The organism is Acinetobacter colistiniresistens (genome assembly GCF_000413935.1).
GTDB lineage: Bacteria > Pseudomonadota > Gammaproteobacteria > Pseudomonadales > Moraxellaceae > Acinetobacter > Acinetobacter colistiniresistens.
Map to the genome: position 1 here is coordinate 575,144 of NZ_KE340380.1, position 115,343 is coordinate 690,486.

The following is a 115,343-nucleotide window of genomic DNA, read 5'->3' on the forward strand; positions in this document are numbered from 1 at the left end:
AACTTAAGCAGCGGATCTACTATGCCAACCATAATAGTCATATAGATTTTATTTTATTATGGTCATCTTTACCGATTCATATACGCAGACAAACCCGTCCAATCGCAGCGTCCGATTATTGGTTAAAAGATGGGTTTAGACGTTTTTTGATTCAAGATACCTTTTCGGGTGTTACCATTCAACGTAATCGTAGCGATCAACAAGATCCCTTACAACCAGTGAAAGATGTCTTGACGGAAGGCTATTCGATTATTTTCTTTCCTGAAGGGACACGTAACCTAAATGATGATGTCGAACTACTTGAATTTAAAAGTGGTCTTTATCACCTCAGCCAACAGTTCCCCGATGTTGAAGTTGTTCCCGTTTGGATTTCAAACTTAAAACGGGTAATGCCCAAAGGTGCATTTATTCCTTTACCACTACTTTCTACTGTTATTTTTGGTGAACCTTTAGTTTTAGATCAATTCGCAGATAAAGAACAGTTTCTACATCATGCTCAGCAGCAATTATTAAAATTAAAAGAGGCCGAGAATCAATGAGTTTAGACAACTTACAACAAACGTATTTATTGTTTGGCATCTTTGCCGTGATTTTGATTATCGCCTCAAGTATTGGCTTTATCCTCAAACAGAAAGCAGGCATAACCCCATCCCCAGTCATTGATAACTTAAATGCTCGTATCAATGCGTGGTGGATCATGCTAATAGTCTTGGCAGCCGCCATTCTATTGGGTAAAACCGCTTTTATTGTGCTATTTGGGCTGATTTCGTTTTTTGCATTACGTGAATTTATTAGTTTATTACCAACACGTCGTGGCGACTATCTGCCTTTATTGATCGCGTTCTACTTTGTTATTCCCTATCAATATTATTTGGTCTATACCAATTGGTATGGGTTATTTTCGATTTTCATTCCGCTGTATGTATTCTTACTCATTCCAATTGCCAGTTTAAAGCTGGAAGATACCACCCACTTTTTGGAACGCAGTGCCAAAATTCAATGGGGTTTGATGGTCAGTGTATTCTGTATTTCTCATGTTCCTGCTCTGTTAAACCTAGATTTACCCCAATTTAAGGGGGAAAAGATCTGGTTGGCGATTTGGCTGATTATGGTGGTTCAAGCCTCAGATGTACTGCAATATGTGTGCGGTAAACTATTCGGCAAACATAAACTCGCCCCAACCCTATCCCCTTCAAAAACCGTAGAAGGCTTAATTGGTGGCATCGTTTTGGCAACGGCACTGGGCGTACTCATGTCATCATTGACCCCATTTAATTATTGGCAAGCAGCATTGATTGGATTGATTGTCTGTATCTTTGGTTTCTTTGGTGGACTGGTCATGTCTGCGATCAAACGTGACCGTGGGGTAAAAGATTGGGGACAATTGATTCAAGGTCATGGTGGTATGTTAGATCGTATCGATTCTATTTGTTTCTCTGCACCAATCTTCTTCCATATTCTACGCTATTGGTGGAGTTAACCCCTAAAACGAAGAATGGCCAATGCTGACTTCCCGATAGAACTTAGGTGTCACATTGGTCCATTTCTTAAATGCCCGTGAAAAATGCGAAATATCAGCATAGCCCAAACGTTCCGCAATTTGCTCAATCGAAAGCTTAGATTGCTTTAACAGCTGTTCAGCTTGTTTACGGCGGACTTCAGCAACAAGGATTTGAAAAGAAGTTTGTTTGCTGCTTAATTGGCGCTGTAAGGTTCGTTCTGAGAGATGCAGTTTTTCAGCGACCTGTTTTAAGGATAGGAAGCCATCATGCTCGTCATACAGCAATGCTCTGACTTGTGAGTCCACACGACCCTTTTGATTCCTTTTTTGTGCAAGTTTATGCGCATCTTGTTCACACTGTTGTTTACTTAACCGTGCCAATAGCGCATCTGCACTCTTTAACGGAAGCGATAACAATGCTGTGTTAAAGATCAAGCAATCCTTCTCTCCATTAAAGTGAATATTCATTTCATTAAATTTTTGAGTATTTTTATAAAAATCAGGTTTTTCCTGCTGCAACCAGAAATGAATGCCGAGTTTCTGCTGAGCCAAGTTTTCCAAAATTTGTGAAAAACCCAAAATTAAAAACATCAGTCCATACCGATTTAGTTTAAAGTTCGGTGAAGGTTGTTGGAAATATAGATAGGCCATTTCTCCTTCTATGCTTAGCTTGGGTTGAAAAACGGAACAATGTAAGCCAATGAATTTTTCCAGAATTTTTATTGCCTCTTCCAAGTTCTCTACAGCTGTTGCTGCAATCCCGACATGCCCATAGCAAGAGACTTTCATCTCTTCAGCAAGATAGATGCAAATTGCAGGCTCACCTGTTAATAAGGCCGCTTTCTCTAATAAATGGTTAAAAATATGAAAGTCGACATACCAAAATGGTGCATTCAGCGTCTGTGTGGAAATTCCAGTTCCAGCCAAAAGTTGTTCCGAAGAGACACCCCATTTCTGTATGACATCAACCAATAGATTGACATAAGTACCTGGTAATTCTGGATTCATATTTACTCCATTAAGTCAGAACCCATTTGGCGTGAAATGGTAAATGTTGGCGCTTAATGAACTATGACATTTTTTTAAATTTAAGCATAGTAGATTGATCTAAAAAACGGCTCTGAGAAAGTGACCCTATTATGAATATTTTGATTGTACATGCGCATCCAGAACCACAATCATTTACCGCAGCCCTTAAAGATACCGCGCGGCAGACTTTTGAACAGCAAGGTCATACTGTCGAGATTTCTGATCTCTATGCAATGAATTTTAATCCTGTTGCTTCAAAAGATGACTTCTCATCTTTAAACCAAGCAGATTATTTAAATTATGCACTTGAACAACGTCATGCATTTAAACAGCATCATTTAGCACCTGATATTCAGACAGAAATTGAGAAAGTACAACGTGCAGATTTGGTGATTCTAAGCTTTCCTTTGTACTGGACCTCTGTACCCGCGATTTTAAAAGGTTGGATTGATCGCGTGTTTGTATCTGGTCTATTTTACGGTGGTAAACGCTTTTATAACCATGGCGGTATGTTGGGTAAAAAAGCCATGCTGTGTTTAACACTCGGTGGCCGCGAACATATGTTTGGTGAAGGTGCTGTACATGGCCCTCTTGAGCATTATTTATCACCTCTGCAACGTGGCACACTTGCCTACGTTGGCTTTGAGGTACTCCCGCCATATATTGCCTATCATGTTCCTTATATCAATCAGGAAGATAGACAGGAGATTTTGGTGGATTTCGAACAATACTTACAAGGCTTAGACGATCTACAGCCCTTAGCCTTTGCACTATTGGAAAATTTTGACGATAGAATGAATCCACTACCATAAAGCTGTGATCTCAATGATTAATCATTGGATTTAAAACTTCCTCCCATTGAGCTGATTAAACTAACAGTCGTTTGATATTGCTTACTCATCAATGACCAAACACTGTTCTGTGCAGAAAGGCGGCTATTTTGGGCCGTCAGCACATTTAAATAACCAACAATGCCTGCTTTATATTGATTCATGGTACTGCGTTCGGCACGTGTAGCCGCAGCTAAACCCTGCTGTTCCTGAGCCACTTCTTTCGATAGCAAATATTGCGCAGCAATATTGTCTTCAACATTTTGGATGGCAGATAATACCGTTTGCTTATAGGAAGCAGCACTTGCATCATAGGCGGCCTTTGCCTGCTCTGTTTGTGCGTGGCGAAGTCCTCCATCAAATAAGGTTGCTGCAAGTGTTGGTCCAACTGACCAGATAAAATTAGGTGCATTAAATAAATCACTTAACTTACTACTTTTATATCCTAAGCTGCCACCTAAGCTAAAATCAGGGAAGAAAGCCAGTTTTGCTACACCAACCTGTGCGTTTGCCGCTGCCATGGTTCTTTCTGCTGCGGCTACATCTGGACGGCGTTGTAAAATACTTGAAGGCAGATCAACTGGAATTTGTGGTAATACGGGTAATGTTTTCGGCATCATCAATTGAAACTGATCTTGAGGCTGCCCAATCAGCATGGCAATCGCATGCTGTAATTGTATTTGCGATAATTGCATATCTGTATAGTTGGCGAGCGCAGTTTGATATTGACTTTGTGCCTGATCAACCGTGGTTGATGCAACAATACCTGCTTTATATTGGTTTTGCGTTAGCTGTAAGGATTTCTGTAGGTTTTCCAGACTTTCTCGCTGTGACTGTAATTGAAACCCTTCTACGACCCACTGCAAATAGCTGCTTGTTAATTGTGCCTGCATACTGAGACGAATCGAGTTAAGTTCAGCCTCGCTCGCCTGAGCTTTGTCCTGATTGACCAATACATTTTGACGGACTTTTCCCCAGAAGTCAGGTTCCCAACTGGCACTCAGACCTAGGTTATAGTTTGTTGTCGTACCACTATCACCTGATTTAGCTCGGGTTATAGCACTATTGCCCGTAATCGTTGGTCGTGCACCTGCTCTAGCTTGATTGAGCAAAGCCGTCGCTTGACGGTATTGAGCTTCATATTGAGCAATCGATGCATTTTCACGATTGAGTTGGTCTACCAACTGATTAAGTTGTGTGTCCTGAAAAATTTGCCACCATTCACCTTTAGGTAAACTATCACTTGGCACAGCAATCTTCCAACCTTCTGTTTCCCATTTTTTAGCATCCAAGCCATATTGCGATGGTTGAGAAAACTGCGCCCCAACATTCACTTTTGCTGTTGCTTCCGGCTTAATTATTTGACAACCTGATAACACCCCTACTAAACCTAAAGCAATAAAATTCAATGTTTTAAAAGATTTGGTTGGGTTGTGTAATGAAAAAAACTGATACATCTGGTTGTCCTCTTTTTTATTTTTTCAAACTTAATGACTTAGCTGGGAATAAATTTTGAAACCTACGTTTCCCCCACCGACTTAATTGATCAATATATAAATACATCACAGGGGTACTATATAAGGTTAATATCTGACTAATAATGAGTCCGCCTACGATTGATACACCCAACGGAACATGTAATTCAGCGCCATCGCCTCGTCCCAAGGCCAAAGGCAATGCTCCAAATAAAGCTGCAAGCGTTGTCATCATAATGGGACGAAAGCGTAATACTGAAGCATCCAGAATTGCAGTTTCAGGCGTTAATTTCTGCTGTCGTTGTAAGGTCAAGGCCACATCAATCATCATAATGGCATTTTTCTTGACGATCCCGATCAGTAGCAAAATCCCAATCAAGGCAATCACACTAAATTCCATTTTAAATAAAACCAATGCAATTAAGGCACCTAAACCCGCAGAGGGTAATGTCGAAAGAATTGTTAAAGGATGGGCAAAATCTTCATATAAAATCCCCAGTACAATATAAATCACCACTATGGCGGCCAAAATCAGCAAGGGTTCTGAGCTTAAAGAAGATTGAAACGCTTTGGCTGAACCTTGAAACCCACCACGCACCGAGCTGGGAACTTGTAATTCATTCATTGCATGATTGATCTGATCCGTCGCATCTGACAACGAATAGCCTGCATTCAGGTTAAAGGTAATGGTACTGGCAGCAAATAATCCTTGATGGTTAACAGACAGAGAGGTATTTGCAGCTTGCCAAGCACTAAAAGTAGATAAAGGAATGGATTGCCCTGCACTATTTTGCACATAGATGCCGCGTAAAGCTTCGACCGTTCGGGCATACTCAGGAGCAACTTCCATCACCACATGATATTGATTCATCGGATTGTAAATCGTGGATACCTGCCTTTGCCCAAAGGCATCATTTAACGTGCTATCCACCTGAGATTGAGTAATCCCCAATGACTTCATTTTGTCATGGTCAAAAGTCAATTTTGTTTCCAGCCCTTTCACATCCTGATCACTGGAAACATCGGTCAAAGCGGGAAGCTTATTCAATGCAGCCTGAATTTTAGGTGTCCAGCTTCGTAGTGTATTGAGATCATCTCCCTGTAAAGTATATTGATAACTGGCATCACTTGAACGCCCACCCACATTGATATCCTGTACTGGTCTCAGGGTAAAACGGGTTCCTGCTTCATGTCCCAATGACTTACGTAAGCGAGCCATAATCTGATCAGGAGTATCAGTTCGTTCACTCAGAGGTTTTAACGCCAAAAATAAATTGGCTCGGTTCATTTGAGAACCTCCTGCTGTTCCCATCACATGGTCAACAGCAGGATCTTTACCAATCGCTGTAATATAGTTTTTGAGTTTCTGATTCATGGCATCAAAAGAAATATTTTGATCTGCTACTAAAGACCCCATCATCACACCAGTATCCTGTTGCGGAAAGAAGCCTTTGGGCACAGCAATATATAAATAAATATTCAGCCCAATCGTAAAAATAAAAATGATCAATGTCATTGCTTTATGCCGTAGTGCTACAGCTAGACTTCGCTTATAGAGCAAGGTTATTCGGCCAAACAGACCTTGCTGTTTCAGGTATGCATCATTTGATGCAACTAAAAGTGCTTCACTGTCAGTGATTGCCTCTGGTGGGCTGGACATATCCGTTGATTGATCAAACTTAAGCTGTTTGATCTGATTTTGTTTCAGCCACCATGCACATAACATCGGAGTGGCGGTTAATGAAACCACCATCGAAATTAAAATCGCGTAGGTCAAGGTCATGGCAAACTCATGGAACAACCGTCCCACAATACCGCCCATCAATAGAATAGGCACAAATACCGCGATCAAAGAAATACTCATGGATACCACCGTAAAACTGACTTCTTTTGCGCCAGTAATAGCGGCCTGCATCGGACTCAGACCTTCTTCCATCCGTCTTGAAATCGTTTCCAGTACCACAATGGTATCGTCTACGACAAAGCCTGTCGCAATGGTCAATGCCATTAAACTAATATTATTCAGAGAGAAGCCCGAGGCATACATCAGAGCAAAGGTACCAATCAGCGAGATCGGCACCGTAATTGCAGGAATTAGGGTGGCACGGCCATTTCTCAGGAACACAAACACCACAATGATCACCAGCATCACTGCAATCAGCATAGTCCGTTCAATCTCCCTCAACGAGGCTTGAATGGTCTTGCTGCGGTCAACAGCGGTATGGATTTCAATTTGTGGTGGTAGGGCCTGCTGTAATGTTGGCAAAGTGTCCTTGATGCGTTGAATCGTCTCAATCACATTGGCATTGGGTTGTTTAAATACCATGATCAAAACTGAAGGCTGATCCGCATAGTAGCCTGCATTATGAATATCGAGTACAGCATCTTTCACTGTTGCAACATCAGAAATTCGTACAGCCGCACCATTCTTATAACTGACAATCAGTGGAATATAATCTGCGGCTTGTTTGGCCTGATCATTGGCCTGTACTTCCCAAAGCTGATCTTTCTGTTCGACAAAACCCTTTGGACGATTGGCATTGGTTGAGGTAATTGCGGAGCGAACTGTATCTAATCCAACACCATAATGCGCCAATTGACTTGGATTTAGCTCAACTCGTACCGCAGGTTGCGCCGCACCACCAATACTGACGTCTCCTACACCATCAATTTGTAAGAGTTTTTGTCCTAAAATGGTATCGGCAACATCATACATCTGTCCACGCGATAGTGTTTTTGAAGTAAGCGCCAAAATCATGACCGGTGCATCGGCCGGATTGGCCTTGCGATAAGTCGGGTTGTTTTGTAAACCCGAAGGCAATGAAGCAAGCGAAGCATTGATTGCCCCCTGTACATCACGTGCTGCACCATTGATGTCTCGATTCAGGTCAAATTGCAATGTAATCCGAGTCGATCCCAGCGAGCTTGAGGAGGTAATTTCATTCACCCCTGCAATACGTCCTAAATTACGTTCCAATGGTGTTGCAACTGTCGCCGCCATGACCTCTGGACTTGCACCTGCTTGCTTGGCTGTTACAGAAATAGTCGGAAAATCAACTCGTGGGAGTGATGCCACAGGCAAAATATTAAATGCCAGTACACCCAGCAAAACTAATCCAATACTGAGTAAAGTGGTGGCCACAGGACGGCGAATGAAAGGCGTTGAACTCATACGTCATCCACCTGTGGCTTAAAGTGTTCATAAGGTGGTAACTCACTGGCATGCTTATCTGGTCGATGATCCCCCTTTATTCGTTGTGCCAGATGATCAAAGGCTAAATACACCACTGGTGTTGTAAATAAAGTGAGTAACTGACTGAGAATCAAGCCTCCGATCATGGTAATTCCGAGTGGATGACGTAGTTCTGCGCCCATGCCACTCCCGATCACTAAAGGAACTGCACCCAATAAAGCCGCCATAGTGGTCATCAAAATCGGTCTAAAACGCAGTAAACAGGCCTGATAAATTGATTCAATGGGGGTCAGGCCTTGATGCCGCTCTGCATCCAAAGCAAAGTCAATCATCATGATGGCATTTTTCTTGACGATACCGATAAGCAACACAATCCCAATAATGGCAATAATGTTGAGGTCATTGTTGGAAAGTACCAGTGCTAACAATGCACCAATCCCTGCAGAGGGTAAGGTAGATAAGATAGTAAGTGGATGAATGAAGCTTTCATAGAGGACGCCCAAGATGATGTACATCACGACAATCGCAGCAATAATTAACCAAACGGTATTGCTCAAAGAGGCTTGGAAGGCTAAAGCTGCCCCCTGAAATTGAGTCATCATTGTGCTTGGTAACTGCAATTGCTGTTCGGTATCTTTCACCGCTTGAACAGCTTGCTGTAAAGAAACACCTGTAGCAGTGTCAAAGGAAACCGTTGCTGTTGGAAATTGCCCGAGATGATTGACCTGTAGCAAAGTACTTCTTGGCTGGATTGTTGCAATATTGCTTAAACGCACAGGTGCACCATTACTTGAAGGGATATACAAATCCTGTAATGCCTGTAACCCATCCTGATCTTGCCCAGATAACCCAAGCACCACATGATATTGGTTGGTTTGGGTGAAAATTGTACTGATTAACCGTTGTCCAAATGCATTATAAAGAATGTTGTCGATACCCGCCGTGGTCACACCATACTGCGCAGCAGCATCTCGATTAATATCAACATAGACCTGCAAACCTTTATCTTGCCAGTCACTGGCCAGATTCTTAAGTTCGGGACGCTGTGCCAATGCATGCATCAATTTCGGTACCCATGTCGCTAAGTCACTGGTACTGGTCGATTGCAAGGTAAATTGATATTGAGTACGACTTTGCCTCGCGTCAATGGTCAGATCCTGTGCAGGCTGTAAGTAGACCGTCATGCCTTGAGCCTGATTTAAACGTTGTTGTAAATCGCTCATCACAGTCTGAATATCTGGTCGAGCCGATTTATCTTTCAAATTAATCAAGATACGGCCAGTATTTAAAGCGCTATTGGTTCCATCAATGCCAATAAATGAGGAAATGCTTTGCACTGCGGGATCATGCAAGATGATTTTTGCGGCTTCCTGCTGCTTAACACTCATCGCTTGAAAGGAAATGGTTTGGTCGGCCTCTGTCGTCGCAATAATCTGTCCTGTATCCTGTACTGGGAAAAAACCTTTGGGAATAAAAACATACAACATTACGGTAAACACAAAAGTGGCTATCGTCACCACCAAGAATAAACCCTGACGTGCCAATACCCATCGTAACGCAGTGGAGTACATCCCAATCAGTTTGTCAAAAAAATGCCCCATTGCATGATAAAAACGCCCTTGCTCTGACTCTGGAATATGCTTGAGCAGCCTTGAAGACAGCATCGGGGTCAACGTAAGCGAAATAAAAGCAGAGATTAAAATAGAGACGGCCAAGGTGACGGCAAACTCTCGGAATAAACGTCCCACCACATCGCCCATGAATAGCAATGGAATCAATACTGCAATCAACGAAATTGTTAGGGAAATAATGGTAAAACCAATTTGTTCCGAGCCTTTTAATGCGGCCTGCATTGGAGGCTCGCCTTGTTCAATATAACGGGAAATGTTTTCGATCATCACGATTGCATCGTCGATCACAAAACCTGTTGCAATCGTAAGCGCCATCAAACTTAAATTATCGACTGAAAACCCGACCAGATACATGACAGCGAAGGTGCCAACCAAAGAGAGCGGTAATGCAACTGCGGGAATAAAAGTTGCGCGAATACTGCGTAAAAATAAAAACACCACAATGATGACCAATACCATTGCCAGTATCAGTTCAAACTCGACATCCTGAAGAGAAGCCTGAATTGTGGTGGTACTGTCATTTAAGATTTCTACTTTGGCCGATTGCGGAAAACTGCTTTGTAGTTGCGGCAAAATCTGTTTAATCTGATTTGCCACCTGAATCACATTGGCATTCGGTTGACGTTGTACATTGATAATAATTGCAGGGGTCTGCGTTGGCGCATCATTGTTATTATGTCCGACCCAAGCCGCCAAGCGAACATTCTCAGCCGAATCAAGGGTTGACGCAATATCAGACATTCGAATCGGTGCGCCATTTTTATAGGCAATAATCAGATTTTTATAGTCATCCGCCGTATGTAACTGGTCATTCCCATCAATCGTTGATGACTGCACTGAGCCACTAATCGTGCCCTTTGCCTGATTAACATTCGCAGCAGTAACTGCCGTACGAACATCTTCCAAGGTTAAGCCCATGTTAGCCAACGCGGCTGAGTTTACCTCTAACCGGACTGCGGGGCGTTGTCCGCCACTCACACTAATTAACCCAACTCCACTCACTTGAGAAAGTTGCTGGGCTAAACGGGTATCAACCAAATCTTCCAGCTTGGTAATCGGCATTTCCTTGGAACTGATTGCGATGGTCATAATCGGCTTATCAGCAGGATTTACCTTGCTATAGGTTGGTGGTGTGAGTAAATCAGAAGGTAATAAATTATTGGAGGCGTTGATTGCTGCCTGTACTTCCTGTTCAGCAATATCCAAGCCTAAATTGAGATTAAATTGCAGTGTAATGACCGATGCACCATTGGAACTGGTGGACGACATTTGGCTTAAACCTGGCATCTGTCCAAATTGACGTTCGAGTGGCGCGGTAATGGTCGAGGCAATTACATCAGGGCTAGCACCGGGGTATAGCGTCGTGACCTGCATGGTTGGATAATCAACTTCAGGCAAAGAAGCGACAGGTAAAAACTTCCACGATACCAATCCACACAAAAAAATTGCGACCATAACCAGTGTAGTCGCTACAGGTCGCTGAATAAATAAACGAGAAGGATTCATGGACACTCCTTACTGCGCAGTTTGGGCAGAAGGTGGTGTCATGGCCATATTCCCTTGTCCACTATTGTGGTGTTGCCATTGTTTTGATCTTTCGGGATTGTTACTGGCTTCAGCTGTAGCTTCCTGTGCTACCGGATTGTGCCGATGCCCAGCGCCAGTTGATGAATGAATACTTTTGCCTTGACCAACGTTATTGGCAACACTAATTTTTGCGCCATCCTTCAGCTTGTCCACCCCATCAGTTACGACAAGATCATTGGCATTTAATGTTCCACCGGTAATAACCGTATTGTCATCTACAACCGCTCCAGTCTGGACCGTTACTGCACTGACCGTTTGGTCTGGATTAACCTTATAGACAAAAGACCCTTTGGCACCAAGTTGTAAAGCGACTGTCGGAACAATGATTGCATTGGGAATATTGCCCAAACTCATACGGACATTAACAAACTGATTAGGAAATAAATGTTGATTCTGATTATCAAAACTGGCTTTGATATTGATCGTTCCCGTATTGATATTGACCTGATTATCAAGTGCAACCAACTGACCATCAGCAAGTTTTTGGGTATTTTGACGATCCCAAGCCTGTACTCCGACATGCTGTTCTGGATTATCCATAATCTGCATCAGTTGGGTTAGATATTGTTCAGGCACGGCAAACACCACTGAGATGTTTTTAAGCTGGGTAATATTGGCAATACCATTCGCATCCGAGGTACTGACCATATTGCCAACATCAACCTGTCTTAAACCGATTCGTCCATCTACAGGGGAAACAACGCGTGTATAACTCAGTTGGAGCTGAGCATTCGCAACGGCTGCTTGATCAGTTTTGACAACGCCCTCATATTGTTTAACCAAAGAAACTTGTGTGTCGTATTGCTGCTTTGCAATCGAATCTTGTTGCCACAATTGCGCATAACGCTGCATATCCAATCTAGCATTGGTCAATAAAGCCTGATCTTTGAGTAACTGCCCTTGTGCTTGCAATAGCGTTGCTTTGGGTGCCCGATCATCAATCAAGGCTAACAACTGGCCTTTCTGTACAAGACTGCCTTCTTTAAAATAGACTTGCATCAATGTGCCATTGATCAGCGGATGAACCACCACTGTATTGGTCGAGGTCACTGTTCCCAACGCCTGAACAGTTTGTTGTACCTGTTGCTGTAGGACTTTAGTCACACCAACAACTGTTGCGGCCCCATTTGCACCGGCACCTCCATTTTTTCCACTTTTTCCGTGGGTTGATCCTGGAGCGGATGTAACTGATTTATGCGTCAGGTGCCAAATCCCCCACCCAACAAAAAATAAAATAATAAACAAGATGATATAACTAATAAGCATCTTGGTTTTTGGGCTATTTTTTGTAATTTTGTTTGGTTCTAAAGTCTCATTCATAGAAGTATCTGTGCTTCTTATTTTGTTCTACTATAAATATTCTTGTAGTGTTAATTTAAGCTTAAATGTAAACACACTACAATCCAAATGTTTTATTAATGTAAAAATTAGCTGCTGTTGTTATGTCTTTAGAATTAAAGCTATTTTTATGACTTTTTTTAAATTTAGTTGACCAAAAACTTTTCTTGATCAACTATTTTAGGCTACCTTTCTCTAAAAGATGGTTCGAAATTTTAACTCTTATGTTGCAACTTATAGCACGCATCCAAAGCAAGCTCATAGTACTCAAGTCCTTCCTGAGCCGCCAGAAATGCTTTTCGCTGTAATATTGGATCTTTATCACATAGCCGTTTGATCAGCTCCATCGCCTCGTATGGGTGGAGATCATCATAGTGAGCATGGGCTCTTAACCAAGCTAAAGACCGCTTATTAATATTCACATCAGGATGTTGAGTATAGTTTTGAATCCCTTTATAGACCTGAATCGTCCAGTCTCCAGTGGCCCATTCAATTGCAAGATTGGTGGCTGCAATGCTTTCGGCCAAACTTCCCCGAAAATTAACGTCCCATAGAAAGTGGTTGACTGCATTCATGGCTACAGGCGGCTTCACATTATTTAGCATTTCAACTGTAAGACCAAAGCCCCCCGCCCAGTCTTGATACCAATTTAAATGTCGTTCTTCAACCTTAATATTTTGAATTAACCAGTCTCTGGTCTCGGTTACACCATCCAATGAAAAAGCGGTTGCTTTCGCTAAAGACCCTGCCATATAAGAAGGGAAATGTGCGACCAATGGATAAAAATTCAATAAGGCTGAACGAAAACATTCAAGGCTTAAAGAACCATTCGCCATGTCTAAGAATAAAGGATGTTTGCTTACCCGTTCCTTTGAAGGTAATAATTCATCCCAAAATCGTTGAGCCCAACCCGAATGAGGTGTAATTTCTAATTTTGTTCCATATTGATTCATAGCAGTCATTGCGATGCATCCTATTTCGTATGACTTAACCCAATCATATTCTATGATTGCTGCTTTTTTATAAATTGTATCCTAATACAGCAAAGATACAATCATTTGTGATTTAGTTTGTAACAGTTTTATTTCTTGAATCTAATTTAAACTTGAATCATTATATTAGGCAATGACCCTTATATAAAAATTAATATTTTTTTATAATCTAATACACATTTTATTTAAATCAGTGTAACGTATTAAAAAAATAATCCCTATTTTGACATTTATAACAACATTTTTGGGAGTGGTGAGAGATAAGATGAAGTTGAAAGCTTCCAATATTTTGGGACAAGAACAAATCGACTTGTTAATTTCTCGCGGGCTAAATTTAGTTTGGTTTCCTAAAGAATTAGAAGTGATCTATCGAGATCAGTATAGAAATGAGGCTGCGCATGAGTTCCGCTATCGCGCCCCTATCATTTTAGGTTTATATCTATTTCTAAGCTTCTGTATATATCAGGTTTTGCCTACCGACTTACGCATTACCTGGATGGCAACCTATGGTTGGGTGGGCATCATCATCACCTTTGCATGGCTGTTGTCGTTCCTGCCCATGATGAACAAGTGGTTTGATCACTATGTTTGTATTGGCTCAACAGGTGCTGTAGCAATCTCTTTTACCATTATTAACGTTTTGGAACAGGGACAAAATAATGTCCTGTTCCATGCTGCCATGATGTATGCCGTAGTGATTATCTACGGTTTTGTCGGAATGCGCTTCTATACCGCAATCATTGCTGGCTGGGTGGGTGGTTTGATTGGTATCGCCGCTAGTACTTGGTTCAGCGGTGCAATTGACTGGACCTTCTTAAACAGGACGTATACTTTTAGTAGTTTTCTGGGTATGGCATTGGCCTATGCCACTGATCGACAGCATCGTGAAAACTATCTGCAAAACTGCATGATCGAACTCAATCGACTGGAACTAATGCGACAAGCACAACAACTCTCCATTCTTTCACAACAAGATGCTTTAACTGGCCTCGCCAACCGACGTTATCTGGATGAAGTACTTGAGAATGAATGGAAACGTGCAACACGTCATGAGATGCCGATTACCATTATGATGATTGATATCGACTTCTTTAAGCTGTACAACGATACTTTAGGACATATTCAAGGCGATCAATGCCTACGTCGAATTGCGATCATGCTTGGCTCTATTGCCTCACGTAGTGGTGATCTTGCGGCACGTTATGGCGGAGAAGAATTTCTCTTGGTGTTTTCTATGACTGATCGTGACCAAGCACTTATTCAAGTACAAAGGCTGATGGAGTTAGTGCGTAATATTGGCATTTTACATCCACGCAGTAACGTCTCAAAACACGTTACTATTAGTGTAGGCGTTGCGACGATGGTTCCGAGTGTTGGAGATAGTCTTTCTGAGTTTGTTGCACAGGCAGATCATGCATTATATATCGCAAAAAGTAATGGGCGGAATCAATATCATATTGCGACATCAGATAATATGATTTCGGAGGCATTATAATTTATTCATCATTATTAAATGAATATTAAACTAATTTAATTAAAGTGTTTTAAAATGTGATGTAAGCCGCAGATATAATAAATTATATGTGCGGCTTAATCTTTTAATTATGGTTCGATTGGTTTAAATGGTGCAACCACATCTGCATTTTGTGCACGATGTCTTAAGAAATGATCCATAAGTACAATCGCCAGCATCGCTTCAGCAATTGGTGTTGCACGTACACCTACACACGGATCATGACGACCTTTAGTCAATACATCGGTATTTTCCCGATCAATGCTAATCGTTTTACCTGGCGTGGTAATACTTGCTGTGGGTTTCAGTGCAATCGCAACACGAATGCTTTGACCACTTGAAATCCCGCCTAAGATACCACCAGCATGATTAGCAAGAAAGCCGTCTGTGGTCAATTCGTCACGGGTTTCATGACCAAATTGTCCTGCTACAGCAAAGCCATCACCAATTTCCACACCTTTTACTGCATTGATGCTCATCATGGCATGGGCAATATCAGCATCTAAACGGTCAAATACGGGTTCACCCCAACCGACTGGTACTTTTTCAGCAATAATTTCTAACCTAGCGCCACAGCTAGTACCTTGCTCACGTAACGCGGTGACCAATTGTTCAAAACGAGGCACAGCATCCACATCACCACAGAAAAATGGGTTATTTGGCACTTCAGCCCAATCCAGTTTTTCTGCTACTTCATTGCCGATTTGTGTGACATGTCCACGAATATCAATGCCAAATTTTTCAGCAAGATACTTCTTCGCAATCGCTCCAGCTGCAACACGCATCGCTGTTTCACGTGCACTTGAACGACCACCGCCACGATAGTCACGGAAGCCGTATTTTTGGGTATAGGTATAGTCTGCATGGCCAGGACGGAAAGTTTGAGCAATATTGCCGTAGTCTTTTGATTTTTGATCTGTGTTACGGATCAATAAACCAATCGATGTTCCCGTGGTTTTACCCTCAAAAACACCTGAGATAATCTCGACTTGATCTGGCTCTTTGCGTTGCGTTGCAAACTTCGATGTTCCTGGTTTACGGCGATCTAAATCTTTTTGTAGATCGGCTTCACAAAGCTCAAGACCAGGCGGCACTCCATCGACAATCGCCATCAAGCCCGCACCATGTGACTCGCCACAGGTTGTTACTCGAAACAGTTGCCCAATACTATTCCCTGCCATGCTTTAACCCCTTAGTTTTGAACTGATTGCTGGAAGACTTCTTTATAACGACGGCATTGTTCAGCAGTTAACGCAAAAATACCAGAACCGCCTTTTTGGAAAGTGAGCCAATGGAAGTCAACTGTATTGAAGTTCTGACGCATTGCCCATTCAGAATTACCAACTTCAATCACAATCAAACCATCTTCCGTTAAATAGTCAGCAGCTTGGGCTAACATTTTACGGACTAAATCCAGACCGTCTTGACCTGCAGCAAGTGCAAGCTCAGGCTCATGCAGGAATTCTTCCGGTAAATCCGCCATATCTTCTGCATCCACATAAGGTGGATTGCTGACGATCAGGTCATACTGGTTTTCAGCAGGGATTTTTGAGAACAAATCAGATTCAAGTAAAGCGACTTGATACTGTTTGTCATGATGCTCAGTGTTAATTGAAGCCACTTCCAGCGCTTCTTTTGAAATATCAGTCGCATCAACTTCAGCATCTGGATAAGCATAAGCCAAAGCAATCGCGATACAGCCTGAACCTGTACACATATCTAGGATGCGTTGCGGTGTTTTTGGATTCTTGCTTTCAGGCAAACTGTTAAGTGCTTCCAACATACGCCCGTTTTCATCTAGGCAATAAGGTGCAAAACGTTGTTCAATCAATTCCGCAATCGGTGAACGTGGAATTAAGACACGCTCGTCCACATAGAACGGTTTATTGAAGAAATACGCCAAATTCAATAAATATGAGGTCGGGATACGATCATTGATACGACGTTCTAATAAGCTGAGAAATTCTGCTTTTTCACTTGGTAAAAGTTTGGCATCCAGAATTTCAGCGTCTGCTTTCCACTCAAGTGATAGTGTTTGCAGTACCAATGCAGAGCTTTCTGCAAAATAATCTTGAGTACCTTGACCTAAGTGCGCATCGTATTGACGAAGTGCGGTTACCCCAAAACGGATGAAATCTCGAATGGTTACTAGGTTTTCAGCCGCTTCTTGTAAATGTTCAGGGCTGATTGTAGGTCGCTCCACTTAGGCGTCTCCAAAAGTGCTAATTGCAAAACGCTTTATTCTAACGGGATTCAAGTTGATTTAACAATAAAAAAACCGCCTCTCTGCTAGAAGCGGTCTATTAAAACCAGATATTGGATAAGAACTTACAAACCTAGCTTTTCAGCCACGTAATCTGAGTCTTTATCACCGCGACCTGACAAGTTAACTACGATCTTCACCTGTTTACCCAACTTAGGTGCTTCACGCAATGCCCAAGCAACGGCATGCGAACTTTCCAAAGCAGGTACAATCCCTTCTACACGTGAAAGGGTCATAAATGCATCCAAACATTCCTGATCCGTCGCCGTTTCATATTGAACACGGCCGAGTTCTTTCAGGAAACTATGCTGTGGCCCGACACCTGGATAATCCAAGCCTGAAGCAATGGAATGTACAGGCAGCGGCTCACCTTGATCATCTTCTAGCACATAGCAAGCCATACCATGAATCTGCCCAGGCTTACCTAAGGTTAAAGTGGCTGAATGTTTATCCGTATCTAGACCATGACCCGCAGGTTCTACGCCAACCAATTGAACTTCTGGCGTATTTAAAAATGCAGTGAAAGCGCCAATCGCGTTAGAACCACCACCGACACAGGCAACCACATAATCTGGATTCTGGCCAAAATGGTCATGAGACTGGGTTTTGATCTCATTGCCAATAATCGATTGGAAATCGCGTACCATTTTTGGAAATGGATGTGGCCCAACCACCGAGCCAATGGCATAGATATAGTTTTTAGGATCTTTTAAGTATTCTTCAAAAGCGCTATCCACTGCATCTTTTAAGGTGGCTGTGCCTTGTGTGACTGGAACCAGTTTCGCACCCAAGATTTTCATTTTCACGACATTAGGGTGTTCTTTTTCAATATCCACTTGCCCCATGTGAATTTCACATGGGATGCCGACCAATGCACAAGCTGTTGCCAAAGCCACGCCATGCTGACCAGCACCAGTTTCTGCAATGACTTTAGTTTTCCCCATATACTTGGCAAGTAAGGCTTCACCTAGGCAGTGATTGATCTTATGCGCCCCAGTATGGTTTAGGTCTTCGCGTTTGAGATAAATCTGTGCTCCACCTAATTGGTCAGACAAACGCTTGGCATGGAACAATGGACTTGGGCGCCCTACATAGTTTTTGAATAAGTCATTCAACTCATCCTGAAACTCAACGGTATAACGAATCTCTTCATACGCCGTATTAATTTCATCCATTGCTTCTTTTAAATGAGGCGGAATAAACTGCCCACCAAAGTTGCCAAAGAAACCTGCTTCATTCGGCAAAGCAACGCCATTAATTTGATGTTCCATCATTTTTCCTGTTCTTATAAAGTTCTAGTTTAAATTTTAACGTGACAAATAACGGGTCATGTCTTCAATGCCTTTCAAGGTCATTGGAAACATATGATTTTCAAAAATCTCTTTAATCCAGTTAATAGTCTGAGTGTAATGCCAATAGCTTTCTACTTCAGGGTTCAACCAAGCGGTTTTGTCAAAGTGCTGACGTAAACGTCTAAGCCACACTTCACCCGACTCTTCATTCATATATTCGACTGAACCACCCGCAGACTTTAGCTCATATGGCGCCATACTGGCATCACCGACCACAATGACCCGATAATCACGTCCATAAGTATGGAACAGATCCCAAGTATTCATACGTGTTGAACTACGGCGATGGTTATCCTTCCATACATAATCGTATAAACAGTTGTGAAAATAGAAGTATTCGAGGGTTTTAAACTCTGATTTGGCCGCACTGAATAGCTTTTCACACTCAGCAATATAAGCATCCATTGAGCCGCCAACATCAAACAGCATCAACACTTTAATGCGGTTACGACGTTCTGGAACCAACTGTACATCCAAAATGCCTTGTTTTGCCGTCTCACGAATGGTGCCATCGACATCAAGCTCTTCAGCAGCACCTTGGCGTGCAAACTTACGCAAACGACGTAAGGCAATTTGCATCTGACGGGTTCCCAAAACCTGATCATCATCCAGATTTTGGTATTTACGTTGTTCCCAAACTTTAACCGCCGAACGTTTACGCCCTGGGCCGCCAATACGCACACCTTCAGGGTGATCACCAAACGCGCCAAAAGGTGACGTTCCCCCAGTGCCAATCATACGATTGCCGCCCTGATGCTTTTTATGCTGTTCACGTAAGCGTTCTTCCAGCATTTTCATCAGCTCTTCGAGAGAACCCGCTTTTTGTAGCTCAGCACGTTGTTCAGGCGTAAGATGTTTTTCTAATAGTTCAAGATCAAACCAATCTTTCGGTAATTTGTGAACTTGCTTTAGCAGCTCATCCAAGTCAAAAGTTTCAATACCATCAAAATAATCTTTCATGGCGCGATCGAACTTGTCAAAAAAGCGTTCATCTTTGACTAAAATTGTTTTAGCCAATTGATAGAACTCTTCCTGATCTGCAAACACAAGACCTGAAGCTACCGCCTGATTAAGATCAATGAGCTCACGTGTTGTCACAGGTACGCCATATTTGCGTAAGGTGTAAAACAGTCGCACAAACATTTGTAAACACTCTTAACGGCGTGACATAAAGGCTAAACGTTCAAGCAATTGCACATCTTGTTCATTCTTAATCAATGCACCATATAATGGTGGAATCGCTTTTGATTTATCGTGATTGCGCAATACATCTTCAGGCATATCATCGGCCATCAACAGACTTAACCAATCAATCAATTCAGACGTTGAAGGCGGTTTCTTTAAATTTGGAATTTCGCGCAATTTAAAGAAGACCTGCAATGCTTCGCTAACCAAGGTATTAGAAATACTTGGGAAATGCACTGCAATGATATCGCGCATGGTCGCTTCATCTGGGAACTCGATATAATGGAAGAAACAACGACGCAAGAATGCATCTGGAAGTTCCTTCTCATTATTTGAGGTAATAATCACGATTGGGCGTTGTGTCGCGGTAATGGTCTCACCTGTCTCATAAACATAAAACGACATTTTGTCGAGTTCATGCAATAAGTCATTTGGAAACTCAATATCCGCCTTGTCGATTTCATCAATCAACAATACACAACGCTCTTCGCTGGTAAATGCTTCCCACAATTTACCGGGTTTAATATAGTTCTTAATGTCGTAGACACGATCATCACCTAACTGGCTATCACGCAAACGTGAAACAGCATCATATTCATACAGACCTTGCTGCGCTTTGGTGGTTGATTTGATATGCCAAGTAATCAGCTTCAAACCCAAACTTTCAGCTACCTGCTCCGCAAGTAATGTTTTTCCCGTTCCAGGCTCACCTTTCACCAATAATGGTTTTTGTAAGGCACGAGCAGCTTTCACTGCCAGCTTTAGGCTATCGGTCGCAATATATTGATCTGTACCAGTAAAGTGTTGTGTATCAGCAGACATTTAAAAACCTTATTTTTCTATATTTAACGTTGTATCTAAACTGAACGTGCAGTTTTATTTGCAGTGTATTTTGACCAGCAGAAACCGATCAATAACCCCGTACCAATGACAAATAAAATCAATGATAAGTTTGACCAGATTAAGACATGCTCTTTAGTAAGTACACCAAAAAGCAAACCAAAAATCGCTGGTGCTAAGGCCGAGTTTGGACCTTCTGAAATAGTTGGTGTTGCAAGAACGGCAAAAGCCACAATCCAGAGGATGCCACCAATTGGATTCGGTAGGCGTGACATCAAACGATACCAGCACCATAATGCAATTAATGTCCCTGTAACATAAACAATGATCGCAACATTTTCTTCAGGAAACTGATCCAGTACTGAAAGGATGTTCGACCAAATCGCTGTTAAAGTCTCAAGCACCGCGTAAGCCCTCAGGTTCTACCGCGTTTGGATTGATTAACCCTTCTGGTGGCATCTGAATAAAAAAGCCCTTGGTATTTAGGGAATCTAAAACATGTAAAACGTTAGCACGTGCAAGTTTACGCTCATTATGAAGTTCTAGATGCATAACAAAGGTCGCTTTGCCGAATGCTTGTAAAACTGTTTCTGGAACACCTTCAAATGGGTTTTCTTGTTCCTTGTCATCAGGATAATTTGGACGAGCAATGTACATATACATTTCATCTTTTTTGCTCGATCTATAAATATCGCAGTGCATATTGACTCACATCTATTAACAATCAAACACAGCATACATGAAAATAAAAATGGATACATTAAGGATTGTTAACGCTGGAGTCGTGTTTTGCAGTCTTTATCTCCCAAGCACAAGATCAAAGGATAAAACAACACATCAAATTAAAAAAAGAGCGAATCATTGATTCACTCTCTTATGTTTATTGTGCAATTTTCATTTGTGTAGCGAGATATTCAATATCTTCTCGCAACAACGTAATCAATGGTCGCGTAATTAAGTCATAACGCCATCCCATCAAATAATTAGGTAAGCTCTGCTCGTCCAGATGAAAGACCACATGCTCATAAATGGCATTCATCCATTTCTTACGCAATAACACTTCTTTCGGTATACCAGTTTTTAGTACCACACTTTCAATTAAAGCATCGATTTTTGGTGCAACCTCTTTAGAGTTACTCTTGACTGGTTTTGCCATACGTAATGGCCACTCATCTTCCGGCGGCAAAAACTTAAGGAGGTCCAAGATGGTTTTACCATGTTCACGTACAATGTGAGGTCTGATGTCTTTAATCCGCGCCAACTGAAAATTATTTCTCGGATTCTTTTCCACGAGATCAATCATCGTCGAATTTCTAAGAATAAAACTACGTGGCTGATTCAGTGCCTTGGTAATCTGCTCTCGCCAAATGCTGAGCTGCTGTAACTGCATCAACTCACGACGCGAATGACGGTAATTCCCAATATCGGTATACAATTCTGCCAGCGGAGTTTCCATGGCAATCTCTTTGGTGAGATTTTGACAATCTTCCAATACGTATTGATACAGCCCTTTTGCTTTTAGATCTGTTTTCAGTGCATCTGCAAGTTTACTTAAATAGATCACATCATTTGCCGCATAGCACATCTGCTCTTGCGTCAAAGGCCGAGCAAGCCAGTCTGAACGGGTCTGATCTTTTTCAATCTCAATATTCAAACAGGTTTTAAGCGCATTCTGATAACTGACTTGAAGCCCATGTCCGAGAAATGCCAACGCAATTTGCGTATCAAATACATTATTTAGTGGTTTTTGGTCGGCATAATGATAGATCAGATCAATATCTTCGCCACAGGCATGAAAAATATTCTGTTGAGCCGCAAAAATCTTTGGCCAAAAATTACTGAGATCCAATGCTGCACCATCAAGTAATAAAATTTGACCATTTAAATTAATTTGGCAGACACCAAGTTTAGGATATAAGGTATCAACCTTGATAAACTCGGTATCAAGGGCGTAGACAGAACACTGTTCCATCTGCTTGAGGAGAACAGCTAAATCTTGTTGCTGTTGGATAAACTGAAACATGTGTGCTCAAGTAAAATAATAAAAAACCATGTGCAATAAAACTGCCTAATGCCAGTCATTGCTCAACTGAAAAATACAAAAAATTAATTGGTATTCCACATACACGACATGAAATCACTCCTCTATCCATTTCATCAAAAAACGAAAATCCTTTTCGCTTGATAATAGTGCCACAAATCACAATAAATTGATCTACGATAATGTTAGACAAAATGTAAAATTTAATTATTTGTTTAAATTAACAGCATGAATTTAATATAAATATAAAAAAATGCGAATGAAGCCTATTATTTCATTCGCATACGGTTATGTACAGCCTGACTTAAAGTATGGCTATCGACATATTCCAGCTCACCGCCTTGAGGTACGCCCTGTGCAATGCGGGTCATATGAATCGGCAAATGTTTAGTGGCTTCAACCAGATAGTGTGCTGTCGCTTGCCCTTCTACGGTGGCATTGGTTGCCAAAATCACCTCTTGAATCTGTCCTGCACTGAGACGTTGAATTAGATATGGAATACCAATCTCTTCTGGACCAATTCCATCCAGGGGTGATAAATGCCCACCAAGAACATGATATTTTCCGCGAAAACTACCGCTCTGTTCAATCGCCATTACATCAGCAGGAGATTCAACCACACACAGCAGTTGTTCATCACGCTCTGCGGAAGCACAGATATCACAGATTTCATTTTCGGTGAGCGAGTGACAAATACGACACTCATGAATATGGCTCGATGCTTCATGTAGGGCATGTGACAAAGCAAATGCACCTTCACGGTTTTTCATTAATAAATGCAATGCCATACGCTGTGCTGATTTTGGGCCAACACTCGGTAATATACGTAATGCTTGAACTAATTGTTCAAATCGTTCACTAAACACAAATCAACTCTCATAATCTCCCCTAACCCCTCTTTATTAAAGAGGGGTTACTCCTCCCTTTAAAAAAAGGGAGGCTGGGAGGGATTTAAAATAAACCAGATAAGCCTGGTGGTAAGCCCATGCCTGAATTTGCACCTTGTAATTTCTCTTCAGAAATCACTTCAGCTTGACGAGCTGCATCATTCATTGCCGCAGCAATCAAATCTTCAATCATGTCAGCTTCGTCTTGTAACAAGTCTGGGCTAATTTCGATACGCTTCACCACATTGCGGCAAGTCATCGTCACTTTAACTAAACCACCACCTGCTTCAGCATGAACTTCAGTGTTTGCAAGCTCTTCTTTGGCTTTTTTAAGATTTGATTCCATATCTTTTTGCATGCGCTGAGCTTGCTGCATGAGCATATTAATGTTCATAAGTCTCTCTCGTTAAATTAAATCTAAACCGCGTGATATGTCGCGAATAATATCATCAATGTCTTCTAAACCAACAGACACACGAATCAAACCTTCTTCAATTCCTGCAGCTTGTTTAGCTTCAGCCGACATTCTACCATGTGAGGTCGTTGCTGGATGTGTAATTGTTGACTTAACGTCACCTAGATTACTGGTAATCGACAAGAAACGTGTGTTATCAATCACCGTCCAAGCACCTTGTCGCTCACCTTTCACCACAAAAGATACAACACCACCAAAGCCTTTTTGCTGTTTTTTCGCAAGCGCATGGCCTGGATGATCAGGTAAACCTGCGTAATACACTTTTTCAACTTTTTCGTGCTGATGTAGCCATTCCGCCAATTTTTGAGCACTTTCACAATGGGCTTTCATACGAATGCTAAGCGTCTCTAAGCCTTTCAAGAAAATCCATGCATTAAATGGACTCATCGAATTACCTAAAGTACGGATCACACCATTTACTTCCTCAAGCAAGTCATGTTTTCCAACAACAGCACCACCCAATGCACGACCTTGGCCATCAATATATTTGGTTGCTGAATAAAGCACTAAATCTGCACCAAACTTAATCGGCTGTTGTAATACCGGTGTACAGAAACAGTTATCCACTGCAAACAGCGCCCCATTGGCATGTGCAATATCGGCAATCGCCTGCATATCACCCACTTGGGCCAATGGATTAGACGGTGTTTCGATAAATAAAATACGTGTATTTGGACGAATGGCTTGTTTCCAGCCTTCTAAATCACCCAAATCCACAAAGGTCACTTCGACTGCAAATTTTGCAACGTATTTTTCAAATAAGGCAATGATTGAACCAAATACCGCACGAGAGCAAATCACATGGTCGCCAGCTTTTAAATAGGCCATACACATGGCATGTACCGCTGCCATACCTGAACTGGTTGCAACCGCACGCTCTGCGCCATCCAATACAGCCAAACGTTTTTCAAAAGCCTGCACTGTTGGATTGGTATAGCGTGAATAAGTGTTACCTGCGATTTGTCCTGAGAATTTTGCTGCAGCATCAGCCGCACTTTCACACACAAATGATGAGGTCAGGAAGATTGGTTCACTATGCTCACCTTCAGAGGTACGATCATGCCCTGTGCGAATTGCCAGTGTTTCTAATTGGTATTCTAAATCATCGCTTGGATTCATCGTTCTGTATGCCTTATGATCATAATGATTAAATGTGCCAATATTTTGAGCGCCTAAGGTCTTTAAGGTCAAGGCATAAGATGAAATTATCGCTTAGACTTCGTGCAATCTTGACTCATGATGAGACTTTATAAGATGAAATCGCTTGTGGAACAGCAAAAAATAAATTTTAAACATCTGGCTATGCGTGTCTTCGATGCCGACAAACTGGTTTTGTCTCAATCCACGCCATATCAAGTGATTGCTCAATTTAAACAGACCTGTGTGCGTTTCTACGCTTCTGAGAATAAACGCTATAAAGAGCCATTGGTATTTGTTGCCCCTTTGGCGATCAACATGGATATCTACGACCTTTATCCTTATCGCTCATTGATCAAGCACTTTCAGGAAAGCGGTTTTGATGTTTACCTGATTGACTGGGGTAAACTCACCTACAAGAATTATCAAATCAACTTTCTATCTTTTATTGATAAGTTTATTCCTAGATGTCTAGAAGCCATTCAGCAACACTCCAAATCTGAAAAAATTTCGCTGCATGGTTGGAGTATGGCTGGAATATTCGTGACGCTTTATACCGCACGTCATCAGCCGAGTATCGTGAAAAATCTGGTGGTCTTAGGCAGCCCAATCGACAGCTATGCTTCAGGATATATTGGCAAGTTGTACAAAACCTTAGCTTATCTCACCACACGAAATTCAACTATTAAGGAATATATTTATAACCGTTTACCTAAACGAATGATCCACTCTTCTGGCTTTCTGAACTCGCTTGGATTTAAGCTGCTTGACCCTAAAGGCTGGATTGATGGCAATATCCAACTTTTAAAAAACTTGGATAATCTAAAGCTCGTGCAAGAAGATGCCACACTCAGTCACTTCTTAAATAATATGATTGATTACCCGGGTGGCGTGAATCAAGACATGCTATTTAATGTTTGGCTGCAAAATCCGTTAAAAAATGGTGCAATTCAACTCAAGAACAAAACCATCGAGCTAAAAAATATTAATTGTTCTCTTTTAGTTGGTGCAGGAAAAGGTGACCAACTTGTGACTGCTGAATCTGCATTTCCGTTGACCCTGTTGACAAGTAGCCAAGATGTCACGTTTACTCTTATCCCTGGTGGACATTTAGGTTTAATGTCCAGTCAAAACAGTTCAATCGAGTTCTGGCCAACACTGACAACATGGTTAGCCGAACGGTCGACACAGATAAAAAGGTAAACTATGACTCAATCTGTTGCATTTATTGGTTTAGGCGCTATGGGCTATCGTATGGCGGCGCATTTGCCTAAGTATTTCGAGAAGGTCTATGTCTGGAATCGAAATTTTAGTAAAGCTGAACAGCATGCAACAGAATATGGGACTACAGCCGTTGAACTTGCACAAGCAGTTCAGGCTGATGTTATATTTTCATGCCTACCCACCAGTGATGATGTTGAGAAACTCATCGAAGATGTTTCAATTAAATCAGGTGCCATCTGGATTGACTGTACCAGTGGTGTACCCGAGACAGCTCGCCGTTTGGCAGAGAAACTCAAAGTACAAAATATCGATTTTCTAGATGCACCTGTAAGTGGTCAAACTGTTGGCGCAGAAAATGCGACCTTAACTGTGATGGTTGGCGGGGATGTTAATGCCTTTGAACGTGCCTATCCAGCAATGGCGGCAGTTGGAAAGCTGATTCAACATGTGGGTGAATCTGGTGCTGGTTTTGCGGTAAAAGCCATTAATAATATGTTGCTTGCTGTGAATTTATGGTCTGTTGCTGAAGGCTTTAGTACTTTAAAAGCACATGGTGTCAATCTGGATGCAGCACTGAACTGTATTAATGCATCGAGTGGTAAAAGTCTGGTGACAGAAACGATTTTTCCGCAACGTGTATTGAGTCGAGAGTTCCCCGTAACTTTTGGACTTCCATTGCTTGCAAAAGATACAGGTATCGCCCTTGATTTAGTCAAGGATGCAAAACTTCCTGCACCAATCCTGTCTTTAACACAAAGCTTGATTCAGGCGGCGAATTTAACCGCTGAAGCAGATAGTGACTTCTCCGCAGCAGTGAAAATGTATGAATCGTGGACTAAAATCACGCTGAAATAAGAAAGTTCTCGTGTAAAAATTCTTTTGCCAATATGAAAGCCGCTCTATTGAGTGGTTTTTTAATATATCGAACCATATCTAGATTATTTTTTATATAAATCAGCATAAAAATCCACTTCACTCACCGATGCGCAAATCCTAATTTCATCACCCAATGACCACTCTGCTGCTCTGGCTGCCATAGCAGCAGGTACCCCCTCCGATCCCGGCCCTGCGGGTACATCATACGTCGCATGCGCATCATGTGCTAACAACACATCATAACCTAGTGCAAAAGCTTCACGTGCAGTCGCAGCCACACACATTTCGGACAGCACACCGCATATTATTAAAGACTTAACTTTTAGTTCGTTCAGAATTTTCTGGAGTGATGTTCCATCAAAACCATTGTCCTCATATTTTCGTACGACAAACTCATTAGACAGCGGAGGAAAATATAATACCCAACCTGTTTGAAATGGTTCATCTGTAGCCCCTTCGTCCCCATCATTCTGCAGAAAAATCACTGGCACATGAGCAGATCTTGCTTTAGCAAGTAAAATACTGATGGATGCAATCAACTGTTCTGATTCAGGTACAGCATCTATACCTGACACAAAAGCATTTTGCACATCCACGACAATCAATGCGTCGACCACATGAAGTTTGGTTGAAATAGTGATCTCCTTATGCTCTGAAAGCAACTTAACATATTGGCTTTAAGTATTTATTCTTCGCTTCCATTTTAAAGACCTTCCAGTTACAGACTAAATAAACACCAAATCCTCTGTAAACTCTTTGGGTCCCTTTCTACTCTATAGCGATTCCATATTTTAGCGAAGATTCCCCCTAGTGTAGAAAAATAGAGAACAGCATAGAGCTGCCCGCAATCAAAAGCATCGCATCAAGCATAAGGCTAAAGCTTCGATCAGACATTTTTAATACAAAGGTTTTACCAATATAATTACCAATGATTAAAGAGGTGCCCACTGCAACCCCAGCAATTAAGATATTTTGCTGTAAAACACCTAATGCACCGAAAGTTATACTCTTTGTCAAATAGAAAGCAAAAGATGCTGCTGCCTCAGTTGCTAAAAGTGCTCCTTTTATCAGACCAAATCCATTAAAAATTGGTAGCAATAAAGGTCCTGTAGAAAACACAATACCCGTAATGTATCCGAGTACCCCACCAGCAACCACCATTTGCCAAGCATTCAAAGTAAAATTGCGATGCTTTGCATAATGCCGTATCGGGATAAGAAATAAGAAAAATAGACCAATACATAGATTAGAGAGAAATGGAGACATGACCCAAAGTGTATTTGCGCCAAGTACAGTTGCTGGAATACCGAGACTGACAAATAATAGAAAAGCTTTGATATTGAGTTCTTTACGCCACATCACAACACGAGAAATATTTCCCATAATAGAGGCAATTGCCATAATTGGCACTGCAAGCTTCGCCCCAAAAATATAGGCTAAAATAGGCAATAAAATGATCGATGATCCTGTACCGACAATGCCGCTAATCAAGCCCGAAAGAACGCCAATCAAGGCAAGTGCAACATAGATCATAGGATAAAACACAAAGATAATTGTCTTGATTCTATAATATTTTAGCCGTTAAATTAAACTGCTTGGTTAACCTTCACTCTCTATTGATTGCTTATTTCCTGCCACAAAATAAATTAAATGAGATCACAAATACTGATAAAAAAACCTCCCGAAGGAGGCCCAGCTTAAAGCGTTGTTCCACAAATATCAGTCGTACTTGGAGCATAGGTTAATCCCATTTTATTTTTATCGGTAACTAACTCACCAGAGATCGTTTGACCAATATTGGGATCATTATTTTTAACGTACATTGTATAGCCCGAGGTCAAAAAACTGAGTTTACTCGGTATCCCATTAAAAGAAGTAATATACCCTTTATTGATCCCATTAATGTTTAAGCCAATTTGTTTCGTATTTTGATTAATAAACATCCCTATTCTCAACCCTGGTATAGAAGATATTGCAATCGGATATATATTTGTTGTGTCATTACCGCCATTCATATCACTGAAATTAACTTTGATATAACTCCCCGATACTGAATCATTAATCACATAAATATTAGCTAACTTTAGTGCATTCGCTGTATCTGTAAGGATAATATTGTAGCCAATTGCTATAAAAGTATTACTTGTGACAAGCGTATCCGAAAAATTATTAATTAAAAATTCAAAAGCAATTTGCCCGCTTGGCGCTATATTCTTATCTCCAACTAAAATTTGATTATTTATTGCCATTTGTTGTGCTGTATTGGCACTAGCTGCAAAAAACATTTTTACATTATAGGTATCCAACTTATTGCTAGTAACTTGGAATGCACTTCTTTGACCTGTGACAGTTGGAAACTTTAAATTTGGAATAGTTGTTGGCATAGCTGAAATTTGCGCTGCGGTTGCGTCTAAATCATAACGACAAGCGCCCGACGCACTCCCGATCGAAAGCAAACTACCCAATATGACTGTTGATAATTTTTTCATTTTTATAATTTCCTATTAAATTATATTACCACAGATGTCTCGAGAGCCTAATGGGTATGCTAATGTAATATCTTTACTATCTGTAATAAGCGTACCTGTTACATTTTGACCTACAACTGTTGCCCCAATAGGCACTTCAATATCTGCTCGCGGTAAAATTGAAATTTTTTCTATTTTCCTATCAAAGCTAAACAAATACCCTTTATTAATACCATTTAAGTTAAAACCAATTTGATTACCATCCTGATTTATATAGAAACCAAGTTTAAAATTATTAGATATAGGTAATGTTACAGGATATGAAAAACTCGCAATATTACTATTTTTAAAGTTAAGGAAATTAAGATTCAATATAGAGTTTTGTCCAAATGAAGGATCGTTGACATTATCCAAAGTTGCATTAATCACAATATTCTGAATAGGGCTATCTTGAGCTCCAGCGTAAATAATTAAACCACTCTTTATTACTTGACGTTCATCTCCAGTTAATTGAGGAATAAAGTTATTTAGTTGATACTCAAAGACTGATACACCAGATTGGGGCATAACTTTATCACCGAAAACCGTAGCTTGTGGATTCGATGGAAAATTCAATAATTTTTGTACACCTAAATTTGAACCTGAAAGAAAAATATATTTACCCGCAAAAGCAGCTATTGTTTGAGAACTTTGCTGTGTGGTTATATTTACTGATGAAAATTTTTGAGAGATATTAGGTTGTATTTGTGCTAATTGAGCATTTGTAGCATCAAGGATATAGCTACAAGCAGCAGATGCATTCCCAATTGAAATTAAACAAAAAATTACAGTGGTTGATAATTTTTTCATTTTTATATCGTCCCTTTAAATTGTATTTCCGCAGATGTCCTTAGCGCCAGTCGGATATGTTAGTTGCATATTTGAATGGTCGGTAATGAGCTGTAACCCCACACTTTTACCAATCAAAAGTGAGCCTGTATTATTGTTTTGATTGATACCTGCTGAATAACCCAGTGAAGTAATAGCATTTTGAAGATTAATATTTAAATAACCGTAATTGATACCATTTATGATATAGCCGACTTGCTGAGTAGATTGATTTATATAAATTCCGACTTTAATTTTCCCATCAGCTGGAATTGTAATTTTATGGGTCTTTCGCTCTACTTCTTTTAATGTTGTAAAACCATTTCCATCGGGCTTAAGAGAACCACCTGTGACATGAATATAATCACCATCTGCATATACCGTCGTATTATTATATTTCCCATATACGATATCTAAACCAAGTTCTAATTTCTGTTGAGATGACCCCATTAAACTATAACCAAACTCATAAGAATCTTTAACTGTTCCCATATCTATGTTTAAACTAGTTATATCGATAATGGATTCTAAGCCAACAATACCAGTCGTACTTACAGGTTTATCGATAAATGGTAGGTTCGAAGGTACCCGATCAGTAAAAGGATATTGGGCTTTAAAGTTTGCTAATTTTTTTGATGTAGCATAATGATCGACAGGAATATTACTTAGAAGAGTTATTGAACCACTTACTTTTTGATTAACTTGATTTATATTTGGAATCAATTCGAATGATCTTGGATAATTAGGAAATCTGCTATTACTACTTGTTTGCCAACTCTTTATATCTTGTAAACTGGCATCTAAATCATAGCTACAAGCCGCAAAAGTGCTTCCTGTAAGCATTACACTAATAATGGTCCCTAGTACTATCTTTTTCATTTATTTACTCACTCATTTTTATAATTGAAAAAACAGTATACATTCTTAATTAAATAAGTGATTAAAAACAGATAAATGGAAATAATTAAAATTATGAGGAAAATACCAATAAAAAACCCATGCCTGAGCATGGGTCCACCTTATAGGCTGTGAAACTACACAGTCCCTACATATCTATAAATAGTACCATCTTTTGGATTTTCAAAAAGTAAATCAATATTAGGTAAAAGGATTTCACCCTCAACTTCAATATGTTCAATACGCTTAAAGAAGGGAATTTCTTGATCATTGACAACTTTTACTCTAGCTGTCGCGATCTTTTCAGCCTCAAATTGATCCTTTACTTTAATTTTTATATTGTTCATAAAAAACTCCTCTTTTTAAATTTTAAATACAGCAGCAAAACGAAAATTTAGAACGATGAAATTGCTGAATAAGCCAGCGGCATCGCAAAGAAAGTTAAAATAAATGCTGCCGAGCGTTGTAAATTGCGTTGATTCAGCCAAGAGATTTTGTTTGAAATTAAAATAGATCCAAATGCAATCCATAAAAAAGCAATCGGTGTAATCAAAGCCAGGAATGTACCCATATGAACAATGTATTCATGCAGGTTAAGCCAAGCAGTGTGTGGAAAAATGGCTGAAGCGAATAATAAAGCTTTAGGATTCAGTAAAGTTGCAACAAATAAAGCCTTAGACGTAATCAAAGGTTGGCTCAAATCCAGTTGTTTTGTAGAAGTAATCCACAATTTAACTGCCAAATAGATAATAAAAGTTGCACTGAGTAGTTTGATTAACGGGGGCAGCCAAGGCACATAGTGTGAAACAGACTCGAGTAAAAAGCCCCATGTTGTAATGGCAATGAAATAACCAATCACCTCCGCAGGGATCAATTTCAATGAACGTTTAATACCTGTCTGGATTCCAGACGAAGCCAATAATGTATTCGTTGGACCAGGTGTTAGCAAGATCGTAATGATCAAACCAATAAACAGAAATGACACCATAGACAAATACCTTTGCTAAGTTTCGCAAACGCAATATGGCAAAATAAATCAGTAGTTGTCGACAAAATGGTTGTAACGAAAAATATTCTGTTTATTTTTTTATATTTAAAATCAAGATATTACCGCTTAATAAGTTTAACTAATAATTTAATATATCTTTTAAAAATTTGTGATAAAAATCACATTTATCCAATAATTCCATGTAGATAGCATCATATAAGTTCACGTAATGAGATGATGATTGATCAAAATTCAGCGCTAAAGTTTAAGTAAAAAATTTACAGCAACATCACCTTCCAAATGTGAAAAATAATGATTAACTGCCCTTCTCTTTTTATACTTTAACGGGTTATCAAAAGAACATGATTTACGAAAGCTGAAGTTCCAGTTACAGACTCAAGTATACAAACTATTGTTTTTTCTATAACAACAATTCAACCTTAAAAATGAGCAAAACTGATGAAGTCTGTAAGACTTTTATACGTAAGCAAAATTAAGAATATTGACTCAAACTTAAAAATAGATTTGATTAAGATCCTCGATGAGGCTGTGGATTTTAATTATCGTAACGATATCAGAGGTGTTTTATATTATGGTCATGGCTATTTTGTACAATGCTTAGAAGGTCAAAAAAACATCGTTGATGATTTGTTTTATAACAAAATTGTGAAAGATGAACGACATATCAATTGCGAGATTCTCTATTACACCGAATGCGAGAATCAATTTTTTTCACAATGGTCAATGAAGTTTTCACCTATTAATCAGAACATTTCAGATTTTTTCATGAAATACCATTTAGAAGAATTTAACCCTTATCTGCTAACAGCTGAAACAGTCGAGAAATTTGTTTCTGTTTTGGCTGGAGAACCTGAATATGATGTAAAAGCTTATGTTTCGTAAATGAATGAGCTTTTTATTCATGATAATGATCTAAAAAGGTATCTGTCTTAAAGGTACCTTTTTACCAACTGGAATAAAATTTAACAAAAAGAAATTGAAGTAACTGCTTAACAGTGCTTATATATCTAACGAAGAGGACGACCTCTTTATTCAAATTTCAAGCTTTAGGACGACCTAAATATTAATAAAATGAGGTGTCGAAATGGCTTGGGCTTATCTAATTTTAGCTGGTATTTTTGAAATTGTGTGGGCATATTCCATGAAAATGTCCGACGGTTTTACCAAGCTTACGCCTAGCATCGTTACTATTGTCTTTATGATTTTAAGCTTCGGTTTGTTAGCCGTTGCGATGAAAACCCTCCCATTGGGCACTGCCTATACGATTTGGGTAGGAATTGGCGCTGTCGGTGCATTTCTAATTGGGATTTTCTTCTTACATGAACCCATGGGATTCTTACGCCTTTTAGCAGCAGCTTCCATCATATTCGGCGTAGTACTGATGAAAGTGACTACAAACTAATTCTGAATAAGGGAAATGTTTATTTCCTCTATCAAAAGACCATCTGCATAGATGGCCTTTTATACTCAATAATAAGCAAAATTATTTGGTAGCTAGAAATAGTACAGCATTTTGTCTACTACTGTTTTCAGCCGCGGCATAGAATGCCCTATTGGTTTTATTATAGTAGATAATTCCACTTACGGTCTGACCTGCCATATAACATTGAGAATATCCAAATAATAGATCCAATTTAAAATACGCTGCACCAGGAATGGTTGTTGCCTTACCGGTAAAGGTACAGCCACTTATTCCACGTCCAGAAATCTCACCATTACTCGCGATTGAAACAGTTGCTTTTTCTACACCCTGTACAATTGCCGAAGTACCATTATAAGTACCAACGATATCAGATAGCTTCGCTGAAGATTCGCTCAAGCTTGCATCATACGTAGTATTAAAAGTGACTTGGTTAATTCCCGAATAAGCGATCGTTCCATTTAGACTTTTTTTAGTTTCAGCATTGGCCATAATTGAGGTATTAGAACTGGTTGCTCCAGCAAAATAGTAGTCTTTACCATTGGTCGTTTGTGCTACTTTACCTGTCACTTTTAAATCGCCACTAATAAAACCTGAGACTACATTTTGGTATGGTGGTGTATATAAAAACCAAAATTTATTGTTCTTTTCAATAATTCCAGTAACGCTCTGCCCCTGATTCGTCGAACCAGAATAAACACCTTGGATTTCAGCATTATTAGAACCGCCATTACCATTATTATCTTTATCTATTGGTACATAAGTGGAGTCACTACCACCACCGCACCCAGTCAAACCTAACCCTAAAAACCCTATAAATACCAATTTTTTCATGAATTTACCACTTGTTATAAATTAGGGCTTTCTTATAGCAAATTGATCACCCTTTGTCACATATAAAAATAAAAATCTACCGATATATGTGGAATTTAGCTGGTATTTTTCATCTATTGTACGCAATTAAAAAGCCCACTCTAATGAGTGGGCTTCCCCTTAATTCTTTTGCGCTGAACGAAGGTTATTGTTGTTTAGTTATTATCAAACAACAGGCTAAATATAGATAAAAGTGTGACGTGAATCAACAAAATTATGCTTATTTTGATAAAATTTTAAAGCTCAGCTACACAATAGGCCTACTGATCATACAAATCAGAACGTAGAACAAAGCTTTATTTGTTCTTGCTGAATAAGCGATCAAGAACAATTACCATGTCAGGAAGCTTGGTTCTCAAGAGATGACTGATTCATACAGTACTTATATTTCTCTTCTTTGTTTTCAATTCCAGCGGTATGAATACACGAACAAAAGTGCAAGACATCGTTATGCTTGATGCGTTCAGGTACATCAACTCCATAGCACTGAGTATCAATCTCACTGAGTCTAGGCACCATAATCCGCTTACCTGAATAAAAGGGATAGCCTAACCCAGCAACTACAATGATGATCAGTATAAAAATCGGAAAGTTGTTTTTAATGTTTCTTAGCATCTTGTTTGATTCATCGTAGATTTTTATTAAAATTATATAAATTTCAATTAATTATAAATATATTTTAAATTACTCGCAATCAAAAAAAACAGGAATTTCCTTCTGTGTAAGTATTCACTCTAATGGCCTTACAGGATCAAGCGTTTCTTAGCGTATATTATTTTCTCACCATTGAACTAGTGGCTTTCCCCTCAAAGGCTGAAGCGTTAATCGGTAAGTATTCAAGTTGATTTAGATAAGTCCATAGTCAATCGAACTCTATGTTCCCAAACAACGTTGATATTTGGATTGTTAATTCCGAAACTCGACAAAATACAGTCCATAGCAACATTTACAATTTAATTTGTTAAAATGCATATGAGTGAAATTAAGGCATAAATAAATGTTAAAAAAGAGCAAAATAGTGTAAAACCAAGTCAGATAATACAAAAGAAAATTACTTATAATTATTTGTTTTATATAAAATTATAAAAAAGCAATTGATATATAAGGTTTTTCAATATTATATGGATGAATTATGGAGTAAAATTACACTCCTACCATACAGTTTCATTGAAATTTCATTAATAAACCTTATATTGGTATATACGTAGCGATCAAATGCCCTATATCTACAGCTTTGATTTATACTTTTTTAATTAGAGGAACACCTCATGAATAAATTAATGGTTGCAGTTTTTGCTGGCTTAATCACCCTAACAGGTTTTAGTGTACAAGCTGCAACACCAGAACAAGAATGTAAAAAGTTACAGGATGACTATAACCTGATCTATGCTTCTAAAGGATTCTGTTTCAAAGATGCAGATGCTAAGGCAAAGTTTGGTAATGAAAATTGCCATACCACAAAGCCAAAGTTCTCTGACAAAGAGCAACAACGTCTTGATGAAATCAAAGCACGTCAAAAAGAGCTTAATTGCAAATAAAGAAAGCTCTCTGAAGGATTAAGCTTCCCTATTCACTCTCTTCCAAGAGAGTGAAATTGTCAGTTGTTAAAGAATACGCTCCATTTAAAGGATGAATTATGGCATACGATGACCAAAATATTTTTGCACGAATCCTTCGTGGTGAACTACCTGCAATCAAAATTTATGAAGATGATCAGGTTCTCGCATTTATGGATATCATGCCCCAAGCAGATGGTCATGCTTTAGTGATTCCAAAAACGCCTGCTGTTACTTTACTCGATTTACCTGCTGATGCAGCGGCGTATACCATCAAAATCGTGCAGAAGATTGCTCAGGCAATGGAAACAGCTTTAGATGCAAAAGGTATTGTTCTCATGCAACTTTCAGGCGCAGCGGCTGGACAAACAGTTCCTCATGTACATTTTCATTTGATCCCAAGCTCAATTCATGAACTTGGTCGCCATGCAGCAAAAATGGGTGATCAAGAGAAAATTCAGACGCTTGCTGAAAAGATCAAAGCCGCACTTTAAGCTATGCTTTGAACAAAACAACGGAGTAATGACTCCGTTTTTTATTTTTATAATTACATAAAAAATAACAAGAAATATATTTATTACTAAATATGAATCGTCATCAAACTGTCATTTTTCTTTCACTTCTCTGTCACAAAGTTTACCGATACTGCATACAAGTCAGTGAGCTGTGTAACTTTATGTACACAAGCAAGCTTATAACAGTAACTAAGGCATCAGCCATTTACAAAAAAGTGTTTTGGAGAAATCTCAATGAAAAAATTGCTTCTTGCTGCTACTGTAGCAACTTTAGCCATGAATGCAGCACAAGCAGCACCAACATTGTATGGTAAGCTTAGTGTATCTTTGGACCAAATTGATAAAAATGGCTTTAAAGACGAAAGCGTAACAAAAGTAAACTCTAACGCTTCTCGTATTGGTGTGAAAGGTGAAGAAAAACTGACTGACAAACTTTCTGCAGTTTATTTAGCAGAATGGGGTGTTGCAACTGACGGTACAGGTTCAGACACAGATTGGGGTATGCGTAACCGTTTTGTTGGTATTAAATCAGATGGCATTGGTACTTTAAAAGTCGGTCAATATGATTCTTACCTTAAAACTGCTGCGGGTAACAATCAGGACATCTATAACGACCACACTGAACTTGATATGACTAAAGTTCTAGTCGGTGAAGATCGTTTAAGTAACGTAGTTGGCTTTGAAACTGACAAGAAATTATTAGGTGGCTTGGCATTCAACATCATGTTCCAACAAGGTGAAGAATCTTCAGCTGTTAAAAATGATGCAAAAGGTCAAAAAGGTAGCCGTGACGGTTTTGGTGATGGTATCTCAACATCTCTTACCTATGAAAACAAAGACATCGGTTTAGCTGCGGCAGTTGCTGGTAACCGTGGTGTAGCATCAACCTATAATGCTTATAACAAAGAGCTTGGTGGTAAAATTTACTCTGATGCGATTCGTGTAACTGGTTCATTAGATTTAACACCTGTAGGTGCTAAGGGCTTGGTATTTGGTGCATTATGGCAAACAGCTAAGCCAACTGATGATACAGTCGTTGTAGGCACTGCTCCAGCTGTTTCTTATAAAGGCTTAAAAGAAAATGCATTCGGTGTAACTGCTGCATACGTAATTCCTGAAACTCCAATCAAGTTAAAAGCAGAATATATCTCTGCTAAAACTGAAGTTGATGGTCGTGAAGATCGTAAAAATGACCTTTATGGCGTAGGCGCAGACTACAACATTAACAAGCAAGCTCGCTTCTATGGTGTTGTTGCTCAGCAAAAAATCGATTGGCAAAAAGATGATAACAAGAAAACTGTTATCGGTTTAGGTATGGAATATAACTTCTAATTTGAAATTATATCCAAGCTTATAGAAAAAGGGCAATCTGCCCTTTTTTTATTTTTATAAAAAATAGGTATTTTTCAAAAAAAGTTTTTAATAATTTTACGGAAATTCTGAATCACAGGATCTTGGGTTCGGCCCCGTCGGAAAATAAGAGAAAAAGGTGCTGCATAGCCAAAAGTTGCGGGTAATAAGACCTTTAGACGCTGTTGCTCTACCCAATAGTGTGCAAAGTGTTCGGGTAGATAACCGATATATTGCCCCGATAAAATAAGCACCAATTGCGCTTCCATTGAGTCAACTGTGGCAAACGAATGCTTAAAACCCTGCTTTGCCAATTCGGTGTGACTCCAATAACCACGACTCACCATTTTTTCACGTCGAATTTTTTCTGCGGTTAAACCTTGCTGCTGATACAAAGGATGTGTATCACTGCAAAACAACCATTGTTGCTCTTTATGTAAGGGCTGATACATGACCCCATTCATTTTTAGAAAAAAACAACCAATCGCGACATCAAAACGGTTTTCCAAAATCCCGGTTTGTAGCTCATAAGGTGATTGCACTTGCAGCTTGATATAAATATTAGGATTTTGTTCTGAAAACTGCTGAATGATTTGATCTAAAGGAATATTTTGATCTGTCACCATAGAATCCAGCATCCCGATTTTAATGGTACCCGTAAGTTCGCCTTTGATCTGTGCCGTGTGTCTGGAAAAGTTATCCAGTTCATTCAATATACGCTTGGCTTCCTGAAAAAACATTTCTCCTTTTTGAGTTAATGCAAAACCACCACGTCCACGTTCACATAACTTAAAACCGACCATATGCTCTAATTGAGTCATATAGGTACTGATTGCCGAGGTTGATAAATTAAGTTCTTGTTGAGCGTTAGCAAATCCCTGATTTTTTACAACACTTACAAAAATTCGGACCAACTTGATATCCATATGCGTCATGGCATCCATCTCACTTATCCCTCTGCATTATTCAATCTTAAAGCATTCCTATAAAACTTAGTTTAGAAAAATCAAAACTAAGTTTTTTAAAAATAGGATTTAACCCTGTTCAATGTTGGTCAATAAATAGAAAAAAGGAGAAACAGATGAACAAGACGTTAAATCAACCGCTTGGTGGAAATGAAATGCCACGCTTTGGTGGTATTGCCTCAATGCTACGACTCCCAGTTGTGGATAATGACGCAGGTCTGGCAGAACTCGATGCTGCTTTTGTTGGGATTCCTTTAGATATTGGTACGTCCCTACGCTCTGGGACACGTTTCGGACCTCGGCAAATCCGTGCCGAATCCGTCATGATTCGTCCATATAACATGGCAACAGGTGCAGCACCGTTTGACTCACTCAATGTGGCTGATATTGGCGATGTGGCAATCAATACCTTTAATTTGACAGAAGCGGTGCGCATTATTGAAGAGCATTATGACCGCATACTGGCACATCCCATTATTCCACTCACCATTGGCGGTGATCATACGCTGACCCTGCCTATCCTACGTGCAATCCATAAAAAACATGGTCCCGTAGGTTTGGTTCATATCGATGCACATGCTGACGTCAACGACGAAATGTTTGGTGAAAAAGTTGCACATGGCACTACTTTTCGACGTGCTGCCGAAGAAGGCCTACTTGATTGTCAACGTGTCGTTCAAATCGGCTTACGCGCTCAAGGCTATAGCGCAGATGATTTTAACTGGAGTCGCCGTCAAGGCTTCCGTGTCGTTCAAGCAGAAGAATGTTGGCATAAATCACTTGTTCCTTTAATGCAGGAAGTAAGAGCGCAAGTCGGTGGTGGGCCTGTATATTTATCTTTTGATATTGATGGGATTGATCCTGCGTGGGCACCAGGTACAGGAACACCTGAAATTGGTGGTTTAACCACTATTCAAGCAATGGAGATCATTCGTGGCTGTCAGGGATTAGATCTGATCGGATGTGATCTGGTTGAAGTTTCCCCGCCTTACGACACCACAGGCAACACCTCATCACTGGGTGCAAATTTGCTCTATGAAATGTTGTGCGTGCTTCCCGGAGTGAAAATACGTAAATAATTCCCCGCTATAAAACAATAAAAAACATGGATTTGAATAGGTCTATACGGAATGAAAAAAGATCAATCAAAACGGGCTGCTGCCGCAGCCTTCGTTGGTACAACTATTGAGTTTTATGACTTCTACGTTTATGCAACAGCTGCCGCCTTGGTTCTCGGCTTGGTATTTTTTCCTGAAACTGATCCTGTAACTGGCACATTGGCAGCTTTTGCAACCTTTGCTGTCGGTTTTATTGCCAGACCGATTGCTGCCGTTATTTTCGGACATTTAGGCGATAAATTAGGCCGCAAAAAAATGCTGCTGTTTACCATGCTGCTGATGGGACTCGCGACTACAGGCATTGGCTTGATACCCAGTTATGATCATATCGGAATTTGGGCACCCGTTCTGCTGATTGTGTTGCGCTTTTTGCAAGGCTTATCCGTCGGTGGTGAATGGGGCGGCGCCGTGTTAATGGCCAGCGAACATGCCCCTACCCATAAAAAAACCTTTTTTGCTTCTTTTGCTCAAATGGGCAGTCCAGCAGGTTTGATCTTGTGTCTTTTAGTTTTTAAAGGCATTACGTCTTTGGATGAACAAGCCTTACTGAGCTGGGGCTGGCGTGTGCCTTTTTTACTCAGTTTTGTATTTATGCTGATCGGTCTTGCCATTCGCTTAGGCGTTGAAGAATCCCCTGAGTTCAAACAGATGCAAGCCAAGTAAGAAATAGCCAAATACCCTGTCAAAGAATTGCTTAAAAATTATTGGCCGCAAGTGGTCTTTGCAGGTCTCGCCATCACCATTGGCACTGCGGGTTTCTTTTTTACCAATACCTTTATGATTAGCTATGTCACGCAGTATATGGGGATCAGCCGACCAACGATATTAGATGCATTGTTCTGGGTCACCCTATTTGAATTTTTAGCCATGCCTATTGCTGCTTGGTATGCCAGTAAAATTGGAGCACATCGCTTTTTATTCTGGGCAGCAATCCTCTGCATCGTCATTCCTTATCCCATGTTTATGCTGGTCAGCACTAAGAATATCTATTTCATCGTATTAGGTATCACCTTGGCTGTGCTTGCCTTGTCATCTTTATATGCTGTGGTCGCAGGTTTTATGGCTGAAGCGTTTCCTGCACATGTCCGCTATTCAGGGATTTCCATTTCCTATCAAATGATTGCGGCAATCACCAGTGGCACTACACCCATCATTGGAACTTTATTAGCTCAACATTATGCAGGCCAATGGCTCCCTTTAGCCTTTCTGTTTAGTTTCCTATCACTGTTATCTCTGATTGGAATTTGTGGCATTACCCGATTAAGACAACAACAGCTCAGCCACCAACACGAAAGTAACCAAGTCCCGAACAAGCTGCTGAATGGATAACTAACAAAAAGAACCTAGGGTTGTTCATGAATGAATATGGAGAGTCGCTCATCATGCATAGAGATCGTTCTAAACAGATTACAACAATTGAAAGTTATGGTATCGAAGAAATCCCTGCGCATGCTCGGACAGCAACGCCATTTGATTTATTTCGCCTCAGTTTTGGCGGCGCCAATACCTTTTCCACCTGTGTCTTAGGCAGCTTCCCGATTGTATTTGGTCTGTCTTTTCAGGCTGGATTCTGGGCAATCTTATGTGGAGTCTTATTGGGTGGGTGTATTTTAGCACCGATGGGCATTTTTGGTGCTCGAACGGGAACCAATAATGCTGTTGCTTCGGCTGCCCATTTTGGTGTCCATGGCAGAATTGTTGGTTCATTTTTATCCTTACTGACAGCCATTGCCTTCTTTTCCCTCTCCGTTTGGAGTTCTGGTGATGCCCTGATTGGTGCAACCGAGCGACTCTTTGCAAGCTCATATCAAAGTAATTGGCTGTATGGACTGGTGTATTGTGGATTTGCCTTACTGGTACTGATTATTTGTATCTATGGGTTTCGTTTTATGCTGCTGGTCAATCGCATTGCAGTGATCGCTTCCAGCCTATTATTCTTTTTAGGGATGTTCGCTTTTTCCACACAATTTGATTCAAACTATGCAGGACAACTTCAATTGGGGCAGACTGGCTTTTGGGCAGCGTTCATGGGCGCAGCATTAATTGCATTCAGCAATCCCGTTTCCTTTGGTACATTCTTAGGTGGTTGGTCTCGTTATATTCCAAAAGAAACCGCATCCCACAAAATTATGGCGGCAGTTTTTGTTTCGCAACTCGCAACTTTAATTCCTTTTCTCTTTGGTCTCATGACGGCCAGTATTGTTGCCAATAGTGTTCCGACCTTTATGCAACAGAATAATTATATTGGTGGGCTGATCCAGATTGCACCTGCTTGGTATTTTATTCCGCTATGTTTAATTGCACTGATTGGTGGTCTATCTACTGGAACTACGGCTCTTTATGGCACGGGTTTGGATTTGTCGAGTCTTTTTCCAAAGTCACTCACACGTGTTAAAGCCACTATCTGGGTCGGCCTACTGTCTATCCTATTTATTTTTATAGGCCGTTTTGCAGCCAACTTAACTCAAAGCGTCATGACGTTTGCCACCCTAATTGTGGTATGCACCAGCCCATGGATCATCATTATGATTATCGGGTTTATCACACGTAAAGGTTACTATAAAAATGATGATTTACAGGTATTTGCAAATGGCCTAAAAGGTGGTGCTTATTGGTTTCACCATGGCTGGAATTGGCGTGGCATCATCGCATGGATTCCAAGTGCCGTTATCGGCTTATGTTTCGTGCATTTACCTGATCAGTTTATTGGTATTTGGGGGCATTTATTCAATGGGCTCGATCTAAGTTTACCCATCAGTATCTTCCTTGCAGCATTACTGTATAGTTCACTGCTCAAGCTATTCCCTGAACCAAGCATCGTTTACAGAGCAGCACCGACCGCTGAAAAGTTAAAGCTAAAATGTAGTACATCATTCATTTCAGAGTAGCGATCGATACCTGGCCTAAAAAAGCCTGCTCAAATGAACAGGCTTTTTTGCATAAAAATATTTTACTTTTTAAGGAAGCCACTCACCAAATTCAAGACTTGCTGAATATCTTGATTGGCTTCTTGCGGATTGGTGCTGCTGCCTTGAGGTGTTAAAGAATCAATGACTTGGGGTAAAACAGAAGCAATTGCGCCATAAATGGCCTGTTTTGGTGCCTGAGTTTGTTGTGCAACCTGTTCAACATCCTGATCATCAAACAAACTTTGAATATTTTGTGCTGGAACATCTGCTGCATTTTGTTGTTGCGGATCAACCCAACTTTGTACTTGATTGGATAAACCCGCATTTTTCAGTTTATCCAATGCGCCTTGCAAACCACCTTGTTTTTGGATCCAAGCCAAAACCAAAGGTAATACTGCAATCAATAAGGTTTGTGCAGTATTGCCACCCGTTGCATTGCTTTGGGTTGAGGTATTTGCCCCACCCAATTGTCCCAATACAGAGCCCAATATCCCGCCCAAACCACCTTGTTGGCCTTGGGTATTTTGCTGCTGTCCACCGAGTTGTCCGAGAACAGAACCTAAAATCCCACCTAAACCACCAGCTTGACCTGATTGCTGCTGACCGCCTAAAGCTTGCTTTGCTAAAATTTCAACAATGTTGGTTAAATCAGTCATGACTTAAACTTTCCTTTGGAATTATTTATGCAAAAAGCATACGCTGCTTTGAAAGCACAAAACAAAGTTAAATTGTTAAATTTTGCAAGAACTTGCAACCTTTCCTAGTCTGATTATTTTACCAGCGAAATTTATCCCAATTCTCAGGATTCGCCCAAAATTTAGAATTAAACCAATCAGGCACATGCTTATAAGTCAGAATATTGAATTGCCATAAAGCAAAATCATTGTCATGCGTAGTTTTATCAATCAATTGAGTGAAACCAAGCGAACGTAGTAACTTTTCATCATCCAACTTGCTAACCACCACAATCCGCTTTGCCATCAGGTCTCTTAACTTCACCAATAGCTGTGCTTTTTGTGTTTCAGAGATATTTTGCATTTCTTCGGTATCAAATAATACAAAACCTAAATCATAACGCTGCGTAAATGGCAGACTTAAAAAGTCAGTTACGTTAAAATAATGCCATTGAATTGAAGCATTTTGGTCAATCTGCTGACCGATACAAAGTGCAGTATGAATGGGCTGTTCTTGAGATAAATCGTCTAGCATAGAAGTGATGACATTTTGTTCAGCCATAACTGCAACCCTTGATTGAAAAGATGAGAGTTTATTAATGGAACTACAAGGCATTTGTCATAAAATGCATGCAGCGCTCAAAACGCATAGTGTAACTGATCAATCAACAAGCAAGGCAAATGTTGAATATAAATTTATATTAGATCGTTCAGAAACTGACCTTCCCTTTGTTTTAGAGCAAGAAATCGAGATTGAATGGACCGGTAATATTTTTTGTACCTCTTGCGGCGCAAAAACACCGAAGTCTTATTCACAAGGTCATTGTTTTAAATGTTTTAAAACTAAAGCTGAATGTGACCTCTGTATCATGAAGCCTGAAACCTGCCATTATCACTTAGGAACGTGTCGTGAAGACCAGTTCGCACATGATGTCTGTTTCCAGCCGCATATTGTATATTTAGCTAACTCAAGTGCCTTGAAAATCGGGATTACCCGTATCGTAAATATGCCAACACGTTGGCTAGACCAAGGTGCAACTCAGGCTTTACCTATTATGAAAGTCGGCTCACGTCGTTTGTCTGGTCATCTGGAAACTTTAATTGGTACACAAATCGCAGATAAAACCGACTGGCGTAAACTGCTCAAAGGTGAAGCTGAGCCATTAGATCTGATTGAAAAACGCGATCTGATTCTGGAAGAATTTGCGCCTAAGATTCAAAGTATTCGTGAGGAATTTAATCAGAACCTTGAGTTTAATGAAAATCTGGAATTTCTAGAGGACGAAAAACCAAGAGAGTTTATCTATCCTGTTGAGCATTATCCTGAAAAGATTAAATCACTCAATTTAGATAAAACCCCAAAAATTCGTGGTGTGTTACAAGGGATTAAAGGTCAGTATTTATTAATGGATATTGGTGTGATCAATATCCGCAAATATACAGGTTATGAACTGATTCTTCGTGCTTAAGATCGTTCAGTAAAAAGGTGGCTTAATCGCCACCTTTTTTATTTAACCCGTTTTTAAGCAATTCAGAATCGCCTGTACTGGATCTTCAGTGTTGCCTGAAATCAACTGCTTATGCATGCTTAAATGCTGCATCATTTGAATATGTGCCGTTTCATGATCCATTAAACGTTCAATTTCAGTGGCTAAATGCTGTGGTGTTGCATCGGCTTGAATCAGTTCCTCAATCACTTTCTTACCTGCAATAATATTCGGTAATGAGTAATACGGAATTTTAACCATGAATTTTGCAATCAGATAGGTCAACCAATTTAATTTATAGAACGTCACCATTGGGCGATGTAGTAACATCGCCTCAAGTGTCGCGGTACCCGATGCCAACGCCACAATATCGCTGGCGTTCATGACAGTACGGCCAATTTTAGATTCCGCATCACTATTTTCTAAAACATGAATTTTTGCTTTTAAACCGACATCCAAGTGTTGAATACCCTGTTCAATCTGATGTTTACGTGCATCATTAATCGCAGGGATCAAGAACTCTAGATCAGGATGCTTACGGTGCAAGATTTCTGCAGCGCCAGTCAATAAAGGCAATAATCGCTCAATCTCACCACGACGACTACCCGGTAATAATGCGATATGAGTTTTGTGTGCGGACAGGCCCAATTGATGCTTGGCTTCAGTGATTGGATTTTTTAAAGGCAGTTGTTTGGCCAATGGATGCCCGACAAATGCCGCCGCAACGTCATAGTTCTCATAAAAGGTTTTTTCAAATGGAAATAAACACAGAACCAAGTCAATACTGCGTTTAATCCCATGGACACGACCTTGACGCCAAGCCCATACTGATGGACTGACATATTGTACGGTCTTAATCGGTAACTGTTTTTCCTTAATGGTTTTCGATAAACGTAAATTAAAATCTGGCGCATCAATGCCAATAAAAATATCAACGGGATGCTCAGTCCAGCGTTCAACCAAACCATCACGTACTGCAAATAGCTTTTTTAAATCTTTAAGGACTTCTACAATTCCCATCACCGAAAGAATTTCCATCGGATAATAACTATGAAACCCTTCTGCAATCATTTGTGGGCCGCCAATTCCCTCAAATTCAGCCTCGATACCTTGTTCGCGAAAACTACGCATGAGTTTCACTCCTAGAGTATCTCCAGAAACTTCTCCCACCACGATACCAATCTTTAGTTTTTGCTTTGACAAGATCCACGCCCCACAGAAATATTTAAATGATTCTAACAAAATGATTTTACATCGAATCAGGTCAAACAATGCAATTTGTTCTTGATTGGTGAACATCTTTTCTTATCTGATACATCATTAATCATTCAAAATATTATCTAGATTTACGATGACTGAGCAATTGATTGTGGTTTATTGAAGATTTAACATAAACAAGAATCATTTTCATATGTGATTTATTTCCCTGTTCTTCCGCTTTAAGACCCTTTATGGCTAAATCTGCTTCTATTTCGCTTGTCTATCGACTGAGCACTTTCTATCGCTTTGTATTGGCCTTTGTCATGGGTTACTTGTCGATGATGTACTTATGTCTGGCGCTTACATCCTTATTTAGCCATGTTTTAGACAAAGCAGAAGCGATTTATCTTGCAGCCTTTATTTCAATTTTCTTTTACTTGATCTTTATTATCCTGAGTTTTTGTACAAATTCATTACTAAGACTCAGCTTAACCAGTCTGGTTGTAACAGGCGCCTTGTTTGGCTTATCGGTAGGTTTAAATTAAAAATGCAAAATAAAGGGGTTCGCCAATCAATGGCATGGTTACATGCGTGGACAGGTTTGATTTTTGGCTGGCTTTTATTTGCCATGTTCCTGATGGGGGCAAGTTCCTACTACCGCCATCAAATTAATTTATGGATGCAACCACAGCTAGCTCAATATCAAATCAATCAAGAGATAGCGATTCGCACCGCAACAGATTATTTAAACAAAAATGCAGCAGATGCCAAATCATGGTATCTCAACATTGCCAATCATGAAGAACCTGTCAACAAAATGTACTGGCAACAAGCCAGTGGTGGTTATGAAAGCAGAAGTTTAGATGCCAATACCGGACAAGAGCTTAAACTCTCAGCGACTCAAGGTGGTGATTTCTTTTATAACTTCCATTTTCAGCTCTATGGTGTTCCCATCATGGTTGGACGGCTGATCGCCTGTCTCGCTGCATTCATTATGTTGGTCGCTTTGGTCTCTGGCATCATTACTCACAAGAAAATCTTTACCGACTTCTTTACCCTGCGAACCTTTAAATCACAGCGTTCTTGGTTAGACTTCCACAATGTTTCTTCTGTTCTAGCACTGCCGTTCTTTCTGACCATTACCTTTACGGGCTTGGCAATTTTTTTCTATCTGTACTTGCCTTGGGGCATGCAAAAGCTTTATCCAGAAAATTCTTTTCAATATTTCACTGAGATTCGAACAACTGAAAAAAATACTGCACACCAAGCAGAACCTCAAAAAGCCGAGATGTTACCCATTAGCACGCTATTAGAAAAAGTAAAACAACAATGGGGAGATCAAGCCTTAGCATCCATTGAGGTGAAAAATCCAAATACAGATCAGGCAATCATTACATTTAAACAGTTAGAAGATCGTTCAATTAGCTTAAATCAGGCACAAATCACCTTTGATGGACAGGGCAAAATCTTAGGCAACACACGCAATGAAAGCGCGGTTGCAACGTTGAATGCGGGTGTTTACGGCTTGCATATGGCAACTTTTGCACAGCCAATATTACGCTTTGCTTTGTTCTGCTCAGGTATTTTAGGTTGTTTGATGATTGCCTCAGGACTATTGCTCTGGAGCCTAAAGCGCCAAATTCAAAATAAATCCAATCAATTTCATTTTGGCTATTATTTGGTGGATCGCCTAAATGTTGCGGCCTTTGTCGGTCTTCCAACGGCAATGATAAGCTATCTATTTGCCAATCGGGTTGTACATATCACTGAAACCACACCCAACTATGAAATTTATACTTTTTTCAGCGTATGGGGACTGAGTTTTATTATCGCTTTATTGACAAAAAAGCAATATTTATGGAAATCACAAATCGCCGTCTTTGGATTAATTGCCGTAGCACTCCCACTCTATAACGCGCTGTACCTCATTCAGCATCAATTGATTCACGATTTGCACAGCTATTGGCTATTCTTGCGAGTTGATTTGTTCTTATTGGTCTGTGCCCTATTTGCGGTGTTTATTTTTAGAAATATTCAACCGATTCAAGAAAAATCCGTTCAGAAAATCAAAAGCAAGTTAGCCAAGCAACAGGAGGTTAAAGCATGATTCTGTTGAGCCTTGTATTGATCTTCATCGGGATGTTGCTGCTCTATAAATGTAGTTCTAAACAAATTAACAAAACAAAACAGCAACTTTTCATTCGTTATCGAACTATCTTGAGAGTTGCGGCTTACCTCTGCTTTTTATGTGCGAGTAGCCTGCTTTGTTTAGAATATGGAAGTTCAATTGGCTTTATCAGTTGGTGGATCTTCGCTACACCAGTGACCTTTTTATTGGTGTTGTCAGTCAATGAACTAAAACCAAGCAAAAAATGAATACGGTTTTGTGTAGAAGCTATCCTTAACTTCTATTAAGGATAGCTTTATTACTTAAGAATTAATGCCCGTGATGGCTATGGTCTTCCTGAGAAGTAGCTTTGTCTTTGTCATCACAACATTTCATCTTTTTTTCACAGCACTCTTTTTTATTGGCGGCCTCTTGTTCTTTGCAACAATCAGTTGCAGCAAAAGCGGGTACAGTAGTGGCCAATAAAAGCGTTGAAAATAATACAGTTTTTAAGTTAAACATGATCATGTCCTTTAAATAAAATAAGAAATTTACATTTATAAAAACAGGACATGATTTGGAGGCCGATAAGGCAACTGATAAATCCCTAAAGTCAGTTGATGCACATAAGCTGAATTTGCTGCTTTAATTGATTGTAGACTTCGCTCAATGGAAGAAGACCTTTGCTCAAATGTAACACCTAAGCAACACAGACTCTTTTGACAATGTGATGTATCCATTTTGCCACTGCTTTCCAAGCGATCATGCTTACTCATCATGGCTACACCACAATCAGACATGACAGCATGATTTGGCATGACTTGCGCTACAACAGGTTGAGCCACTTCATTCGTAGAGATCGCCATTGCAAAACTATTGCTTATAAAACATAGCGCAATCAGCAATGAAATGAGACTTCGAATAAAAACAGACATAGGGCAAAATGATCAAACATACAATCCGTGTATGGGTTTAAAATAAATCAATCACCGTTGATAAAGCAAGCGAATCTAAATCTAGATGATCTAAAAACCAAAATTTGAGTTTCTTTAGCTTTTTTTTGCATAAGTAAATCATTATTCGTCACAACGAGTTATCTAAAATAAGCATAAGATATGCTGATTTTTGCATAATTAGGCATATTGTCGATGTTTGGTCCTATAGAATTTATTATGGCTGGGGTATTGGTTGGCTTCTGTGTTGGTATCACAGGTGTCGGCGGTGGTTCATTGATGACCCCTATCCTGATTAGTCTATTTAAGATTGAACCTCATATCGCCATTGGTACTGATCTACTTTATGCCTCAATTTCAAAGTTCTGCGGTTCAGTTGTTCATGCCAAAAAACTGAATATTGTCTGGCCGATTGTCTTATGGCTTGCACTCGGTAGTATCCCTGCATCTTTTGCAACCTCTTGGGTGCTTGAACATTATCTAAGTCAATCTACCCACTATAAAGCTGTACTGACTATGGTCTTGGGCTTTATGTTGACCTTAACAGGCATTTCAATTGTGTTCCGTGCGCAAATTGAAAAGTTCTTTGATAAGTTTCGTAACCGTGAACAAGCGGATATGGAAAGTGAACAGCATGCACTGCAACACAAGCGTCATTACATTGTGATTATGGGCATTGTGTTAGGCATCTTTGTGACCTTATCTTCAGTTGGAGCTGGTGCTTTTGGCATCATGGCGCTTGTTCTGATGTTTCCAAATCTTCCAATGATTCGTATTATTGGTTCAGACGTAGTGCATGCGGTATTACTGACAGCAGTTGCTGGCCTAAGCCATATGTCTTCAGGTAATGTCGACTTTAGCCTGTTGATGTGGTTATTGGTGGGTTCAATTCCGGCAATTATTGTGGGTACACTCATTAGCTCACGTATGCCAGAAAGACTGATTCGAAAAATTTTGGGCATCACTTTATTTGCACTCGGTGTCAACTTTATGCTCAACCCTATCAAGGCTAAACCAAAGCCGGTTGAAACGCAGCATGCCGTGGTCATTCAGCAAACAAAGCATGTAACTACAACAGTTTAAGCATTACAATGCCGATTATTTCTGCATAATTTATAATTATCGCTAGTTAACCAATCGGCATTTCATGCTATATTCGCAGACAAAATAACCCTTTCTTCCGATTGAATTTGTGACAGCAATGAATACTCTACAGCCAAATACAGTTTCTCAGCCCGATATCGACGACGTTAATATTAAAAGCATTCAAACCTTGATTACTCCAGCTGAGCTGAAAGCAGACCTGCCTTTATCAAAAGCTGCGTCTCAAACTGTATTACAAGGACGTGCAACTGTACGTAATATTTTAGATGGCAACGACAAGCGCTTGTTTGTGGTGATTGGCCCTTGTTCGATTCACGATCCTAAAGCTGCTCATGAATATGCTGATCGCCTCAAAGTTCTTAGCGAAAAAGTAAAAGATACCTTATATCTGGTGATGCGTGTTTATTTTGAAAAGCCACGTACTACAGTCGGTTGGAAAGGTTTAATCAACGACCCTGACATGAATGACTCTTTCAATATTGAAAAAGGCTTGCATATTGGTCGTGGTTTATTGATTGATTTGAATGAAAAAGGTTTACCATGTGCAACTGAAGCACTGGATCCTAACTCACCACAATACTATCAAGACTTGATTTCATGGTCTGCAATTGGCGCACGTACTACTGAAAGCCAGACCCACCGTGAAATGTCTTCAGGTTTATCTTCGCCTGTAGGCTTCAAAAATGGTACCGATGGCGGCTTAACCGTTGCAACCAATGCCATGCAATCTGTAAAGCATGGTCATAGCTTCTTAGGCCTCAATGAAGATGGTCAAGTTGCGATTATCAATACCAAAGGTAACCCATACGCACACGTGGTATTACGTGGTGGTAATGGTAAGCCAAACTATGATGCAACTTCCGTTGCAGAAGCTGAAGCCGCTTTGGCAAAAGCCAAAGTCAGCAATAAGATCATGATTGATACTAGTCATGCCAATTCAAACAAAGACCCGTACTTACAACCATTGGTGTTAAAAAACATCACGGAACAAATCCTTGATGGTAACAAGTCCATCGTTGGAATCATGGTTGAGAGTCACTTAAAAGGTGGTCGTCAGGATATTCCTGAAAACTTATGTGATCTTGAATACGGTAAATCCGTGACTGATGGCTGTATCGATTGGGAAACCACTGAAAAAGCATTACTCGAAATGCATGAAGCATTAAAAGACGTCTTACCAACACGTTAATTCGATCTTTGAAAAAACAGGCTCATAAGAGCCTGTTTTTTTTGTTTATCAATTCGATCACTTGCCCAAACGTACAATACAGCTCACAGCACTATGCCCTATGTTGATCTTCCTTTGTTATGGATTAATTTAGGTTAATCATGGAAATTTTTCTTTATACCTTAAGTGTGATGTGCACATACACATCATTCGGTAATGGAAACATTCTTGAGTCATGCCATGCTGACTATACCTGACTTCACCACGATAATGAAAACTTTGTAGACCAGACAAGGTTCGGCCAATCTCAAAAGTATCATGTTGATGTGGTTCATACACATAATCGGAAAAGAAAGCTTCAATTCTTTCCAAGTGATCTCTCAGAAGCCCAAACAATCCAATCGGACTGATTTGCTATTTTTGACAAGCTGATCTGCCCATAAAATACTGAATTCAGCAGCCTCAGAATATCTCAATTTTACTTTGATCTATAAGTTGTTTTTTGATTATACTTCTGCCACATTTCTCCTACGACGTATCGCTGATATGAAGTCCAGTTTTCGTCAACATATGCTTAAGTGGCGTGCCAGTTTCGGCGCGATTACTTTGCTGTGTTTACTCTGGCATATCTTCTTACCAACGATGGTCCATACAGGCGTCGTACCTGCACTTTATGCAATGCCAAGCCATTGCCAAGTCACCGAAATTCAAAATGCATCGTTGATGTCTCAGACGCATTCAAGTCATCATCAACACAGCATGCATGACATGCATCACGGACAGCAGCTACAGCATGCCAAACATGCTCAGCTCAGTGAATATGCACAACAGGTGTATGCACTGGCCAGCCAAATCATGAAGCATTGTCCTCTCTGCTCCCATGGTCTAGATGCTGCTGCAATCGTCCCGCTCATTGCATTCATTATTATATTTCTACTGGCTTGGTTCAGTCGCGTTCGCTGCCTGTGCCATACGTGGACAGAAGATCTGCACATCGCCCGTATCTTCTATATCTTTCCGATCAAACAAGCCCCGCCACTCGCTTTATAAATCGCAAATTTTACTTCGTGCCCCGTAAATAACGGTGGTGCGTTCTCGTTTATTGCTTTTTATAGAGTTCAAAATGAATACTCCATTCCGTTTGTCTGTACTCGCGGCTGCGTGCCTGTCTGTTGCCTATAGTTCTGTTGTTTTTGCAGAAACTGTGCCATCTGATGCAACTAAAACCTTAGCTACGATTGTGGTCACCGCAAGTCGTGAAGGTGAATCGATTAATAATACCCCTGCTGCGATTAGTAAAATTAGCAACAAGGACATTGAAGATAAACATGCAACCTTTATTGGACAAATCATTAATCAAACACCAGGTGTGTTGATGAATGATTTGGGCAATGAACAGCATATGATGTCGATTCGCCAACCGATGACCACAGCTGCCGTTTATCAATATTTAGAAGATGGGATTTCAATTCGTCCCGTGGGTGTGTTTAACCACAATGCCTTATATGAAGTGAATTTGGCAGGTATTGATAGTATCGAAATTTTAAGGGGCCCAGCCAGTAGCTTATATGGCAGCAATGCGATTGGTGGAACCATTAATTTTCTGACCAAAGCACCAAGTGCGACACCGACAGCCGATCTGGGCATCAGTGCCAGTTCTGAGGGATATCGCCGTGTCGATGTGGGTGCATCGAATACCTTTGATAGCGAGTGGGGCGAGCATGGTTTAAGACTTTCAGCCTATGCCAGTGATCGTGGTGATAGCTGGCAAGACCATGCTGAAAGCAATAAGCAAAGCATAACGCTCAGACACGATTGGCGCATCTCTGATGCCACACAAATCAAAAATATTGTCAGTTATAACCATTTAAAGGCAGATATGACCGGTAGCTTAAATCTGGATGATTATCGCAAGCACCCGGGATATAGCTACCAAACGTTTACCTACCGCGAAGTTGACGCCACACGGCTTTCTTCTCAAATTAGCCACCAGTGGAATGATCAGCAACAAAGCCAAGTCACCTTATATTATCGAGACAATACCACCGAGCAAAACCCAAGTTATAACATCCGTACCGATGTTAAAAATGGCAAGCCAACTGGCACTTATAGCGGACAAACCACCTATAACGCGTTTCAGTCTTATGGTTTAAATGCTCAACACGCGATTAGTTTTGATCAAGTCAAACTGATTGTTGGTGCGATGGCTGAACACACTCCCAATCAAGCCAAAACCAATGATATCCAAGTTTTCCGTGATCCGAACACTTTGGTCTATACCAGTTATCAACAACGTCAACGCCTACGAGATTTTAATGTTGATGTGAATAATCAGGCCGTCTATGCGCAAGCCAATTGGCAAGTTTTACCGACTTTAAATTTAGTCGGTGGTGCACGTTATGACTGGATTGGTTATGACTATGAAAATAAATTAACGCCTTCAAAAATTACAGGTGCGCCAGATGAAAAGCGTAATTTCCACAAAGCCAGCCCTCAAGTCGGTTTTGTCTGGAACATGACGCCAGCAATTGACCTGTATAGCAATTGGTCACAGGGCTTTGTCCCACCCGAAGTCAGCAGTTTATATGGTGCGAATCTGGTCACGCCAAACCTAAAGGAAGCCACATTTGAGAATATTGATGCGGGTTTACGCTTCAAATTATTGGATGATCGCTTAGATGGTGAAATCACTATATATCGTTTAGCAGGTGAAGATGAAGTGATGAGCTATACCAAGCCAGACAATACCCGTGAGCCACGCAATACAGGTAAAACCTTACATCAAGGCATTGAAATTGGGGGAACTTGGAAACTCAGTGAACTTTATGATCAGCGCTTAAAACTTTCAGGCAGTGTTGCCAAACATGAATATAAACAGTTTCAACCTTCCAGCATTTTAGATTACAGCGGCAACACCATGCCAAGTGCACCTAAAACATTTGGTACGCTTGAATACCAGATCAAGCCAATACCTGAACTATTACTTTCTGCGGAAGCCGTTTATGTCGGTTCTTACTGGATTAATGATGCCAACACGGAAAAGTATGATGGCCATACTTTGCTGAATCTACGGGCCAACTACCGTAAAAATGCCTATGAAATCTATGGGCAAATCCTGAATGCCACAGATCAGCATTATGCAGAAAGTACTTCGTTTAGTAATAATCAGGCCAGCTATACACCTGCTGCACCTCGAACCTATTTATTAGGCTTAAGCTACCACTTTGGGAAATAAGCCATGAATGCCAGACAACTTAAAAAACGACTGTCATTACACCGTCGTTTTGGGATGGTGTTCGGCATTCTCGTTTTATTTTGGTCTTTAACAGGTGTGTTGCATCCAATCATGAGTGCAACACAACCTCAGCCTGTAAAACGAATGCCCCCATCTCAACAATTGGATTTAACACATGCCTTAGCAGCTTCTGATGTTTTAAAGAAACATCGGATAACGCAATTTTCAGCCTTACAGGTGATTGAATTAACATCTCAGCAGATTGCCTATCGCGTCTTACAACCCAATCAAAAGATTGCTGAATATTATGATAGTCAGACAGGTCAATTGCTGATTGATGCAGAACAGCAAGATGCCCAACGTTTAGCACTTTGGTATACAGGCTTATCACAACAGGACATTGTATCCAGTCAAATCATCACCACATTCAGTGATGATTATCCGAGTGTCAATCGTTTACTGCCTGTTTGGCGGGTTGATTTTCAAAATGGTTTACGTGCCTATGTAGATCCTTCACAAGCCCGATTGGCTACACTCTCCAATGATCAAAAGATGTGGATGGCAAAAATCTTCCGCTTAGGTCATACATGGACGTGGGGTGATCAAGCTTGGATAGGCCAAACTGTTCTTATGCAGCTGGCTTTGATTGGCATACTCTGTATGATTTTTATGGGGATAAGCTTATTTTTTAACATTCACAATCGGCGCAATCATCGTCTAGGGCAAAAACCAATACGCTTTCTCCATCGCTATTTAGGCATCAGTTTAAGCGTGTTTATTCTGCTTTGGGTGATGAGTGGTTCCTATCATCTTTGGCAGAAAAAACCTGATATTAAAAACATTCAACCTGTTTTTCATACTGCTGATTTAAGTACTCAAGCATGGCAGCAGGTCACGACACACCCCATTCAACGGCTGGATCTTGTTCCCACGTCCTTTAGCGAAACACATAGCCATGCAGCATGGATGATTCAAGCCATTGGACAAGCACCACTACAAGGAAGCATGACGGCTGCAAGCAAAGAGCACAATCATCACCCTAGCAAAACAGCGGCAGCTAACATCCAATTTGTTGATACCAATAATGCTAAGGTACTTGATATTCTTGAACAAAGCAAACTATTGGCTGCAAGCTATTTAAGATTACAGCCTGAGCAAGTGCAACACGCTTCATGGGTGACCAGCTTTGGAGGAGAATATGGTTTTATCAACAAACGGCTGCCCGTCATCAAGGTTGAGACGCAGTTAGAGAATCAACTCAGACTGTATATTGAGCCTAGCAGTGGCGTGATTGCAGCACAAGTTACCCAACAAGATGCTTTAGAAGGATTTAGCTTTGCTTATTTGCACAAATGGACATGGTTGCCAATAGATAAAACGCTTCGAGATATCATTCTGGGTACGATTGCCGGGTTGGTTGCTTTGCTCGCCATACTTGGTTTCTTGGTTCAATTACGTAAGCGCTAGTATCATTAAAGTGATCCTTCTTTTTTAGCAGGATCACTCCACCTCAAATGGTCAATTTTTTAAATAATATAGAATGAAGCAATCACAGCACTGAGAATCACACCCGTTTCAGCCAACTCAATTGCAGCACCCACCGTATCGCCAGTAATTCCACCAATACGTTTAATAAATACAGAACGCAAATAGAAAAGCATCAGTAAAAAAACCAATAGTGCAACCAAACCCACCCATTTAAATACACAAAGCAATGCAATTGTAATGACAAAAACCATCCATATTTGCTTTTTTGGCATAAAATCAATCATAGAGCGTCCTAAGCCTTGAGCACGCACATAAGGTGTAGTGAGGAATAAAAACAGTGGCACACTGCGCCCCAGCATAGGCAAGACAATTAAAAAGGCAGCCATTTGTTGTTCGAGCAGAACGTATAAAGCCACAAATTTCAGCAAGCAGACTACGACTAAACTCAGCACCCCGATTGGACCACAAGCAGGGTCTTTCATGATTTTCAAAGTTCGTTCAGGATCACCAAATCCACCCACCCATGCATCTGCGCTGTCTGCTAAACCATCAAGATGTAATCCACCCGTCAGCCAAATCCAAAGTACGAGAATCAGCGCCGCGCTCAAGATGATCGGAAGCTTTACTAACAGCATTGCTGAGGCAAATAAAATCAATCCAAGCAACAAGCCAACCAAAGGATAAAATAGTAATGCCTGACCATTCTGCTTTGCGCTTGGCATCGTTTTGAGTTCAATTGGTAAAACAGTCAAAAACTGCAAGGCAATCCAAAAAGGTGTCATGCAACCTCTCAATCACATCAGGTTCATCGTGCATGGATTATGAAGAAATAAAATTGGGAATAGCAAGCTATTCCCAAATGAAAAGGTCGAATATCTTAGATTATTGAATTTGATAACATTGTTTAAGCTTCAAATAATCATAATAAAAACTGTTATTGCTATAACGTGCATAGTTACAACTCGACTTAAACAAGGTTTCTTTCTCGTTATAGAACATTTTCAGCAAGGTTGTGCCTTGCTTATCTTGATAAATATCCCACTGTAGATTTGCTGCCATCGGTGACACCATCTCCCCACGCCAAGCGCTGGTGTTATAGCTATAAGTTTGACGTAACGGTAAAGGCTGCATCATGTTATGCAACTCTAAACTGGTCGCCAAAGGAATAATGATTTCAGCATGGGCAAAACGTAATACTGCACGATGTGGCTGCTGTTTACCCACAATCGCATCGACCTGTTTAAATAAGTCCTGTTTTAAACCTTGGGCAATTGCACTGGTGACATTCTTCGATTCGGTAAAACTTGGGCCTTTGCTGTAAAAATCATTGGCATCGTTAAATTCAGCATAGAACTTTGCTGCATCTACAGGCATATACTGATCAAAATCAGTCCCTTTCAGCTCAGTTTTCATGCCGCCTGAAATTGAATATAACTCATAGATATAAGCCGCCGCATCCACAGCACTGGCAATACTATTTTTACCCTTACCTTTTTCAGTGATGGTTTCACCTTTTGGTGAAGTGACGCTATATGAACCGGTATTGCTAAATACATAGCCTGTGGTTCCCAACTTTTGAATAAACTCTGCTTTGAACAGTGGACTTAATACGCTCTTTGCCACTTGTTCAGCACGACTATTTTTCGCAAGCTCATTTAACTTATTGACCAGATCTGCATCCTCTTCTTCAAAATGCTGATAGGCTTGGCTGGCATCGTAAATCGCCTGTTGTTGCGCCGATAAAGGTTGTACTAGATCTTGCTCTTTGTTCAAACTATGAAAATAGAGTTTAAAACGATCAACGCCGCCATCTTCAATTGATGGCACACTGCTACTGGCTAAGCTGGTGTAGGAGACTGGGGTGATGTGTGTCTTTAATTGTGGCTGCTGTTGAATCAATTCAGCCGTAAAAAACTTGGCGCTATCTACAGCACGGTCTACACCTGAGCTTTGTACTAAAATTGATGATGATTGCTGTGCTGCACTTTGAAACAAAGTTGGAAGCCGTTGCAATAAACGATCGGCAATACCGCGATGCTCCTGAATACCTTGCATGCTTTCATTACCATAGCCAAACTGACGGATGCCATCTACACCATAACCGAGAAGAATATTAGCCTTCATCATGCTTTCCAAATCTGCCCCCAGCTTTTCGCCTAAAGGGGTAAGCGCATTTTCAGCTTTGGCCTGTTTCCACAGGTTATACAACGCTAAATCATATTTGATGCTGGATAAGCCGCGAGAACCATGACGAGCAACCAATTCAGTAAATACTGGCTGAAACCCTTGCGGAATGGCTTCATATTTTTTTAGATCTTGTTGCGGCTGGTATGGAGTTTTAGTCTGATAATATTTTGATGCAGTACTCGTTTCTGGCGGATTTTGCGATTCTATGTGATCGTCATTATTACATGCCGCCAATACAATGCTCGCGCATAACACACTGCTTTTCAATAATATATTCATGGATGATTTGCTTATAGGTCAAGAAATGCCCTGTATCATAGGCAGTGGCAATGACAGTTCGATTACAAGACCCAAGCAAATACTGGAAATAGAATAAGATTTTATCGCTGCTAAGTTGCTGTCTTTTCAGAAAAATGAATTTTATTTTCAATTTGAGTTAAGTTTAAAGCATATAGCTTTCCTAACTCTGCGGACATGCTTAATAGATCATCTAACTTATGATGACGTGCCAAACAAGTGAGTAATTTAATCACCCCACCATGTGTCACCACCAAAGCCCTATTCCAATGATGCTGCTGCATTTGCATGTAAATTTCATCAAAACCATGCATAACGCGCTGCTGAAATTGATTCAGTGATTCCCCATTCGGTGCTTGATATCGGGTTGGATACTGCCAGAAATTTGCCAATAGCTCAGGCTCTGTTTCGTAGATGGTTTGAGTCGCAATACCTTCCCAATCGCCAAAATACATTTCCTTAATTTCTGCATTGAGCAGCAAAGGTAATTCAAGTTGTTTGGCCAATACTGCCGCAAATTTTTGGCAGCGTTGTAATGGCGAACTGATGATTACATCCCATTGTACTTGAGCAGCAAGATGTTGCTCAACGGTGGATTGCATTTGCAACCAACCTTGTTCAGTAAGTACATCATCCAAATGTCCACGTAAGGTATGGCTGAGTGTCGTTTCCCCATGCCGCAGTAAATCAAGGTGCAACTTTATCACCCGTAACCGCAGCTTCGGCAAAGGTTGCCATTTGATTATGCAGAACACACGCCAGATGCAACATAGACAGTGCAGCTCCAGCACCACTGCCTTCGCCAAGACGCAAATTCATGTTTAAAATGGGTTGTGCATCCAATGCATTTAAGACACGTTGATGTCCATACTCAGCTGATTGATGTCCAAACAGCATCCATGCATGGCTTTGTGGTTGCATACGTACCGCACACAAGGCTGCAACCGAGCTAATAAAGCCATCTACCACAATCGGCAAACCGATTTGTGCACAGCGAATATAAGCACCTATCATTGCCGCAATTTCTAGACCGCCAACAGCTGCCAGAATTTTTAAAGCATCATCCGCCACATTCTGTTGATGCAGCTTCACGGCTTGATCAATGACAGCGATCTTATGTTGTAGTTGTTGGTTATTAATTCCTGTCCCCACACCCGTCAGTTGTGCAGCACCTTCATGCAACAACAAACAGGCCAGTGCTGAAGCTGAACAGGTATTTCCTATCCCCATTTCCCCTGCAATAAAAATATCAGCAGCTTGTGCTTTAGCACGATCAACGCAGTCTTTACCCAGTTGTAATGCCGCTAAACATTCCTGTTCCGTCATTGCCACTTGTTGGGCAAAATTGGCTGTACCTGCACGAATGCAATAGCGCTCAACCCCAACATAATCATAGGCTTCACCCACTGTACCGCAATCCACCACTTGTAAATGTGCATGATGATGTTTGGCAATCACACTGATAGCTGCACCGCCTGAAGCAAAATTTTGCAGCATTTGACGGGTCACGGCCTGCGGATAAGCCGAAATATTTTCGGCTACAACGCCGTGATCGCCTGCAAAAATTGTGATCCAAGGCTGCTGAATCTGTGGATGGAGCGTGCCTTGTAAGCTGGCCAACTGTATTGCAAGTTGTTCAAGTTGGCCCAAAGCACCAGTTGGTTTGGTCAATTGAAGTTGTCGTTGTTCAGCTTGTTGTTTCGCATCTAAATCGGGTTGCTGTACTGCGGCTAAAAACCATGGCGCTTGTTCAGTCATGTTATTTCTCATCTTTTAAAATCATTGGAAAGCCTGCTACACAAAACACGACTTTATCGGCAAGTTGCCCCAGAGTCTGATGCAAACGCCCTGCTTCATCGACAAAACGACGGCTAATTTCTCCCATTGGTACCACTCCCAGCCCAGTTTCATTGCTGACCAGAATAATTTGAGAGTGTAGTTGTGGTAGTACTTCGAATAGTTTTTGCATCTGTTGTTGCTGCAAGGCTGGATCTTCAGCCAATAATAAATTACTCAGCCATAAGGTCAGGCAATCGACCAAAATCAGCTGATTGGCTTGATCGCATTGCAAGAGTTGATCTGCCAGATGAATCGGTTCTTCAAGTACCTGCCAATGTGCTGGGCGTTGCTGTTGATGATGTGTAATACGCTGCTTCATTTCTGCATCTAAAGCTTGCGCCGTTGCAATGTAAATCACCGATAAACCTGTATCTTTGGCAATTTGTTCTGCCAAACGGCTTTTACCTGAGCGTGCTCCGCCTAAAATCAGTTGCAACATATCTAACCTAGTTCAATTTGCTGATAAGGATACAGTAATCCTTGTAAAATCTGAGCTTTATAATAACCGAAAGCTATTTTTTCGACCTGAAACTTTATATTTTTTATTGAAAGTTGTTGTATCCGCTCCAGTACAATATTACTGAGCCAAGCTTCACGATACAGACCTAAAGTAATATGCGGGCAATATTCAAGCGCAGCAACCTCATTCGTCACTTGAGCAAATTGCTGACGAATTTGAGCCAGTACATGATCTCGGTCTTTGATATGCAAAAATAAAGCACTGCTAAAGCTATCTATCTGTGTAATTTCCAGCTCAAAAGTTGTTAGCTGTAATGCTTTAAGCAGTTTGATCTGTTGCTCTAACTGCTGAATCTGAAAATCATCATCGTACTGCTGAGCAGAAGGTTGCAAGAAACCACAAACAAATAGGGTGATGTGATATTGACGTTGTTGTTTCGGAAGCAGCAAGTCTGAAAATTGTGCTTGGATTTCATCTAAATATTGAATCAGTTCTGGCTGATCAACCTCGATATACCACAACCCATAGTCCGAGCGCCCCACATGCCATTCAGGGTAATCACGCTGTTCGGTTACAATCAATTGCGTCTCTGTTTGTAATAACACAACTTCAGCATCATGTTGAAAGTTGTGTTATTCAAACATAAACCTGTTTAGAAGTTAAGATTCTTCCCCAATCATGGGCATTTAAGCTGTCTGAAGTTTCAGTTCATCTAACTGTGACAAGAATGCTTCATGATTTAGTTCTGCCTGAATCCCTTGATAGAGCTGGTTTAATAAGGCTTTCTTCTGGCTTTCAGTAATATCCATATGTTCAATATTGGTCTGTACATGTTTTACAATTTTAATCTCGCCCAACTCAAGCATTTTCAAGGCATAGACATAACCATAAATTGCGCCTTGCATTAACTTTTGATAAGGAAGCTGTTGTTGCACATGGCCTTCTAAACTGCCTAACACCCGCTCGCTTAGATTGAGTTTTCTGAGTGGATCACGAGCCACGCGCTCGCAGGGATCTTTATAGGCAGATCGACAAGAATGCAGGAAACTGTCCGCCATACGATCCAGTTCTTTGGCTTGGTTGGGAATCATATTGGCTAGGCCCAATTTAACTTCGTTGACCACCTGTTCTGCATATTTCATGATCTTTGGATCCGCCATGGCAATACCAATGGTGTCATGTCCAAGTGCACTGGCATACCACGCCAGCATGGCATGACAACCATTCCATAAGCGATTCTTAATGATTTGAATCTCAGAAATCTGATCGACTAAAATCATTTGGCGCATTTTACTGGCTTTGTTGCACAAAGATTTGAAATGCAAAGCGCCCCTAATTGAGCCAAATTTAAGGCGTAACTTGGGTAAGTGGTCGACCTAATTCCGTAAATCTGTTAAGGACTGCTACACGTGCATGGATCTCATTCACTTGGCTATCAAAACTCCTTGCACTGAGTTTATCGCCTAATAATTTGATGCAATGCATCTTAGTTTCAACCAAACTTCGACGATGATAGCCTGACCATTTTTTCCATAGTGTCCTGCCTAAACGTTTAATTGTTCTAAGTAATTCATTTCGCTCTAGCGAGCTACTCTTTGTATCTTTCCATGGTTTCGCATTTTTTCTAGGTGGAATCACCGCATGCGCTTGCCGATCTGCAATGACCTGACGGCATTGCTTGGTGTCATAAGCTCCATCGGTATAAACACAGTTAATCTGCTCATCTTGTGGAATCTGATTAAGTAAATCACCAAGCACCTGTGAATCACTGACATTATTGGTTGTAAGCTGAACTGCTCGTATTTGTAGGGTTTTAGCATCTATACCAATATGAAGTTTACGCCATTGGCGACGATATTCAGGTCCATGTTTCTTGCATTTCCATTCGCCCTCACCTAGAAACTTCATGCCTGTAGAGTCCATGAGTAGATGCAGCCCATCGCTACTTTTTTGGTAGCTGATTACAATATCAATATGCTTTTGTCTTCTACAAAGCGTGGTGTAATCTGGAGCTATCCAATTTAATCCGCAAAGTTTAATCAGACTTTGCACAAAGCCAGTGACCATACGTAAAGACAGACGGAATAAGGATTTAATCATTAAGCAGCATTGGATGGCTGCGTCGGAGTAGGTTTGATTTCGCCCTTGTTTGCCTTTTGATGGCGCATACCATTGCGTAGCAGGATCAAACCAAATGGCAATATTTCCGCGACTCATGAGTGCTCGGTTATATGCGGACCAATTGGTTGTGCGGTAGATTTTGTGTGTAGGCTTCTTCATTTGAAAATTATATCGCTGAAAAACCCTTTACAGATAGGTTTGTGCAACAAAGCCCATTTTACTCAATAAGGGACTACGGTTCTCTACATAAATCGGCATATCCGTTTCACTATGGAACAGGATGAGATCCATATTCTGTAGCAATTGCCCTGTTTGAAACTGCCCACGCATATCATCTAAACAGTGTGTGATCTGCTGCTCCTGCTGTTCAGTCAGCGCAGTCTCATCTGACAACTCAATCGCTTCAGGATTCAGGTCATTTTGATATTGCTTAAACAGGTTATGCTTGATATTGAGCTGACGATATAAGGCTTGATCACTAAGCTTGGATACCATTCGATTAACCACGGTATCGCAAAAATAATGTTCACTTAAAATATGTTCGGCAATATCCTCATCCGTCAACTCCAATAAAGCTTCATGGATGTGCTTCAAGACCAAATATTTTGCACAGACTTTATTCAGAATAATCAAAAAGGTAATCGGCTCATTATTTTGTATATCTGCTGACATAAAACGAGCCAGTAGCCCCTTGGCAATGGTTTTGGCCTCAGACTCAATCGCCTGTTCAGGTAAGCAAAGTGCAATCAGACTAGATTGCATATACATTTCTAGCATCTGTTGTTCATTATCAGCATCAATCACTGTGAGATTATCAATACGCTCATCATAAGAAGACTGACCATATCGAATACTATAGCTGCCAAAACTATTCACGGACTCTAGGTATAGACGATTTCGAGTTGAGGCCAAAATACGTTTTGGTCGCGTATAACCATCCCAGTAGGACAATATCTGAGCCACATAACCGCCACCAATGGCACCAAAACCATGAATGCCGACGGTCAATTGATTGGAACTCTGCGGAAATAGCTCTTGTAACTGCGGCATGCCCATTTCGGGAATAAACTCATCTAAAGCATTCAAACATTCGTACATATCAGCATAATAGAACTTTGCTTTGGAGAGCATATGATCGTTGGGTTCTTTAATATCTTTAAATAAAATCGTGATTCCACCTGCATCATAGGCTGAACAAATCCCATTTTCAGAATCTTCGAACATCAGGCACTGTTGTGGTTGTAGATTTAGTTTTTGTGCGGCTTTTAAAAAGATTTCTGGATGCGGTTTACCCTTTTCAACTTCATCCCCACAGACCAAAAGATCAAAAAATTTATAAACATTAGCATTAATGAGATATTCTTCGGCAATTGCTCGACGGCTTGAGGTCGCGACTGCCATTTTTAAGCCTGATTTTCTTAGGCGTTCTAAGACCTGAATCAATCCTTTTTTAATTGGTACACCATTGTTACGGACAAATTCTAGTTCCACTTCATCTGCACGTTTGCGAATCGCACCATAAGGAACATCTGCACCATAAAATTTTTGTGCCAGCTGCTCCGATGCTTTCGCACTTAGCCCTAGACACTGCATCAAATATTCATCTGAAAACTCCTGTCCAATCAGCTCTTTTGATGCCTGTTTCAATGTATGGAAGCGCAAGCGCTCGGTATCAAACATTGTTCCATCCATGTCAAAAAGTGCGCCTTGAACAGGATAATCATGAAAAATAAGCATCTTTACTCCTTTTATCTATCTTGTTATGACGTTTTATAGGGTACATAAAAAGTGACGCTAAAATTCAAATCTTCAATAAATGAAATAAATTTGATTAAAAAATAAACAACAAAGCCATGTTTCTAGGCAATATTCGACTGAAATAGTCTGAATACTTGCATTACCATGAAAAAGATGAGTCTTTTTTAACCAAAAACTCAGCTTTATTCATCCAGTAATAGCGCTGCCTCACCTTCTTTTCGAATCAGTATCCAGCTAAAATACAACCCAATTGACAAGGTTAAAAACAGCAATAAATAGAATGGAAAATGGCTGCTAAAACGATATAAAAAAGTACTGAGTAAAGGACCCACAATTAAACCCAATGCTTGTGTCGCAGTACAGAAACTTGCCATTTTAACCTGCGACTGTTGTGAAACTGCTTGAGCAGCGCCCGTGGTAAATGCAGGTAATAAACATGCGACTGAAACGCCATAAAAAATATAGCTGGTCTGAAATACCAAAATTGTAGGTGCATACAATGAAAGTAATAAGCCAAAACACATGGTGACTAAGCCAATAATCACTAAGCTATTTAATTTAAGCTGCAACACTTTCACGATTAAAAGTTGAGTGAGTAACAGACAAATGCCAACCACCAGCATGCATTGAGAGAAATACACTGCGCTCTGCTGGCTACTGAGATAAAATTTATCCTGAATGTAAAAACCTGCTGTCATGTTTAAAGTCACGATCGCAACATAAGTCACAAAACCTAAGGCTAGCCAAATCAAGCTTTGCTTGAGAATTGGCTCCTGCTCTAAAGTGTTATTCTCTTCTTGTTTAAGCTGAGAAATATCAGACTGAATTTGTGCAGTTTTGCCAAACAGGATACTGAGCGCAATACTAACTAAACCCAGTAATCCCACGGCAATCCACATCGGAAAAAGTAGACCGCCGAATAATAAGACTGACGTCGCAAATGGCCCAACAATCATGCCAAAACTATTCATTGCACCAAACATTGCCATCTGCTTACTACGATCATCTGCTTCTGCTGCATGCGTCATCACATAACTTTGCAGACCAATTTGTGGCAAAGCCATAAAAATGCCTGTAGAAGCACGACTCAGTACCAGCAAAATAAAAATCAGTAATGTCGGTAAAATCGCTTGTGTTCCAAAATATAGAATCAAGCTGAAAATAGCCCAAGTAAAGGTCATTCCCCAAAAACCATAATTAACGAGCTGGTTGGGAGATAGCCGACCTTTCTTTTTCGCAATCCAGATGGAGGCAATCGCCATACAGATTGCCCCTGCTGAAACAATCACACCACCCTGAAATTCAGATAAATGGAGCTGTCGCGTCAAAGGTGCGAGTAATGGGAGAATCATGGAAAAGCAGGTGCCATTGATTAAAGCAGCCAGTGCTAAAAATTTTAAATTATTGTTCATCATGCACATCATCAAAAGAAAAGGCATCCAAATAGATGCCTTTTTGATTAGATTAGTATTTGAGGGTATAGCTCAAACCATAAGTACGGCCTTGTGCTGGCAAGCTAGAAATATCGCCATACACCGTCGAAACTGCTTGGCTGTATACAGACTTATAATCCGTATTCCAAACGTTATAAACACCAAAACCTAATGTTCCTGGACCAGCTTTCGTATTAGCAATCACATCCATTACGGCAAAACCTTTAATTTCTGCTGGTGGACGGCTTCCATATTCAATTGCATCTTTGCGCGCTTTGTCTGTACCGCCAATTGCCAAGGCTTGAACACGCAAACCTAGGCCATCGTTAAATTGCCAATCTGAATAGACAGTCCCTTTTAACGGTGCAACACGGATGGCATCTAACTCTTGCCATTTACCGCTGGTATTTTTAAATTGACCACGTGTATAAGCCAAAGTACCACCGACATTCCATGCATCGGTAACAGCATACTTCACATTACCTTCTAGGCCATAAACGCGTTCATCGGTATCAATCACTTCAATTGCAAAGTTTGGCGGACCAAATTTCAAAGATTTATCCGACTTGTTATAGAACGCAGTAAGTCCTGTGGTTAAAGCATTGTCTTGTAAACGCCAACCTAGCTCAAAACTATTCACTTTAATTGGATCAATGGTTTGATTGCTTACAACAAAGTTTGCTGGAACGTCTCTGAGCATACGTTGTACGTCTGGTAAGTTTGCACCTTGAGAGAAATTGGCAAAGACTTGTTGAGCATCTGTTAAATGGTAAACTGCACCTAAGTTAAATAAAGTCGCATCATGCTTGACTGACCCACCTTTTAAAGTCTTAGGGTTATATCCTGAGACGAAATCTGCAACCATCGCTTCGGAATAAGGAACAGAATCCTTTACTTGACTATCAACTCGCTCATGGCGCACGCCAGCTTGTAGATTTAAGCGATCAGTGACTTCAAATTGGCTCTGTAAAAAGAATCCTAACTTTTCAGTATCCACATCAGGACCAAAACCATAATTATTTAAAGGCTTAAATTTCAAGCCATTACTACCAATAAAAGTATTCAAATCATAAAGTTGTGCTGTTTGCTTGCCTTTTTCTTTGTCATAATCGACACCATAAGTCAGATGTAATGCACGATCTGCAAGGTTTAATTTACTCTGTAAAGCTAATCGCGCGCCAAATACATCAATATCCGTTTCAGATTGGGTAACAATATATGTTCCCCCACGTGGAATTGATGCATGTGCTAAATAGTTTGCACTTGGATAGAATCGACCTTTTTCAGTACGATAGTACGCTTCAGCATTTAAGGTTTGTCCAAGAAAATCTTGATTTTCATATTGTGCATTCACCGCTGCACGTTTTGTTCTTGGCTGACTATTAAGTTCCAAGCCTTTGACTGCTTTCAGGCTTGGTTTTGCACCATTAAGTAGAACTGACAATCCTTGACCGTAATCAGCGCCATAGTCACTATCTTGTTCATCATTATAATATTGTGCACCAATGCTGATGCTTTGCTTATCAGCAAACTGCCAACCTAAGCGACCATTGACATCAATAGTTTCTGTATCTTGACGATCAGTCTGTGCGACTTCAGGCCCAATTCGATCGCCATGACTGTCTTGAATCTCACCGCGTTTAGTATAGCTTGCTCCAAGGAAACCATTCCAGTCCCCTTGTTTAAATGCAGCAGATTGATATGCTTCATAAGCCAAGGCATCATTTTTAAAGTTATCGCCAGAAGTTACGCCAAGTTTTGATTCAAAATGAACGCCCTCTGTCGAACCTTTCTTGGTGATGATATTGATGATCCCACCTGTTGCACCTGAACCATAAATACTGCTGGCACCAGACACAACCTCTACGCGCTCAATCATATCTGGACTGATGCTATTTAACTGGCGCGAACTATCACGTGAACCCGTTTGTGGTACACCATCAATCATGTATTGAACTGTACGACCTCGCATGGTCATACCATAGTTACTGGTCGTACCAGAGCTTGGTGTTAGCGATGGAACTAACAAACCTAAAATATCTGCTGTACTTTTACCCGCAGCCGCTTGTTTCGCAATATCTTCTTGTTCAATGCGATAAACTGTTCCCGCAATTTCAGCAATACTTTGTGCTGAACGCGATGCTGTCACTACGATGGGTGCAAGTTGTGCTGGTTTTTGACTTGTAACTGCAGCAGTGGTTTGAACAGTGGCATCTGCGTCAACCGTCTCTGCATACAATTGTGTGCTGATGGCTAAGCTGAGCAGTGTTAATGATGTCGAAAGTGAACGTACTTTCATAGATTTCCCCTAGGTGAGTTGTTCCGTTTGTTTTGCTTTGTGGATTAACACTTGGCTGAGCAAGACGCTCAAGACAGATGCTGCGGCTAAAATGAGATAAAAATTTCCATAGCCAAAAGCTTTGGCCAAGAAGCCTGACATTGCACCGCCAATGAAATAAACCAGCAGCTCAAAACAGACCAAAATGGTAAAATCGGTTCCTGCCTGTTCTTTGGAGCTGGTATGCATGAAATGGGCGTATAAAGCCGTCATGGCGATATAGCGGATTGCCAGAATAACGACAACGAATAGTCCCAATAACATATGCCACTGGTTAAACCAGCTGAGTAAAACGGCTAGGCCAAGTAAGGCATAGACCAGACTGCGTGCCCAACCGGCCCAAATCAGTAATTGTGTTGCTTCTATTTTTTTTAACAGGAATGCAGCTGTCACTGCGGCCAATAAACCAATACCCGCACCGATCACAGACATCAATACACCAATCTCTGCCAAAGACCATTTTTGATCAATCAACATGGGGTTTAGCATGGCCATTGCAGGCGCTTCGACTATGCGATAACACACAATCAGTGCCAAAGCCCATAATATTTCTGGACGTTTAAATGCTCGGATCAGACTCGGTGGCTGCTTGGCAATTTTTTCTGTATTTGAATTTTCTTTGATTAGAAAAATTGCAATCATGGTCAATGCCGTCATCGCAGCCAAACACATCAGTGCGGTTTGCCAACCATATAATTGATACAACCATAAAGTTGCAGCCCCACCAATCATACTGCCGAGCGCCACACCAATACTTTGCGCCATACTGCCTAATCGGTATTCGGACTCGGAGAAGGTTTCAACGGTATAGCCATCAATCGCAATATCTTGGGTTGCAGCAAAGGTTGATATCCATAAACCGACAATGACAAAGATACTTAGACCATAATCAAATTGCGTCAAAGCTAAGGCAACGACACCCAAGACCAAGGCGATCTGGGTGAATAAAAGCCAAGTTTTACGTTTACCAAGCGCTTTAAAATAAAAGCGATCAATTAAAGGTGCCCAAAAAAACTTAAATGCCCACGGGATATACAGCAGCGACAACATCCCGATCCAGCGTAAATCGACGCCCTGATGGCGTAAAATCGCAGGTAAGGCGACATTGTAAAAATATAGTGGCAACGCATGTGCAAGATAAAGTACCACCACAACCGACAAGCTCAGTGCTGAGACTGTTTTTATTGGAAAATCCTGATCATGTTTTAATGGTTGGTTCATAAATACCTCTGCATGGCCCATTGCATGGCAGCGGTTTTTTCTAAACTAACAAAATAAGGAACATGCCAAGCTTTTTGTAAAGCTGGTGTGTCCAGTCGAATGCGATCTGCTTCATCTTGGGCAATTCGGGCAAGTCCTAAGCAATATTGGTAAAAATCTTGCTTATATTGCTTATACCACTTGCCCTGAATTTCGCGATATTCTTCTGGAAATTCAGTATCTAGTTCGGTTTGCATAATCAACACAAAACTTCTTTTTTGTTCGAAATATTGTTGAATATGTGCTAACCACTGCTTGAATTCTGCCACTGAGACATGCGCTTCAAAGCGCATGTCCAAGATGTGTACCTCATTGATGGATAAGCTCATGTAACACTCAAGGTTTTGGCTGGCTGATCAGCGAGCTGTTGTTGTGAAGTTTGGTAAAATTCACCAAACTTGTTATAAAAAGTTTCTCTAAAGCAGTAATACAACATCGCCGTTTTTTCTGGCATCGGAATTAAACGCTGGCTTTCATAGCAAAGCTCTGCAACAACCGCGGCATAAGGCTTAACCGTATGATCTGGTTCACCCACGATTTTTTTCGCTTGCGAATATTCAAAAATATAAAAACTCAGTAAACGAATGGTTGGGCGTAAGAAACCTTTACCAAATACGGATTTATCACCAAATAGCAAATGCCAGCCGAGATCATTGTCATCACCGTCGTAATAACGACCTAAACGATCACGCTTACCCTCATAAATCTCGGTATAGCCCACATCTTTGCCATCTACCCCCACAATCAATAAACGTTGATGGTCATCTGCCAACATTTTGTCGAAGTAAACCTGTAGATCTAACTCTGATTTATTTAATTGCCATTGTGGAATAACATGCGGCTCATGCATCCACTGATGCAGCAAAGGAATATCTTGTGGATATTGCACTTGGCGTAAGTAGTACTGTGTTCCATCTTCGTGGTATTCAAAGTAATCGGGTAATTGCTGAGAAATAGTTTTCATATTGAACCTTCATAAAATTTAGAAGAAGACTTAACCCGCTTTCGACTCAGCTTGCTGAGTTGACCAGTCTGCCAATGTTTCAGGGCTGACTGGGTTCGGGATTGGATCAAGGAATACAGGCACTGGACGCTCTGCTTCATCGTTATAACTGGTGGTAAACAGGCGGACACGGTTCAAACAAATTTTGGTGTACGTTGGCCGTAACATGGCAAATTTTTCAGCACGTTCAGCCAGCTCTGGATGTTGTTGGTTAAACGCAACAATGGTGTTGGAAATGGTCTGCCAGAAATCAAGTTCGGTGTATTCAGGGTAATCTTGCAAGAACACATTACAGATATAGCGGTAATGCACCATGAACAGACCCGTGAAAATGAAATGGCTTAAATCGGTAGCCTCATGGCGTAATAACAGATCACCTTCGGTTGGCAATTGAGCCAGTTCAGGAAAATCTTCATCCACTAAATTAATGTCATCAATAAAGTCTTTTAAGACCAATGCTTTCGGCACGCCATTTTCATGCACCAACATGGTATTTTCGCCATGTGGTGAAAATGCCAATCCATAGCGATATAGACAAAGTAATAAGGGACTTAAGCAAACTTGGGCAAATTGCGCCAACCATGTCAAAGGACTTAGACCTGATGCTTGAATCAGTACGCTCAGGATCGATTGACCTGAAATATCTCGGTGTAATAAAGCTGCTTGAGAGAGGACTTGCTGAGATGGATCAACATAGCGATCGACACTTTCACGCCATAAACAGCCAAATAACTCTTTAAATTGATAAGGTGCGCCGTCAATTCGGTCAAAACATGGCTGGTGAATGGTTAAGGTCGCCACTTCACCCAAGAAAATCACACCAGTCTTCTGTAGGTCTTGATCTTGATGATGGATCTGTTTTAACCATCCTGTCACAGCTGGGGCTGCAAGATTCCGCTTGGAAGGTAATCCACGATAAACAGCGGTATTGAAAATACTCACTGGCAGCTTAATGTAATGACGTTGTAAGTTTGATGTATTGCATAATGTACGAATCGACTGCATTGGCACATAGCTATCTTGGCTAATATTCAGCTCAATGATTTTCTGATCAACGATCTCATTGGCGTAGGTTGGGACCAGCCATTGATGCCATTGCCAAGCATGTACAGGAATCAAAAAGTAATTTTGCGGATCTAAATTCTTTTCTTTCAAAATTTGGATGAACTGTTGCAGCTCATTGGCATCAAACTCATGCTGATATAAACCACAGGCATCCCATTGTTCAGTGCTGCGATACTCTGCTAAATCACGATGCACCGCCAACCAGAGTACTTTCACTTCCGGTGAAAGTTCAGGTGCCGATGTCAGATAATCATCATAACCAAAGCCCATGCGTCCCTTACTCATAATCAGCCAAGGATGGCCTCGTAACATGCCTTCAACTTTATAATGCTCTTCAGTTAGCACCGCGGTGCTTGGTAGGCGTGCTTCATTAAATAGATGTGCTTCTGCCAACCAAGTATTATTCATTTCCTTAATCAAATAGGCTTTGGTGAAAGGCTTTACATTGGAACTGTCGGCCATTGCGACAATAAACTCATGTAAATTCCAAGCGGGATGATCACTCTGCTGACCAGTCGTTACATCACGTACCGAGCCTTCCTGAATATTCCAATGCCCTAACAAATATTGATGGCCTTGAAACTCATACTGACGATTACCTAGATCTAACTGATAATGTCCTGCTGATAAGGCTTTCACTTCAATAATTTCTTCATATAAAAACTCTGCAATCGCCATTTCAATGAGACGCTGCCCAGCAGCACGCCATTGCTGCTGATTAATTTTTAAAGTTGCAAAGTTCATATCAATTTCTCATAAGTTGAATGTACAGAAGCACACTGTCCCCGTGTATTTGCACAGTGACTGTTTGAATGTGCTGTAATTGTGCTCTGTTCTGTTTTCTTTAAAATGGGATGGTTTTGATCGACCTTTTTGTCAGGAAAATCTACTTCTGGAGCTGCGTTGTCATCAGCCATTTGGATTTTAGGATTTTGACTAATTTCAAAATGCTGGAAGGTCTGTGCCTGCTGACCAAGATCATAAACTTGGCTTTCAGCCAATTGGTTAATAATTGTGGATGCACGATAAGCACCAAGACCTAAGTCTGGCGTGCCAACACCATGACTATGCATTTCTTGATTCTGGACAAAGATATGGCCATTCAGACGATGTACGATTCGGTAATCTGCGGTAATTTGCCAACGCTGTTTATGGTCAAATTCGATATAAGGTTTCAGCAACTGCATAAATCCAAAATCAGGGCTAAAGTAACCCGTTGCCGCAACGAGGAAATCACAATCAAGATGGAAGGTCTGTGCCATCGCGCGGTGTTGGAAATGCAGTCGGATTTTTTGTGTATCCAACACTTCTGCATCTTTCAGATCACATTGGCTATGTAAATGTGTCTGTAAGCTTTTTCCTGCAATACTGCGGTGATACAGTTTTTGATAGATTTCACGGATAGTTTTTGCACTAATCCCTTTATATAACAGTGCTTGTTGCTGTAACTGCTGTTGTTTTTGTTGCGCTGGCAAATCATAAAAATGCTGCGCATAGTCTGGGCTAAAGTACTCCAACCCTAATGGCGCATACTCCATCGGGAAGAAACCTTGCGAACGGGTCAACCAGTGCAGATCAAACTGATGATTCGCTTCATCTTGTTGTTGATCAAACAAATCAATAAAGACTTCTGCAGCAGATTGTCCAGAGCCTAATACGACCACATCCCCATGCAAATCCGCATCAGCGTGCGTCATATATTGAGCGGAATGGAGACATTGTTGCGGCCGTTGTTGCTGAACTTTTGCCAAGCATTCAGGTAGATAAGGAACATTTCCACTGCCAATCACCAAATGACGGCATAAATAACTGTGCTGAACGCCTTCTGATTCTACAACCACCTTAAAACCAATGGTTTGAGGTTCGATCTCCAGAACGCGAGATTGATATTCGATACAATCCAGTTGCTCTGCCGCCCATTGGCAATAGTGGTTATATTCACGGCGTGGAATATGGGGTTGTTCTAAAAAGTAAAATTTATATAAACGCTGCTGATGACGCAGATAATTCAAAAAGCTGAATGGGCTGGTTGGATCAACCATCGATACCAAATCAGCCATAAACGGAACCTGCAATACAGTATTCGGTAATTGCATTCCTGCGTGCCAGTCAAACTGCGGTTTCTGCTCGAAAAATACATAATTCAAAGAGCTTTTATTTTGTAGCAGACTAGCCAGACTTAAATTAAATGGCCCTAGGCCAATTCCAATAAAATCAAGCATAACTGACATCCTTCTGTGAAATACGCAGCGGATTTGGCAGTTGTACATAGACCGATTGGTTTTCGACAGGTGCGATGAGCTCATCTAACTCATGCAAGCGTGTCAGTAAATTGCCTTTATACGGTAAAGTCGAATTGAACAGTAATCCCTGTAACAAGGTACTGTCAGGATATTGCTGTAATTGCTCTTGTAAGAAAGCTGTGAGATGTTCCAGTAATTCATCTTCAGTGATATAGCCTGTAGCGCCAATCGCATTGATAATCCCAAACAAGGTATTGCCAAAGAAATAGTAGCTAAAACGTTCATCGACAAAATCTTTCGGGCCCACTGCAAAGGCTTTTTCTTTCAGTTCAGGCAATGCTTGCAAAATTTCAGTTGCAAATTCTTCGATATAGTAAAAACCTTGGTTATCACGTAGCCATAAGGTTTTAGGAAAGTGATCTTCCAACTCTAACAATACATTCTGCTGGTGTGATTCAAATGCCATGCCATAGCGATGATATACATACATCAGCGGTTGCAAACTCACTTCAAGGAAACGATTAAACCAATCTAAAGCGATTTCTGAAAAATCGGTTTCAGGATGTGTTTTGGCAATTTTTGCGAATAAAGCATTAAAACGGTTTAAAGGTTTATCTGGATGATCCTGACATAAGGATGCGATACACGTGACTTGCTGTTGCGGATGAAATGGCTGATCACGGAAAATACAAATACTTTCATTTACCACTTCATCATCAATTTTTAATGCAATCCATGCAGGGTCATTCACTGCTTTTAAACTTGGACACTGCTTTAAGATATTTTGACCAAACTCGCTATGCCAAAGACGATGAGTCAGTTCACCACGATGGCATTCTTTGGCTAAATTGACGCGAATAGAATTAGTAATCATCACTGAAAGTGACGGCTTCACCATCCACGGTGCATTAAAACTCGCCAGCGTTCGGATTGAAGTGGTTGGAGAGAATTGCCAGCCACGTAAACCTAAATCAATGAGTTGTCCTGTTTGTTTCAGTCGCTCAAACCACGGTTTACTTTGTAAATAACGAGCTTGCCATGGATGTAGTGGAAGCAGCTTATATTCGGTATGGGTTTTTAGCAGGTTAAGATCATTTTCAGACAGATACCACTGCAACGCCGTTTTTAATTGCGCTGAAATGCTGTCATCAGTGGCGCTGCCTTCGGAAATATAATCTTGGTGCACCAGCCAATAATGCAGTTGAGTCTTGCCTTTATGCTCAGGTGAAAACTTTAACCAATCTTCATGCACAAAACCGGTTCTACTTTTCGGTGCTGGGTGCATGCTATGCCCTAGAATCAGTGCTTGTTCTGTTTCAATAAAGCTTTGACCCGCTTTGACAAGGTCATCGAAATCAGCTTCGCGTTGCTGCAAAAACTGTTCTAGTGCATCACGGCTTTGAATCCACTTCTCCAACAAAGAAGCGGCATCCAATGGTACAGAAGATTCAAAAACCAGTTCTTCAAGCAATAACCCGACGATTGCAACTGAACTGAATGTCTTAACTTGTCCATGCATCGTAATTTGAGGAAGATCTGCTACACGGTGTCGCCCGACTCGACTGACATAAGATAAAGGAAAATTACAGTGTGCTTGAATAGAGTGAATAGGAATGGATAACAGCGTCAAACCTTGGCTAAACGCTCGTTGTTGTGGACTTTGCTGACTGTTATCTAGCAAGTGACCTTTGCCAGTTTCTTGCGTATATGCGTTGACGAAATGTTGCATCGCCAACCGATTGGCAAGTGATTGCATCTGACGGTTTCCTCTTTCAAGAGAGTTAATTTGTTTTTCGAAATGTTTTAGGCCTGAAACATGTCTTAATCACAAGGGAGTTTATGATTAAGATTGAGCTAATGATAATTATTATCATTTATAATTTCAATTCACTTAACGAACTTGAGAGACCACTATTTAAGTGGTTGAATTATAATTTTTTATAGATAATTTTTGAGCAAAAAACAGACAAAAAGATAATAATAATTCTCATTAAATAAAATGATAATTTTTGTATTGGCAATAGTTTTTATAGATCTAAATTTATATATAAATAACAATAACTTAAAAAATACATTGTCTAAAACATTTATTTTATTCGTCTAAAAGATCAAAAAAAACTGCACCAAGCAATGTTGCTAAAGCTTGCGGATCCAGACCAATGTCTAGCCCCCTTTTACCACCGCTGACATAGATTTTATCGAACGATTTGGCTGTTGCATCAATAACGGTTTTCAAGCGTTTCTTTTGCCCAAGCGGGCTAATTCCGCCAACCAGATAGCCTGTTAAACGCTCTGCATCTTTAGGGTTTGCCATTTGTAGTTTTTTACATCCGACTGCCGTCGCCACTTTTTTTAGATTGAGTTGATGGTTCACAGGCAAAATCGCAATAAAATAATTTTTTTCGTCAGTCACCATCAATGTTTTGAAAACTTCTTCTACCTTTAAGTTAAGCTTTTCTGCAGCCTCTAACCCGAAGCTTTTTGCATTAGCATCATGTTCATATTCATGAATAGAAAATGGTATTTTATTTTTTTCCAATAGCTTACAAGCAGGTGTCATAACGATTCAGTTTTTTTGTTTAAGGTTTGCAGTTATATAAGTGTAGCATTTTTAAATAGCGGATTAAATTTGCTTAGGCTATTTTTGATATCAATCTCTGCTTGATAAATGTGCTAGCAACCTCATATATTGGCTAACGGTGAAATAAACAGGCTCAATGGTTCTATGAGTTATAAACATAATAATTTGATGGCAATGCGCCAAAATTATTGGGATGATGAATCATCCAGCACAGTACAGGCGGAAAAACAATTTCTCAGAAAAATGCTCGTTGAAGAAGGCATTTTCAAAGATGCAACCTTAGACGATACCAAGTACTTTTTCTTTACGCTGCCCAGTATTATTATCGTTAAGGCTTATGCGGTTGGGTTTCATCATAGTCAAGTTAAACAGATGTTAGTGAAACATATTCATAACCACCGAGCAGCTTTAATGCAAAAGTCTTCCCTGAAGATTCAGTTTAAAATTTAGGACAAATGTATAGTAAAGACAAAGTAAATATGAAATATTTACTTAGGCTATTCAAAAATAGATGCCCTATTGCACAAATTTAGACTGATAATTCAAGAGATTGAACTATTTTAATACGTTCAAAAGCTGTAATATTCGCTACAATTCAAGTCTCGGCTTTCAACCCTCCGATTTCAGCATAGGATTTTTCTTTCATGTCAGATCAGAACGATAAGCTTAAGAATCTAAAAACCTCATCGGTGGATCGTCGCTTATCTATTGCAAAAGCTTCTTTACTTGCTGGAACACGTTGGGCAACTGCAAGTGCAACTTCCCTCTTTTCAAGTGAGGAAGAAAAAGAGAAGAAACGTAAAAAAGCCATGGCTGAGCAAGCACATTATTTAGTTTCTGAAATTGGCAAACTCAAAGGTTCAATCGTTAAGATCGGACAAATGATGGCGTTGTATGGTGAACATTTCTTACCTGAAGAAATCACGCAAGCTTTAAATACCCTCAACAACCAGACCGTTGCCTTAGCTTGGCCTGCGATCAAAGCACACTTACAAGATCAACTGGGCTCAAAACTTGATGAGCTTACGATTGATCATGAGCCGATTGGAACAGCATCACTTGCTCAAGTCCATCGAGCTACCCGTAAGTCAGATGGTTTAGAGTTGGTACTTAAAATTCAGTATCCAGGTGTCGCTGAAGCGATTGATTCTGACATGAATCTGTTCAAGAACATGCTGAAACTGACACGGATGGTGCCGCAAACCCGTGAGTTTGATCAGTGGTTCGATGAAGTCCGTGAGATGATGCATCGCGAAGTCGATTATGGCATTGAAGCGGCAACAACTCGTCGCTTTGCTGAACGCTTGAAAGATGATTCTCGTTATGTCGTCCCTCAAATTGTAGATGAGTTCTGTGCTGAAAAAGTACTGTGCATGACTTTTGAGCGTGGTGTCCCAGTCAATAGCCCCGTTATGCTTTCCTTACCTCAAGAACGTCGTAACCAGTTAGGTGAAGCCTCTTTAGAAATCGCGGTGCGTGAGCTATTTGAATGGGGTGAAATGCAAACCGATCCAAACTTTGGTAATTACTTAGTTCGTTTAGGTAATGGTAGTGATGTTAATGATAAAATCGTATTACTCGATTTTGGCGCCATTCGCCAATTTGATAACAATTTACTGACTGTTGCCCGTAATCTGATTCATGCAGGTTATGACCATGATAAAAATGCAATGGTCAAAGCCATGAGTGGTTATGAATTCTTTGATGGCATGCCAGACAGTGTTAAACCTGGCATGGCAGATGTATTCTTGATTGCAACAGAAGCATTTAGTTGCCCGAGCAACAATCCAGATATGCCCGCAGGCATTATGGATGATCAAGATCGCTATGACTGGAAAAAGAGCCAACTGCATAATCGTGTGATGCAACAGGCTGGTCAATCAATGGCTTCACGCTATTTCTCGGTTCCACCGAAAGAGTTTATGTTTATCAGCCGTAAATTCATTGGTGCTTATACCTTTATGACCGTGATTGATGCTAAAACCAATGTCCGTAAAATGATTCCACAGTTTGCTGAATAAATTACCAACTCAATATTTAAAAGGCCTGTCCAAGCCATTGGACAGGCCTTTTTTGTTTACCTTAGCAAGCCAATTTAAACATGTACTTCTTCAACCATGTTGTTAATTTCATAAGGTAAACCCACATAATTTTCTGCCAAAGTCGTCTTACCCGCAGTAGAGCCAAGAATATAACTCAGTTCAGCTTGTTTAATTTTATGATCAAACTCAGTTTCTGTTTCAAAACGATGCAACAAGTGTGTCATCCACCAAGAAAAACGTTCCGCTTTCCAAACCCGTTGCAGACATTTTTCTGAATATTCCTGAATACCTTGATCTGAGCCTTCCACATAATATTGAATCAATGCATTGGAAAGATAAGCAATATCCGAAGCTGCAAGATTCAGTCCTTTTGCCCCTGTTGGTGGGACAATATGCGCTGCATCGCCCGCTAAAAACAGCTTGCCGAATCGCATGGGCTCTGTCACAAAACTGCGTAGTGGTGCAATACTTTTTTCGATTGACGGCCCTGTCACCAACTTCTCTCGGCTTTCAGGGTCAAGACGACTTTTCAACTCTCCCCAAAATTTTTCATCTGACCAGTCCTCAGCACGATCATGGAGCGGCACTTGCAAGTAATAACGACTCCGTGTTTCTGAACGCATACTACATAAGGCAAAACCACGTTCTGACTGGACGTAAATCAATTCATCAGCAACAGGTGGCACATCGGCTAATACACCTAACCAGCCAAATGGATACACTTTCTCATAAGTCTTGATTTTATCCTGAGGCACACTGGCTCGACATATTCCATGATAGCCATCACAACCTGCAATAAAGTCAGATTCGATCTGGATGGTTTGACCTTGATATTCAAATTGTACCTTAGGTTTTTGATAAAAATCGCTAACCTGTACATTTTGAGCTTCATAAAAGGATCTAAGTTGTGCAGCGTCTCGGGCAGCCATCAAATCTTTGGTCACTTCGGTTTGACCATACACTGTGACCTGCTTTCCGCCCGTCAGTGCAGATAAATCTACTCGATGCTTTTGACCATTGGTCAATATCTCAATGCCTGAATGCGGCAATCCTTTCTCTTTTAAATGCTGATCAACACCGGCCTGTTGGAGTAAATCGACGGAGACTTGTTCCAAGATACCTGCTCGTATCCGTGAAGCGACATAATCCGCACTGCGCTGCTCCACGATAATATGCTCAATACCAGCTTGGTATAGGAGCTGTCCGAGTAACAATCCGGCTGGACCAGCACCAATAATTGCGACCTGTGTTGTTAAAATTTCCATGACATCTTCCTTGTGATCTCCTGTCTTTTAACTTACTGCTTTTAAGTTTTGTACACGATCTATCCAAGTCGAAAAGAACCGTTTATCATTTCATTTGTCCGAATAGCGGACAAAACATCATAAAAACAGGAATGGAAGTATGGTGAAGGTTGATGCTTTTTTAGAGCACCCCAATTCACATGAATGTATACGTCAGGAAGACTATATTGCAGGTTTAGCCAAAGGCCTGACCTTACTGGAAGCTTTTGGCTTTGATCGACAACGTTTGAATGTCACTCAAGTGGCTGAACGGACAGGGATCAGTCGCACAGCAGCACGGCGTTATCTTAAAACTTTGAAATACTTAGGCTATTTAGATACAGATGAACATTATTTCTGGCTCACCCACCGTGTATTACGGTTCTCAAGTTCCTACTTAAGCTCAGCCCATCTACCTAAAATTGCCCAATCCTTCCTGAATCTTTTATCTGCACAAACCACATTAACCTTTTCACTGGTGGTTCTAGATGATAGCGAGGTCGTCCCAATTGCCCGCAGCTATCTGCCTCAACAGGATAATCTCCGTGTCAGCCCTTATGGTATGCATTTGGGCAATCGCTTACCTGCACATGCAACCTCAACAGGCAAAGTATTATTAGCAGCGTTATCTGAACAAGCTCAACGGGATTGGGTAAAAACGTTTGCTTTAAGACGTTTAACCCCTTTTACAATAACCGACGAAATCAAGTTTTTTGAAATACTGAAAGCAATATCACAAGCAGATTACTGCCTATCCAGAGAAGAACACGAACTTGGTGTGATTGCGATTGCTGTGCCCGTGATCGATGCACAAGGAAAAGCGATTGCCGCTCTAAACTGCATGTCACAGACCAATCGTGTACAAGAGGATTATTTAGTCCAGCAAATTTTGCCGTTACTGCGTAATACCGCCAATGAACTACGCAATGTGATTTAAAGGGATTTGTCCCTAATACTTTAGAGACAAATCAGAAGAAATTTTCTCAATTGCTTAGAACGGATAATGGGGTGCTTGTGCCTGAATCGTCATCCATTGCCATTGGGTAAACTCATCCGCATTCGCAGGTCCACCAATCCGTGTGCCATTGCCTGAGGCTCCAAAGCCACCAAAGGGATTCACTGTTTCATCATTCACGGTTTGATCATTGATATGCAATAACCCGACATTCAGTTGTTGACCAAGCTGCATGCCACGGCCAACATTTGCGGTAATAATCCCAGCTGAAAGCCCATAATCTCCATCATTTGCAAGTTCAATAGCCTGTTCATCCGTGCTAAAAGGAATCAGAACAGCAATAGGACCGAAAATTTCCTCAGAAAAAATTGGATTGTCCTGTTTTACCTCAGCTAAAACCGTTGGCTCAAAAAACACACCATTGGCCTGTCCACCAACTTCCAGTTTTGCCCCATGCGCTATTGCTTCATTGACCAACTGCTCAACCCGTTGTGATTGCTTGGCATTAATCAAAGGGCCAATCGTGACATCTGCATTTAATGGATTGCCCACTACAAAATTTTTGACCTTTTCAATCACACGTTGTTTGACTTGCGGATAGATCTTTTCCTGAATCAGGATTTTTCCAGAAGTCATACAAATTTGACCTGAATGCAAAAAAGCCCCCCACGCGATATTTTCTGCTGCAAGCTCAATATCGGCGTCATCCAGAATAATCAGTGAGTTTTTGCCGCCTAACTCAAGCGATACTTTTTTCAGTGTTTTAGCCGCATTTGCACCCACAATACGCCCTACATGCGTTGAACCGGTAAATTGAATACTGGCAATATTTTTATCCAAGGTCAGTGCTTCACCGACTTCAGCACCACCTGGCAATACATGTAGCAGTCCTTGTGGTAAACCAGCCAATTCAAAAATACGGGCAATTGCATAACCGTTACAGACTGCAGTGCGTTCATCAGGTTTCAAGACTACCGCATTTCCAAGCGCTAAGGCTGGCGCAACCGCACGTAGCGCAAGATACAACGGAAAATTAAACGGTGAAATCACACCGACCACACCCAAAGGAACTCGCTTGGCCAAACTCAATTTACCTGCAGCTGTTGGCAGTAATGTGCCCTGATCGGTTGCGGGTAAAGCGATACAATGTTTGAGTACTTGAATAGCAATGTTCACTTCAAAACCAGCTTTCAACTGTAGCGAACCACTTTCTTTCACCAACCATTCAATAATTTCAGCCTGATGTTCAGTTAAAATCTGCACAGCACGCTCAAATACCGCCTGACGTTCTTGATAACTGAGCGCCCACCATTGCTTTTGTGCAATCTTGGCTTGCTGAGCCGCCTCGACCACATCGGATGCATCTGCATAACCAATCTGCCCTAAGGACTCACCTGTCGCAACTTCAACCACTTGATAACCGTTTTTGGCGGATTGCCATGTACCACGAAATAATTTTTGATCCCAAATTTCTTTTGTTAAAATAGACATCATTAACCTCGTTGTATTTCCTTAAATAAAGTATTCACTTTTAGTCCGATTTATATCCAAAAATGTAGTGAAAAATGCTTTCCTGTATTTTTCTGACTTAAAAAGTAGAAAAATTTACACTCCATCATCAACTAATATTTAAAAACAAACTGTTGCTTTTTGATGTCTTGTTATCACTGAGGTTTAAAACAAATTGATCAGCTTAAAGGTTCAATTTATGCTGTTGTTGGTTTAATCTGATGATCGGACTGAAAATCTTGATAGGTCTTACGTTCAGGTGAATTTTCCACTAAAGGCAGCACTTCTGTCATGCTGTTTAAGCAACGCTGCACCAAATGAATATATTCTTGCGTTCCTTTGATTTTCCATGCGCGTTCTTGTTCTGTTAAATCTCGCACAACTTTTGCAGGGCTTCCGATTGCCAGTACATTGGCAGGAATCACATCTTTGGTCTTGACCAAACTGTTTGCACCAATAATGGTATTTTCACTAATTTCAGCATAATCCAGAATCACACTATTCATGCCAATCAACACATTTTTACCAATACGGCATCCATGCAAAGTGGCAGCATGACCAATATGCCCCATTTCTTCAATCAGCGTTACACTTTGTGGAAAACCATGAATGATACAGTTGTCCTGTACATTGGCATTCTGCTTGATATGGATACGACCAAAATCCGCACGCAATGAGGCAAATGGCCCAATATAAACCCCAGCCTCAATGATCACATCACCAATTAAAACCGCAGTAGGGTGAACAAATGCACTGGGGTAAACCACAGGAATTACCCCATCAATGCTATAACAAGGCATGACTCAATCTCTCGTTACTCTGGGTTAAGCCGCCAAAACGACGCCAAAAATGCGCAGTCGCATTCGGCATTGGTCCTTCTGATGTTGCAGCGATAGACAAGAAATAGTCATCTGCCGCTTCAAAAACTTTCTTATAAATATTCATGGATAACGTGCGAGCATTGATTGCAGGCCAGTCTGCTGATAATAGTTCTAATGGTAATGCAGGATCTTTGAGTAAAATCCGACGATAATAATGAATCAGTAAGGTACGAATCTGAAAAGCTTGTATCGGTTCAATCGTTTCATCTTCCTGCATCAAGATCGCGCCAATTTCCCTAAACGTATCCAGAAATTGGAGATAGCGTTGACGCAGCTCATCAATCGGCCAATTAGTTTCTAACATACGGCTAATGGTGTCAGTTGAGTTATTAAACAACTGTAAGGTCTCGGCCTTAAACACTACCACCTGTTCACTCATATTGAGGTCAACCAACAACTTTTGTAGTTGCAGACGATTCGAACCTGGATACGCCATCAGATTGGTGGAAATATTGGCGAAGCCCAACCATTCCAGTTCTTTCTTTAAAAAAGCCTTATTGTCGGTGTCCAGACTCGACATCAGGATCAAATCCCAAGAATGATCCCATTCTTTCATTTGATCATTATAAATCCGCTGTTCTGCCTGTAAGTATTTTGAACGGCTGGCATCAGTAATACGATAGAAACTGGTTCTGCCAATTTTATCTGAACCGAGCCAATCACTTTTAACCAAGCGAAAAACTGAGGTTCGTACAGCACGATCATTAAAATCAAATAGTTCCAGTAATTGAATCAAACTGGCAAGGCTGATATTTCCGCCTCGATGCAGCACTGAATCACCAAAAATGGTCGAAATCAATGACGTACCACTTAAGGGTTCATTCTGAATAATTGAATCAATAATTTGCTGTAACTTTGCACTCATACGTTTATCTTGGCGTTTAGATTCAGGATATAGAGGATACTATACCCTGAATGGTCATAATGTTAAGCAATCTGACGCATATCAATGACACGTTTTGCTTTCCCTTCAGAACGTGGCAAGGTCAGTTCATTGACCACCTCCACCGTGACTGAGATCCCAATCATGGTTTTAATCCTTTGCATCAACTGCTGAGCCAGTTGCTGTGCCTGCTTGTCACAGTTATGGCACATTTCGGTACGGATATGCAAAGTATCCATATGGCCTTTCTTGGCCACCAGAATTTCATAATTCGGCACCAGACTTGGCACTTGTAAAATCTGTTCTTCAATTTGAGTCGGAAAAACATTAACACCACGAATGATCAGCATGTCATCACTACGGCCTACGATTTTATCCATACGGCGCATGGCAAGGTTTTGTCCAGCCAACAAACGGGTTAAATCGCGGGTGCGATAACGGATAATCGGCAAACCTTCTTTGGTAATGGTGGTAAAGACTAACTCACCCAATTCACCATCCTTACACACCTCACCTGTTTCAGGATTAATGATCTCAGGATAGAAGTGATCCTCCCAAATCGTCAGCCCTTCACCTTCATTCAGACATTGCATGGCAACACCTGGGCCCATAATCTCCGATAAGCCATAAATATCCAATGCTTTGATATTTAAACGCTCTTCAATCTCACGGCGTAACTCATTGGTCCAAGGTTCAGCGCCAAAAATACCAACCTTTAAAGAGGTATTACGCGCACTGCCATATTGCTGCTCCAGTTTTTCAATAATACTGACACAATACGATGGCGTGACCATAATTGCCGTCGGTTTAAAGTCCTGAATCAGTTGTACCTGTTTCTCAGTCTGACCACCAGACATCGGAATCACGGTTGCACCTAAGCGTTCAGCACCATAATGCGCGCCTAAACCACCAGTAAACAGACCATAACCATAGGCGACCTGAATCATATCTTTGGCGCTTAGACCTGCCATACGCAAGCAACGTGCCACAATGTCCGACCACGTATGAATATCTTTTTGGGTATAACCGACTACGGTTGGTTTACCTGTGGTTCCTGAAGAGGCATGCAAACGTACAATCTGCTCCTGTGGTACTGCGAACATACCAAAGGGATAGTTTTCTCTTAAATCCTGTTTAGTGGTAAAAGGAAATTTAGCCAGATCGTCCAGTGTTACGAAATCATCTGGATGCACACCAGCATCATCAAATTTTTTCTTATAGACAGGACTATTGGCGTAAACATTGGTCAATGTTTCTTTTAAACGTTTGGTTTGCAGCGCTCGTAACTCCGCAAGCGTCATTTTTTCTACATTTTCTGTGATGAGGCTATCCACTGCCGTCTCTCCTATGTCGTTATATTATTTGAACCGTTTCAATTGCTTTAAGCTAAATTTTCTAAGATCAGGGCGACACCTTGCCCGACACCGACACACATGGTGCACAGTGCATATTTTCCTTGGCGTCTTTTCAATTCTCTGGTTGCAGTCATCACCAAACGCGTGCCACTCATGCCCAGTGGATGACCCAATGCAATTGCACCACCATTCGGGTTGACTCGTGCATCATCATCCTTAAGGCCTAACTCGCGCATACAGGCCAATGATTGCGCAGCAAAAGCTTCGTTTAGCTCAATCACATCCATTTGCTCTAAACTGAGACCTGTTTGTTTCAACAATTTTTGCACCGCAGGCACTGGGCCAATGCCCATATATTTCGGTTCTACCCCAGCACTGGCAATCGCCACCACGCGCGCCAATGGTGTTAAACCATGTCTATCGGCAAACTGACGATTGGTGAGTAACACACAAGCCGAGCCATCATTGACACCTGATGCATTACCCGCAGTCACTGAACCACCTTCTTTACGGAATGGTGCTTTTAATTTCGCCAAGCTTTCCAGACTGGTCTCTGCTCTTGGATGCTCATCCTGTGAAAAGACAGTAATATTTCTTTTACGATCAGTCAGTTCGACGGGTAAAATTTCACCCTCAAAAAAGCCTGCTTGTTGTGCCGCTGCCACTTTTTGTTGGCTACGAATCGCAAACTCATCCTGATCCTGTCGACTAATCTGGTATTTCTCAGCCACATTCTCAGCTGTTTCAGGCATGCTGTCAGTGCCATAGTCTGCTTTCATCTTTTTATTGATGAAACGCCAACCGATGGTGGTATCAAATATTTCAGGGCTACGACCAAACGCTTCGGTTGGCTTGGCCTGTACAAAAGGTGCCCGACTCATCGACTCAACCCCACCCGCCAATACAAATTGTGATTCACCCGATTTAATTGAACGTGCTGCCAAACCGACCGCATCTAGCCCTGAAGCACAGAGGCGGTTGACCGTCATTGCAGGAACCGACTCAGGCAGGCCTGCCAACAAAGTCGCCATACGTGCGACATTGCGGTTATCTTCACCCGCCTGATTGGCACAGCCTAAAAACACTTCATCTAAATCCTGCCACGGTAAATGTGCATGCTTTTCTTTTAGATGTTTGATTGGCAATGCCGCAAGATCATCAGTGCGTACCGAGCTCAACGAGCCTGCATAACGTCCAATGGGGGTACGAATAAAATCACAAATTAAAACGTCTTCCATGATCGCTCCTGCTTATGCACATTCTGTTAAATTTTTTGAATAGTCAGCAATCACACTTTGCTGCTTTGCTACGTATTGCTTGAGATATAAACTTGCACGATATTTTTCTTCGCCGTAGATGGCATATAGATTAGTTAAAGTCTGCAACACATATTGCGCACCCAATTGCATCATCCATTGATACGGCCCTTTAGGATAATTGACGCCATAGCGCATGGCATTATCAATATCTTCCATACTTGCAACACCATGCAGACTGGCTTCACAGGCTTCATTAATCAGCAGAACAATAGTACGCAAGGTTAACAGTGCGGGATGATCGCTGATCCAAAGAACCTTGATCTGTTGTTGAGCAAAAAACGCTTCGATTTTTGCCAGATCATCGGCTTGGCAAAGATGATTATGGCTCAGTACTACGGCTTGCGCTTGCACGAAATCATGGTGCCAATCCATCAAGATGGTTTTTCGACTTAAATACTGTAAATTGGCAGATTCACCCTGACTTAAACGTAGATCAATATCATCAATTTGAATAATATTTTCATTGCTTGTTAAAGCACGACTTAAGCCTAGACGTTCTAATAAATGCGGACATTGAGCCCATGTACCTTTGACTTGAACATCAGCATGAAAGGATTGAGTAACAATGGTTTGAGGATAAAAAGTCGCATACTGATTTTTTTCATCGTAGTGATAGAAACCTTGTTTTGACTTACGGCCCCACGTACCAGCATCAACTAACTCTTTCTGAATCAAACTTGGGCGATAGCGTGGCTCATAAAAGAACGCTTCATACACACTTTGAGTCACGGAAAAATTTACATCTTGCCCAATCAGATCGGTTAATTCACACGGCCCCATCGCAAAGCCACCGCATTGTTTTAAGGCATAATCCAGTTGGTCATAGGTCGTCACTTGCTCTTGCAGTGCACGAAACGCTTCTGCATAAAATGGACGAGCAATCCGATTAACAATAAAACCTGGTGTCGATTTGGTCAGTACTGGGATTTTATGCCAAGCCAGCATCAAACTTTTTAAAGACTGACATAGGTCGATTGGCGTTTTTAAACCTTGCACAATTTCGACCAATTTCATCACAGGGGCAGGATTAAAGAAATGTAAGCCTACCACGCGTTCAGGATGTGAAACCCCTGCTGCAATCGCAGTGACCGAAATTGAAGAGGTATTGCTGGCAAAAATAGTGTGATCACGACAAATCCCTGCAAGCTGTTGAAACAAAGCCTGCTTCACTTCGAGTTTCTCGACCACCGCCTCTATCACCAACTCAACATCTGCTAAATCTTCTATACGATCAGCAATGGTCAAACGTGAAAGTGCTTGCTGTGCCTGTTCAGCTGTTATCTTGCCTTTTTCAACCAGTTTGACAAAGGTCTGACGTAACCCTTCAACAGCCTGCTTGGTCTTTTCATGATCAAGATCATAGAGAATGGTAGAATGACCGTGTATGACTGCCAACTGAGCAATGCCAATTCCCATGGTTCCAGAACCGATGACAGCAATACGGGCATGAGACAAATCCAGATTATTCATGCTTAACGCCCCTGAAAGTTTGGCTCACGCTTATTCATAAAGGCTTGGACGCCTTCACGATAATCTTCCGAACGCCCAGCAATACGCTGAAAATCTCGTTCTAAATGCATCTGTTCATCAAAACTATGATTAGTGGATTGATGAATGGCCTTTTTAATCAGTGACAGACCAAAAGTAGGTTGTTTGGCTAAACGTTCTGCCAGTTCAGTGACCTTGCTTTTCAATTCGCCATCTTCAGCCACATCCCAAATCATGCCCCATTCTTTCGCTGTTTCAGCAGGCAATTTATCACCGAGTAAAGTAAGCCCCATAGCACGCGCATGGCCCACAGCACGTGGCAAGAACCAAGTCCCACCTGAGTCAGGTACCAGACCTAAACGACAGAAGGCCTGTACAAAGTTGGCAGATTTTGCTGCAATCACCAGATCACAGGCCAAGGCAATATTGGCACCTGCCCCTGCTGCTACACCATTCACCGCACAAATCACGGGTTTCGGCATATTCACAATGGTTCTAATCAACGGGTTATAGTAAGTTTCAATCGAGTAACCTAAATCAGGCGCCGCAGCATTTGGATCAACCACACGGTCACCCAAGTCTTGCCCTGCGCAGAAACCACGGCCTTCGCCACTGATCACGATGCAGCGAACCTCTTGTTTCTTACTCCATAGATTCAGAACCTCAGCGACCTCACGGTGCATCTCCACATTGAAACTATTCAATGCTTGGGGACGATTAAAGGTTAAATAACCCACCGCATTTTTTTCTTCCACGATAATATTTTTATAGTCCATCACTCACCTCTAAACACTGGTTTTCTTTTTTCAAAAAATGCATTAATGCCTTCATTTCGATCTTTGGTTGCTGCCAACCAAACAAAATTTTGCCGTTCGGATTTCAGTCCCTGACTTAATGTAGTCTCATGAATACTTTTGATTGATTGTTTGATCACTCGAATCGCTAAGGGCGCTTGTTTGGCAATTTTGCTTGCCAGTTGAATGGCATATTCCACCGTGAGTACAGTCGGCACCACTTCACTACAGATGCCATGCTGATGTGCTTGTTTAGCTGAGATCATTTCACCAGTCATTGCCCAGCGCATGGTGAGTTGCTGCCCCACTAAGCGCGCAAGACGTTGGGTACCACCCGCACCAGGTAACATGCCTAGACCAATTTCGGGCAAGGCAAATTTGGCATTGTCTCCACAAATCACCATGTCTGAATGCAACACCAGCTCAAAGCCTGCACCCAAGGCATAACCATTTACTGCGGCTATGATAGGTTTGGTAAAACTGTCGATCTTCTGCCATAACTTTGGACGAATATCGAGCTGTAAAGCCACTGCATCCATCTGCGCCAATTCAGTTAGGTCTGCACCTGCAGCAAAGCAATTGTTATTGCCTGTTAGAATAACTACTTTCACTTGAGGATCCTGTTCAGCTTGTTCCAGCAGATCACACAGATGTCGTAAAGTTTCATTATTCAAGGCATTGCGTTTTTCTGGACGGTTTAAGCTGAGCAGCATGACCCCAGCTATTGGTGTTTCAACCTGAATCAAGGTTTGCATGACTATCTCACCTCTACTCATCAAAGCTCAAACGTACATTTGCGCCTTTCGGTAATGTCTGGCAGCTCAGCACATAGCCTTTTTCCACTTCATCATCTTCAAGGCTATAGTTCAGGAACATATCCACTTCACCTGAAAGCACCTTGCAGCGACAGGTGGCACAAACACCACCTTTACAGGCATAAGGCAAATCCGCGCCTGCACGTAAAGCAGCATCAAGGATACTTTCGTCCTCTTGCCCTACAGCAACAATCAACTCTCGCCCATCCAACACAATGTTGACTTTTTCTTGCTTGCGATTGGCATTGGCTTCCGCTGGACGTTTGCGCACCTGTCCGGTGTTAAAACGCTCGGTATGGATCTTATCTTTCGTCACACCATACATAGGAAAAAGGCGTTCAACGGTGTCCATCATTTCATCTGGACCACAGGCAAAGACATGGTCAAAGTTTGGTTCTAACACTTCATGTTCAAATAACTGTTTGAGCTTGTTCTCATCGATACGACCATTCAACAACTCACTGTCATTGAACTCCCGTGAAAAAATATTGATCAGTTGAAAACGCTCTTTAAACTGGTCTTTTAAATCCATAATCTGCTCGGCAAACATGGTCTGTTTCCACGAACGATTGCCATACAACAAGGTGAAATTTGCCGATGCTTGCTCAAACAGCACCTGTTTGATGATGGAAAGAATTGGGGTAATACCACTACCTGCAGCAATACCCAAGTAGGATTGACCACCTGTGCGTGCTGCCTTCTGAAAAAACACCCCTTGTGGCGGCATCACTTCCAGTACATCACCCACTTTTAAATGCTCATTGGCCCAATGGGAAAATTGCCCCTGCTCAATCTTTTTGACTGCAATGCTGATATCTTCTTTTGGCGCATAGCTACAGATGGAATAGCAACGGCGAATTTCCCCTGCTTCGGTTAAATGACGAATGGTCAAATGCTGGCCCGGCTGAAATTGAAACTGTTGCTGCTGTTCAGGTACCAGATCAAAGGCAATGCAAATCGCCTGATCGGTCTGTGGTGTAATTGTTTTTACTTTTAATGGAATAAATTGGCTCATGGCTGATTTCCTTATCCAAGACTTTAAATACATTTAAAATAATCAAAGGGTTCAAGGCAGTCCTGACATTTGTACAGTGCTTTGCAAGCGGTCGAACTAAACTCGGTTAACAATCGGGTTTTTCGGCTCTTGCAGTGTGGACAAACCACGCCATCACTGAGATGCACATGTGTTCCGCATTGCTGAGCAGTCCCTTCTGGTGGTGCAATACCATAAGCTTGCAGCTTCTGCTTACCTGCATCCGACATCCAGTCCGTGGTCCAAGCTTCTGATAAATCAATCATGACTTTTGCAGGGGTCAAGTCTTCTGCCGCCAAGGCTTCGACTATCTGTGCTTTTAATAAGTCAGTGGCTGGACAACCACTATAGGTTGGGGTCAATCGAACAATAATTTCTTGCTGTTCATTCAACTCCACACCACGAATCATACCCAGATCCACAACGGACAATACCGGAATTTCTGGATCACTGACTTTCTGTAGTACATCCCAGCATTGGTCAATACAATGGCGAATCATTTGCATGGCTACACTCCTTGTGTTACCAAGTCATCTCAGGATAACTGCGTTGAATGGATTGCATTTCAGCCAACAAATATCCTAAGTGTTCGGTATGCAAACCTTGTTTAGCCCCACGACGGTAAGCACCATTTTCAGGAATCGTTAATTCAAAACGCTTCAATTCCGCTACAACGGTTTGCTCCCACAGCACTTTTTCAGTAGAAAAATCAGCAATGATGCCTTGCTCAACCAACGTCTGTTCTTCGGTCGTCAACTCGAACAGTTCGGCACTAAAGCGCCACAAGCTATCTAATGCCTGTTGCACACGTTGATGCGCTTCTGCTGTACTCAGGCTTAAACGCTCCATCCAGCTGGTAGAGAAACGAATATGGTACTTGGCTTCTTTTAAAGATTTCACCGCCAATGCAGCGACTTCTGGCATTGAGGATTGAGTTAAAGCGGTTAATAACAACACATGGTAATGATCCATCAACCACTGGCGTACGATGGTCTGTGCAAAATCACCATTCGGTTGTTCACATAGCAATAAATTAAAAAACTCACGTTCATTACGGAAATAAGCCAATTGGTCTTCATCACGTTTTTCAGCTTCGTATTGACCTGCCAAGGTCAAAAAATTTCGGGATTGTCCCAGTAAATCCAGACCGATATTGGCCAAAGCAATATCAATTTCCAACTCTGGCGCATGACCACACCATTCAGCCAAACGTTGCGCCAATACCAGTTGGCTATCACCGATATGTAATAAAAATTTAGATAAAGCGATATTGTTCATTTGCATCCTCCCTTACATGTGCTCAATGCCATCAGCGATGTGATAAAAGGTGGGATGACGATAAACTTTGTCCAGTGCAGGTTCAAAAAACTCTGCTTTTTCATCTGGCTGTGAGGATTTAATCAATTCTGAACGAACCACCCAAATACTGATACCTTCATTGCGGCGGGTATAGACATCACGCGCATGCTGCAATGCAATCTCATCATCTGGGGCTCTTAGACTGCCGACATGACGATGGCTTAAACCTTGTTTACTGCGCACAAACACTTCATAGAGCGACCAATTGTTGTTATTTTCCATTTCGATATCCTCAAATTTTCCCTAAATCTTGTTTAAGCAACTTTGCCCACTTGGTTTTGCTGCTTTTTGGCATAAATCACGGCCGCATCTCGCACCCACTTGCCATTTTCCCAAGCCTTACGGCGTGCTTCTATCCGTTCATGATTACAAGGGCCACGACCTGCAATCACTTCATTGAACTCTTGCCAATCAATCTCGCCATAGCTGTAATGACCTGTTTCTTTATTCCACTGCAAATCAGTATCCGGCACCGTTAGACCGAGCTGTAATACTTGTGGCACAGTGTTATCGACAAATTTTTGACGTAACTCATCATTACTAAAGCGCTTGATTCCCCATGCCATGCTTTGCGCACTATTAGGAGAGTGATCATCACTTGGGCCAAACATCATCAATGCAGGCCACCAGAAACGATTCACCGCATCTTGTGCCATTTGTTTTTGTTCTGGTGAACCCTCCGCCAATGCCATCATGGCTTCAAAACCCTGACGCTGATGGAAACTTTCTTCTTTGCAAATCCGTACCATGGCACGTGCATAAGGACCATAAGAGGTACGGCATAAGGCCACCTGATTCACAATTGCAGCACCATCAACCAACCAACCAATTGCCGCGACATCGGCCCAACTGATGGTTGGATAATTAAAGATGGAGGAATATTTCATTTTTCCATCAATCAATTTTTCCATCATCTCATCACGATCTGCACCCAAGGTTTCTGCGGCACTATAAAGATAAAGACCATGCCCTGCCTCATCCTGAACTTTTGCCAATAACACGGCTTTACGTTTCAACGTCGGTGCACGGGTAATCCAGTTGCCTTCTGGGAGCATACCGACAATTTCTGAATGACCGTGTTGCCCAATCTGACGAATCAAAGTTTTGCGATACGCCTCAGGCATTTCATCTTTGGCTTCAATGGTGATGTCATTGACAATATTGTGCTCAAATTTCTGATACTTATTTTCCATTTGTAGATTCCCTTGAGAATTCCATCCATGAATCTATTTTTCGATACATAAAAAGCAAAGTCAATTAATATTTTTGTATCAAATTAAGATTGACCACAAAATCAGAAACAAAATATTGTTATTCCTATATTTATTTAAACAAATAAAAAATTAATTTACCAATAAAAATAAAATCAGGTTGACTTTTAGCTGAATCGAGATGAAATTATGAATCATATTTTAAATATTTTTATAATTGATGTATAACATAAAAATGGAGTTTGATTATGCTTGAACAAGCACAACATGCAGAAACAGCACAGGACACCGAATACCAAAACTCAACTCAACAGCTGCCACAACTGGCTTCTTATGTTTATGGAACATGGCATTCAAGTCATGAAGAAAGACGTACTGTTGTACATGCCATTACTGGCGAACCGATCTATAGCGTCAGCAGTCATGGCATCGACATGCATCAAGCCGTGCAATATGCCAAACAGCATGGTACTGAGCTGGCAAACTGGACCTTTCATCAACGTGCCAATGCCTTAAAACAAATTGCTCAACATTTATTTGAACAAAAAGAACAGTTCTATGCGCTTGCCTACGCCACCGGTGCAACACGTAAAGATGCATGGATTGATATCGAAGGTGGGATTCAGACCTTATTCGCCTATTCAAGTCTGGTACGTCGCGAACTCAATGACGAAAAAATTATCACTGAGGATAGCTGGATTCAGCTCTCTAAAAACGGCACTTTTGGTGCCAAGCATATTCTCAGCCCTAAAGCTGGTGTCGCAGTACATATCAATGCCTTTAATTTCCCGATTTGGGGCATGCTGGAAAAAATTGCGCCTACGCTATTGGCGGGTGTGCCTTGTATCGTCAAACCCGCCACTGATGGTGCTCAACTCACCCAAGCCGTAGTGGAGTCAATCATTGCGACTGGCATCCTGCCGAAAGGTTCTCTACAACTGATTTGCGGACAAATTGATGATCTTTTTGATCACTTAGGCCCACAGGACTGTGTCACCTTTACGGGTTCAGCCCATACAGGACAAAAGCTTCGCAATTATCCCCATCTGAACCAATATTCAATTCCATTCAGCATGGAAGCAGATTCAGTAAACAGTGCGATTCTCAGCCCATCGGCAAATGAAGCAACCATTGATTTATTTGTACGTGAAGTTTTCCGTGAAATGACCACCAAAGCAGGACAAAAATGTACCGCGATTCGTCGTGCCTTTGTACCACAAGCATTACTTGAACAAGTCCAGCAACAACTCAGTGCTAAACTGGCAAAAGTTATTGTGGGTGATCCGCAAAAGCAAGATACGACTATGGGCTCGTTGGCCAGTCCTAAACAAAAACTGGATGTAGCTGCGAAAGTTGCTGAACTGGCAAAAGAAGCCAAAATTGTTTTTGGTGGCGAGACAACATTTAAAATCAATGCTGACCATCCAGAGAAAGGCGCCTTCTTTCCACCGACACTCTTGCGCTGCGAAAAACCATTAGAAGCCATCTCAGTGCATACCACTGAAGCATTCGGTCCTGTATGTACCTTGATGCCGTATCAATCAATCGAGGAACTTGCCGATCTTGTGGCGCGTGGTGAAGGCAGTCTGGTGGCCTCTGTGGTGAAAAACAGTGACGAGAATATCGAACAGATCATTCAAAAAATTGCACCATGGCATGGTCGTGTACACATTCTGGATGAAGAATCGGCCAAAGAAAGTACGGGACATGGCTCTCCACTGCCTCATTTGATTCACGGCGGTCCTGGTCGTGCCGGTGGCGGTGAAGAACTGGGCGGCATTCGTGCGGTAAAACACTATATGCAACGGACGGCGATTCAAGGTTCCCCAAACAGCCTCACACAAGTCACGCATTCATGGACAGCGGGTTCAACTATCAATCAAGATCGAGTCCATCCATTTAAAAAATCATTTGATGAGTTGGTGATTGGTGAACGTTTACTCACCGCACGCCGTACCGTAACTGAAGCCGATATTGTCAATTTTGCCTGCCTCAGTGGCGACTATTTCTATGCGCATACCGATAAAATCGCGGCAGCAGATTCCTTTTTTGGTGAGCGTGTGGCACATGGTTATTTCATCGTTTCAGCCGCAGCAGGTTTATTTGTCGATGCCGCTCAAGGCCCTGTGATTGCCAACTATGGTATGGATAATTTACGTTTTGTTGAACCTGTCAAAATCGGTGATTCTATTCGGGTTGAATTGACCTGCAAACAGAAAACCCCTAAACCACAAAAAGATCCATCTCAACCTGAACATGGTGTTGTGGTTTGGGATATCAAGGTTAAAAATCAGCGAGATGAATTGGTTGCGACCTATGATATTTTAACTTTGGTTGCCCGTGCAGCTTAAACTAAGTACCTTGATGGATAGCATTGCATATCCATCAACCACCTTCAAAATATGCCGTGTTAAAAATAAATTCAATTCAGGAAAATCCATGAGTGCCTATATCATTCTTATTCGTAAACAATTAAAAAACCAAGATGAAATGAAGACCTACACCACTTTGGCACGTCAAGCGAGTCAAGGTTTTGATGCTGAACCGATTGTGTTTTATGGTCAGTCCATTGCATTGGAAAATATTGAAAGCGACGGGGTAGCCATCATTAAATTTAGTAATATGCAGGAAGCACAAAATTGGTATCACAGTGATGCCTATCAACAGGCCAAAAAGCATCGTGATTTAGCGGGTGAATATATGGTGATTCTGACCGAAGGATTAGGCTAATGAGGGAGACCAATAAATGGCAGAGTTACCTCGCTAAACAATAAACAGATTAAGCCGAGCACAGACCTCTGTCATTTTGGTCAATTTTAAAAAAAATAATTTTCTCTATATTTTATTTAATAATTAAAAAACAACAACATAAAAAACAGTAAAGTGCTATTTCACCCTTTATCTATCTCCAATCGGCATGTCAAACAAGACATAGTTTTTTGATCAGGAGCATGTCAGCATAAATTTACAACCATCCTCTAGGATAAAATCATGTCGAATATGATGAATAAGGCTCAAGGTCTTGGGCTATCTTTGATCACTAAACTCGCAGGAAGCGAAATGCTTGATCAACTCAAATTAAGAAAATTTGTAGAGAAATCATTATATCAAGGTTCAAAAACTGGCTTTAAAGTACTCAATAAAACACAAAAAGCATTTAAGCCACAACCAATCGATAAACAGCGCCTCCCAAATCAGACCAACAAAAATCTGTTTGATCTCAGTCTGACCGAAGAACAGCAAATGACGGTTGATGCCATGTCACAGTTTGCTGAGGAAGTGCTCTACACATTGGCACATGATGCAGATCATCATGCTCAATTTCCTGAAGAACTGTGGCAACATTTGGTTGATTTGGGGCTTAACTATTATGCGTTGCCAGAAGCATTGGGTGGTGTGGCAGCAGAGCAGAATATTGTCAGCAATATCCTGATTGCGGAAAGCTTGGCTAAGGGTGATTTCAGTCTGACCGCAGGTTTACTCAGTACCTTCAGTGTCATTAATGCTATAACTCGTTGGGGTTCAACTCAAGTGCAATCGATGTACTTACCTGTGTTTGCAGAAGATACTGATGTTACGGCGACGTTCGCCTTTCAGGAGGCGACCCCTGCTTTTAACCCATACCAGTTAAAAACCACGGCAACAGAAGCCAATGGGCAGTTCTATATCACGGGTGAAAAGAGCTTGGTGGTTTTGGGAGACACCGCAGATGTCTTTCTCGTCAGTGCAGAATTCAACGGCAAGCCTGATATTTTTGTGGTGCAATCCAATGAAACGATTGCCATCAAAGCCAACCCTGCAATGGGCCTAAAGGCCACTGAAACCGCAACCCTTCAATTTAATCAAACGCCAGCCTTACGTTTAGGAGATGCTGATTTTGATTACACCGCCTTTGTCGATCTGGGTAACTTGATGTGGTGTGCGATGGCGGTTGGAACCTGTGAAGCAATCAAAGCCTACTGCATCAAATATGCCAATGAACGTACTGCCTTCGGTGAACCAATCTCACATCGTCAAAGTGTCGCTTTTATGATTGCAGATATGGCGATTGAAATTGATGCAATGCGTATGTTGGTTCTTAACGCAGCAAGTTTGGCAGAAGCTGGCAAACCCTTTCATCGGGAAGCCTATCTTGCTCGCCTGCTTTGCGCTGAGAAATCAATGAAAATGGGGACAGATGGCGTTCAGATTCTTGGCGGTCATGGCTTTACCAAAGAGCATCCTGTTGAGCGCTGGTATCGTGATCTTCGTGCAACTGCAATCTTGCATTCTGGCTTACATGCTTAATTTTGGAGAACAATAATGAATTTACAAAATCCGAAAAAATTCAAAATGCTGATTGATCAAGCACACGAGACTGCACTCAATGTACTCCGTCCAATTTCACGTAAATACGATAAAGCAGAACATGCCTATCCCAAAGAACTTGATATGCTGGCGGCTTTGCTGGATGGCATGAATGAAAGTGGTGAAGGTGTTGGCGCTGCCAATGCCAGTAAACGTGGAACAGCTAATCTGGACGCTGTTGTAAACGGCGGCAATATGTCTGCGGCGCTTGGCATTATTGAAATGTGCTATGGCGATACTGGTCTCTTACTGAGTATGCCCCGCCAAGGTCTAGGCAACTCTGCGATTGCAGCAGTCGCCAATGATGAACAGCTAGAACGCTTCAAAGGCACTTGGGCAGCCATGGCAATTACCGAGCCGGGTTGTGGTTCAGATTCAGCTGCGATTCGCACCACAGCAACCAAAGATGGCGATGATTATATCCTGAATGGTGAGAAAATCTTTGTCACTTCGGGTGACCGTGCTGATTCGGTTGTGGTCTGGGCAACCTTAGATAAGAAATTAGGTCGTGCTGCGATCAAGTCTTTTGTGGTACCGAAAGGTACACCCGGCATGAAAGTTGAGCGGCTTGAGCATAAACTTGGGATTAAAGCTTCTGACACGGCAGTGATTAGCTTTATTGACTGTCGTGTACCTGCTGCCAATTTGCTGGGTAATCCTGAAATTGATGTGGCTAAAGGTTTCGCAGGCGTGATGGAAACCTTTGACAATACCCGTCCACTGGTAGCAGCCATGGCAGTTGGTTGTGCCAAAGCCTCCTTAGAACGCATCAAAGAAATTTTCAAAGATCAGCTTGATCCAGACTACACCACACCCTACTTACAAACCTCAAATCTAGCTGCGCAAATCTATCGTATGGAAGCTGAGTGGGAAGCTGCACGTCTCTTGATGATCAAGGCAACATGGATGGCAGACAATAAAAAGCCGAACTCGAAAGAGGCTTCGATTGCCAAAGCCAAAGCAGGTCGTGTTGGTAATGAGATTACTCTCAAATGTGTCGAACTTGCAGCAAGTGTTGGCTATGCTGAAGATGAATTATTGGAAAAATGGGCGCGGGATTCAAAAATTCTGGATATTTTTGAAGGCACGCAACAGATTCAACAATTGATTATTGCCCGCCGTGAATTGGGTAAATCATCTAGTGAACTAAAATAATCTTGAATCGGCAATAATCTAAAAAGGACGTTGCCATAACGTCCTTTTTATTGAGTGCCTGATCCAATCCTATCTCATCGTTACAAATTCTTCTGCGGAAGTTGGGTGAATGGCAACGGTATTATCAAAATCCTTTTTGGTTGCACCCATTTTCAAAGCCACCGCAAAACCTTGCAGAATCTCATCCATACCAAAACCTATGCCATGAATACCCACAACTTTTTCCTCCTCACCAACACAAACCAATTTCATTTTGGTCGGTTGGCGATGTTGAGTAATGGCACTATACATGGCCGTAAACGAGGAGTTGTAGACTTTCACAGCTTGTTGTCCATATTTTTCAATGGCTTCTTGCTCTGTGATCCCCACCGTTCCAATCGGTGGATGGCTAAATACTACTGTTGGAATATTATCGTAATTTAAATGTTCATCAGGCTTATGATTAAAGAGTCGTTCAGACAATCGACGCCCAGCTGCGACAGCTACAGGTGTCAGCTCCATTTTCCCTGTAATATCTCCAACAGCATAGACACCTTTTTGTGAGGTATTCTGGAATTTATCCACTTGGATATAACCACGATCATCCAACTGAACATTGGCTTTGTCCAAATTTAAACTCGCCGTATTGGGTTCTCGACCCGTTGCCCAAATCAAGCAATCTACAGTATGATTTTCGCCATTTTCTAGATGCAGCACGACTGAACCATCAACATTTTTGGTGACTTTCTTGGGAACTGCTTGGATATGCACAGTGATACCATCGGCTCGCATCACCTCCACCAGAGTTTCACTCAAAAACGAATCAAAACGTCTTACGGGTAAATCTTTACGAATAAACAATCCAACCTGAGAACCTAAAGCATTCAGCACACCCGCCAATTCAACCGCAATATAACCTGAACCAATCACGGCGGTGGTTTTTGGTAAAGCACTTAATTCAAAGAAGCCATTCGAATCTATACCATATTCAACACCCTCAAGATCAGGCAATGAGGGCTGTGTCCCTGTTGCAATCAGGATATGATCTGCTGTGAATCGCTCACCATTGACTTCAATGGTATGAGCATCAATAAAATGTGCTGCACCATGAATGAGATCTACTTTATTCTTACTTAGGCTATTTTGATAGGATTGGTGAATGCGCTCAATATAGGCTTGACGATTATTGATGAGCGTTTGCCATTCAAAAGATTCAACCTTACTATTAAAACCATAATCAGGGCCGTATTTTTGAATCGATTCCGCCACATGTGCGGCATACCACATTACTTTTTTCGGCACGCAGCCAACATTGACACAGGTTCCACCTATTTCAGCTTTTTCGATCAACGCACACTTTTTACCATACATTGCAGCGCGATTGACTGATGCAATACCACCGCTACCACCACCAATCGCAATATAATCATAATGTTTTGTCATCTTCATCTCATCAATTTGATTACAAGATTTTTGTTTGTTCTCCGCTATAGATATACAGCAACAAAGTGCAAAAGCCGTTGTTTTTTAATTTTTTTATACAAGAAAATAAAAAGGCACTGATGATGGCTCATCAGTGCCTTGCTTTTGGGAAGCTTTTTGGATTATTCAGTTGTCACAGCTTCAACCTGAACTTGTTGCAAAGATTGATCGACTACACCAAACTTCTTAAACAGTTTTGCACGACGTTTTGGATAAATATTGGCTTTATTCAAATCACCTTTATAGTGATCAAATACGCGCTTATCCATCATTTTTGACCATAATGGTGGAATTAACGCAGGTAACAACATACTTGCATAACCACTTGGCAATTCAGGCGCTTCATCAAAATGACGTAATGCCTGGAAAGGACGGGTTGGATAAGCGTGATGATCAGAGTGACGCTGTAATTGATACAAGAATAAGTTAGTCACAATATTATTATTGTTCCAGCTATGTTCTGGCATGGTTCGCTCATACTTACCATTTTTGTCTTTTTGACGTTTCAAACCATAGTGTTCGATATAATTAATAATCTCGAATAAACTAATGCCATAGAATGCTTGAGTCGCTAAATAAGGAATAACCCGCTTACTAAACAAACCGACCATCGAGCCATGAAAAGCAGCACTCATGCCCCAACCTTGCAAGAGTTCGTTTTCAGTTGACCAGAATTCTTTACCTTTACGTTTTAAGCGATTGGTTTCAATCTCAATGGCTGATTTGAATGAACCAATCACGGTACGTGGCCAAAATTCATAGAATGTTTCACCCATTTGTGAAGATGCAGGATCTTCAGGTGTTGCCGCACGTTTGTGGTGGCCATAAGGATGTTCGACACGGAAATGATTATATCCTGTCGGTACCAATGCCAAATGTGAAAGAATATGATCAATACGATCAGGTTTATGGCTCAACTCATGTGCGGTGTTAATGGCGATACCATTAATCGCCCCCATGGAAATCCCGAGGAAAATCTTATCAAGAAATGACGTTTCTTTACGACTTGATAGATAACATGCATAAACATTAGCTACATATTGTAATGGAATAAAGCTTTTAACCAAACGCGAATAATATGGGTCTTTCTCAAGCAGCCGAATATCTTCATCTGTTGGGTTATTAGCATCTTTACCAATAATCGTATCGATCGTCGGAATGACAATATGTAAAACAATTGGTCCACCTAAAGCAAAGATTTTTTTCAATGGACGCGGTGCGAATTGATAACCTGCTAAAATCCCGATTCCGATTACAGGTAAAGCTGGGCTAATGGCCCATAAATAACGTTTACGATCCAACTCCGTTTTTGACTTTGGAATGCTTACTGGCGTAAGTTCTTGCTCAACATTTACTGGCGCATTCATCATCGAATCCATGTCTTTGTATATATAAGTATATTTTGAGGAATTATGAAATTCATGACAGTTGCAAGCGTCCAAAAAAGCTATGTCAAAGTCTTTGGCATCATCCTCCCTGTTTTTGTCCTAAAAACACATATTGAGTTATTGGCGTAGCTCACTATAATTTAAATGAATACCCCATTTAAAAATCATATGGATGCTTTAAGTAAAATATTTGCTGATATACATTTAAATCACACTGAATATATCTACTTGAAAACTCAAGGAGAATGGAGTTTTATCTGCCAAGATCAAACTGCGTTAATTGTTCACATTGTTTTAGTTGGTTCTGTTTTTATTCAAATTGACGCGCAAAATAGCTTAACTGCACACGTAGGTGAAATTGTGGTTATTCCGTCTGGAAAAGCACATACAGGTGCAGATAATACAATTACTAAACTGGTTGATGCCGTTGATATTTCAAAGCTGTTCGATGGTCATAAAGAAGAAGCCATCGAATTCGGTACAAACTCATCCGAGAAAAACTTAATTTTAACTGTTCGCTGCCAAATTGATACCATTATGGCACGCCCATTTATTCAGGCATTACCCCCATTAATTCATCTTCAACATGGCGATACCAATGCACCAGAATGGTTACAAATCGGTCTACACTTTCTCGCTCTTGAGACCCAAAATATCCAAGCAGGACGCGATATCATCATTGATCATCTGGTAAATATCTTATTGATCAAATGTATTCGAGATCATATCCAACAAATTTCAACTCAGCATGGCTGGCTCAGTGCTTTAAACCATCCCGAACTTAGTAATAGCCTTGCTGCAATTCACAACCACCCTGAAGAAGCCTGGACGGTCGAGCTACTTGCTGAACAATGTTGCATGTCACGCTCAAAGTTTGCCAACCTCTTCCATGAAGTGATTGGCGAATCACCACTCGCTTATTTACAACAACATCGTATGCGCTTGGCCAGTCAATATTTGCGTAAAAGTAACTATTCGATCCAGCAAATTGCCAATAAAGTTGGCTATTCATCTGAAACCGCTTTTAGTCAGGCATTCAAGCGAACTTTTGAACACTCTCCGAAACAATATCGGCAGCAATTTATTGAACAAGAAAATTGAAGTCATAAAAAAAGACACCGTGGTGTCTTTCTTTTCTGCTCAGTGATTAACGCACAATACCACGCGTCGATTGCTCTAGTGAGTCAATGAACAATTGCGCCTCAGGCGTTTTAACCAAAATTTCGTTACGAATTTGTTCAATCGCCTGTTCAGTGGTTAATCCAGACTTATAGATCAGTTTATAAGCTTCTCTTAAACCTTGGATCGTATCACGAGACCAGCCTTTACGACGCATGCCTTCGATATTCATCCCGTATGCACGTGCTGGATTTCCAGACGCCATAACATAAGCTGGGACATCTTTAAGAATCAAGGCAGCACCACCAATCATGCTATAAGAATCGATCTTACAGAACTGATGAATACCGGCATTACCACCAACGATCACATGATCACCAACATGTACATGTCCAGCAATGCCCACATTATTGGCAAAAATATTGTGGTTACCAATCACACAGTCATGTGCAATATGCGTATTCACCATTAATAAGTTATGGCTTCCAATCTTAGTAATACCATGATCCTGAGCTGTTCCGCGATGTAAAGTACAGTGCTCACGAATCTTATTATTATCACCAATCTCTAACCATGTTTCTTCACCTTGATATTTTAAATCTTGGCAAATTTCCCCAATACTTGAGAACTGGAAAAGATCATTATTTTTACCAATTCTGGTAAAACCACCAATAACAACATGTGAATGTAATTTTGTACCAGAGTCAATACTTACATTTGGACCCACAATACAATACGGACCAATTTGTACATCAGATGCGATTTCTGCAGACGGGTCAATAATTGCTGTAGGATGTATTAAATTTTGACTACTCATGTCTGCTCAATTTTCTGGTGGGAAATAATAATCTCTGCTGTCGCGGCAACCTTACCATCGACACTAGCGGTACAATTGTACTTGTAAATGCCACGTTTTTGCATCACAAGCTCAGATTTTAAGATAAGCTGGTCACCTGCAACCACCTGTTTCTTAAACCTGATTTTTTCTGCACCTGCAAACAAGAACAGCGAACCTGCTTTTGGCTTTTGATTAGTTAACACAAAACCTAATATACCAGAAACTTGTGCTAAAGCTTCAATGATCAGCACACCTGGCATAATTGGATAAGTCGGGAAATGCCCTTGTAAAAACTCTTCATTAATCGAGACGTTTTTATAACCAACAATACTGTTCTCGGTTACTTCTGTAACGCGGTCGACTAATAAAAATGGATAACGATGGGGTAAATATTCACGAATCGTAAGAATATCCATCGGTAATTCAGGCATTGTAAATGCTGGAGAAGTAGACTCAGTCATAATAAATTATTTACGCAACTTAAAGGTTGATTCAAGGGACTCTAATTGAGCTTGCATATGATCAAGTCTTTTAGTGATTTGGGTCAATGGCACATCTGCTAATTGTCTTAAGCGTACAATCGTCTTTTTCCAATGGCTATTTTCAAAAAGTCCCATTCCAGAAGAATAAGTTCCAGCCTCAGAAATATTTCTTGTGACCATTGACATTGCCGTAAGTGTCACATTATCCGCAATTGTAAGGTGTCCAACCATGCCTGATGCACCACCCATGATACAGTTTTTGCCAATCCGAGCGCTTCCAGCAATTCCGCAATTGGCGGCAATCGCTGTATTTTCACCAATATGGACATTGTGAGCAATTTGCACAAGGTTATCAATAATGACACCATCTTCTAAAACTGTGTCATCAAGTGCACCGCGATCTATACTACAATTCGAACCAATACGTACATCATTTCCGATACGAACTGAACCCAATTGTGCAATACGATGCCACTTGCCCTGATAAGGCGCAAAACCAAAACCTTCGGTTCCAATGACAGTATTGGCATGAATTCTGACACGATCTTTTAACTGTGCTGCACCCGTGATGGTAACATGCGCATCAATAAAGCAGTCTTTACCGATTTCAACCTGATCATCAAGAAACGCATGTGCCTGAATAATACTATTATTACCAACGACACAATTTTCACCAATCACAACATAATGCCCAATATAAGCATCATCAGCAATCATTGCTGAAGGATGAATTTGTGCAGTGCTTTCGATGCCACGTTGAGTAATCTTATGTTCAAATAAATGCGTGAGCGTGGCAAAAGCCAGATAAGGATTATCCACGACAATAAAGTTTTGTTTACTCGCAAGCTGTTGTTTCAAAGCTGCAGTAACAATATATGCGCCAGCTTGACTCGCTTCGGCTTGCGCCAAATATTTCTCGCCATTCACAAAGCAGATATGCTGCTTTTGCGCATGCTCTAAACTTGCCAAGTTAGCAATTTGAAAGTCTTTCAGACCAAATTGCTCACCTTTGACAAGGTGAGCAATTTCTTCTAAACGATAAGTACGTCTATTCATTGATTATTTAATTGCATTAACCTTTTGAATCATTTTATCAGTTAAATCATACTGCGCGTCAGAGGCAATCGCAGAATTTTTATTTAAAATGAAGTCTAAATTGTTCTCTTTACGCAATTGTTCAGCAGCTTGCTTCACTCGTGTCTCAAAAGTCGTGTTCATTGCTTGTAAACTTGACTGAACTTTGGTCTGTAACCCTTGCTGAGTTGAGTTAAATTCACTGAGTTTAGACTGATATTGCGCAGTAAGCTTTTGAATATCAGCTTGGTTCATTTTTTGACCATCAGTTTGTGCTTTTTGCTGCAAAGATTCTAACTCTTTACCCAATTGCTCGAGTTTAGTCGATGTTGGTTTTACTGACTGCGTTAAGCTTGCATTTTGCTGCTTAAGATAAGTACTGCTTTCCACAACCTTAGCTAAATCTACTACCGCCAGACCTGCAGCATTTACAGTTGCAGAAACCGTGAAGCCTAACCCTAACATGAGCATTGTTAATTTTTTCATTCTTGCATCCTTTATATATTTTACAGCGCTAAACAAGGTCGTACTTAGAAAGTACGACCGATTTCAAATTGAATAGATTTCGTATCATCGCCTTTTTTATCATTCAGCGGGAACGCATAGCTCAGTGATAAAGGACCAATCATGGTAATCCATGTGAAACCAACACCTACGCTATAGCGCATATTACCAAAATCAAAGCCATTATTATCTTTGCAATACTGTTTGAGGTCGATTTGAGGCTGACCATTAATCAAAGGCGTTTGCGATGAAGTTGGTATTTTACATTGCGTATCAAATACTTGTGCACCTTCAGCAAAAAGTACTGGTCGTACTTGACGAGCCCAATCGCCTTTAAATGGTAAAGGAAGTGCCAATTCAGTACCAAATTGAACTAAGGCATTACCACCTACTTCTTCTGGATCTGGGTCATTTTGCCCAGTCTCACGGAAAATTACACTCGGATACTTAGGCCCCAATGTGCTGTTGTCATAGCCACGTACTGAACCATAACCGCCCGCATAGAAGTTCTTGTAGAAAGGTAGATCATTACCATAACCTAACTTACCATAACCCCGCAGTACAAAGCCGCCCCAGAGTGATTTAAATGCTTGCGCATCATAAGTCAACTTCTGATAGTCAACATCACTGCCTGGTAAACCAATTTCAAGACCAACACGATGTGACATACCCGATGTTGGGAAAATTGGACGATTCAATGTGTTATATGACCAACCTAAATTCAAGTTATAAGTTAAGAATGTACCTTCAAATGCATTCCCATAAGGAACGTCTTTACCAGGACTACAGGTAGAGTTTCCATCAGCATCTTTCACTAAATCTTCTGTTGGGCAATAACTACCATAACCTGTAGTCTTACCACCATTCGCCAATAAGTAGTCACGGATATAAGTCGAAACACTTGGACCGGTACGTACTTTGGTTTGATCAATACCCAAAGATGCACTTAGACTTTGATTTTCATCAATTGGATAACCAAAACTTACACTACCACCAATACTATCGGTGACGTAGTTGTTAACGTTATAGTCTTTGTTTAGCTTGGTCTTACGATAGTAAACGTTATAACCACGGCTCACACCATCAATGGTGAAGTATGGATCAGTCACACTTAAGTTATAGTAATCTTGCGTTTCAGAACGTGATAAATCAATTGCTACACGATTACCCGTACCCATAAAGTTTGTCTGACTTAAACCAGCCTGGAAGGTTACACCACCATTTTGTGAATAACCTACGGCAAGTGTTGTCGTACCAGAATGTTGTTCTTCAACATTTACATTCAAATCCACTTCATCTGGTGAGTTTGGTACACGAACAGGTTTAACATCAACGGTTTTAAAGAAGCCCGTACGCTCTAAACGAACTTTAGAAAGGTCAATTTTCTCATTACTTGCTAATGCACCTTCCATTTGACGCATTTCACGACGTAATACTTCATCCGCAGTTTTACTATTCCCCGTGAAGTTAATACGACGAACGGTTACTTGCTGACCGGGGTTAATATAATAATTCAGGTTAACAATACCTGTTTGATTATTAATCTCAGGTACAACATTCACTTCTGCATAGTAATAGCCTGCATTACCATATTTACGTAAAAGAAGTTGCTTAACGGCATTCACTCTTTCTTGTGAATAGGTTTCGCCATCTTTATACAGTTTAAGTGCTGTTAACTCTTCTGGCTTATAGAGTGCATCACCAAGGAACTTTGTTTCGCCAAATTTAAACTGGCTACCTTCATCCACCGAAACCTCAATAAAGATATGTTTCTTATCTTCGCTGATGTTTAACTGAGAGTTGATGATATTAAAATTGATATAACCTTTGTTTAAATATAAGGCACGTAAAGCTTCTAGACTTGCCGCCATTTTCTCACGCGCATAACGGTCATTACGCGTAACAATTGAAGCCCAGCCACTTTCTTTAACCGCAAAAGCTTGCTTGATATCGCTATCACTAAAGACGGTATTACCAATAATATTGATATCGAATACTTTCGCGGCTGTCCCTTCATTGAAGTTCAGCTTTAATTCAACGCGGTTATTTGGACGTGCAACTGTTTCAACGGTTACATCTGCATCATAACGACCTTGCTGGGTATATTGTTGTTCTAGCTCAGTTTCAATCACCTGCAACGCAGACTTTTTGAAAACTTCACCCTCAGCAATCCCCATCTTCTTTAAACCTTGTTCTAAGGCTTCTTTTGGAATGAGTTTATTGCCTTTGAACTCCAATTTAGAGATAACTGGACGCTCAACAACTTTAAAGACTAATACATTATTTTCTTTAAAAGCTTTAATGTCATCAAATAAACCTGAAGCATATAAAGTGCGGATTGCCTCAGCAATCATTGGATCACTAACTCTATCGCCACTATTTATTGGTAACATAGAATAGATACTTGCAGGTGTTAAACGCACTAAGCCATCAATTCGTATATCTTGTGCAAGAAACTCATCTGCTGCGTATGCTTGTTGTACCACTGCCATCGCACTAACCAGTGCCAAAGGCATTAATAAATGTGTGTGACGCATGCCCATATATTTTCCAGTAAGTTAAATTCCATTTGCGTTTTTATAAACGCATGAAGTCGTTAAATAAAGCCAAAAGCATCATGCTACCGAGCAGTACCATACCAACTTTTAGACCAAACATCTGTATTTGTTCAGAAACAGGTTTACCACGAATTGCTTCAATAAAGTAATACACTAAATGACCACCATCCAGCATTGGAATTGGCAGTAAATTCAGAATCCCCAAACTCACACTCATTAAAGCCATAAATGAGATAAACGTTTGCCATCCCATTTCTGCGCTTTGTCCCGCCACTTTCGCAATCGTGATTGGACCAGAAAGATTATCTAAACCAATTAAACCACGCACCATTTTAATGATGGAGTTAAAAATCATACCTGAAAGCTGTGTTGTCTTCTCGAAAGCGACACCAAGTGCTTCAACTGGTGAATATTGAATGGTTTGCTTATAGTCATTTGGAATCGTGATCTTGCCTGCATCGCTTTTCACACCAAGCATACCTGTGGTATTGCCCATATTATCGCGTTGCCCTTGAGGCATCACCTGTAAATGCACAAGTTGACCTTGACGCATCACATCAATATTCAACAGCTTTTCTGGTGATTTTTGAACGACATCAACCACATCAAACCAATCTTTCATTGCAACATTATCAATTGCAACAATCTGGTCACCCGCTTTCATACCTTGACGGATTGCAGCCCCATCCGCACTCAGTTCTTTGACTGTGGCTGGGATAACAGGACGGTAAGGCAAGAAACCCAACACATCTAAAGGAGATTGACTTTGATCTTTTAAGAACTCTTTGATCGGTAGGCTAAATTGCTTTTCTGCACCGGCACGATCAACAATAATTGAAACCTGTCCAGTCTCACCTACACGGTTAACCAAAGCATAATTCAGTTTTTCCCATGTAGAGGTCGCTTTACCATCGACCATCAACACTTTATCACCTACGTGCAAGTCCACTTGAGCTGCTGGCGTATTCGGCATGATTTTCCCGATACGCGTATTCAGTTGCTCTTGTGCAGGTAAAAATAAAATCCAAAACAGGAACACAGCAAAAATCAGATTAATCAAAGGGCCCGCAGCAACAATTGCAATACGTTTCCATGGAGACTGGCGGTTAAACGCATAAGGTAAATCTTGCTCTGCAACATTTCCTTCACGTTCATCCAGCATCTTGACATAACCACCAAGTGGTAAAGCAGAAAGTTGATATTGGATGCCTGATTTCTTAGATTGCCATTTCAGTAAAGTTGGACCAAAACCGATCGAATAAACCAGAACTTTAACGCCTAATTTGCGTGCGACCCAATAATGACCAAATTCGTGAATTGCGATCAGAGGACCAAGCAATAAAATCGCTGCAACAATCATAAATAGTGCATTCATACGATTTAGCCTCCTATACCCACAATATACTTTTCTGCAATTTGTCTTGCGATCATATCAGTCTGTAAAATGATGTCTATGTTTTCTGCTTTAGCATTTTGTACAGTTTGCAAAGTATTTTCGACTACCTGAGCAATCTCAGTAAATCGAATCTGCTTCTGCAAAAATGCTGCAACAGCAATTTCATTTGCCGCATTTAAAATCGTTGGTGCCAAGCCACCTGCACGCATTGCCTGACGTGCTAGATCCAATGCAGGAAACTTAACAATATCAGGCGACTGAAAATTCAATTGAGCTGTCTCAAATAAATTCAATGCTGGGACATGTGTTGCCAGACGTTTTGGCCACGCCAATGCATGTGCAATTGGCGTACACATATCTGGATTACCCATTTGTGCCAAAGTTGATCCATCCACATATTGCACCATGGAATGAATGATACTTTGCGGATGCACAACAACTGTAACAAAATGTTCTGATATTGAAAACAAATGACAAGCTTCGATCAATTCTAAGCCTTTATTCATTAATGTTGCAGAATCAACAGAGATTTTTTGCCCCATTGACCAGTTTGGATGTTTACATGCTTGTTGAGGAGTAACATCATGCAACTGTTCCAATGAGTGATTCAGAAAAGGCCCACCCGATGCGGTCAGCAGAATCTGAGACACACCGAGTTGGGGCTGTCCTGTTCTTTCTGCATTTAAATAATCGTGAGGTAAAGACTGAAAGATTGCATTATGCTCAGAGTCTACAGGTAACAATAGTGCATGATGATCACGTGCTGCCTGCATCATAATGTCACCAGACATCACCAAGGCTTCTTTATTGGCAAGCAAAACACGTTTTCCTGCTTTTACTGCCGCCAAAGTTGGCAGTAAACCCGCAGCCCCAACAATTGCTGCCATAACAATATCGACATCAGCATGTTCAGCAACTGCAATTAAGCCCGATTCATCCGTTAAAATTTCAATCTGTTTTAGATTTTCTTGATTGAATTTCTGCTGTAACTCAAATGCTTTATCATTCGGCACAACCACAATTTTTGGATGATATTTTTTACAAATTTCTAAAAGTTCATCTAAACGACTATATGCAGAAACTGCAAATACAGTGTATTGGTCTGGGTGTTGTTCCAATACTTTTAAAGTACTTTGTCCAATTGAACCCGTAACACCCAATATACAAACAGCTTGAGTCATTTAAAGATCTACACCAATAAGTTTTAATATATACATACCCGTTGCAAAAATCGGTGCTGCAGCAAGTAACGAATCAATACGATCCAACACACCGCCATGCCCAGGAAGAACCCGACCTGAATCTTTAATTCCTGCACGACGTTTAATCATTGATTCAAACAAATCGCCCAACACCGAAGCAAACACAGTAACAATTGATAGAATTAAGAACAGAATAAGCTGCACAACTGTTAAATTTAAGTAGGAATATTGCACAACCAACATAATCAGTACAGTTGTAGCGATACCACCATAAAGACCTTCAACAGATTTGTTTGGACTCACAAAGGGTGCAAGTTTTTTCTTACCAAATTTACGACCTACGAAGTATGCACCACTATCTGCCCCCCAAACCAACAGGAACAAATACATCAACCACCACGGCGAACTATGCCAGACTGCATAGAGAGCTGTAACCGCGGCAGAAATCAGAATAAATCCAACGATATATAAGGATGCATTGTACCAGCTATCCGATTCAGGAAAGTTCTTAACCCAATAGATACTGCCCAACCATGTGAGAATAGATGCAGCCCACAATAAGAGTGCTACATCATCAAAAAATAATGCCAGTGTGGATACCGCTGCAACGCATCCTCCATAGATCCAAGCCTTAGGTTTTGACACCGGTGCAGCTGTTCGAGGCATAAGCTTAAACCACTCATAACCTGCAACCCCTGCGGCTAAAATCATCAGTATAAACATTGGATAATGTGATTGCGTTGCAAACATGCAACTTAAAACAACAGCAACTAACACCAATGCGGTAATAATCCGCTCTAACATTATTAATTCTCTATTTTCGCTTGTTGAATCTGTTCTGAGGTTTTACCAAAGCGTCTTTCACGTCCTGAAAAAACACGAAATGCGTGATCTAACTCTTCTATTGTAAACTCTGGCCACAACGTATCGGTAAAATACAATTCCGCATACGCAGCTTGCCACAACAAGAAGTTAGACAAACGGTAATCTCCGCCCGTGCGAATTAACAAATCAACAGCAGGTAGATCATTTAGACTGACATATTTATCAAATAAATCAACATTTATCTGATCTGCTTGAACTTTTCCAGCAAGTGCATCTTGAGCAATAAGTTTTGCAGCCTGTGCCATATCCCACATTCCCCCATAGCTAATTGCAATGGTTAGCGTCATGGAATCAAAAGCTGCCGTTTTTTGCTCTGCATATTGCATGAGATCACGCAGCTCACTCGATAATCGGGCACGATCACCAATAAAACGTAAGGAGATATTGAACATTTCCATACGGGGTAATTGCTCATGAATTGTCTCTTCCAACAACTTCATTAGCAAATCAACCTCGTATTGTGGCCGATTCCAGTTCTCGCTTGAAAATGCAAAAACAGTTAAAGCACGAACACCCTCTTTTTTGCAATGTTCAACAATAGGATCTAAGACATTTTTACCTTCCCGATGCCCATCGCCTTTTTGCATTTGCTTTTTTTTAGCAAAACGATTGTTGCCATCCATAATGATGGCAACATGTTGAGGAAGAAGCGATTCTTCTTGCAAGGTCATAATAGAATCAGACCTTCATCAATTCTGCTTCTTTCGCTGCAAGACGCTTATCAACCTCTGCAACATATTTATCAGTAATTTTCTGAATATCATCCGATGCACGGCGATCATCATCTTCAGAAATTTCTTTTTCTTTCAATAAGGCTTTGAGATCACCTAATACATCGCGACGAATATTACGAATCGCAACTTTGGCATTTTCAGCTTCAGCACGCGCAACTTTTTGCATATCACGGCGAGTTTCTTCTGTTAATGCAGCCATTGGTACACGGATTGCATCAGCAGTAATAGGATTCAAACCCAAACCTGCTTCACGAATCGCTTTATCAATTGCAGCGACCATCGAGCGTTCAAATGGTTGAACCAACAGCGTACGAGAATCTTCAAGTCCAATATTTGCCACTTGATTCAATGGAACGTCAGAGCCGTAGTAAGAAACCATTACACCATTTAAAATAGATGGGTGCGCACGACCTGTACGAACTTTGGCAAAGCCTAACTCTAACGAGTCAAGTGACTTCTGCATACGCTGTTCGCTATCTTGTTTGAGATCGTTAATCATATGATCTTCCTTACTTATTCATTAGGTATTACAAAATATTTAATTAGTATAAAGAGCTTTATGGCTCACGTACATTAATTCGTAACGTGAGTACCCTCTTTTTCGCCCATTACAACAGAAAGTAATGCACCAGATTTGTTCATATCAAAAACTTGCAATGGCACATTATGGTCTCGGCATAAACAAATTGCCGTCAGATCCATCACACCAAGCTTTTCATCCAGCACTTGATCGAAAGTTAAATTGTCATATTTAACTGCATCATCATATTTGCTTGGATCTTTGTTATAAACACCATCCACTTTGGTCGCTTTCAAGATCAAGTTTGCCTCAATTTCGATACCACGTAAGCAAGCTGCTGTATCTGTGGTAAAGAATGGATTACCTGTACCGGCAACAAATACGCAGACTTCGCCTTGACTTAGATGACGAATTGCATCACGGCTTGAATATGGTTCAACCACCGTACCAATTGATAATGCAGACATCAAACGAGTTCTAATATTACGACGTACCAATGCATCACGCATTGCCAAACCATTCATTACCGTCGCCAACATACCCATTTGGTCACCCGTTACACGACCAACCAGACCATCTTTCTGTAACTGGCTACCACGGTATAAGTTACCACCACCAACAACGATACCCACTTGCACGCCTAAACCGACCAAGTGTGCAATTGAAAGTGACATCTGATCCAACACTTGGGCATCAATACCCATATCTTTATTACCCGCTAAAGCTTCACCCGAAAGCTTTAGCAAAATTCGTGCATAACGTGGATTTTTAGACGCTGACATACCTTTACTCCAAACCGACCAATCTCAAATTTCTTAAATTTAATTCAACATCAAGCAGATTTAATCTGAATTAACTTTGCAAATAAATCGTATTCATCTGCATCGGTAATTTCGACTTCAAGCAGATCACCTGCTTTAATCACACTCTTATCAATATCTTCAACAAAAACATTGCCATCAATTTCTGGTGCATCTGCATATGAACGTGCAACTGCAACAGGGAATTCATCTTCCAAGCCATCCACAAGCACTGTCATTTTCTGACCAATACGCTTTTGTAATTTTGCCGCAGAAATCGCCTGTTGAACTTCCATGAAACGTTCATAGCGATCTTGCTTAATTTCTTCTGGTACATGATCAGGTAGATCATTTGCGGTTGCACCTTCTACAGGCGAATACGTAAAGCACCCCACTCGATCAAGCTGAGCTTCTTTCAACCATTCCAACAAAATCTGGAAGTCTTCTTCTGTTTCCCCTGGGAACCCTACAACAAATGTTGAACGAATCACCAATTCAGGGCATTTTTCACGCCACAATTTAAGGCGTTCCAATGTGTTTTCACTATGAGCTGGTCGCTTCATCAACTTAAGGATGCGCGGACTGGCGTGCTGAAAAGGAATATCTAAATACGGAAGGATTTTACCTTGCGCCATC

The 115,343-nt window shown here is 40.9% G+C and carries 106 protein-coding genes and 4 pseudogenes (2 of these 110 running past the window's edge); 31 read left to right on the plus strand and 79 right to left on the minus strand.

Annotated elements, in window-relative coordinates; translation table 11 throughout:
* Together F907_RS07430 and F907_RS07425 are read left to right on the plus strand one after the other, a co-directional pair.
* Window positions 1-539: the 3' portion of a lysophospholipid acyltransferase family protein gene (locus F907_RS07430; RefSeq protein ID WP_016652430.1), read on the plus strand. 112 nt of this gene lie to the left of the window's left edge; the window shows 539 of its 651 coding nt (coding positions 113-651); its start codon lies beyond the left edge, outside the window; its stop codon occupies window positions 537-539.
* Window positions 536-1,480: a phosphatidate cytidylyltransferase gene (locus F907_RS07425; RefSeq protein WP_016652431.1), complete on the plus strand. Its 945-nt coding sequence runs from the start codon at window positions 536-538 to the stop codon at window positions 1,478-1,480. The genes F907_RS07430 and F907_RS07425 overlap by 4 nt, the downstream gene beginning before the upstream one ends.
* Window positions 1,481-1,483: 3 nt before the next feature.
* Here the strand turns inward: F907_RS07425 and F907_RS07420 are convergent, their stop codons facing one another.
* Window positions 1,484-2,509 (minus strand): AraC family transcriptional regulator, encoded by a 1,026-nt coding sequence (locus tag F907_RS07420; protein ID WP_016652432.1) that lies wholly within the window; start codon window positions 2,507-2,509, stop codon window positions 1,484-1,486.
* A gap of 131 nt (window positions 2,510-2,640) precedes the next feature.
* On the opposite strand from F907_RS07420, the gene F907_RS07415 reads away from it, so the two are divergent.
* Entirely contained in the window at window positions 2,641-3,342 is a 702-nt protein-coding gene (locus F907_RS07415; RefSeq protein WP_016652433.1) for an NAD(P)H-dependent oxidoreductase, read from the plus strand.
* Window positions 3,343-3,359: 17 nt separating this feature from the next.
* Here F907_RS07415 and F907_RS07410 read toward each other — a convergent pair whose 3' ends face one another.
* From F907_RS07410 to F907_RS07390, 5 genes are all read right to left on the minus strand, one after another.
* Window positions 3,360-4,817 (minus strand): efflux transporter outer membrane subunit, encoded by a 1,458-nt coding sequence (locus F907_RS07410; protein ID WP_016652434.1) that lies wholly within the window; start codon window positions 4,815-4,817, stop codon window positions 3,360-3,362.
* Window positions 4,818-4,833: 16 nt separating this feature from the next.
* On the minus strand, window positions 4,834-8,007 hold the full coding sequence (locus F907_RS07405; RefSeq protein ID WP_016652435.1) for an efflux RND transporter permease subunit: 3,174 nt from the start codon (window positions 8,005-8,007) through the stop codon (window positions 4,834-4,836).
* Entirely contained in the window at window positions 8,004-11,165 is a 3,162-nt protein-coding gene (locus tag F907_RS07400) for an MdtB/MuxB family multidrug efflux RND transporter permease subunit (protein WP_016652436.1), read from the minus strand. Before F907_RS07400 ends, F907_RS07405 begins: the two co-directional genes overlap by 4 nt.
* A gap of 9 nt (window positions 11,166-11,174) precedes the next feature.
* The gene (locus F907_RS07395; RefSeq protein WP_016652437.1) at window positions 11,175-12,566 is read right to left on the minus strand and encodes an MdtA/MuxA family multidrug efflux RND transporter periplasmic adaptor subunit; all 1,392 of its coding nucleotides are present in this window, start codon (window positions 12,564-12,566) and stop codon (window positions 11,175-11,177) included.
* Window positions 12,567-12,799: 233 nt separating this feature from the next.
* Window positions 12,800-13,546, minus strand: coding sequence for an iron-containing redox enzyme family protein (locus tag F907_RS07390; RefSeq protein ID WP_005275469.1), 747 nt, complete (start codon window positions 13,544-13,546; stop codon window positions 12,800-12,802).
* Window positions 13,547-13,841: 295 nt separating this feature from the next.
* On the opposite strand from F907_RS07390, the gene F907_RS07385 reads away from it, so the two are divergent.
* On the plus strand, window positions 13,842-15,071 hold the full coding sequence (locus F907_RS07385; protein ID WP_016652438.1) for a GGDEF domain-containing protein: 1,230 nt from the start codon (window positions 13,842-13,844) through the stop codon (window positions 15,069-15,071).
* Window positions 15,072-15,178: 107 nt separating this feature from the next.
* Here the strand turns inward: F907_RS07385 and aroC are convergent, their stop codons facing one another.
* The 11 genes from aroC to F907_RS07330 form a co-directional block, all read right to left on the minus strand.
* Entirely contained in the window at window positions 15,179-16,270 is a 1,092-nt protein-coding gene (aroC, locus tag F907_RS07380; RefSeq protein ID WP_016652439.1) for a chorismate synthase, read from the minus strand.
* Window positions 16,271-16,281: 11 nt separating this feature from the next.
* On the minus strand, window positions 16,282-17,292 hold the full coding sequence (gene prmB, locus F907_RS07375) for a 50S ribosomal protein L3 N(5)-glutamine methyltransferase (protein WP_016652440.1): 1,011 nt from the start codon (window positions 17,290-17,292) through the stop codon (window positions 16,282-16,284).
* 125 nt (window positions 17,293-17,417) lie between these two features.
* Window positions 17,418-18,623, minus strand: coding sequence for a tryptophan synthase subunit beta (trpB, locus tag F907_RS07370; protein WP_016652441.1), 1,206 nt, complete (start codon window positions 18,621-18,623; stop codon window positions 17,418-17,420).
* 36 nt (window positions 18,624-18,659) lie between these two features.
* Window positions 18,660-19,847, minus strand: a complete 1,188-nt coding sequence (locus tag F907_RS07365; RefSeq protein ID WP_016652442.1) for a vWA domain-containing protein — start codon at window positions 19,845-19,847, stop codon at window positions 18,660-18,662.
* A 12-nt stretch (window positions 19,848-19,859) separates the two neighbouring features.
* A complete protein-coding gene (locus F907_RS07360; RefSeq protein ID WP_005275455.1) occupies window positions 19,860-20,711 on the minus strand; it encodes an AAA family ATPase in 852 nt (283 codons plus the stop codon).
* Between the two features lie 35 nt (window positions 20,712-20,746).
* Complete coding sequence (locus tag F907_RS07355; protein WP_004772126.1) at window positions 20,747-21,133, minus strand: hypothetical protein; 387 nt, start codon at window positions 21,131-21,133, stop codon at window positions 20,747-20,749.
* Window positions 21,126-21,431, minus strand: a complete 306-nt coding sequence (locus F907_RS07350; RefSeq protein ID WP_004653415.1) for a YcgL domain-containing protein — start codon at window positions 21,429-21,431, stop codon at window positions 21,126-21,128. Before F907_RS07350 ends, F907_RS07355 begins: the two co-directional genes overlap by 8 nt.
* Window positions 21,432-21,609: 178 nt before the next feature.
* Window positions 21,610-22,752, minus strand: a complete 1,143-nt coding sequence (locus tag F907_RS07345) for a ribonuclease D (protein WP_016652443.1) — start codon at window positions 22,750-22,752, stop codon at window positions 21,610-21,612.
* A gap of 287 nt (window positions 22,753-23,039) precedes the next feature.
* Window positions 23,040-23,636: a recombination mediator RecR gene (gene recR / locus F907_RS07340; protein ID WP_005241464.1), complete on the minus strand. Its 597-nt coding sequence runs from the start codon at window positions 23,634-23,636 to the stop codon at window positions 23,040-23,042.
* Window positions 23,637-23,721: 85 nt separating this feature from the next.
* On the minus strand, window positions 23,722-24,051 hold the full coding sequence (locus F907_RS07335; RefSeq protein ID WP_016652444.1) for a YbaB/EbfC family nucleoid-associated protein: 330 nt from the start codon (window positions 24,049-24,051) through the stop codon (window positions 23,722-23,724).
* Window positions 24,052-24,063: 12 nt separating this feature from the next.
* Window positions 24,064-25,251: an O-succinylhomoserine sulfhydrylase gene (locus tag F907_RS07330; RefSeq protein ID WP_005275448.1), complete on the minus strand. Its 1,188-nt coding sequence runs from the start codon at window positions 25,249-25,251 to the stop codon at window positions 24,064-24,066.
* Between the two features lie 135 nt (window positions 25,252-25,386).
* Between F907_RS07330 and F907_RS07325 the strand changes: the two genes are divergently transcribed.
* Window positions 25,387-26,472, plus strand: a complete 1,086-nt coding sequence (locus F907_RS07325; protein ID WP_016652445.1) for an alpha/beta fold hydrolase — start codon at window positions 25,387-25,389, stop codon at window positions 26,470-26,472.
* Between the two features lie 3 nt (window positions 26,473-26,475).
* A complete protein-coding gene (locus tag F907_RS07320; RefSeq protein ID WP_016652446.1) occupies window positions 26,476-27,348 on the plus strand; it encodes an NAD(P)-dependent oxidoreductase in 873 nt (290 codons plus the stop codon).
* 83 nt (window positions 27,349-27,431) lie between these two features.
* Here the strand turns inward: F907_RS07320 and F907_RS07315 are convergent, their stop codons facing one another.
* From F907_RS07315 to F907_RS07290, 7 genes are all read right to left on the minus strand, one after another.
* A complete protein-coding gene (locus F907_RS07315; RefSeq protein WP_016652447.1) occupies window positions 27,432-28,031 on the minus strand; it encodes an isochorismatase family protein in 600 nt (199 codons plus the stop codon).
* 145 nt (window positions 28,032-28,176) lie between these two features.
* On the minus strand, window positions 28,177-28,902 hold the full coding sequence (locus F907_RS07310; RefSeq protein ID WP_016652448.1) for a sulfite exporter TauE/SafE family protein: 726 nt from the start codon (window positions 28,900-28,902) through the stop codon (window positions 28,177-28,179).
* 164 nt (window positions 28,903-29,066) lie between these two features.
* The gene (locus tag F907_RS07305) at window positions 29,067-29,858 is read right to left on the minus strand and encodes a DUF4882 family protein (protein ID WP_016652449.1); all 792 of its coding nucleotides are present in this window, start codon (window positions 29,856-29,858) and stop codon (window positions 29,067-29,069) included.
* A 15-nt stretch (window positions 29,859-29,873) separates the two neighbouring features.
* Window positions 29,874-30,686: a DUF4882 family protein gene (locus F907_RS0118055; protein WP_016652450.1), complete on the minus strand. Its 813-nt coding sequence runs from the start codon at window positions 30,684-30,686 to the stop codon at window positions 29,874-29,876.
* Between the two features lie 15 nt (window positions 30,687-30,701).
* Window positions 30,702-31,583, minus strand: a complete 882-nt coding sequence (locus tag F907_RS07300; protein WP_005270549.1) for a DUF4882 family protein — start codon at window positions 31,581-31,583, stop codon at window positions 30,702-30,704.
* Window positions 31,584-31,738: 155 nt separating this feature from the next.
* Window positions 31,739-31,948 carry a hypothetical protein gene (locus F907_RS07295; protein ID WP_005270551.1) on the minus strand — a complete coding sequence of 70 codons (210 nt, stop codon included), beginning with the start codon at window positions 31,946-31,948 and terminating at the stop codon, window positions 31,739-31,741.
* 47 nt (window positions 31,949-31,995) lie between these two features.
* Window positions 31,996-32,589: a LysE family translocator gene (locus F907_RS07290; RefSeq protein WP_016652451.1), complete on the minus strand. Its 594-nt coding sequence runs from the start codon at window positions 32,587-32,589 to the stop codon at window positions 31,996-31,998.
* Between the two features lie 459 nt (window positions 32,590-33,048).
* On the opposite strand from F907_RS07290, the gene F907_RS07285 reads away from it, so the two are divergent.
* Both F907_RS07285 and F907_RS07280 read left to right on the plus strand, forming a co-directional pair.
* Complete coding sequence (locus F907_RS07285) at window positions 33,049-33,492, plus strand: BLUF domain-containing protein (protein ID WP_016652452.1); 444 nt, start codon at window positions 33,049-33,051, stop codon at window positions 33,490-33,492.
* A gap of 202 nt (window positions 33,493-33,694) precedes the next feature.
* Window positions 33,695-34,012 (plus strand): DMT family transporter, encoded by a 318-nt coding sequence (locus F907_RS07280; protein ID WP_016652453.1) that lies wholly within the window; start codon window positions 33,695-33,697, stop codon window positions 34,010-34,012.
* Between the two features lie 81 nt (window positions 34,013-34,093).
* On the opposite strand, the gene F907_RS07275 is transcribed toward F907_RS07280, so the two are convergent.
* Together F907_RS07275 and F907_RS19470 are read right to left on the minus strand one after the other, a co-directional pair.
* Entirely contained in the window at window positions 34,094-34,864 is a 771-nt protein-coding gene (locus F907_RS07275; RefSeq protein ID WP_016652454.1) for a hypothetical protein, read from the minus strand.
* Window positions 34,865-35,242: 378 nt separating this feature from the next.
* Complete coding sequence (locus tag F907_RS19470; RefSeq protein ID WP_016652455.1) at window positions 35,243-35,518, minus strand: hypothetical protein; 276 nt, start codon at window positions 35,516-35,518, stop codon at window positions 35,243-35,245.
* A 653-nt stretch (window positions 35,519-36,171) separates the two neighbouring features.
* Between F907_RS19470 and F907_RS07265 the strand changes: the two genes are divergently transcribed.
* The 3 genes from F907_RS07265 (at window position 36,172) to F907_RS07255 (ending at window position 38,306) form a co-directional block, all read left to right on the plus strand.
* Window positions 36,172-36,441, plus strand: coding sequence for a YARHG domain-containing protein (locus F907_RS07265; protein WP_005270562.1), 270 nt, complete (start codon window positions 36,172-36,174; stop codon window positions 36,439-36,441).
* A 98-nt stretch (window positions 36,442-36,539) separates the two neighbouring features.
* Entirely contained in the window at window positions 36,540-36,953 is a 414-nt protein-coding gene (locus F907_RS07260) for an HIT family protein (protein ID WP_016652456.1), read from the plus strand.
* 255 nt (window positions 36,954-37,208) lie between these two features.
* Window positions 37,209-38,306 carry a porin gene (locus F907_RS07255; protein ID WP_005270563.1) on the plus strand — a complete coding sequence of 366 codons (1,098 nt, stop codon included), beginning with the start codon at window positions 37,209-37,211 and terminating at the stop codon, window positions 38,304-38,306.
* Between the two features lie 74 nt (window positions 38,307-38,380).
* Here F907_RS07255 and F907_RS07250 read toward each other — a convergent pair whose 3' ends face one another.
* Entirely contained in the window at window positions 38,381-39,259 is an 879-nt protein-coding gene (locus tag F907_RS07250; RefSeq protein WP_032862196.1) for a LysR family transcriptional regulator, read from the minus strand.
* Window positions 39,260-39,405: 146 nt separating this feature from the next.
* Here F907_RS07250 and speB point away from each other — a divergent pair, with 146 nt between their 5' ends.
* The 3 genes and pseudogenes from speB to F907_RS07240 all read left to right on the plus strand — a co-directional run bounded on the left by speB (window position 39,406) and on the right by F907_RS07240 (window position 43,295).
* Entirely contained in the window at window positions 39,406-40,368 is a 963-nt protein-coding gene (speB, locus tag F907_RS07245; protein ID WP_016652458.1) for an agmatinase, read from the plus strand.
* A 51-nt stretch (window positions 40,369-40,419) separates the two neighbouring features.
* Window positions 40,420-41,736: pseudogene (locus F907_RS0118060) on the plus strand (MFS transporter).
* A gap of 26 nt (window positions 41,737-41,762) precedes the next feature.
* Complete coding sequence (locus F907_RS07240; protein ID WP_016652461.1) at window positions 41,763-43,295, plus strand: purine-cytosine permease family protein; 1,533 nt, start codon at window positions 41,763-41,765, stop codon at window positions 43,293-43,295.
* 62 nt (window positions 43,296-43,357) lie between these two features.
* Here F907_RS07240 and F907_RS07235 read toward each other — a convergent pair whose 3' ends face one another.
* Both F907_RS07235 and F907_RS07230 read right to left on the minus strand, forming a co-directional pair.
* Window positions 43,358-43,972 (minus strand): YidB family protein, encoded by a 615-nt coding sequence (locus F907_RS07235; RefSeq protein WP_016652462.1) that lies wholly within the window; start codon window positions 43,970-43,972, stop codon window positions 43,358-43,360.
* Window positions 43,973-44,090: 118 nt separating this feature from the next.
* Entirely contained in the window at window positions 44,091-44,552 is a 462-nt protein-coding gene (locus F907_RS07230) for a DUF6231 family protein (RefSeq protein ID WP_005270579.1), read from the minus strand.
* A gap of 37 nt (window positions 44,553-44,589) precedes the next feature.
* On the opposite strand from F907_RS07230, the gene F907_RS07225 reads away from it, so the two are divergent.
* Window positions 44,590-45,459, plus strand: a complete 870-nt coding sequence (locus tag F907_RS07225; protein WP_016652463.1) for a DUF2797 domain-containing protein — start codon at window positions 44,590-44,592, stop codon at window positions 45,457-45,459.
* 42 nt (window positions 45,460-45,501) lie between these two features.
* Here the strand turns inward: F907_RS07225 and lpxB are convergent, their stop codons facing one another.
* The gene (gene lpxB / locus F907_RS07220) at window positions 45,502-46,680 is read right to left on the minus strand and encodes a lipid-A-disaccharide synthase (protein WP_162616977.1); all 1,179 of its coding nucleotides are present in this window, start codon (window positions 46,678-46,680) and stop codon (window positions 45,502-45,504) included.
* 248 nt (window positions 46,681-46,928) lie between these two features.
* Here lpxB and F907_RS07215 point away from each other — a divergent pair, with 248 nt between their 5' ends.
* From F907_RS07215 to F907_RS07205, 3 genes are read left to right on the plus strand one after another with little or no spacing between them, the layout of a single operon-like run.
* Window positions 46,929-47,222 carry a hypothetical protein gene (locus F907_RS07215; RefSeq protein WP_016652465.1) on the plus strand — a complete coding sequence of 98 codons (294 nt, stop codon included), beginning with the start codon at window positions 46,929-46,931 and terminating at the stop codon, window positions 47,220-47,222.
* Between the two features lie 2 nt (window positions 47,223-47,224).
* The gene (locus F907_RS07210) at window positions 47,225-48,784 is read left to right on the plus strand and encodes a PepSY-associated TM helix domain-containing protein (protein ID WP_016652466.1); all 1,560 of its coding nucleotides are present in this window, start codon (window positions 47,225-47,227) and stop codon (window positions 48,782-48,784) included.
* A complete protein-coding gene (locus tag F907_RS07205; RefSeq protein ID WP_016652467.1) occupies window positions 48,781-49,053 on the plus strand; it encodes a hypothetical protein in 273 nt (90 codons plus the stop codon). Before F907_RS07210 ends, F907_RS07205 begins: the two co-directional genes overlap by 4 nt.
* A 61-nt stretch (window positions 49,054-49,114) precedes the next feature.
* Here F907_RS07205 and F907_RS07200 read toward each other — a convergent pair whose 3' ends face one another.
* The gene (locus F907_RS07200) at window positions 49,115-49,306 is read right to left on the minus strand and encodes a hypothetical protein (protein ID WP_005270593.1); all 192 of its coding nucleotides are present in this window, start codon (window positions 49,304-49,306) and stop codon (window positions 49,115-49,117) included.
* A 35-nt stretch (window positions 49,307-49,341) separates the two neighbouring features.
* The gene (locus F907_RS07195) at window positions 49,342-49,719 is read right to left on the minus strand and encodes a hypothetical protein (protein ID WP_016652468.1); all 378 of its coding nucleotides are present in this window, start codon (window positions 49,717-49,719) and stop codon (window positions 49,342-49,344) included.
* 213 nt (window positions 49,720-49,932) lie between these two features.
* On the opposite strand from F907_RS07195, the gene F907_RS07190 reads away from it, so the two are divergent.
* On the plus strand, window positions 49,933-50,820 hold the full coding sequence (locus F907_RS07190) for a sulfite exporter TauE/SafE family protein (RefSeq protein ID WP_016652469.1): 888 nt from the start codon (window positions 49,933-49,935) through the stop codon (window positions 50,818-50,820).
* A 118-nt stretch (window positions 50,821-50,938) separates the two neighbouring features.
* The gene (locus tag F907_RS07185) at window positions 50,939-52,030 is read left to right on the plus strand and encodes a 3-deoxy-7-phosphoheptulonate synthase (RefSeq protein ID WP_005270608.1); all 1,092 of its coding nucleotides are present in this window, start codon (window positions 50,939-50,941) and stop codon (window positions 52,028-52,030) included.
* 183 nt (window positions 52,031-52,213) lie between these two features.
* On the opposite strand, the pseudogene F907_RS18510 reads toward F907_RS07185, so the two are convergent.
* Window positions 52,214-52,436 (minus strand): annotated as a pseudogene (locus F907_RS18510) (AraC family ligand binding domain-containing protein); the annotation flags it as partial.
* A 119-nt stretch (window positions 52,437-52,555) separates the two neighbouring features.
* Between F907_RS18510 and F907_RS07180 the strand changes: the two are divergent.
* From F907_RS07180 to F907_RS07170, 3 genes are all read left to right on the plus strand, one after another.
* A complete protein-coding gene (locus F907_RS07180; RefSeq protein ID WP_016652470.1) occupies window positions 52,556-53,059 on the plus strand; it encodes a hypothetical protein in 504 nt (167 codons plus the stop codon).
* Between the two features lie 73 nt (window positions 53,060-53,132).
* The gene (locus F907_RS07175) at window positions 53,133-55,244 is read left to right on the plus strand and encodes a TonB-dependent receptor (RefSeq protein WP_016652471.1); all 2,112 of its coding nucleotides are present in this window, start codon (window positions 53,133-53,135) and stop codon (window positions 55,242-55,244) included.
* A 3-nt stretch (window positions 55,245-55,247) separates the two neighbouring features.
* Entirely contained in the window at window positions 55,248-56,711 is a 1,464-nt protein-coding gene (locus tag F907_RS07170; protein WP_016652472.1) for a PepSY domain-containing protein, read from the plus strand.
* Between the two features lie 59 nt (window positions 56,712-56,770).
* Here F907_RS07170 and F907_RS07165 read toward each other — a convergent pair whose 3' ends face one another.
* The 18 genes and pseudogenes from F907_RS07165 to ybaK form a co-directional block, all read right to left on the minus strand.
* Window positions 56,771-57,514 carry an adenosylcobinamide-GDP ribazoletransferase gene (locus tag F907_RS07165; RefSeq protein ID WP_016652473.1) on the minus strand — a complete coding sequence of 248 codons (744 nt, stop codon included), beginning with the start codon at window positions 57,512-57,514 and terminating at the stop codon, window positions 56,771-56,773.
* Window positions 57,515-57,614: 100 nt separating this feature from the next.
* Window positions 57,615-59,198, minus strand: coding sequence for a histidine-type phosphatase (locus tag F907_RS07160; protein ID WP_016652474.1), 1,584 nt, complete (start codon window positions 59,196-59,198; stop codon window positions 57,615-57,617).
* Window positions 59,199-59,308: 110 nt separating this feature from the next.
* On the minus strand, window positions 59,309-59,914 hold the full coding sequence (locus F907_RS07155; RefSeq protein WP_032862112.1) for a histidine phosphatase family protein: 606 nt from the start codon (window positions 59,912-59,914) through the stop codon (window positions 59,309-59,311).
* Window positions 59,904-60,974: a nicotinate-nucleotide--dimethylbenzimidazole phosphoribosyltransferase gene (gene cobT, locus F907_RS07150; protein WP_016652476.1), complete on the minus strand. Its 1,071-nt coding sequence runs from the start codon at window positions 60,972-60,974 to the stop codon at window positions 59,904-59,906. The genes F907_RS07155 and cobT overlap by 11 nt, the downstream gene beginning before the upstream one ends.
* A 1-nt stretch (window position 60,975) precedes the next feature.
* Window positions 60,976-61,494, minus strand: a complete 519-nt coding sequence (gene cobU / locus F907_RS07145) for a bifunctional adenosylcobinamide kinase/adenosylcobinamide-phosphate guanylyltransferase (RefSeq protein WP_016652477.1) — start codon at window positions 61,492-61,494, stop codon at window positions 60,976-60,978.
* A gap of 2 nt (window positions 61,495-61,496) precedes the next feature.
* Window positions 61,497-62,120: a 2'-5' RNA ligase family protein gene (locus F907_RS07140; RefSeq protein ID WP_016652478.1), complete on the minus strand. Its 624-nt coding sequence runs from the start codon at window positions 62,118-62,120 to the stop codon at window positions 61,497-61,499.
* Between the two features lie 81 nt (window positions 62,121-62,201).
* A pseudogene (locus F907_RS07135) lies at window positions 62,202-62,810 on the minus strand (mannitol dehydrogenase family protein); the annotation flags it as partial.
* Window positions 62,811-62,862: 52 nt separating this feature from the next.
* The gene (locus F907_RS07130) at window positions 62,863-63,795 is read right to left on the minus strand and encodes an IS5 family transposase (RefSeq protein WP_081402442.1); all 933 of its coding nucleotides are present in this window, start codon (window positions 63,793-63,795) and stop codon (window positions 62,863-62,865) included.
* A 54-nt stretch (window positions 63,796-63,849) separates the two neighbouring features.
* A pseudogene (gene mtlD, locus F907_RS07125) lies at window positions 63,850-65,373 on the minus strand (bifunctional mannitol-1-phosphate dehydrogenase/phosphatase); the annotation flags it as partial.
* A gap of 203 nt (window positions 65,374-65,576) precedes the next feature.
* Window positions 65,577-66,833, minus strand: a complete 1,257-nt coding sequence (locus F907_RS07120) for an MFS transporter (protein ID WP_016652482.1) — start codon at window positions 66,831-66,833, stop codon at window positions 65,577-65,579.
* Window positions 66,834-66,858: 25 nt separating this feature from the next.
* The gene (locus F907_RS07115) at window positions 66,859-69,126 is read right to left on the minus strand and encodes a TonB-dependent receptor (RefSeq protein WP_016652483.1); all 2,268 of its coding nucleotides are present in this window, start codon (window positions 69,124-69,126) and stop codon (window positions 66,859-66,861) included.
* Window positions 69,127-69,135: 9 nt separating this feature from the next.
* Window positions 69,136-70,386 (minus strand): MFS transporter, encoded by a 1,251-nt coding sequence (locus F907_RS07110; protein WP_016652484.1) that lies wholly within the window; start codon window positions 70,384-70,386, stop codon window positions 69,136-69,138.
* Complete coding sequence (locus F907_RS07105; protein WP_016652485.1) at window positions 70,383-70,754, minus strand: hypothetical protein; 372 nt, start codon at window positions 70,752-70,754, stop codon at window positions 70,383-70,385. Before F907_RS07105 ends, F907_RS07110 begins: the two co-directional genes overlap by 4 nt.
* A complete protein-coding gene (gene acbD / locus F907_RS07100; RefSeq protein ID WP_016652486.1) occupies window positions 70,751-71,389 on the minus strand; it encodes an acinetoferrin biosynthesis acetyltransferase AcbD in 639 nt (212 codons plus the stop codon). The genes F907_RS07105 and acbD overlap by 4 nt, the downstream gene beginning before the upstream one ends.
* Window positions 71,390-71,419: 30 nt before the next feature.
* Complete coding sequence (locus tag F907_RS07095) at window positions 71,420-73,237, minus strand: IucA/IucC family protein (RefSeq protein ID WP_016652487.1); 1,818 nt, start codon at window positions 73,235-73,237, stop codon at window positions 71,420-71,422.
* A complete protein-coding gene (locus tag F907_RS07090; RefSeq protein ID WP_016652488.1) occupies window positions 73,234-74,715 on the minus strand; it encodes a lysine N(6)-hydroxylase/L-ornithine N(5)-oxygenase family protein in 1,482 nt (493 codons plus the stop codon). The genes F907_RS07095 and F907_RS07090 overlap by 4 nt, the downstream gene beginning before the upstream one ends.
* Window positions 74,708-76,492 (minus strand): IucA/IucC family protein, encoded by a 1,785-nt coding sequence (locus F907_RS07085; RefSeq protein WP_016652489.1) that lies wholly within the window; start codon window positions 76,490-76,492, stop codon window positions 74,708-74,710. Before F907_RS07085 ends, F907_RS07090 begins: the two co-directional genes overlap by 8 nt.
* Window positions 76,493-76,828: 336 nt before the next feature.
* Window positions 76,829-77,296, minus strand: a complete 468-nt coding sequence (ybaK, locus tag F907_RS07080; RefSeq protein WP_016652490.1) for a Cys-tRNA(Pro) deacylase — start codon at window positions 77,294-77,296, stop codon at window positions 76,829-76,831.
* Window positions 77,297-77,461: 165 nt separating this feature from the next.
* Between ybaK and F907_RS07075 the strand changes: the two genes are divergently transcribed.
* Complete coding sequence (locus tag F907_RS07075) at window positions 77,462-77,767, plus strand: hypothetical protein (RefSeq protein WP_005270683.1); 306 nt, start codon at window positions 77,462-77,464, stop codon at window positions 77,765-77,767.
* A 194-nt stretch (window positions 77,768-77,961) separates the two neighbouring features.
* Window positions 77,962-79,338: an ABC1 kinase family protein gene (locus F907_RS07070; RefSeq protein WP_016652491.1), complete on the plus strand. Its 1,377-nt coding sequence runs from the start codon at window positions 77,962-77,964 to the stop codon at window positions 79,336-79,338.
* Window positions 79,339-79,412: 74 nt separating this feature from the next.
* Here the strand turns inward: F907_RS07070 and pobA are convergent, their stop codons facing one another.
* A complete protein-coding gene (gene pobA / locus F907_RS07065; RefSeq protein WP_016652492.1) occupies window positions 79,413-80,624 on the minus strand; it encodes a 4-hydroxybenzoate 3-monooxygenase in 1,212 nt (403 codons plus the stop codon).
* A 139-nt stretch (window positions 80,625-80,763) separates the two neighbouring features.
* Here pobA and pobR point away from each other — a divergent pair, with 139 nt between their 5' ends.
* Window positions 80,764-81,579 carry an IclR family transcriptional regulator PobR gene (gene pobR / locus F907_RS07060; protein WP_016652493.1) on the plus strand — a complete coding sequence of 272 codons (816 nt, stop codon included), beginning with the start codon at window positions 80,764-80,766 and terminating at the stop codon, window positions 81,577-81,579.
* Between the two features lie 54 nt (window positions 81,580-81,633).
* Here the strand turns inward: pobR and F907_RS07055 are convergent, their stop codons facing one another.
* From F907_RS07055 to paaA, 13 genes are all read right to left on the minus strand, one after another.
* The gene (locus F907_RS07055) at window positions 81,634-83,088 is read right to left on the minus strand and encodes a benzaldehyde dehydrogenase (protein WP_016652494.1); all 1,455 of its coding nucleotides are present in this window, start codon (window positions 83,086-83,088) and stop codon (window positions 81,634-81,636) included.
* Window positions 83,089-83,303: 215 nt separating this feature from the next.
* On the minus strand, window positions 83,304-83,906 hold the full coding sequence (locus F907_RS07050) for a carnitine operon protein CaiE (RefSeq protein ID WP_016652495.1): 603 nt from the start codon (window positions 83,904-83,906) through the stop codon (window positions 83,304-83,306).
* On the minus strand, window positions 83,893-84,852 hold the full coding sequence (paaX, locus tag F907_RS07045) for a phenylacetic acid degradation operon negative regulatory protein PaaX (protein WP_016652496.1): 960 nt from the start codon (window positions 84,850-84,852) through the stop codon (window positions 83,893-83,895). The genes F907_RS07050 and paaX overlap by 14 nt, the downstream gene beginning before the upstream one ends.
* Before the next feature lie 62 nt (window positions 84,853-84,914).
* A complete protein-coding gene (gene paaK, locus F907_RS07040) occupies window positions 84,915-86,204 on the minus strand; it encodes a phenylacetate--CoA ligase PaaK (RefSeq protein ID WP_016652497.1) in 1,290 nt (429 codons plus the stop codon).
* Between the two features lie 47 nt (window positions 86,205-86,251).
* On the minus strand, window positions 86,252-87,463 hold the full coding sequence (gene pcaF / locus F907_RS07035; protein WP_016652498.1) for a 3-oxoadipyl-CoA thiolase: 1,212 nt from the start codon (window positions 87,461-87,463) through the stop codon (window positions 86,252-86,254).
* A 12-nt stretch (window positions 87,464-87,475) separates the two neighbouring features.
* Window positions 87,476-89,014: a 3-hydroxyacyl-CoA dehydrogenase gene (locus F907_RS07030; protein WP_016652499.1), complete on the minus strand. Its 1,539-nt coding sequence runs from the start codon at window positions 89,012-89,014 to the stop codon at window positions 87,476-87,478.
* Window positions 89,015-89,016: 2 nt separating this feature from the next.
* A complete protein-coding gene (gene paaG / locus F907_RS07025) occupies window positions 89,017-89,808 on the minus strand; it encodes a 2-(1,2-epoxy-1,2-dihydrophenyl)acetyl-CoA isomerase PaaG (RefSeq protein ID WP_016652500.1) in 792 nt (263 codons plus the stop codon).
* Window positions 89,808-90,581: an enoyl-CoA hydratase-related protein gene (locus F907_RS07020; protein WP_016652501.1), complete on the minus strand. Its 774-nt coding sequence runs from the start codon at window positions 90,579-90,581 to the stop codon at window positions 89,808-89,810. Before F907_RS07020 ends, paaG begins: the two co-directional genes overlap by 1 nt.
* Window positions 90,582-90,594: 13 nt before the next feature.
* Window positions 90,595-91,656 (minus strand): 2Fe-2S iron-sulfur cluster-binding protein, encoded by a 1,062-nt coding sequence (locus F907_RS07015; RefSeq protein WP_016652502.1) that lies wholly within the window; start codon window positions 91,654-91,656, stop codon window positions 90,595-90,597.
* Window positions 91,657-91,679: 23 nt separating this feature from the next.
* Complete coding sequence (gene paaD / locus F907_RS07010) at window positions 91,680-92,180, minus strand: 1,2-phenylacetyl-CoA epoxidase subunit PaaD (RefSeq protein ID WP_005270722.1); 501 nt, start codon at window positions 92,178-92,180, stop codon at window positions 91,680-91,682.
* Between the two features lie 16 nt (window positions 92,181-92,196).
* Window positions 92,197-92,952 carry a 1,2-phenylacetyl-CoA epoxidase subunit PaaC gene (paaC, locus tag F907_RS07005; RefSeq protein WP_016652503.1) on the minus strand — a complete coding sequence of 252 codons (756 nt, stop codon included), beginning with the start codon at window positions 92,950-92,952 and terminating at the stop codon, window positions 92,197-92,199.
* Window positions 92,953-92,964: 12 nt separating this feature from the next.
* Window positions 92,965-93,255 (minus strand): 1,2-phenylacetyl-CoA epoxidase subunit PaaB, encoded by a 291-nt coding sequence (gene paaB / locus F907_RS07000; protein WP_016652504.1) that lies wholly within the window; start codon window positions 93,253-93,255, stop codon window positions 92,965-92,967.
* A gap of 32 nt (window positions 93,256-93,287) precedes the next feature.
* Window positions 93,288-94,226 carry a 1,2-phenylacetyl-CoA epoxidase subunit PaaA gene (gene paaA, locus F907_RS06995; RefSeq protein WP_016652505.1) on the minus strand — a complete coding sequence of 313 codons (939 nt, stop codon included), beginning with the start codon at window positions 94,224-94,226 and terminating at the stop codon, window positions 93,288-93,290.
* A gap of 266 nt (window positions 94,227-94,492) precedes the next feature.
* On the opposite strand from paaA, the gene paaZ reads away from it, so the two are divergent.
* From paaZ to F907_RS06975, 4 genes are all read left to right on the plus strand, one after another.
* Window positions 94,493-96,595, plus strand: a complete 2,103-nt coding sequence (gene paaZ / locus F907_RS06990; protein WP_016652506.1) for a phenylacetic acid degradation bifunctional protein PaaZ — start codon at window positions 94,493-94,495, stop codon at window positions 96,593-96,595.
* An 88-nt stretch (window positions 96,596-96,683) separates the two neighbouring features.
* Window positions 96,684-96,974, plus strand: coding sequence for a DUF1330 domain-containing protein (locus F907_RS06985; protein ID WP_016652507.1), 291 nt, complete (start codon window positions 96,684-96,686; stop codon window positions 96,972-96,974).
* Between the two features lie 270 nt (window positions 96,975-97,244).
* Window positions 97,245-98,531 carry an acyl-CoA dehydrogenase family protein gene (locus F907_RS06980; protein WP_171068383.1) on the plus strand — a complete coding sequence of 429 codons (1,287 nt, stop codon included), beginning with the start codon at window positions 97,245-97,247 and terminating at the stop codon, window positions 98,529-98,531.
* Window positions 98,532-98,546: 15 nt separating this feature from the next.
* A complete protein-coding gene (locus F907_RS06975; protein ID WP_016652509.1) occupies window positions 98,547-99,746 on the plus strand; it encodes an acyl-CoA dehydrogenase family protein in 1,200 nt (399 codons plus the stop codon).
* 69 nt (window positions 99,747-99,815) lie between these two features.
* Here the strand turns inward: F907_RS06975 and gorA are convergent, their stop codons facing one another.
* Both gorA and F907_RS06965 read right to left on the minus strand, forming a co-directional pair.
* Window positions 99,816-101,168 carry a glutathione-disulfide reductase gene (gorA, locus tag F907_RS06970; protein WP_016652510.1) on the minus strand — a complete coding sequence of 451 codons (1,353 nt, stop codon included), beginning with the start codon at window positions 101,166-101,168 and terminating at the stop codon, window positions 99,816-99,818.
* 161 nt (window positions 101,169-101,329) lie between these two features.
* Window positions 101,330-102,574, minus strand: a complete 1,245-nt coding sequence (locus F907_RS06965; RefSeq protein WP_016652511.1) for an alkane 1-monooxygenase — start codon at window positions 102,572-102,574, stop codon at window positions 101,330-101,332.
* Between the two features lie 189 nt (window positions 102,575-102,763).
* On the opposite strand from F907_RS06965, the gene F907_RS06960 reads away from it, so the two are divergent.
* Window positions 102,764-103,696 carry an AraC family transcriptional regulator gene (locus F907_RS06960; RefSeq protein WP_032862202.1) on the plus strand — a complete coding sequence of 311 codons (933 nt, stop codon included), beginning with the start codon at window positions 102,764-102,766 and terminating at the stop codon, window positions 103,694-103,696.
* A gap of 46 nt (window positions 103,697-103,742) precedes the next feature.
* Here F907_RS06960 and lpxA read toward each other — a convergent pair whose 3' ends face one another.
* The 12 genes from lpxA to rimO all read right to left on the minus strand — a co-directional run.
* Window positions 103,743-104,531 (minus strand): acyl-ACP--UDP-N-acetylglucosamine O-acyltransferase, encoded by a 789-nt coding sequence (gene lpxA, locus F907_RS06955; protein ID WP_005270739.1) that lies wholly within the window; start codon window positions 104,529-104,531, stop codon window positions 103,743-103,745.
* Window positions 104,528-105,013 (minus strand): 3-hydroxyacyl-ACP dehydratase FabZ, encoded by a 486-nt coding sequence (gene fabZ, locus F907_RS06950; RefSeq protein WP_004653316.1) that lies wholly within the window; start codon window positions 105,011-105,013, stop codon window positions 104,528-104,530. Before fabZ ends, lpxA begins: the two co-directional genes overlap by 4 nt.
* Before the next feature lie 6 nt (window positions 105,014-105,019).
* Entirely contained in the window at window positions 105,020-106,090 is a 1,071-nt protein-coding gene (gene lpxD / locus F907_RS06945; RefSeq protein WP_016652514.1) for a UDP-3-O-(3-hydroxymyristoyl)glucosamine N-acyltransferase, read from the minus strand.
* A gap of 3 nt (window positions 106,091-106,093) precedes the next feature.
* Window positions 106,094-106,594, minus strand: a complete 501-nt coding sequence (locus F907_RS06940) for an OmpH/Skp family outer membrane protein (protein WP_005241310.1) — start codon at window positions 106,592-106,594, stop codon at window positions 106,094-106,096.
* A gap of 44 nt (window positions 106,595-106,638) precedes the next feature.
* On the minus strand, window positions 106,639-109,155 hold the full coding sequence (gene bamA / locus F907_RS06935) for an outer membrane protein assembly factor BamA (protein ID WP_016652515.1): 2,517 nt from the start codon (window positions 109,153-109,155) through the stop codon (window positions 106,639-106,641).
* Between the two features lie 34 nt (window positions 109,156-109,189).
* The gene (gene rseP, locus F907_RS06930; RefSeq protein WP_016652516.1) at window positions 109,190-110,545 is read right to left on the minus strand and encodes an RIP metalloprotease RseP; all 1,356 of its coding nucleotides are present in this window, start codon (window positions 110,543-110,545) and stop codon (window positions 109,190-109,192) included.
* A gap of 5 nt (window positions 110,546-110,550) precedes the next feature.
* Window positions 110,551-111,747: a 1-deoxy-D-xylulose-5-phosphate reductoisomerase gene (ispC, locus tag F907_RS06925; RefSeq protein ID WP_016652517.1), complete on the minus strand. Its 1,197-nt coding sequence runs from the start codon at window positions 111,745-111,747 to the stop codon at window positions 110,551-110,553.
* The gene (locus tag F907_RS06920) at window positions 111,748-112,572 is read right to left on the minus strand and encodes a phosphatidate cytidylyltransferase (protein WP_005270745.1); all 825 of its coding nucleotides are present in this window, start codon (window positions 112,570-112,572) and stop codon (window positions 111,748-111,750) included.
* Between the two features lie 2 nt (window positions 112,573-112,574).
* Window positions 112,575-113,324: a polyprenyl diphosphate synthase gene (gene uppS / locus F907_RS06915; protein WP_016652518.1), complete on the minus strand. Its 750-nt coding sequence runs from the start codon at window positions 113,322-113,324 to the stop codon at window positions 112,575-112,577.
* 7 nt (window positions 113,325-113,331) lie between these two features.
* Window positions 113,332-113,886: a ribosome recycling factor gene (frr, locus tag F907_RS06910; RefSeq protein ID WP_004653307.1), complete on the minus strand. Its 555-nt coding sequence runs from the start codon at window positions 113,884-113,886 to the stop codon at window positions 113,332-113,334.
* A gap of 74 nt (window positions 113,887-113,960) precedes the next feature.
* A complete protein-coding gene (gene pyrH, locus F907_RS06905) occupies window positions 113,961-114,689 on the minus strand; it encodes a UMP kinase (RefSeq protein WP_005241296.1) in 729 nt (242 codons plus the stop codon).
* Window positions 114,690-114,739: 50 nt separating this feature from the next.
* Window positions 114,740-115,343, minus strand: the 3' portion of a protein-coding gene (gene rimO, locus F907_RS06900) for a 30S ribosomal protein S12 methylthiotransferase RimO (RefSeq protein ID WP_005270747.1). It continues 740 nt past the right edge of the window; only the last 604 of its 1,344 coding nucleotides appear in the window; the start codon falls outside the window, past its right edge; it ends in the stop codon at window positions 114,740-114,742.

Bases quoted from the DNA above. Each gene is read 5' to 3' on its own strand.
- F907_RS07425 (WP_016652431.1), top strand. From the start codon at position 536: ATGAGTTTAGACAACTTACAACAAACGTATTTATTGTTTGGCATCTTT.
- F907_RS07420 (WP_016652432.1), bottom strand. From the start codon at position 2,509: ATGAATCCAGAATTACCAGGTACTTATGTCAATCTATTGGTTGATGTC.
- F907_RS07415 (WP_016652433.1), top strand. From the start codon at position 2,641: ATGAATATTTTGATTGTACATGCGCATCCAGAACCACAATCATTTACC.
- F907_RS07410 (WP_016652434.1), bottom strand. From the start codon at position 4,817: ATGTATCAGTTTTTTTCATTACACAACCCAACCAAATCTTTTAAAACA.
- F907_RS07405 (WP_016652435.1), bottom strand. From the start codon at position 8,007: ATGAGTTCAACGCCTTTCATTCGCCGTCCTGTGGCCACCACTTTACTC.
- F907_RS07400 (WP_016652436.1), bottom strand. From the start codon at position 11,165: ATGAATCCTTCTCGTTTATTTATTCAGCGACCTGTAGCGACTACACTG.
- F907_RS07395 (WP_016652437.1), bottom strand. From the start codon at position 12,566: ATGAATGAGACTTTAGAACCAAACAAAATTACAAAAAATAGCCCAAAA.
- F907_RS07390 (WP_005275469.1), bottom strand. From the start codon at position 13,546: ATGACTGCTATGAATCAATATGGAACAAAATTAGAAATTACACCTCAT.
- F907_RS07385 (WP_016652438.1), top strand. From the start codon at position 13,842: ATGAAGTTGAAAGCTTCCAATATTTTGGGACAAGAACAAATCGACTTG.
- aroC (WP_016652439.1), bottom strand. From the start codon at position 16,270: ATGGCAGGGAATAGTATTGGGCAACTGTTTCGAGTAACAACCTGTGGC.
- trpB (WP_016652441.1), bottom strand. From the start codon at position 18,623: ATGGAACATCAAATTAATGGCGTTGCTTTGCCGAATGAAGCAGGTTTC.
- F907_RS07365 (WP_016652442.1), bottom strand. From the start codon at position 19,847: ATGTTTGTGCGACTGTTTTACACCTTACGCAAATATGGCGTACCTGTG.
- F907_RS07360 (WP_005275455.1), bottom strand. From the start codon at position 20,711: ATGTCTGCTGATACACAACACTTTACTGGTACAGATCAATATATTGCG.
- F907_RS07350 (WP_004653415.1), bottom strand. From the start codon at position 21,431: ATGCACTGCGATATTTATAGATCGAGCAAAAAAGATGAAATGTATATG.
- F907_RS07345 (WP_016652443.1), bottom strand. From the start codon at position 22,752: ATGTTTCAGTTTATCCAACAGCAACAAGATTTAGCTGTTCTCCTCAAG.
- F907_RS07335 (WP_016652444.1), bottom strand. From the start codon at position 24,051: ATGAACATTAATATGCTCATGCAGCAAGCTCAGCGCATGCAAAAAGAT.
- F907_RS07330 (WP_005275448.1), bottom strand. From the start codon at position 25,251: ATGAATCCAAGCGATGATTTAGAATACCAATTAGAAACACTGGCAATT.
- F907_RS07325 (WP_016652445.1), top strand. From the start codon at position 25,387: ATGAAATCGCTTGTGGAACAGCAAAAAATAAATTTTAAACATCTGGCT.
- F907_RS07320 (WP_016652446.1), top strand. From the start codon at position 26,476: ATGACTCAATCTGTTGCATTTATTGGTTTAGGCGCTATGGGCTATCGT.
- F907_RS07310 (WP_016652448.1), bottom strand. From the start codon at position 28,902: ATGATCTATGTTGCACTTGCCTTGATTGGCGTTCTTTCGGGCTTGATT.
- F907_RS07305 (WP_016652449.1), bottom strand. From the start codon at position 29,858: ATGAAAAAATTATCAACAGTCATATTGGGTAGTTTGCTTTCGATCGGG.
- F907_RS0118055 (WP_016652450.1), bottom strand. From the start codon at position 30,686: ATGAAAAAATTATCAACCACTGTAATTTTTTGTTTAATTTCAATTGGG.
- F907_RS07300 (WP_005270549.1), bottom strand. From the start codon at position 31,583: ATGAAAAAGATAGTACTAGGGACCATTATTAGTGTAATGCTTACAGGA.
- F907_RS07295 (WP_005270551.1), bottom strand. From the start codon at position 31,948: ATGAACAATATAAAAATTAAAGTAAAGGATCAATTTGAGGCTGAAAAG.
- F907_RS07290 (WP_016652451.1), bottom strand. From the start codon at position 32,589: ATGGTGTCATTTCTGTTTATTGGTTTGATCATTACGATCTTGCTAACA.
- F907_RS07285 (WP_016652452.1), top strand. From the start codon at position 33,049: ATGAAGTCTGTAAGACTTTTATACGTAAGCAAAATTAAGAATATTGAC.
- F907_RS07280 (WP_016652453.1), top strand. From the start codon at position 33,695: ATGGCTTGGGCTTATCTAATTTTAGCTGGTATTTTTGAAATTGTGTGG.
- F907_RS07275 (WP_016652454.1), bottom strand. From the start codon at position 34,864: ATGAAAAAATTGGTATTTATAGGGTTTTTAGGGTTAGGTTTGACTGGG.
- F907_RS19470 (WP_016652455.1), bottom strand. From the start codon at position 35,518: ATGCTAAGAAACATTAAAAACAACTTTCCGATTTTTATACTGATCATC.
- F907_RS07265 (WP_005270562.1), top strand. From the start codon at position 36,172: ATGAATAAATTAATGGTTGCAGTTTTTGCTGGCTTAATCACCCTAACA.
- F907_RS07260 (WP_016652456.1), top strand. From the start codon at position 36,540: ATGGCATACGATGACCAAAATATTTTTGCACGAATCCTTCGTGGTGAA.
- F907_RS07255 (WP_005270563.1), top strand. From the start codon at position 37,209: ATGAAAAAATTGCTTCTTGCTGCTACTGTAGCAACTTTAGCCATGAAT.
- F907_RS07250 (WP_032862196.1), bottom strand. From the start codon at position 39,259: ATGACGCATATGGATATCAAGTTGGTCCGAATTTTTGTAAGTGTTGTA.
- speB (WP_016652458.1), top strand. From the start codon at position 39,406: ATGAACAAGACGTTAAATCAACCGCTTGGTGGAAATGAAATGCCACGC.
- F907_RS07240 (WP_016652461.1), top strand. From the start codon at position 41,763: ATGAATGAATATGGAGAGTCGCTCATCATGCATAGAGATCGTTCTAAA.
- F907_RS07235 (WP_016652462.1), bottom strand. From the start codon at position 43,972: ATGACTGATTTAACCAACATTGTTGAAATTTTAGCAAAGCAAGCTTTA.
- F907_RS07230 (WP_005270579.1), bottom strand. From the start codon at position 44,552: ATGGCTGAACAAAATGTCATCACTTCTATGCTAGACGATTTATCTCAA.
- F907_RS07225 (WP_016652463.1), top strand. From the start codon at position 44,590: ATGGAACTACAAGGCATTTGTCATAAAATGCATGCAGCGCTCAAAACG.
- F907_RS07215 (WP_016652465.1), top strand. From the start codon at position 46,929: ATGGCTAAATCTGCTTCTATTTCGCTTGTCTATCGACTGAGCACTTTC.
- F907_RS07210 (WP_016652466.1), top strand. From the start codon at position 47,225: ATGCAAAATAAAGGGGTTCGCCAATCAATGGCATGGTTACATGCGTGG.
- F907_RS07205 (WP_016652467.1), top strand. From the start codon at position 48,781: ATGATTCTGTTGAGCCTTGTATTGATCTTCATCGGGATGTTGCTGCTC.
- F907_RS07200 (WP_005270593.1), bottom strand. From the start codon at position 49,306: ATGTTTAACTTAAAAACTGTATTATTTTCAACGCTTTTATTGGCCACT.
- F907_RS07195 (WP_016652468.1), bottom strand. From the start codon at position 49,719: ATGTCTGTTTTTATTCGAAGTCTCATTTCATTGCTGATTGCGCTATGT.
- F907_RS07190 (WP_016652469.1), top strand. From the start codon at position 49,933: ATGTTTGGTCCTATAGAATTTATTATGGCTGGGGTATTGGTTGGCTTC.
- F907_RS07185 (WP_005270608.1), top strand. From the start codon at position 50,939: ATGAATACTCTACAGCCAAATACAGTTTCTCAGCCCGATATCGACGAC.
- F907_RS07180 (WP_016652470.1), top strand. From the start codon at position 52,556: ATGAAGTCCAGTTTTCGTCAACATATGCTTAAGTGGCGTGCCAGTTTC.
- F907_RS07175 (WP_016652471.1), top strand. From the start codon at position 53,133: ATGAATACTCCATTCCGTTTGTCTGTACTCGCGGCTGCGTGCCTGTCT.
- F907_RS07170 (WP_016652472.1), top strand. From the start codon at position 55,248: ATGAATGCCAGACAACTTAAAAAACGACTGTCATTACACCGTCGTTTT.
- F907_RS07165 (WP_016652473.1), bottom strand. From the start codon at position 57,514: ATGACACCTTTTTGGATTGCCTTGCAGTTTTTGACTGTTTTACCAATT.
- F907_RS07160 (WP_016652474.1), bottom strand. From the start codon at position 59,198: ATGAATATATTATTGAAAAGCAGTGTGTTATGCGCGAGCATTGTATTG.
- cobT (WP_016652476.1), bottom strand. From the start codon at position 60,974: ATGACTGAACAAGCGCCATGGTTTTTAGCCGCAGTACAGCAACCCGAT.
- cobU (WP_016652477.1), bottom strand. From the start codon at position 61,494: ATGTTGCAACTGATTTTAGGCGGAGCACGCTCAGGTAAAAGCCGTTTG.
- F907_RS07130 (WP_081402442.1), bottom strand. From the start codon at position 63,795: ATGAAGAAGCCTACACACAAAATCTACCGCACAACCAATTGGTCCGCA.
- F907_RS07120 (WP_016652482.1), bottom strand. From the start codon at position 66,833: ATGCCTTTTCTTTTGATGATGTGCATGATGAACAATAATTTAAAATTT.
- F907_RS07115 (WP_016652483.1), bottom strand. From the start codon at position 69,126: ATGAAAGTACGTTCACTTTCGACATCATTAACACTGCTCAGCTTAGCC.
- F907_RS07110 (WP_016652484.1), bottom strand. From the start codon at position 70,386: ATGAACCAACCATTAAAACATGATCAGGATTTTCCAATAAAAACAGTC.
- F907_RS07105 (WP_016652485.1), bottom strand. From the start codon at position 70,754: ATGAGCTTATCCATCAATGAGGTACACATCTTGGACATGCGCTTTGAA.
- acbD (WP_016652486.1), bottom strand. From the start codon at position 71,389: ATGAAAACTATTTCTCAGCAATTACCCGATTACTTTGAATACCACGAA.
- F907_RS07095 (WP_016652487.1), bottom strand. From the start codon at position 73,237: ATGAACTTTGCAACTTTAAAAATTAATCAGCAGCAATGGCGTGCTGCT.
- F907_RS07090 (WP_016652488.1), bottom strand. From the start codon at position 74,715: ATGCTTGATTTTATTGGAATTGGCCTAGGGCCATTTAATTTAAGTCTG.
- F907_RS07085 (WP_016652489.1), bottom strand. From the start codon at position 76,492: ATGCAATCACTTGCCAATCGGTTGGCGATGCAACATTTCGTCAACGCA.
- ybaK (WP_016652490.1), bottom strand. From the start codon at position 77,296: ATGACACCTGCTTGTAAGCTATTGGAAAAAAATAAAATACCATTTTCT.
- F907_RS07075 (WP_005270683.1), top strand. From the start codon at position 77,462: ATGAGTTATAAACATAATAATTTGATGGCAATGCGCCAAAATTATTGG.
- F907_RS07070 (WP_016652491.1), top strand. From the start codon at position 77,962: ATGTCAGATCAGAACGATAAGCTTAAGAATCTAAAAACCTCATCGGTG.
- pobA (WP_016652492.1), bottom strand. From the start codon at position 80,624: ATGGAAATTTTAACAACACAGGTCGCAATTATTGGTGCTGGTCCAGCC.
- pobR (WP_016652493.1), top strand. From the start codon at position 80,764: ATGGTGAAGGTTGATGCTTTTTTAGAGCACCCCAATTCACATGAATGT.
- F907_RS07055 (WP_016652494.1), bottom strand. From the start codon at position 83,088: ATGTCTATTTTAACAAAAGAAATTTGGGATCAAAAATTATTTCGTGGT.
- F907_RS07050 (WP_016652495.1), bottom strand. From the start codon at position 83,906: ATGCCTTGTTATAGCATTGATGGGGTAATTCCTGTGGTTTACCCCAGT.
- paaX (WP_016652496.1), bottom strand. From the start codon at position 84,852: ATGAGTGCAAAGTTACAGCAAATTATTGATTCAATTATTCAGAATGAA.
- pcaF (WP_016652498.1), bottom strand. From the start codon at position 87,463: ATGGAAGACGTTTTAATTTGTGATTTTATTCGTACCCCCATTGGACGT.
- F907_RS07030 (WP_016652499.1), bottom strand. From the start codon at position 89,014: ATGAATAATCTGGATTTGTCTCATGCCCGTATTGCTGTCATCGGTTCT.
- paaG (WP_016652500.1), bottom strand. From the start codon at position 89,808: ATGGACTATAAAAATATTATCGTGGAAGAAAAAAATGCGGTGGGTTAT.
- F907_RS07020 (WP_016652501.1), bottom strand. From the start codon at position 90,581: ATGCAAACCTTGATTCAGGTTGAAACACCAATAGCTGGGGTCATGCTG.
- F907_RS07015 (WP_016652502.1), bottom strand. From the start codon at position 91,656: ATGAGCCAATTTATTCCATTAAAAGTAAAAACAATTACACCACAGACC.
- paaD (WP_005270722.1), bottom strand. From the start codon at position 92,180: ATGCAAATGATTCGCCATTGTATTGACCAATGCTGGGATGTACTACAG.
- paaC (WP_016652503.1), bottom strand. From the start codon at position 92,952: ATGAACAATATCGCTTTATCTAAATTTTTATTACATATCGGTGATAGC.
- paaB (WP_016652504.1), bottom strand. From the start codon at position 93,255: ATGGAAAATAACAACAATTGGTCGCTCTATGAAGTGTTTGTGCGCAGT.
- paaA (WP_016652505.1), bottom strand. From the start codon at position 94,226: ATGGAAAATAAGTATCAGAAATTTGAGCACAATATTGTCAATGACATC.
- paaZ (WP_016652506.1), top strand. From the start codon at position 94,493: ATGCTTGAACAAGCACAACATGCAGAAACAGCACAGGACACCGAATAC.
- F907_RS06985 (WP_016652507.1), top strand. From the start codon at position 96,684: ATGAGTGCCTATATCATTCTTATTCGTAAACAATTAAAAAACCAAGAT.
- F907_RS06980 (WP_171068383.1), top strand. From the start codon at position 97,245: ATGATGAATAAGGCTCAAGGTCTTGGGCTATCTTTGATCACTAAACTC.
- F907_RS06975 (WP_016652509.1), top strand. From the start codon at position 98,547: ATGAATTTACAAAATCCGAAAAAATTCAAAATGCTGATTGATCAAGCA.
- gorA (WP_016652510.1), bottom strand. From the start codon at position 101,168: ATGACAAAACATTATGATTATATTGCGATTGGTGGTGGTAGCGGTGGT.
- F907_RS06965 (WP_016652511.1), bottom strand. From the start codon at position 102,574: ATGAATGCGCCAGTAAATGTTGAGCAAGAACTTACGCCAGTAAGCATT.
- F907_RS06960 (WP_032862202.1), top strand. From the start codon at position 102,764: ATGGATGCTTTAAGTAAAATATTTGCTGATATACATTTAAATCACACT.
- lpxA (WP_005270739.1), bottom strand. From the start codon at position 104,531: ATGAGTAGTCAAAATTTAATACATCCTACAGCAATTATTGACCCGTCT.
- fabZ (WP_004653316.1), bottom strand. From the start codon at position 105,013: ATGACTGAGTCTACTTCTCCAGCATTTACAATGCCTGAATTACCGATG.
- lpxD (WP_016652514.1), bottom strand. From the start codon at position 106,090: ATGAATAGACGTACTTATCGTTTAGAAGAAATTGCTCACCTTGTCAAA.
- F907_RS06940 (WP_005241310.1), bottom strand. From the start codon at position 106,594: ATGAAAAAATTAACAATGCTCATGTTAGGGTTAGGCTTCACGGTTTCT.
- bamA (WP_016652515.1), bottom strand. From the start codon at position 109,155: ATGGGCATGCGTCACACACATTTATTAATGCCTTTGGCACTGGTTAGT.
- rseP (WP_016652516.1), bottom strand. From the start codon at position 110,545: ATGAATGCACTATTTATGATTGTTGCAGCGATTTTATTGCTTGGTCCT.
- ispC (WP_016652517.1), bottom strand. From the start codon at position 111,747: ATGACTCAAGCTGTTTGTATATTGGGTGTTACGGGTTCAATTGGACAA.
- F907_RS06920 (WP_005270745.1), bottom strand. From the start codon at position 112,572: ATGTTAGAGCGGATTATTACCGCATTGGTGTTAGTTGCTGTTGTTTTA.
- uppS (WP_016652518.1), bottom strand. From the start codon at position 113,324: ATGACCTTGCAAGAAGAATCGCTTCTTCCTCAACATGTTGCCATCATT.
- frr (WP_004653307.1), bottom strand. From the start codon at position 113,886: ATGATTAACGATCTCAAACAAGATAGCGAACAGCGTATGCAGAAGTCA.
- pyrH (WP_005241296.1), bottom strand. From the start codon at position 114,689: ATGTCAGCGTCTAAAAATCCACGTTATGCACGAATTTTGCTAAAGCTT.